This window comes from Nocardioides sp. Soil805 (assembly GCF_001429625.1).
GTDB lineage: Bacteria > Actinomycetota > Actinomycetes > Propionibacteriales > Nocardioidaceae > Nocardioides.
Genome location: NZ_LMSU01000001.1, coordinates 734895 through 843159, shown reverse-complemented (window position 1 = coordinate 843159; position 108265 = coordinate 734895). Strand labels below are relative to the sequence as shown.

Below are 108265 nucleotides of genomic sequence, written 5' to 3'. Positions count from 1 at the left end.
ACCCCGGTCGCCGGCCTGCGTCGGACCACCAGCCGCGGCTTCCGCGGCCCCAGCTGGGACGACACCGAGGTGCGGGTCGTGGGCGGGCGTACCTACTACGAGGGCAACGGCCCCTGCGGCGGCTCCTTCATCACCACCGAGCGGGCCGACGGTTCGGTGAAGATGGTCCGCGTCCCCGGCAGCACCGGTGGCGTCTCCCTGCTGGACGCGGTCGGGGAGCGGCTGCGGGTCGCCCACACCGCGACCTGCGACACCGGCCAGCCGCGCTCGGTGCTCGCCCTCTTCGACCCGGTGACCAAGGACGAGGAGGTGCTGGTCGCCCTCGGGCGGCGCCAGGCCTGGTCGCAGGTCCGGACCTGGGACGAGCGTCGGCCCTGGGGCTTCTAGGGCCGGGGAGACCGGGGCCGGCGCGGGTACTAGGGTCGGCCCGACGTGCGGGGCGCACCCGCCTCACCACCCAGCTCACCGGACGAACAAGGAGTCACTCATGGGCCGCTACGACGGACGGGTCGCAGTCATCACCGGAGCCGCGCGCGGCATCGGGTTCGGTACGGCGCAGCGCTTCGCCGCCGAGGGCGCCAGCGTCGCCATCCTCGACCTCGACGAGGCCAGCGCCCAGGAGGCGGCCGGCCGCCTCGAGCTGGTCGAGGGCGCGAAGGCCGTCGGCATCGGCTGCGACGTCGTGGACGGTGCCGCCGCCGAGGCCGCGGTGCAGCGCGTCGTCGACGAGCTCGGTGGCATCCACGTGCTCGTCAACAACGCCGGCATCACCCGCGACAACCTGCTCTTCAAGATGTCCGAGGACGACTGGGACCTGGTGATGAACGTCCACCTCAAGGGCGCCTTCAACATGACCAAGGCCGCCCAGAAGCACTTCGTGGAGCAGCGCTACGGCAAGATCCTCAACCTCTCCAGCGTCTCCGCGCTGGGCAACCGCGGCCAGGCCAACTACTCCGCGGCCAAGATGGGCGTGCAGGGCTTCACCCGCACCCTGGGCATCGAGCTCGGCCCGTTCGGCATCAACGCCAACGCCATCGCACCCGGCTTCATCGCCACCGAGATGACCGACGCCACGGCCGCGCGGGTCAAGATGAGCGTCGAGGACTTCCGTGCCGCAGCCGCCGAGTCGAACCCGGTCAAGCGGGTCGGCTTCCCCGAGGACATCGCCGCCGCGGCGGCGTTCCTGTGCAGCGACGAGGCGTCGTACATCACCGGTCAGACGCTGTACGTCGACGGCGGCGCCAAGCTCGGCTGATCCCGCACCTCGCGCGGCGTGGCGGGGGAGACGAACGTCACATTCCCTCGCGCTGCTCCCGCCTGACACGCCCCCGGCCCGCCGCCGGGGGCGTGCCGCGTTCTGGACATGTCCGGCAGGTGAACCTACGGTGGCGGACTGTCACCGTGTCCTTTCCCGTGAGGACGCGGCGCACCACAACCCGATAACCCTCCCCGGGCAACGCCGAGTCCTGCCCGCCCGGGGCGGACCCCCGAGAACGTAACTTGGGCAGGAGTGGGGGACCCACAGGTTCCACCGCCGGACCGGACGACCCGGGACGGCTTGGGGTGAAGCCACTCACGAGTGGCGGAGCACTTTCCAGCTCCAACCCGACAGCTCACCTCACAGGCGTGGGAAAGGACTTTGCCATGCCCGCGATCCGTCGCACCGCGCGTTCCTGCGCTCTCAGCATCATCAGTCTCGGCGTCGTCGCCGCCGGTTCCCTCGGTGTCTCGCTCGCCGCAGCCCCCGCCCAGGCGGCCTCCGACCGTGACGCCGTCGTCATGGACCAGGGGCAGTACAAGCAGTTCCGCGAGCGGGAGGCCAAGCGCCTCGAGGTCTCCCGGAAGCGCGAGACCAGCCGCGTCCAGACCGCCCTGTCGGTCGCGCTCGCCCAGCGCGGCGACGCCTACGTCTACGGCGCCGCCGGCCCGAACGCCTTCGACTGCTCGGGCCTCGTGCAGTTCAGCTTCGGCCAGGCCGGCATCAACCTGCCGCGCACGTCGAGCGCCCAGGCCGGCGCGACGCGTCGCATCGCCAAGGACGACATGCAGCCCGGCGACCTGATGTTCTTCACCGGCTCGGGCGGCGTCTACCACGCCGCGATCTTCCTGCGGTGGGACAACGGCCACGCCCTGATGGTCCACGCGCCGGGCTCCGGCCGCAGCGTCACCGTCGCCGCCCCGTGGACCGACGCCTGGTTCGCCGGCACCGTGCGCTGACCCAGCGCCGCACGTCACACCGCGCGAGCTCCCGGTGACGGGCGCGCCTTCCCCCTGGGGGAGGGCGCGCCCGTCACACTTGACGGCGTTCGACTCGCACCACCACCCGATCGGAGTTCCCCCGTGCTTCCCCGACTTCCCCGACGCCTGCGCGTCACGGTCGCGACCCTGGCCGTCGCCTCCCTCCTGCTCGCCGGCTGCGGCAGCGACGACGAGGAGCCCACCAGCTCGCCGGCGCCGGCCGACGAGACGAGCGAGACCACGGTCGCCGAGCCCGAGGAGCCGGCCCTGTGGCCGCTGACCGGGCTGCCGATGAAGGGTGAGGCCCCCGCCAACCCGGTCATCGTCACCAAGGTCGACAACACCCCGTCCAGCTCCCCGCAGGTCGGCCTGGGCCAGGCCGACATGGTCGTGGAGGAGCTCGTCGAGGGCGGCGTGACCCGGCTCGCGGCGTTCTACTACTCGCAGCTCCCCAAGGTGGTCGGTCCCGTCCGGTCCATGCGGGCCAGCGACATCGGCATCGTCCCGACCGGCGCGCACGTCGTCACGAGCGGTGCCGCGGCGGTGACCCTGGGCCGGATCAACAAGGCCGGGATCCCGTTCGTCACCGAGGGCGCCAAGGGCGTCTACCGCGACAACGCCCGCTCCGCGCCGTACAACCTCTTCGCCGACCTCAAGACCATCGCCGGCGGGATCAAGGGCGGCGACGCCCCGGAGCCCTACCTCGCCTTCGGCGAGGAGGGCGACTTCTCCGGCGGCAAGCCGGCCTCGAGCCTGTCGGCGGCCTTCGGCAACCACACCACGACCTGGCAGTTCCAGGGCGGGAAGTACGTCAACACCAACTCGTACGCCGCCCAGGGCGACGTCTTCCCGGCGACCAGCGTGCTGGCCCTGCGGGTGCAGATCGGTGACGCGGGCTACCGCGACCCGGCCGGCTACCCCGTGCCGGAGACCAAGTTCGAGGGCAAGGGCCAGGCGGTGCTGTTCCACGGCGGCAAGGTCGTGCGTGGCACCTGGACCAAGGACGGGCTCACCGGCGCCATCGAGCTCACCGGCCCGAAGGGCGGCGAGATGACGGTCCCGGCCGGTCGCACGTGGGTCGAGCTCGTCCCCGCCAGCAGCGGCGACCTCACCTGGAGCAAGTGACCCCTGTCGCGGCTCCCGCGGCCGGGACCCCTCAGCCGGCGACCTCGTCGCCTGGAGGGCCCGGCCGGGGGAGCGCGACGCCGGCCACCACGACCGACCTGAGGCCGGCGAGGACGTAGGCGATCGCGGTCTCGACGCGCGCCGCGTCGGCCGCGGGGTCCTCGCTGGTCGCCACGGACGCGCCGGCCGAGGCCAGCGCGCCGAAGAAGATCCGGGCGAAGGTCAGCAGCATCGCCTCGTTGAGCTACCACGCCTGCGTCGGCAGCACCATCCGCACGATCTCCACGACCGTGGCGAACGTCGAGCGCTCCTCCTGCTCGCGGAAGCGCTCGTAGCCCAGCACCGAGGGGCCGTCCTGGACCACCACGCGCCGGTAGTCGGGGCGCTGGACCACCTCGAGGAAGGCCCGTACGCCGGCGTCGGCCTTCTCCCACGGGTCGCTCTGGCGGTCGAGCGCCGCCTGGATCGCCTGTCCGGCGGTGGCCTCGACGCGCCCGAAGACGGCGTCGAAGAGCGCCTGCTTGCCCGAGAAGTGGTGGTACAGGGCGCCCTTGGTGACCCGGGCGCCGGACACGACCTGCTCGAGCGAGGTGGCGGCGTACCCCTGTTCGGCGAAGAGCTCCTCCGCGACGTCGACGAGGGCGCGCCTGGTCGAGGCGGAGAACTCCTGCCGCCGGCTCGCGACGTCGGGGCCGCGGGACCCGGTCGGGTCGCCCGCCTGGGAGGACATCCCGGCAGTGTAGGCACGCATCCGGCGCCGGCGATCCGACATGATGGGGCCATGACCGACGTCGCGCCCGGGATGCTGCTGCTCGCGACGCCCGGGCTCACCGACCCGAACTTCGCGCACACGGTGGTGCTGCTCCTCAACGCCGACGAGGAGGGAGTGCTCGGGGTGGTCCTCAACCGGCCCTCGCAGGTCCCGGTCGCCGAGATCGACGAGGTCGGGGCCTGGACCCCGACGCTGACCTCCCCGGAGGTCCTGTTCAAGGGCGGCCCGGTCAGCGTGGAGGGCGCCATCGCGGTGGCGATGCTGCGCGACGTCGACGACCAGCCGGTGGGCTTCCGCTCGGTGCAGGGCCGGCTCGGCATCGTGGACCTCGACACGCCCGTCGCGCTCTTCGAGGGCAGCCTGGTCGGGATGCGCATCTTCGCCGGGTACGCCGGCTGGGACGCCGAGCAGCTCCGGGGCGAGATCGCCCGCGGGGACTGGTACGTCGCCGCCGGCGAGACCGGCGACTTCTTCCGCGACGACCCCTCCGAGCTGTGGCGCGACGTCATGCGCCGCCAGCCCGGCCAGCTGGCGTGGCACTCCACACGCCCGGTCGACCCCGACCTCAACTGACCCCGGACTGACCTAGACTGGCCCCCATGAGCACCATCGGATTCTCGCCCGGCACCGAGACGATCGAGGACCGTCGCACCCAGCCGACCGACGATGGTGACCACGAGCGGTTCAGCCACTACGTCCCCAAGGACAAGCTCACCGAGGCCATGGTGATGGGCACCCCCGTGATCGCCCTCTGCGGCAAGGTGTGGGTGCCCTCGCGGGCGCCGGAGAAGTACCCGGTGTGCCCGGAGTGCAAGGAGATCTGGGAGTCGATCAAGCCCGGCGGTGACGGCTCGGGCGACGGTTCCGGCGGCGGTTCAGGCAACGGTCCTGGCAATCAGGGCCCCGACGCGTGACGGGGCGGCACGACGCCGTACCCCCCGCTCCGGTCCTCGCTCCGGCCTGGCCGGAGCGCGCGGCCTGGGGCACGGCCCCCCTGCTGCGGGCCTGGCAGCAGGCGGCGATGGAGCGCTACCTCGCGAGCAACCCGCGCGACTTCCTCACCGTCGCCACGCCCGGGGCCGGCAAGACGACCTTCGCCCTGACGGTCGCCGCCGACCTGCTCGGTCGGCGCGTCGTCGACCGGATCACCATCGTCGCGCCCACCGAGCACCTCAAGACCCAGTGGGCGGAGGCCGCCGCCAAGGCAGGCATCCCCATCGACCCGACGTACGCCGCCGGCAAGGGCAGAACGTCGCAGGACTACGTCGGCATCGCGGTGACCTACGCCGGCGTCTCGGTCAACCCGCTGGCCATGCGGATCCGCACCGAGCGCTTCAAGACGCTGGTCATCCTCGACGAGATCCACCACGCGGGCGACGCGCTGTCGTGGGGTGAGGGCGTGCGCGAGGCCTTCGAGCCCGCCGCCCGTCGCCTCGCGCTGACCGGCACCCCGTTCCGCTCGGACGTCAACCCGATCCCGTTCGTCACCTACGCCCCCGGCGACGACGGGATCCCGCGCTCGGTGGCCGACTTCACCTACGGCTACGCGCACGCGCTGGCCGACCACGTCGTGCGTCCGGTCCTCTTCATGGCCTACTCCGGCGAGATGACCTGGCGCACCCGCGCCGGTGACGAGATCGCCGCCCGTCTCGGCGAGCCGCTCACCAAGGACATGCACGCGCAGGCACTGCGCACCGCGCTCGACCCGGCGGGCTCGTGGATCCCGTCGGTGCTCGAGGCGGCCGACAAGCGCCTCGCGGAGGTACGCCGCCACGTCCCCGACGCCGGTGGGCTCGTCATCGCCTCCGACCAGGAGAAGGCGCGTGCCTACGCCGGGCTGCTCAAGAAGATCACCGGCGAGTCCCCGACCCTGGTGCTGTCCGACGAGAAGGCGTCGTCGAAGAAGATCAGCCAGTTCAGCGACTCCGACAAGCGCTGGATGGTCGCGGTGCGGATGGTGTCCGAGGGCGTCGACGTGCCCCGGCTGGCGGTGGGCGTGTGGGCGACGATGACCTCGACCCCGCTGTTCTTCGCCCAGGCCGTCGGACGCTTCGTGCGGGCCCGGTCGCGGGGCGAGACGGCCTCGGTGTTCCTCCCGTCGGTCCCGCACCTGCTCGGCTACGCCTCGGAGCTGGAGGTCGAGCGCGACCACGTGCTCGGCCGCAAGGTCACCGACGAGGACGACATCTTCGCGGCCGAGAACGACCTGCTCGCGGCGGCCAACGCCAGCGAGACCGCCTCCGGCGAGCTGGAGATGTCGTGGGAGGCGCTCGGCTCGACGGCCTCGTTCGACCGGGTGCTCTACGACGGCGGCGAGTTCGGCCACTCCGGCGAGGTGCACGTGGGTTCGGAGGAGGAGATGGACTTCCTCGGCATCCCCGGCCTCCTCGAACCCGACCAGGTGCGCGAGCTCCTGCACTCGCGCCAGTCCGAGCGCGCCATCAAGCAGAAGGCCGCCCGGCCCGAGGCCGACACGGTGGCGGAGGTGTCCACCCACGAGCAGCTGGCCATCCTGCGTCGCGAGCTCAACGGTCTCGTCGCCGCCTGGCACCACCGCACCGGGCAGGCGCACGGCATCACCCACGCGACCCTGCGCAAGGAGTGCGGGGGGCCGGCGGCCGCGGTGGCCAGCGCCGACCAGCTGCACGAGCGGATCAACCGGATTCGGGACTGGGCGGTCCGCAAGTCCTCCTGAGCCTGGGCGCCCTTCGACGCGCCCGGGACGCGGACCAGCCGCCGCCCGCGGGTGCGGACGACGGCCGGTGCCGATCGCTCAGCCGGGTCGCTCAGCGCTCGACGTTCCAGCGCCGCTCGACCGAGAAGGCCCGGTCGACGCCCTTGCCGCCGTTGGCCCGGTCGAAGCCGAGGCCACCGACCAACACGTCGTTGCCGAGGTGGCCGAGCAGTCGGTCGTTGCCCTTGTCGCCCTGGACGCGGTCGTTGCCGGCGTTGCCGCCCAGCTCGTCGTTGCCCATGCCGCCGCGGACCTTGTCGTCACCGGCGTTGCCCTTGATCCGGTCGTCGTCGTCGCCACCGAAGATGACGTCGTCACCGCCCATCGCCGTGACCAGGTCCTCGCCCTTGTTGCCGAAGAGCCGGTCGTTGCCGGAGCTGCCGGTGATCCGGTCGTCGTCCTTGCCCCCACGGGCCACCATCGAGGTGCCGGTGCCGGTGCACGTGAGCGTGGGTGCGTCCGCGATGTCGACGCCGTAGCCGATCGTGTCCTCACCGCCCCGTCCCACCGCCCACATGGCACAGCCCTGCAGGTTGATGACGTTGCCGGCGGCACCCGTGCCCTTGACGGTCACCTTGGCAGTGATCGCGTCGACGTCCTCGACCCCGCTCACGCGCTGGTCGACCGTGACGTCGGGGGAGCCGGTCTCGAACTGGCCGCTGCGCAGGTCGAGCAACATCTGCGTGTAGTCGTGGGCGACCTGGAACAGGTCCGTGCCGTCGCCACCCTCCCAGGTGGAGCCGTCGAGCACGTGGGACCGGATGGTCATCGTGTCGTCCCCTCCGGCCATGTCGAGGTCGGTCGTGGTCGGCGTCGCGCCGGTCGCGGGGTCGCGCAGCGTGAAGGTCTCCGCCGCGTCGGTCCCGTCGAAGCCGACCCGGGTGGCGGTCGACTCGACGACGTAGTCGGTCACCGACCCCTTCCACCTCAGGACGGTCGCGCCGTCGCGGTCGACCGCGCCGGTGGTGGCGTTGATCGCGACCACTCCGCCGTCGCTGTCGGCCAGGGTGTCGGCGCCGTCGCCGACGTCGACCGAGCCGCTCGGGGCCTGGGTGCCGTGCCAGTCGAGCACGTCGTCGCCGACGCCGAGGTCGAGCTTGTCGGCGTTGGGCTGGCCGGCAGTGCCGCTGCCGACCCCGTCGTCACCTGCGCCCGTGGTGACCGTGTCGGCGCCGGCCCCGGTGGACACCTGGTCGGAGGCGGCGCCACCGGTGTAGGTGTCGTCCCCTGCTCCCAGCGCGGTCGTCGCGGTGACGCCCTCGGGGAGGGTGGACGCGTCCACCGCGTCGTTGCCCTCACCCGCGTCGACCGACGTCGGCGTCGTGGCGGTGCCGGGCAGCACGCAGATCGTGTCGTTGCCGGCCAGCGCCGTGACGGTCGAGCCGACCGTGGCAGCGATGACGTCGTCACCGGGAGTGCCGGTGACGGTGGCCTGGCCGCTGCCGTCGATGGTCACGGCCTTGCCCTGGCAGGCGATGGCGGCGGCTGCCTGCGCGCCGGGCGCGATGAGCAGCGCTGCCGCGACGAGAGCCGTGGTCCCCGTGGCGGCGACCGTGCGGCGTACGTGGTGATGCATGTGTTCTCCCTCTGATCGTTCGGTGTGTGAACACCCCGTCTCGGGGCGGTGCGAAGAGCACTCAGGGGTGTGACGACGGCCGCCGCTAGATGGTTGTCACTAGATTGGCCACATGGCCACCGAAACCTCGCAGACACTCGACCGGGGGCTGCGGGTGCTCGAGGTGCTCGCCGAGTCGCCCCACGGCCTCACCGTCACCGAGCTCGCCGCCGAGCTGGAGGTCAACCGGACGGTCGTCTACCGGTTGACCAGCACGCTCGAGCAGCACGGTCTCGTACGCCGCGACGGCCGCGGGCGGCTCTTCGTGGGCCTCGGCGTCCTGCACATCGCCTCGGCCGTGCAGCCGCTGCTGCGTGACCTGGCGGTCCCCGTGCTCCGCAGCCTGGCCGACGCCATCGGCTGCACCGCCCACCTGACGGTCGCCGACGGCGACGAGGCGCTCGCGCTGGCTGTCGTCGAGCCGTCGTGGACCGACTTCCACGTCTCCTACCGCGTCGGCGCCCGGCACGCGCTCACCCAGGGGGCGGCCGGCAAGGCCATCCTGGTGGGCCGCGACAACGGCACGGCATACGTCGTCACGACCGGCGAGCTCCAGTCGGGCGCCCAGGGGCTCTCCGCCCCGGTCCGTGGTGTCGACGGCCTGGAGGCGTCGGTCGGCGTCGTCACCCTCGGTGGCGGCATCGACGAGGGGGTCGTGGCCCCCCGGGTGCTGGCGGCCGCCGAGTCGGTGCGCCTGGCCCTGGTCGGCGACGTCAGCCGCTGAAGGGAACGATCCCGGGACCCGGTCGGGTCGCCACGTCGCGCCGACCGGTGACCTCGTGGCCGTCCCGGCAGCGCAGCACGACGTCCACCTCTGCGCCGCAGCCCACGTGCTCGAACTCGACCGGGGACCCCTCCGGGTCGGCGAGGTAGCGATCGCCCCAGTGGCGCACCGCGACGAGCACGGGGTAGAGGTCGAAGCCCTTGTCGGTCGGGCGGTACTCGTGGCGCTCGCGCTGGCCGGGCTCGCGGTAGGGCACCCGGCGGAGGATGTCCGCGTCGACCAGCAGCGCCAGCCGGTCCGTCAGCACCTGGCGGGGCATCCCGGTGTGTCGGCGCATGTCCTCGAAGCGGCGTACGCCGTTGAAGACCTCCCGCAGCACCACGAAGGTCCAGCGCTCGCCGAGCACCTCCATGGCACGACCGACCGTGCAGTTGTCGGTGGACCAGGCGAGCGCGGGCGGGGGCGTCGTCATGGCGCCACCCTAGGTCTGATTGACAGACTCAGCAAGGAGGGTGCAGGCTGGATCCATGACCCAGACCCAGAGCCGCCCCGACCACGGCGACTTCGCCACCGACTCCCGCGTGGTCGAGTGGGCCCGCCCCGGCCAGGGCGACCTCGACCGGCTGCTGGCCGCGACCGGCCTCGAGCAGCTGCAGATGATGGCCGCCGGCGAGCTGCCCCGGCCGCCGATCATGGACACGCTCGCGATGACGGGGTTCCGTCCCGAGCAGGGGCGCGTCGTCGTCGAGATGCCGGCGCAGACCTTCCACTACAACCCGCTCGGCGGGGTCCACGGCGGGGTCATCTCGACGCTCCTCGACACCGCCGCGGCATGTGCGGTCCACTCCACGCTGGCGGTGGGGGAGATGTACACCTCGCTCGACCTGACCGTGAAGTTCCTGCGCCCGGTCACCGCCGACTCCGGCCTGCTGACCTGCGAGGGCACCGTGCTGCAGCGCGGGCGGCGGACGGCGCTGGCCCAGGCCGAGCTGCGCGACGAGGCCGGCAAGGCGGTCGCGCACGCCATCTCCAGCTGCATGATCTTTCACGCCACCCAGGGCTGAGCTCGCGAAACCCTGGTGAGCGGCGGGAGATTGAGGAGGGCTCGGCTCGAGCGCGCCAGCGCGCGAGCGACCCGTCTCGAAATCAGCCCACCGCGGACCGGGCCAGAGGAAGCACGCGGTGGGGGATCTGGGTCGCGAGGGCGATGACGGTGGTGCAGCGCTCGATGCCGGGCTCGGTGAGCACCCGGTCGATGACCCGCTGGAGGTCCGCGTTGGACCGGGCCACCACCCGCGCCCACATGTCCCCGGCCCCGGTGATCGTGTAGGCCTCCAGCACCTCGGCGATGTCGGCGAGGTGGGTGGCCACGGCGTCGTGGCCCGACCCCTGGCGGATCTCCAGGGTCAGGAAGGCCATGACCGGGAAGCCCAGCGCCTCCGGCGAGAGGTCCGGCCCCCACCCCGTCACCACACCGCTGGCCGCGAGCTTGTCGAGCCGGGCCTGGGCGGTGCCGCGGGCGACCCCGAGCCGGCGCGACGCCTCCAGGACGCCGATGCGGGGCTCGGCGGCGAAGAGCTCGATCAATCTGCGGTCCAGGTCGTCCACGGCGTGCGTCTCTCCTGTGCAGGTTGACCAGCATTTCGACGTACTGTTGCACACTCTGTCGATCATCGAGGAGGCTGTGTGCATGACTTCGACGACCGACCAGCCTTCCACCGGCGCCGCGCTCACCACCGACGAGCTCAAGGCCGACCTCACCCTCGAGCAGCTCAAGCAGCTCGTGGGCCTCGTGGAGTACGACGAGGACAGCGACGTCTTCCCGGTCACCGGGTGGGACTCGATCGTCTTCGTCGTGGGCAACGCGACCCAGGCCGCGCACTACTACCAGTCCGCGTGGGGCATGCAGCTCGAGGCCTACTCCGGCCCGGAGAACGGCAACCGCGACCACAAGTCCTTCGTGCTGCGCTCCGGCTCGATCCGCTTCGTCATCAACGGTGCCGTCGACCCCGACAGCCCGCTGGTCGAGCACCACCGCCGCCACGGCGACGGCGTCGTCGACATCGCGCTCGAGGTGCCCGACGTGGACAAGTGCATCGCCCAGGCCCGCAAGGCCGGCGCGACCGTCGTGCGCGAGGTCGAGGAGATCACCGACGAGCACGGCACCGTGCGGATCGCGGCCATCGCGACGTACGGCGAGACCCGGCACACGCTGGTCGACCGCTCGCGCTACTCCGGCCCCTACCTGCCCGGGTACGTCGCCAAGGCGAGCACGTTCGAGAAGAGGGAGGGCCAGCCCAAGCGGCTCTTCCAGGCCCTCGACCACATCGTCGGCAACGTCGAGCTCGGCAAGATGGACGAGTGGGTCGAGTTCTACAACAAGGTCATGGGCTTCACGAACATGGCCGAGTTCATCGGCGACGACATCGCCACGGACTACTCCGCGCTGATGTCCAAGGTCGTGGCCAACGGCAACCACCGCGTGAAGTTCCCCCTCAACGAGCCGGCGATCGCGAAGAAGAAGTCGCAGATCGACGAGTACCTCGAGTTCTACCGCGGCGCCGGCGCCCAGCACCTCGCGGTGGCGACCAACGACATCCTCGCCTCGGTCGACGCGCTGCGCGCCAACGGCGTGGAGTTCCTCGACACCCCGGACTCCTACTACGAGGACCCCGAGCTGCGGGAGCGGATCGGCAACGTCCGGGTGCCGATCGAGGAGCTGCAGAAGCGCAAGATCCTCGTCGACCGCGACGAGGACGGCTACCTGCTGCAGATCTTCACCAAGCCGCTCGGTGACCGCCCCACCGTCTTCTTCGAGCTGATCGAGCGGCACGGGTCGCTCGGCTTCGGCAAGGGCAACTTCAAGGCGCTCTTCGAGGCCATCGAGCGCGAGCAGGACGCCCGCGGCAACCTCTGATCGCAGGTACGACGCCGCCACCCCGCTCCGCCGGCTCGGATCTAGGCAGGCAGTACTCAGGTCGCGCGCGTCCGGACGTCAGGCGCCCGCGACGTGTCGGGACCGCGCGCGTCCCACTCCTCGTCGAGGAGCGCGTACTCCACCTCGTCCAACCACCCGAGCTCCTGGTGCCACAACGCCTTGAGCGAGAGGCGTTCCCGGCGCATGCCGGCGCGCTCGAGCACGCGCACGGAGGCGACGTTGTCGGCGTTCGCGGCGGCCGTCACCCGACGCAGGCCGAGCCTGTCGAAGGCCGCTCGCACGAGGGCTCGGGCCGTGGCGGTCCCGATGCCCTGCCCCGCAGCCCGGGGGTCGACGACGTAGCCGATGACACCGTCCGTCCCGGTCGGGTGGCCCGGTTGGCCGGATCCATCGACGATGTCGAGGAACCCCATGGCCACGACCTGACCGTCGCGTTCGACCACACACGAGTAGTCGGTCGGGCTGTGGGGCACCGCGAGCCATTCACGCCGGAGGTCGTCGGGGTCGACGTGGGTCCGCACCATGAAGTGGTTCACCCCGGGGTCGTTCCGGAAGGACTGCAGCACCGGGACGTCTGGCTCCACGGCCTCGCGGAACACCAGGCCGTCCAGCCGCACCGGCCAAGGACTCCTCTGCATGGCCCAGAGCGTCACAGGTCTGCCACTGGTCGGCAACCGGGTTCCGGGGCCTCAGCCATCCGGTGAGAGGCGGGCGGCCCCTCAGGCGGGCGCGGGCGCCGCGGAGGCGCGCAGCTCGTGTGCCTCGTCGACCCCCGAGGACATCGCCCAGCGGATGGTGCCGGTGGCCAGGGTACCGAGTGCCTTGACGACCGTGCGCTCCGAGACCGGCAGCCAGGGCAGGCGCAGCGGGCGGCGGGTCCAGCGCGGCATCAGGGCGATGCCGGCGGCCATGAGCACGGCATACGCCGGGCGGGCGGCGACCGGCAGGTCCGGGTGCAGGACGAGGAACCGCACCGCGGCGCGGGCCTCGTCGGTGGCGCGCAGCTCCGGGCGGAAGTCCTCGAGCACCGTCCGCAGCTCGGCCACCGTGGTGGGCGGGTCGATCACGCCGAGCCTGCCGGCCACCAGCGCGGCCTGGGCGACGTAGGCGTCGCACCCGGCCTCGTCGAGCGGCCGCGCGCCGTACACCTGGTGGGCGAGCAGGAAGCTGTCGACCTCCGCGGCGTGGACCCAGGCCAGCAGGTGCGGGTCGGACGCGGCGTACGGCGTGCCGTCCGGCATCGTGCCCGTCACCCGCTCATGGATGGCGCGGACCGCGCGGATCGCCTGCTCTGCGTGGTCGATCGTGCCGAAGGTGGTGACGGCCAGGAACTGGCTGGTGCGCGCCAGCCGTCCCCACATGTCGCCGCGGTAGCCCGAGTGGTCCGCCACGGCCTGCATCGCGGCCGGGTGCATGGTCTGCAGGAGGATCGCGCGGATCCCGCCGATGAACATCGAGGCGTCCGCGTGGACCCGCACGATCTCGGAGTCGGCGTCGAACCAGCGCGGCCCAGGAGTGCCGTGGATGCGGTCGCGGGCGCGGGGACCGTCCGGCCCGGCGACGCGCCGGAAGATCTCGCGGCCCAGCCGCGCGCGCAGGGGAGTCATGTCCTCGACCCTACGAGGGGGCCCGAAGGCGTGCTACGCGGATGGGAAGAGGTTGACGTATCGAGAAACGATGGCATATCGTCACTCGATAACATCGAAGATCGATATGGGGGACTCCATGACCGGTACCGGGACCCAGCGCAGCACAGATCCGCTCCGCTTGCTCGAGATCCTGGTCGGGCTGATCGTCGCCGTGATGGCGGTCCTGGCCTGCGCCGTGGTCGTCGGAGTGGTGTTCGGCAGCGGCTCGGTCCCGGGTCTCGATGCCGAGGTGTGCGCGTCGGGCTCGGGTGACGAGCCCGCCTTCCGGCAGGTCGAGGGCGGTGCCACCGGCCCCGTCGGGCTCCGCGACGGCGTCGCATGGAGGGTCGAGGAGGTGCAGGTCTGCGACCCGGACCCCGATGGCGTGACTCGGGCGCTCGCCGGCGCGGGGCTGGTCGTGTGGGTCGGCGGACCTGTTCTGTTCTTCGCGATGTTCTGGCGATTCCTGCGTCGGGCCCGTCGGGACGGGGTCTTCGCCGACCAGGTGCCCGGCGCGCTGACGACCCTGGGCAGGATCGTGATCGCCTGGGCGGCGCTCGACTTCGTGCTCTCGGGGTGGATCAATGCGGCGCTGCTCAACCGGATGACCGACAGCGCGCTGGTGCTCACCGCGACGGTCCCGTGGCTTCCCGTCCTCGTCGGCATCGCCCTGCTGGCGCTGGCACGCGTGATGGGCGAGGCCGCGGGCATGCGACGCGATGTCGAGGCCATGATCTGATGGCACGACGCGCGAACGCGGCCCCCGAGCCCGAGGATCCGCACGGCGTCTCGGTGCACCTCGACGAGGTGCTCGCGGACCGGGGGATGACCCTGACCGAGCTCGCCGACCGGGTCGGCGTCACCGTGGTCAACCTCAGCGTCCTCAAGAACGGCCGCGCCAAGGCAGTGCGCTTCTCCACGCTGACCCGAATCTGCCGAGTCCTCGAGTGCCAGCCGGGAGACATCCTCCGCGTCGACTGACAGGCTCTGACCATGATGATCCGGCCCGCCGAGCTGGCGGCGATCAAGGCAGGCACCGTCGACCTCGCGTTCCGCCGGTGGGCACGGCCGCGCGTCGTGGTCGGGACCCGGATGCGCACCGCGGTCGGCGTGCTGGAGGTGACGTCGGTCGAGCGGGCGGGCAGGATCACCGCCGAGGACGCTCGGCGCGCGGGAGCCCCCTCTTTGGCGGCGCTGCGCCGGGCGCTCGCCGCCCGGGCCGACGAGCCGGCCTGGCGCATCGGCCTGGTGTGGGCCGGCCCGGACCCGCGTGAGGCGCTGCGGGAGTCGGTCCCGGACGCCGGGGAGATCGAGGAGATCAACGCCCGGCTCGACCGCCTGGACCAGGCGTCGTCGTACGGCGTGTGGACCCGCGAGACCCTGGACCTCATCGACCTCAACCCGACCGTCCGGGCCCCCGACCTCGCCGCCCGCGTGGGTCGAGAGACGGCCGACTTCAAGAAGGACGTCCGCAAGCTCAAGGAGCTGGGGCTGACGGAGTCCCTCGACATCGGCTACCTGTTGTCGCCACGGGGCCAGGCGGTCGTCGACGCCGGGCTGGCGACGCCGCGCGAGCGTGCGCCCCGGCCCACCGGCACCCCACTGCCGAGGATCGGTGCGCCCGCCACCCGCGCCCTGCGGGCGGAGGGGCTCACCACGCTGGAGCAGGTGGCCGGACGGACCGAGGCGGAGCTCGCCGCCCTCCACGGGGTCGGGCCGCTGGCGATCGGCCGGCTGCGCGACGCGCTCGACGAGCGCGGCCTCGCCTTCGCTCAGGAGGACAGGAACGCCTGAAGCCCCGCGAGGTCGTCGGTGTTGACGTGGTCCACGCCGGCCTCGCGGAGCACCTGCCAGACCGCCTCCCGGTTCGGCAGCGCGGCGTCGGGCGTCGCCCAGAAGCGCACCCGGTGGCCCGCGGCGTGCGCCCGGGCCACGATGTCGTCGAGCTTCGCCCGCTCGTCGGCCGGCATCGGGCCCACGCCCTGCCAGGTGAAGTGCTTGGTCCAGTTGTCGCTCACCAGGGGCATGAGGGTCGCCTCCAGCCCCGACCCGAGGTCGCCCAGCCGGCCGTCGTACCCCGCGAAGCGCTTCTTCTGCGACTGCATGAACGCGAGGTCGCGGTTGCCGCTGATGACGGCGTCCACGGCACGCTGCTTGACCTTCCCGTGCTGGTAGCGGGTGATGGTGTCGTCGTGGGCGGCGAGCGCGGCGTGGACGGCGTCGTACGTCGGGCGGGCGGCGCTCTTGACGTCGATCAGGAGCTGGAAGGTGCCGTCCCAGTCCGGGTGGACGGAGCCGCCGTGGTCGGCCGCGATCTTGGCCAGCGGCTCGAGGTAGAGCGACTCCAGCGTGCGTTCCGGGTCGACGTCGGCAAGGTCGTGGGCCACCAGCAGCTCGCCGTCGACGAGCCAGACGTCGGCCTCGACCGAGGTGAACCCGTGGTCGAGGGCGTCGAGCAGCGGACGCTCGTGCTCGTAGTCGTTGTGGGCGTGCGCCTGCGCGAGGGGCGTCGTCCCCGTGTCGTCCGCCGGTGCGGCGGTGGCCGCCGTCGGACCCACGAGGGCGAGGCCGGCGGCCAGGACGGCCGGGACGAGCAGGGAGCTGAGGATCCGAGATGTCATGGATCGAGTCGAGCCCACGCGGCTGTCCGGCAGGTGGCGAGGTCGTGCACGCCGGGTGACGTCGCCGCGGCGAGCGCGGCGACCTCGACGACCGCGGCGGCTCAGTGCACCAGTAGGCCCACGCCCAGGGCACCCATGACCACGGCGATGCCGGAGTCGAGCACCCGCCAGGCCGACGGCCGGGCGAAGACGCCACGCAGGGCGCGCGCACCGAAGCCGAGCGTGGGGAACCAGATCAGGCTGGACACGACGGCGCCCGCGCAGAACCACCAGCGGTGGTCGTCGAAGCTGTTGGCCACGGTCCCGAGCATCACGATCGCGTCGAGGTAGAAGTGCGGGTTGAGCCACGTCAGGGCGAGGGTGAGCAGCATCGCGCGGCGTACGGACATGGTCGTGCCGCCCTCGGCGTCGAGCGCCACGGGACGCCACGCGCGCATCGCCGACTGCACGCCGAAGGCCAGCAGGTAGAGCCCGCCGCCGATCTGCGCGACCGGCAGCACGGCGGGCCAGCGCTCCAGGACGAGGCCGAAGCCCGCGACGCCGGCCGTGATCGCCACGATGTCGGAGAGCATGCACACCGCGATCACGGGCAGCACGTGCTCGCCACGGATGCCCTGACGCAGGACGAAGGCGTTCTGGGCGCCGACGGCGACGATCAGGGCGAGACCGGTCAGGACACCGGTGAGGAAGATGCTCAACATGTGTAGAACGCTAGGTCGGAAGCAGGCTTCAATCCAGCGAAGTATTCTGAGGAATCATGAGACTCTCTAAGTATGAAAGACGTCACTCAGATCGACCCCGTGTCGCTGCGCACGCTGGCGACCGCCGTCCGGCTCGGCACCTTCGAGGCCACGGCCCGGGAGCTGCACGTCACCCCCTCCGCGGTGAGCCAGCGGATCAAGGCACTGGAGACCCACGTGGGCCGGGTGCTGGTGCACCGGGTCAAGCCGCTGGAGGCCACCGAGGCCGGTCACGTGCTGGTCCGGCTGGCCGCCCAGACCGAGCTGCTGGAGCGCGAGGCGGTGGCCGAGCTCCTCGAGGGCGAGGACCCCGGGGAGGACGATCCCTTCGCCGCGGTGCCGATCGCGGTCAACGCCGACGCGCTCTACACCTGGCTCGTCGACGCCCTCGTCGAGGTGCAGTCCGCCCACCGGGTCACCTTCGAGATCGTCCGCGAGGACCAGTCCCGCACCACCGAGCGGCTGCGTCGCGGGGACGTGATGGCCGCGGTCACCTCCGATCCGCGTCCGGTGCCCGGCTGTCGCGTCGTACGGCTGGGGTCCATGCGCTACCGCGCGGTGGCCACCCCGGCCTGGGTCGCGGCGCACCTCCCGGACGGGGCCTCCGCGGCCGCGCTGGGGCGGGTGCCGCTCATCGCCTTCGACCGCAACGACACCCAGCAGCACGACTTCCTGCGCAAGGTGACCCGTCGCCACCTCACGCCGCCGGTCACCTGGATCCCGTCGGTGGGGGAGTTCGACAACGCCGTACGCCGGGGGATGGGGTGGGGGATGATCCCCGAGGTCCAGGTCCGGGCCGACCTCGACGCCGGTCGGCTGGTCGAGATCGTGCCCGGTCGGCACACCGACGTGCCGCTCTTCTGGCAGCACTGGCGCCTCGAGTCGCCGTTGATGGCCGACCTGACGAGCGCCATCACCGGCGCGGCGCGTGGCTGGCTGAGCTGAGACGCTGTGACCGGGTGGTCAGAGCACCTTGGAGAGGAAGGCCTGGGTGCGCTCGTGCTGCGGGTCGCCCAGCACCGTGCGGGGGTCGCCCTCCTCGACGATGACGCCGCCGTCCATGAAGACCAGGTTGTCGCCGACCTCGCGGGCGAAGCCCATCTCGTGGGTCACGACCATCATCGTCATGCCCTCGGACGCGAGGTCCTTCATGACGGCGAGCACGTCGCCCACCAGCTCGGGGTCGAGCGCCGAGGTGGGCTCGTCGAAGAGCATCAGGTCGGGCTGCATCGACAGCGCCCGGGCGATGGCCACCCGCTGCTGCTGGCCGCCGGAGAGGTGGGCGGGGTAGGCCGTCTCCTTCTCCGCGAGGCCGACCTTGTCGAGGTTGGCGCGCGCGATCTCGACGGCTTCGGCCTTCTTGCGGCCCGCGACCTTCTCCTGCGCGATGGTGAGGTTGCGCAGCACGTTCATGTGGGGGAAGAGGTTGAAGCTCTGGAACACGATGCCGATGCGGGCGCGCAGCTTGTCGACGTCGGCGTCGGGGTGGGTGATCTCCTCGCCCTCGACGAAGATCCGGCCGCTCGTCGGGGTCTCGAGCATGTTGACGCAACGCAGCAGGGTGGACTTGCCCGAGCCGGACGGGCCGATCACGCAGACGACCTGACCGTTGGCGACGTGGAAGTCGATGCCCTTGAGCACCTCGTTGTCGCCGAAGTACTTGTGCAGGTCCTGCACGTCGATGGCTGCCTCGGCGCGGCTGGCGTCGGGGGTGCGGGGTGTCGTGCTCTCGGTGGTCATCAGCGGGCCCTCTCGGCGCGGCTCTCCATGCGGCGTACGACGATCGACAACGGCACCGTGATGAGCAGGTAGCACAGGGCGATGACGACGATCGGGGTCAGGTTGGACGCGGAGTTCATGCCCTCCCTGCCGAACTTGGTGAGCTCGTAGCCCGAGAGCGACAGGCCCAGGATGTAGACCAGCGACGAGTCCTTGGTCAGCAGGATCAGCTCGTTGGTCAGCGGCGGCAGGATGATCCGGAACGCCTGGGGGACCACGACGCTCAGCATCGCCCGGGAGTGGGACATGCCCAGCGACCGCGCCGCCTCCATCTGCCCCTTCGGCACCGCCTGGATGCCGGCCCGGATCGTCTCGGCCATGTAGGCGCCGCCGACCAGTCCCAGGGCGAGGGTGACGACGCCGAGGTTGCCGAACGGGATCTCGTAGGCGGGGAAGGCCAGGCTGAAGCCCACGCTGAGCGCGATGAAGACGACCAGGGCCGGGATCCCGCGGAAGAGCTCGATGACCCCGGTCGCGATCCACCGGTAGGGCCCCACGCTCGACAGGCGCATCAGGGCGAGCACGAGCCCCAGCGCCAGGCCGAACGTGAAGCCGCACGCGGTGTAGATGATCGTGTTCTTCAGCGCGATCGTCAGGACGTCGGGGAACTGCTCCTTGACCAGGTCCCAGTTCCAGAACGCGCGCTGGATCTGGCCCCAGTCGGCGATGAACGCGATGGCGAGGATGGCCGCCACCAGCACGGCGTACTGGACGTAGCGCCACCGGGCAGCGCGCTGACGGGGACTCGCCATGGGCTCACATCACCTTCGTCGGGGGTCAGAGGGGGCGGGTCACTCGGTGGGAGCGGTGCCGAACCACTCCTCGTAGACCTTGTCGTAGTCGGCGCTCGCGATGCCGTCGTTGATGGCGGCGAGCAGGTCGTCGTTGCCGCCCTTCTTGACCGAGAAGCCGTAGCTCTCACCGGTCTTGAACTCGGTGGTCACCTCGACGTCGGGGTTCTGGCTCACGAAGTAGTTGAGCAGGCCGTTGTCGTTGACGCCGGCGTCGGCCTTGCCGGTCTTGACCGCCTGCTGCATCAGCGAGGAGTCCTCGAACGAGATGATCTCGGTGTCCTCCGGGGCGTTCTCGCGGACGTAGTCGGCACCGGTCGTCCCGTCCTGGACGGCGACGGTCTTGCCGGCGAGGTCCTCGAGCGAGGCGATGCCCGAGCCGGTCTTGGTCATCAGGGCCTGGGTGGCCTCGAAGTAGGGGTCGGTGAAGTCCATGACGGCCTCACGCTCGTCGGTGATCGTCATCGCGCCGGCGCCCACGTCGCACTGGCCGGTGTTGAGGGCCTCACCGGTCGTGATGGTCTCCCACGCGACGTCGAGGACCTCGGTCTCGAGCCCCTCGTTGTCGGCGGCGATCTTCAGCACGTCGGGGTCGAAGCCGACGACCTCGCCACCCTCGGTGAACTCGAAGGGCTCGTAGGGCAGGTGCGTGCAGATGGTCAGGGTGCCGTCCTTGACCAGGGAGATGCCTGACTCGGTGGTCGTGGTGGTGTCGTCCTTCGCGCAGCCCGCGGCCGCGAGGGCGAGGGCGAGGACGCTGATTCCGGAGGCGAGTGCTCGAAGGTTCATGACCGTCACCCTAGACCTGCTCGACCCCAGAACGTCTCTTGCGTCACATCGACGCGAGAGATCGACCACAATGGCGCCCATGCCGACGTACGTCGCGTTCCTGCGAGCGATCAACCTGGGCGCCACCCGGAAGTTCCCCCAGGACGCCATCCGGGCGGCCGTCGAGTCGACGGGCGCCCGTGACGTCGAGACCTACATCAACACCGGCAACGTGCGACTGGGCTCGAGCCGTCGGTCGCCGGCCAAGGTCGCCGCCGACCTCGAGGAGGCGTTCGCCGCGGACCGCGGCTTCGAGGTGCCGACGGTGGTGCTCACCCTCCCCGAGCTCGCCGCGATCGCGGCCGACGCCGAGGAGCTGGCGGACGGCCACGACCGGCTGGGCATGCAGTACGTCTCGCTGCTCAAGCAGGCGCCGACCGCGGCGCAGGTGCGCGACATCGAGGCCGTCGAGGTGGAGGGCGAGCGACTCGTCGTACGCGGGCGCGGCGCCCACCTGCTGCTGGATCAGCGCGACAGCTACCACCTGGCCCGGTTGTCCAACGACTTCGTCGAGAAGCGCCTCGGCGTCTCGACCAGCCGCAACGTGCGGGTCATCCGCGAGCTGGCCTCCCGCTGGGGCTGAGCCTCAGACGTGCAGCGTCTCGATGACCGCCTCGCCCCGTGAGAGCTTGCCCGCCGCCCGGGGGAGCTCGGAGCGGGCCATCAGGTGGTGCGCGCGGGCCTCGTCGAGGGTCGTGCGCCCCACGACCTCGCCGCCGGCGACCAGCGGGACGAGCAGGTCCCGGTCGTCGCCGTCGTCGACGGGTGGCGTGCCGATCCCCACCACCTCGGAGCGGGCCACGCCCGAGGAGTCGCGACGCCGCAGGGCGTACTTGCGTCCGCCGATCGAGATCTTGTCGCTCGATCGCTTGGCCACCGACACCATCTCGCCGTCGTCCCCGGCCCGGGAGACGAGCTTGTAGACGAAGCCGCAGGTCGGGTGTCCGGACCCGGTCACCAGCTGGGTGCCGACGCCGTAGCCGTCGACCGGCGCGGCGGCGAGGGAGGCGATCGCGTGCTCGTCGAGGTCGCTGGTCACCAGGATCCGGGTGCCGTTCGCGCCGAGCGAGTCCAGCTGGGCGCGCACCTCGTGCGCCAGCACCCCCAGGTCACCCGAGTCGAGGCGCACCGCCCCCAGGTCGGGACCCGCGATCTCCACCGCGGTCCGCACCGCGGCGGCGACGTCGTAGGTGTCCACCAGCAGGGTCGTCCCCACGCCGAGCGCGTCGACCTGCGCGCGGAACGCGTCCGCCTCGGTGTCGTGCAGCAGGACGAAGGAGTGGGCCGCGGTGCCGGCGCTCGGCACGCCGTACCGCTGTCGGGCGGCGAGGTTGGAGGTGGTGGCGAAGCCCGCGACGTACGCCGCCCGCGCGGCCGCCACGGCCGCCTCCTCGTGGGTGCGGCGCGAGCCCATCTCGATGCACGGCCGGTCCCCGGCCGCCCAGGTCATCCGGGACGCGGCGGAGGCGATCGCGGAGTCGTGGTTGTAGATCGACAACAGCACCGTCTCGAGGACCACGGCCTCGGCGAAGCCGCCCTCGACCACCAGCAGCGGCGAGTAGGGGAAGTAGGCCTCGCCCTCGGCGTACCCCCAGACGTCGCCGGAGAAGCGGTACGACGCCAGCCACTCGCAGGTGGTCTCGTCGAGCACCTCGCAGAGCACCGCGAGGTCCTCGTCGGTGAACCGGAAGGACTCGATGGCGTCGAGTGCCCGACCGACGCCGGCGACCACGCCGTAGCGGCGCCCGTCGGGGAGGCGCCGCGGGAAGAGCTCGAAGACCGAGTGCCGCTCGGCGGTGCCGGCGTGCAGGGCCGCCTGGACCATGGTGAGCTCGTAGTGGTCGGTCAGCAGGGCCGGCGATCGGGTCACCGTGGCAGCCTCCCACGGGGGAGCCGGGCTCCGGGCCTGTGCCACGATGGTCCCGTGTCCGCTGCCAGCCCTGTCGAGGTCGATCCGACGCTCTCGCCGGACGAGATCACGTTCCTCGCCAAGCCGTGGGTGACCATCGTCTGGAACGACCCGGTCAACCTGATGTCCTACGTCGCCTACGTGTTCCAGAAGTACTTCGGCTACGACAAGGCCAAGGCCGAGCGGCTGATGATGGAGGTCCACACCGACGGCAAGTCGGTGGTCTCCACCGGCACCCGCGAGGAGATGGAGCGCGACGTGCAGGCGATGCACGAGTACGGCCTGTGGGCGACCATGGAGCGCGCCTCATGACGGGCTTCGCCCGGCACCGCCGCAGTCGTCTGGTCATCGGGACCTTCACCGGCTTCGAGGCCGACCTGCTGCGCTCGCTCGCCTCGCAGATCGTCGAGCTGCTGCGCAACGAGGCCGCCGTCCCGGACGAGTCCCGCGACCCGTTCGAGGCGATGATGGACTTCTCCGGGCCGACGACCGCTCCTGAGGACCCGGTGCTGCACCGCCTCTTCCCCACGGCGTACGCCGACGACGAGGAGGCCGCCGCCGAGTTCCGGCGCTTCACCGAGGGGACCCTGCGCGACGGCAAGGCGGCCGCGGCCTGCACGATCATCGACGGGCTCGAGGAGGCCGGGCTGCCGCCCGAGCTGACCGAGGACGGGCTGATGATCGACGTCGAGCTCGACGAGCCGACCGCCGAGACCTGGATGCGCTCCTTCACCGACATCCGCCTCGCGCTGGCCACCCGGCTCGGGGTCGAGGACGGCGACGAGGACCGCTGGCACGCGCTGCCCGACGACGACCCGCGCGCCCAGGCGCACGACATCTACGAGTGGATCGGCTGGCTCCAGGAGACCCTCGTCGAGGCACTCACGGCATGAGCCCGGTCCCCGAGTTCGTCGTCGAGATCCGCCAGATGATCGGCAGTCACCCGCTCTGGCTGCCCGGCGTCACCGCGGTCATCCGGCGCGACGACGAGCTCCTCATGGTGGAGCGGGCCGACAACGGCGCCTGGACCCCGGTCACCGGCATCGTCGACCCGGGGGAGGAGCCCGCCGTGGCGGCGGCGCGCGAGGCGCTCGAGGAGGCCGGCGTGGTCATCCGCGTCGACCGGCTGGCCTCGACGTCGGTGATGTCCGAGGTCGTCTACGACAACGGTGACAGGGCGTCGTACCTCGACCTGACCTTCGCCTGCACCTGGCTCAGCGGCGAGGCCCACGTGGCCGACGACGAGTCCACCGACGTGCGGTGGTGGCCGCTGGACGCGCTGCCCCCGATGTCGGAGTCGATGACCCAGCGGGTGGCTGCCGCGCTGTCCGGCGAGCGTGAGGCGCGGTTCGTCACCGATCCGGATGCCGCGCCGCTCGACTGGGACCCGACCGTGCGTGACGGCACCACCGCGGCGCCCGACCAGGTGCATCTGCGCACACCCGGTCGCCCGCAGCCGTGACGGGAGCACCCTCCGGTCCCGGCCCGACCCCGGACGAGTGGCGGCGGCAGCTGCTCGCCCTGGTGGCGCGCGGTCGTGAGGCGTACGGCGCCGAGCCGGTCCGCGAGGCGTTGACGGAGGTGCTGGAGGAGCTGCCCTCCACCGACGGCGTCCCGGACGTGCTGCGCCCCGACCGTCCCGTGCTCGGCGTGGACGCCTGCCCGGCAGGCTGGGTGGGCGTCCTCCTCGGCCCCGACGGGCGGCCGACCGTGCACGTCGCCGGCTCCATCGCCGACCTCGTGGCCCTGGTCCGGGAGCGCGCCGAGCCGGCCGTCGTGGCGATCGACATCCCGATCGGCCTCCCGGACTCCGGCCCCCGGCGGGCCGACGGCGAGGCGCGTCGCCAGCTCGTCGGCAAGGGCTCGTCGGTGTTCCCGACGCTCACGCGGGCGGCGTACGAGGCGGACACCTACGAGCTGGCCCGGGCGGCCAACCTGGCCGCCACCGGCGGGGCGAGCAGCGCGAGCGCGCAGGCCTACGCCCTGGGCGCGAAGGTCCTCGAGGTCGACGCCTGGATCCGCTCGGGACCGGGCACCGAGGTGATCGAGGTGCATCCCGAGCTCAGCTTCGCCCGCATGGCCGGCTCGCCGGTGATCGCACGCAAGAAGGACCCGGAGGGGGTGCTTGCCCGTCGCGAGGCGCTGCGCGCCCACGGCCTGGCTGCGCCGGCGTGGTTCCGCGGCGCCGGCTTCGGCGAGGACGACCTCCTCGACGCGTGCGCGGCCGCGTGGAGCGCCGCCCGCCACGACCGCGGGGCCGGCGAGTCCTTCCCGGCCGAGCCCGAGGTCTTCGGCGACGGCATCCCCGCCGCGATCCGCGTCTGAGCGCGACCCCAGCGGCCGTCAGCCCGAGTGGGTGGTGACGCCGTACCGCTCCCGCGACGCAAGTGCCCACCGCGAGACCGGCACCGACACGAGGGCGATGACCAGCATCAGGCCGGCCAGGATGAGCCAGCCGGCCTCGCCCATCTCGACGCACAGCAGGGTCACCACCGGCGGTCCCACCACGGCGATGACGCTGAACCCGAGGCCGGCGAAGCCCTGGTACTGCCCCTGCCGCTCGTGCGGTGCGAGTCCCATCTGCAGGCCCCACTGGCCGCCGGAGCCGATCATCTCGCCGACCACGTGCACCAGCGAGCCGGCGACGAGCACCACCACGGCGAAGGTCACGTCGCCGCGGTCGGCCAGGGAGACGATGGCGAAGCCGGCCGCGATCCACACGGCCCCGCGCACCAGCGCACGGGCGCCGGCCTCGACCGAGTCGGCGCGGCGTGACAGCCGGACCTGGAAGATCGCCACGCACGCCGTGTTGAGGATGAGCAGGACGGCGACCATCACCGGCGGCGCCTCGGTGCGCTCGGAGATGAAGAGGGCGAGGCCGAGCTCCATCACGAAGAAGTGCAGCGAGAACAGCCCGGTGATGGCCACGACGACCGCGTAGGGCCAGTCCCGCAGCACGGCCATCCGGGGCTCGCCCTCCGCACGCCGGTACGCCGGGAGGTCGGGGAGGCGGGTGGTGTTCCAGGCCGCGAAGCCGGTGAAGACGGCGTTCAGCACGAAGACCGACACGTAGGCCCACGACTCGTCGACGACGAGCGCGGCCCCGCCGAAGACCGACCCGAGCCCGATCGCGGTGTTGGTCACCGCGCGCAGGTAGGCCTTGAAGAGCACGCCGCGTCCGCCCGTCGCGAGCTGGGCGATGACGCCCTGCTGGACGGAGCCCGCGGACCGTTCGAAGAGCGCGAGGAGGCCGAGGAGCAGCGCCAGCTGCCACGGGGTCTGGGCGAGGACGGGCAGCGCGCTGGTCAGGGCGGCGCCGACCATGAAGAAGGTGAGCATCCGCCGTGGCCCGTGGCTGTCGCCGAGGTGGCCGGCCGGCACCTGCACCACGATGCCGACGAGAGCGGCCACGGAGAGCGCGAAGGCGACCTCCGCCGCGGAGAACCCGACCTGCCGGGTGAAGTAGAGCGCGCTGGTCGTCATCACGGCGCCGGCACCGAACCGGTTGGCGAACGAGCCGATGGCGAGCACCCGCAGGTCGCGCTCGAGGGGGATGCCGTGCCGGGTCAGCGGCTGGATGGTGCTGGTCGTCATCGTGTCCCCCCGAGCGGATCTATCTTGATGTCAAGATATATGTGGTGAGACGGGGCCGGGTCAAGTTGGTCGACTGCCTAGGGTGGATCCGTGCTGACCATCGACCAGGCGACGTACGACGCGATCGTCGCCCACGCCAAGCGCGACCACCCCGACGAGGCCTGCGGCATCGTCGCCGGCCCCGAGGGCAGTGACCGCCCCGAGCGGCTCGTGGAGATGGTCAACGCCGCCGGCAGCCCGACGTTCTACGAGTTCGACTCGACCGACCTCCTGCAGCTGTACAAGGACATGGACGCGCGGGACGAGGAGCCGGTGGTCGTCTACCACTCGCACACGGCCACCGAGGCCTACCCCAGCCGCACCGACATCGGGCTGGCCATGGAGCCGAACGCCCACTACGTCCTGGTGAGCACGCGCACACACGGGAATAACGACGGCCCCGTGGAGTTCAGGTCGTATCGCATCATCGACGGCGCGGTGACCGAGGAAGACGTCACCGTCGTCGCCCAGCTGTTGCCCCGAGAATCGGAAGAGAGCACCCCCTGATGGCCATCGAGGTCCGCATCCCCACCATCCTCCGCACCTACACCGACGGCGCCAAGGCCGTCGACGGCAGCGGCGACAACCTGCAGGCACTCATCGACGACCTCGAGGGCAACCACCCCGGGATCAAGGACCGGCTCATCGAGTCCGGCGACCTGCGCCGCTTCGTCAACGTCTACATCAACGACGAGGACGTCCGCTTCATGGGCGGGCTCGAGGCAGAGCTCGCCGACGGCGACCAGGTCGTCGTGCTGCCCGCCGTCGCCGGTGGAGCGCGCTGAGCGCGTGACCCGCTACGACAGCCTCCTGGAGTCGGTCGGCGGCACCCCGCTGGTCGGGCTGCCGCGGCTGTCGCCGAGCCCCGACGTCCGCTTGTGGGCCAAGCTCGAGGACCGCAACCCGACAGGCTCGATCAAGGACCGTCCGGCCCTCGCGATGATCGAGCAGGCCGAGAAGGACGGCACCCTGCGTCCCGGGTGCACGATCCTGGAGCCCACGTCGGGCAACACCGGCATCTCGCTGGCCATGGCGGCCAAGCTCAAGGGCTACCGCATCGTCTGCGTCATGCCCGAGAACACCTCCGAGGAGCGTCGTCAGCTGCTGCGGATGTGGGGCGCCGAGATCGTCTCCTCGCCCGCCGCGGGCGGCTCCAACGAGGCCGTCCGGGTCGCGAAGAAGATCGCCGGCGAGCACCCCGACTGGGTGATGCTCTACCAGTACGGCAACGACGCCAACGCGCTCGCGCACGAGCAGGGCACCGGTCCCGAGCTGCTCGCCGACCTGCCGGACATCACGCACTTCGTGGCCGGCCTCGGCACCACCGGCACCCTGATGGGCGTCTCGCGGTTCTTCCGCAAGACCCGGCCGGAGGTGCGCATCGTCGCCGCGGAGCCGCGCTACGGCGAGCTGGTCTACGGCCTGCGCAACCTCGACGAGGGCTTCGTGCCCGAGCTGTACGACGCCTCGCTCATCGACTCCCGCTTCTCGGTCGGTCCCCGCGACGCCGTGCGCCGGGTGCGTGAGCTGCTCGAGCTCGAGGGCATCTTCGCCGGCATCTCCACCGGCGCGATCCTGCACGCCGCGCTCGGTCAGGCCGCCAAGGCCGTGAAGGCCGGCGAGCGCGCCGACATCGCCTTCATCGTCTGCGACGGCGGCTGGAAGTACCTCTCGACCGGTGCCTACGAGGGCACCGTCGACGACGCGGAGGATCGCCTCGACGGGCAGCTGTGGGCATGATGCTCGCGTGCCCCCGCGAGCCCCGTCCCGAGCCCCCCGAGTTCGCCGCCTGCGACCCTCGCTGGTCGCCGCGGCCCTCTTCCTGACCCTGCTGCCGACCGCGCCGCTCGCGGCCGCTCGGGAACCCTCCCCGCTGCCGGGGCTGGCCACCGTCGAGGTCCCCTCGATCGAGGGCCGGGCCCGTCAGGGTGAGGAGCTGCGCGCCGACCCCGGCCGCTGGACGCCCCGGCGCGACGAGACGACGTACCGCTGGCTGCGCGACGGCGAGCGGATCCGTGGCGCCCGCGAGCGCCGCTACCGCCTCGGTGCCCCCGACGTCGGCGCCCGCATCAGCGTCGAGGTCCGGGTCCGTGCCGAGGGCTACGCGTGGACCGCGGCGAGCTCCGCCGCGACGCGGGAGGTGGCCTACGCCGCCCCGGTGCGCCGGCGGGTCACCTACAGCGTGACGACCCGCGGCGCGCTCACCACCAGCGTCGCGGTGTTCCGCCGCCAGGCGCAGGAGACGTACGACGACGCGCGGGGGTGGCGTGCCGGTGGCATCGAGTTCCGCCGCGTGCCCCGCGGGGGTGACTTCACCCTGGTGCTGGCCGCCGCCTCGGCGATGCCGAGCTTCTCCTCCACCTGCTCGACGACGTGGTCGTGCCGGATCGGGCGCTACGTCGTCATCAACCAGGAGCGCTGGAAGCACGCGTCACCCGCGTGGAACGCGGCCCGCCGGCCGCTGCGCGACTACCGCCACATGGTGGTCAACCACGAGACCGGGCACTGGCTCGGCCGCGGCCACGTGGGCTGCCCGGGCCCGGGCAGCCTCGCCCCGGTGATGATGCAGCAGTCCAAGGGCCTCGACGGCTGTCGCTTCAACCCCTGGCCCCTGCCCGGCGAGCGGTGAGGGTCAGTCGGCGCTGACGTCGAGGTCCTGCGCGACGTCGTGCTCGCTGCCCGGCACCGCCGGCAGCCCGAGGAGGTCGAGGGCCAGGTTGGCGACGTCGCCGTTGCGGACCGGCTGCGTGCCGGAGTACGGCGAGCGGACGCGGCCCGGGTCGGCGTAGTCGGGGTTGAGGTCGTAGAGGTCGCTGCCCCGGTCCGTGCCCGCACCCCACACCAGGAAGGGGACGCGGTAGTCGACGGCCTTGGTGGGATCGGTGTGGTTGGCCCCCTTGCCGCCGTGGTCGGCGGTGAGGATGACCGTGGTGTGGCCGGCCAGCGCGGGGTCGCGGCGGATCGTCCTGAGCACGGTGCCCACGCGGCGGTCGGCGCGCCGTACGGCCTTGAGATAGGCGGCGCCCATGAAGCCCTGGGCGTGACCGACGATGTCGGGCTCGGAGAGGTGCAGCAGGCGGAACGCCCGCGGCTGGGAGACGAGGTCGGCGCGGAACGCCTTCACCAGCGCGGCGTTGTCCTCGATGATCGTCTCGGTGTCGGTGGCGATCGGCCACGAGCGGTCCCACAGGGAGAACTTGGTCTTGCTGGCGAAGAACCCGGCCGAGAGCCCGGCGTCGTCGACGACGGTGAAGACCGACTCGACGGGCCCGCCGGCGGCGGCCTGGACGGTGGGCGGGGTGAGCCGGTCGTCGTTCCAGGTCACGCCGTGCCCGCCGGTCGCGGCCTCGATCCTGCGCCCGGTCACCATGCCCGTGTGGTTGGGCAGGGTGAGCGTGAGCTCCTGCTCCGTGCGCGCGTTGAGGGTGCTCGCGCCCTGGCGGATCATCCGGTGGAGGTTCGGCGCCTTCGCGCGGCCCAGCCTGCGCAGCGCGTGCGGGTTGAGGGCGTCGATCGAGATGGCCACCACCGTGTCGGCCACTCCCACGCGACGCGGTGACTCAGCCGCGGGAGCGCTGGTCGCGGCGGGGACGGCGCCGACGCTCAGGAGCGCCGCCGAGGCGAGCAGGACGAGGGAGCGGCGTACACGGGAGGGAGCAGGCATGCCCGCCACCCTAGGCGCCGATGGCCGGCGTGCGGTGTGACAGGGCCGATGCGGTGTGACGGGGCCGACGTCCGGTGTGACGGGGCCGACGCGGCCGGGCGCGTGCCATCCCCGGCCCCCACGCCCTAGCCTTGCTGCTTGTGCCGACCATCAACCGTGAGGACCCGATCGGGATCTTCGACTCCGGGTTCGGTGGCCTGACCGTCGCCCGGTCGGTCATCGACCAGCTGCCGCACGAGTCGATCCTCTACGTCGGCGACACCGCCCGCCAGCCGTACGGCGCCAAGCCGATCGGAGAGGTCCGCGAGTACGCGCTCGAGTGCCTCGACCACCTCTACGAGCAGGGAGTCAAGGCGCTGGTCATCGCCTGCAACTCCGCCAGCGCGGCCATGCTGCGCGACGCACGCGAGCGGTACGACGTCCCGGTCGTCGAGGTCATCCTGCCGGCGACCCGCCGCGCGGTCGCCGCCACCCGCACCGGGCGCATCGGGGTCATCTGCACCCGCGCGACGGCCGAGTCGATGGCCTACGAGGACGCGTTCGCCGCGGCACCGCACGTCGACCTGCACGTCCGGGCGTGCCCGCGCTTCGTCGACTTCGTGGAGCAGGGCACCACCGGTGGCGACGAGCTCACGGCCGTCGCCCACGAGTACCTCGACCCGCTGGTGGAGGCCGACGTCGACACCCTCGTGCTCGGGTGCACCCACTACCCGCTGCTCACCGGCATCATCTCCCTCGTGATGGGTGACGGGGTGACCCTGGTGAGCTCCGCCGAGGAGTCGGCCAAGGACGTCTACAAGATGCTGGTCCGCGGGGACCTGATGCGCGAGTCCGGCGAGCCGACGTACGCCTTCGCCACCACCGGGCGCCCCGACGAGTTCGAGACGATCGGCCGCCGCTTCCTCGGTGCCGAGCTGCTCGGGGCCTCCCAGTTCGCCGGCGGCCTCAGGTGAGGCTCACCGTCGTCGGCTGCTCGGGCTCCTACCCGGGGCCCGACTCGGCCGCCAGCAGCTACCTCTTCGAGGCCGAGGGCCCGGACGGGGACACGGGGCGGACCCGCACCTGGCGGATCCTGGTGGACCTCGGCAACGGCGCGCTCGGCCAGCTGCACCGGTACGTCGACCCGCTCACCGTCGACGCGGTGCTCATCAGCCACCTCCACGCCGACCACTGCCTGGACCTGTGCGGCTACTACGTGATGCGCAAGTACCACCCGACCGGCGCGCAGCCACGCATCCCCGTGTGGGGGCCGCCGGACACCCCCGGGCGGATGGCGCGGGCCTACGACCTGCCGCTGGACCCCGGGATGGGGGAGGAGTTCGACTTCCGCCCGCACCGGCCCGTCGTGGAGATCGGTCCGTTCCGGGTCGAGTCGGTCCCGGTCGTGCACCCGGTCGACGCCTTCGCGCTGCGGGTCACCGCCGACGGCCGCTCGGTCGCCTACAGCGGGGACACCGGCCCGTGCGAGGCGTTGGAGGGGATCGCTGCGGGAGCCGACCTGTTCCTGTGCGAGGCGTCGTTCCGTGACGGCGAGGACAACCCGCCCGACCTGCACATGACCGGGTCGGAGTGCGGCACCGCGGCCCGCCGTGCCGGTGTCGAGCGGCTGGTCCTGACCCACGTGCCGCCGTGGCACGACCCCCAGGACGCGCTCACGGAGGCGCGCACCACCTGGGACGGGCCCGTGGAGCTCGCCGTCGCCGGGGCCGTCTACGAGCTCTGAGGGCGGGCCGGACCTCACGGGGTGGCGACTCCAGTCACCTGATCTGTCGATGAGCCGAACGTCGGATCGCTTGCGGCGCGCGCTCCTGGCCAACACCATGGCCGGATGAGTGACGTGCCCGAACGCTGGAGTCAGGCGAGCGTCTACCCCGACATGTGGGCAGATCCGGCGGCTGATTCCCGCAACAGCGACGGAGTCAGCCCGGACGGCGAGCTGGCGACGCTGCAGGACTACCTGAGCAACTATCGGTTGACCCTGCTGATGAAGTGCGAGGGGCTCGACCCCGAGCAGCTGGCGCGCCGCTCGGTGCCGCCGTCGACCATGTCGTTGCTCGGACTCGTGCGTCACCTGGCCGAGGCAGAACGGGACTGGCGCAACTGGTTCGCGCCGGGGGAGCCCGCGCCGAAGATGTACGGCGAGGGCGATGACGACTTCGACCAAGCCGTCGGCGAGCAGGCGACGGTCGACGGCGCACTCGGCGATCTTGCCCGTGAGCAGGCCGCTACTGACGCAGCGTTGGCTGAGCATCCGGATCTGGCTGAGCGGATCGGCGATCGTGGTGTCGCGGTGCGTGAGCTGTGGGTCCACCGGATCGAGGAGTACGCCCGGCACTGCGGGCACGCCGACCTGCTGCGCGAGTGCATCGACGGCAGGGTCGGGCAGTAGGTCGGCACGCGTCACCGCACCCATCCGCCGCGGTGCGCGCTTGCGGCGTGCGGGGAGCATTGCTGCAATCTGGCAGTCGCCGACGGATGGAGGGCACGTCCGGATCGCCCGTCGAACGAGTCGGCACAGACGTCACGGCGCACCTTCCACGGCGATTTCCCGGATCGGGCATCGTAGGGTCGCCGAGGCGCGAGGTGTGCCGCCCCTGGACGCCCGGATCCGCCGCGACCAGTGCGCGCGCTCATGCCGTTGAGCGGTCGATGGTCCGGGGGTGCGTCAGGGTCTTTCCGGATGTGAGCGGGCTCGTCGAGCTGAGAGCCTCGCTCTGTGGGAGGTGAGGACTCGACAAGCGAGACGCCCGGCGTCGAGGAGGTCGTCCTTCCGCGCCGCCCGGTCCTCACCTTCTGGCTCATCGCTGTGGCGCTGGAAGTCGCGTTGGGGGTGGCTTTCCTCGTCAGCGGTGCGGAGTCTGCGATCGACGACGGGCTGTCGAAGGCAGGACTCGACTTCGGCTCCGACCTGCTCACAGCCGGACGGGTCGTCGTCGTCTACCCCGCCGCGCTTCTGGGCGTGGCGCTGGCGCTTGCCCAGGTCGCAGCACCGGACCTTGCGGTGCTCGTCGTCGCTCGCATCCGGGGCGGCCGCGTGCTCCTGCGTGCGGTGGGCAGACGGTTCCGCCCGTGGTCGACGGAGGTCGGTGCACGCAAGGGACTCGGGATCTGGCTCGTCGTTGTCGTCGTGTTCTCCGGCTGCAACCTGGTCAGCGGGTTGCTGCACCGGGAATTGGTGCCGCAGGACTTCGTCTGGCACTTCTCCTGGAGCATGCTCGCGTTGCTCCCGGTGGCGATGTTCCTCGATGCCGGGGCGCTGCTGGAGGAGAACGGGTGGCGCGGGTTCGCGCTCCCGGTCCTGCTCCAGACGCGAGGGCCGCTGGCCGCCTCCGTCATCGTCGGTCTCGCCTGGGCGGCATGGCACTTCCCGGTGAAGTTCGACGCCTTCCTCGACTACGGACTCTGGGGAGCCGTCGCGTACCTCGGCGCCTTCACCGTCAAGATCGTTGCCATCTCCGTGGTGATGACGTTCTTCTGGGCCCGAGCCGGACAAGCCACCCTGCTGGCCGTCGTCATGCACGGACTCTCGAACGACGTGGCCAGGGTGGGCGGTCTGGTGGACGGAGCAACGTGGCAAGCGTCTGCGGTCAGCGAGCTGAACCTGGCCCTCCCGTTCGTCGTGCTTGCGTTCGTGCTGGTCCCCTACGCCGATCGCACGGGGTGGGGCGACCTGAGGGGCCTGACCACGGCGCGTCGAACGCGTTGAGCACAGATTCCAGCAGCTCCCACTGCTCGTCGGTCAGATCACGTGGGTACGGCATGGCCGGCACGGTGACCGCGTCGCTCATCCGGGCAGGGACTCACCGAGTCAGACCAGTCCCGCGTCGTGCACGCACATGGCGATCTGCACGCGGTTGGTCGCGTCGAGCTTCTCGAAGAGTCGGGACACGTGCGCCTTGACCGTGGGCACCGAGAGGTAGAGCTCCCTGGCGATCTCGGCGTTGGAGAGGCCGCGACCCACGCAGACCGCGACCTCGCGCTCCCGCAGGGTGAGCCGGGACATCCGTGACTCGGCCGCGGTCGAGCGGTCGTCGGGCGCGCCGGAGCGCACCTGCCGGAGCAGGGACCGCGTGGCCGAGGGGGACAGCATCGCGTCACCACCGGCGACGAGCCGGATCGCGTTGACGATCTCGGTGGGCGGGGTGTCCTTCAGCAGGAACCCGTCGGCGCCGGCCTCCACGGCGCCCACCACGTGGTCGTCGGCGTCGAACGTGGTCAGCACGATCACCGCGGGGGGCCGGGTGCCCCGGTGCAGGGCGCGAGTGGCGTCGAGGCCGTTCATCACCGGCATCCGGATGTCCATCAGCACCACGTCGGGTCGCAGGGAGGCGGCCATCCGCACGCCCTCGGCACCGTCCCCGGCCTCGCCGACGACCCGGAGGTCGCTCTGCCCGCCGAGCATCAGGGTGAGCGCCGAGCGGACCAGTGCGTCGTCGTCGACGATCAGCACCGAGATGGGGCCGTCCTCCGCGACCGTCATGACGTCCACGGTATCGAGGCCCGCAGCACGAACACCGACCCCTCGCGGCCGTGCTCCAGCCGGCCGCCGCGCAGCTCGGTGCGCTCGGCGAGGCCGATGAGGCCGAGGCCGGCACCGGGCGTGGCGCCGGCGGGGTGGAAGCCGAGCGGGTTGCGGACCTCCACCTCCAGGCCGCGGTCGGGGTCGCCGCCGACCACCACGCTCACGTGGGCGCCGGGGGCGTGCTTGCCGGCGTTGGTGAGTCCCTCCTGCACGATCCGGTAGAGCGTGCGTCCGGCGCCGTCCGGCAGCGGCTCGCCGGTGACGTCGACGCGGTCGTCGTACGTCACGTTCATGCCGCTCCGGCGTGCCTCGACGACCATCTCCTCGATGTCGGAGAAGCGGGGTTGCGGCGGGTCGACTGGCTCACCGCTGCCGTCGCGCAGGACCCCGAGCACGCCTCGCAGCTCGTGGAGGGCCTCGTTGGCCTTGCCCTGGATCTGGGCGAGGCCGGCCCGCAGCTCGTCGGCGGCGAGGTCCTCGCGGAAGGCCAGCGCGCCCGAGTGCATGGACACCTGGGTGATCCGGTGCGCCAGCACGTCGTGCATCTCGCGCGCGATGCGCTCGCGCTCGGTGCCGCGGGCCTGGGAGACCCGCAGCTCCTGCTCGGCCTCCGCCCGGACGGCGCGCTGGCGCAGCGTCCACACCAGCTCGCGCCGCGAGCCGAGGTAGAGCCCCCAGCCCATCATCGCGGTGTTGACGACGGCGTTGACCAGGACGACGAGCCACGTCGGGTCCTGCAGCTCGATGGGGGCGTAGAACGAGTAGGCGGTCGCCGCCAGGAAGTTCGTGACGCCCACCAGCGCCACCGACCAGGCGACGCGCTGCGTGGCCACCGACACCGCGGCGAGGGTCGCCGGGCCCGCGGCGATCCCGGAGAAGGTGCTGAGCAGTGCGATGACCATCGCGATGGTGACCGGTGCGCGCCGCCGCATCACCACCAGGACGTACGACGCGAGGCCGAAGAGGATCTCCACCCAGAAGAGCACCCGGTGCGACTCGAGCTCGCCCTCGATCGCCTGGGACCAGACCGCCGCCGAGATCAGGGCGCAGACGGCGAGCCGCCAGGCGTGGCTGCGCCAGGTCAGCGGGGGCCGCATCTCCCGGGGGCTCGGGTGGTCCATGCCGCACAGGTTAGGACGTCGGGGGAGCGCCCCTACTTTGGTAGGGGCCCGCTCCAGCCCTGCGACCGATGTCCCGGTGCCTGGATGGCGGCAGGCTGTCGGTCATGATCCGAGTGACAGCCCTCACGAAGTCGTACGGCCACTTCACGGCCGTGGACGACGTCTCTTTCGAGGCACGCCCCGGCCGCGTGACCGGCTTCCTTGGCCCCAACGGCGCGGGCAAGACCACCACGATGCGCGTGATGGTGGGCCTCACCACCGCCACGTCCGGCGAGGTGACGATCGGCGGCCACCACTACCGCGACATCCCCAACCCCGGCCGCCACGTGGGCGTCCTGCTGGACGCGTCGGCCCAGCACGCCGGGCGCACCGGCCGCGAGATCCTCAGCCTCGGCGCCGAGACCATGGGGCTGCCGTCCTCCCGGGTCGACGAGATGCTCGAGCTGGTCTCCCTCGACGCCCGCGAGTCCAAGCGTCGCCTGCGCAACTACTCGCTCGGCATGAAGCAGCGCCTCGGCATCGCCCACGCGCTGCTCGGGGACCCGTCCGTGCTCATCCTCGACGAGCCGGCCAACGGCCTCGACCCCGCCGGCATCCGGTGGATGCGCGGCCTGCTCAAGGGGTACGCCGATCGCGGCGGCACCGTTCTGCTCTCGAGCCACCTCCTCAACGAGGTCGAGCTCATCGCCGACGAGATGGTCCTGATCGGGCATGGGCGGATCGTGGCTCAGGGCACCAAGGAGGAGCTCCTGGCCGGCGCCGACCACCGCTCCACCCACGCCACCTCCCTGGACAACGCGCAGCTCGCCCGGGTGCTCACGGAGCGCGGCCACGCCGTGGTCGCAGCGGGGCAGGGACTGCGGGTCGAGGCGGCCCCGGTCGAGATCGGCCGCGCGGCGGCCGAGCACTCGATCGTGCTCACCGACCTGCGCGCCGCCGAGGGCGGCCTCGAGGACCTGTTCCTCTCCCTCACCTCCGACACCCAGCGCGACGTCCTCGAAGGGGCTGCCTCATGAGCGCCATCCCGCACGCCGCGGCGCCGCACGCCGGCACCGCCGACCTCGGCACCATCGACCTCTCCTCGAGCGACGCCGTGCCGATGAGCCGGCTCGCCCGGGTCGAGCTGCGCAAGGCCCTCGACACCCGGGCCGGGCGATGGTTCACCATCGCGATCCTCGTCCTCGTCCTCGCCGTCCAGGTCATCTACGCCTTCGCGGCGCCGGAGGACGCGCTGGCCTACGGCGACTTCCTCGGCGTCGCCGGCGGGGTGCTCGGCTACTTCATGCCGATCCTCATCATCATGCTGGTGACCAGCGAGGCCAGCCAGCGCAACGGGCTGGTGACCTTCACGCTGGAGCCGCGGCGCTCGCGGGTCGTGGTGGCCAAGTTCCTGGCGGGCTTCGCCCTCGCCATCGCCGTGATGGTCCTGGCGGCGCTGATCGCGGTCGTCGGCACCCTGATCGGCATCGCGACGGGCGCCGAGGCGCAGTGGTCGGTCGACGGCAACCTGCTCTTCAACGGCTTCGTATTGGCCAACGTGATCGGCGTGCTGATCGGCTTCGCCATCGCGACCCTGTTGATGAACACCCCGGCGGCCATCGTGGGCTACTTCGTCTACAGCCTCATCCTGCCGATCGCGGTGGGGATCCTCGGCTCGCTGAGCTCCGGCTTCGCGGACGTGGCCCCGTGGATCGAGTTCAACACCGCGCAGACGCCGCTCTTCATGGGCGACTACACGCCCACCGGCGAGGAGTGGGCCCAGATCGCCACTTCCGGCCTCATCTGGCTGGTCCTCCCGCTCGCCCTCGGGATCGCGCGGTTGATGCGCATCGAGTTCAAGTAGCCCCACTGACTGGCCCCCCTCGGGGGAGGGGGTCGCCACCAGCCGGGTCCGGCCGTGCACGGGGACGACCGGACCCGGCTCACTCGTGCCCGCAGGGCCCTGCCCGCCACCGCCGCAGTCGGTCGTCGTGGCTAGGGTCGGGCCCCATGACGACACCTGCTGACTCCCGTGCCGACGGTCGCGCCGACGACCAGCTCCGCCCGATCACCATCACCCGCCACTGGCTCGACCACGCGGCCGGCTCGGTTCTCGTGGAGTTCGGCGGCACCAAGGTGCTGTGCGCCGCGTCCGCCTCCGAGGGCGTGCCGCGCTGGCGCAAGGGCTCCGGCCTCGGCTGGGTGACCGCGGAGTACGCGATGCTCCCCGCCTCGACCAACACCCGCTCGGACCGTGAGTCCGTCAAGGGCCGCATCGGCGGACGCACCCACGAGATCTCCCGCCTGATCGGCCGCTCGCTGCGCGCCGTCATCGACTACCAGGCGCTCGGCGAGAACACCATCGTCCTGGACTGCGACGTCCTGCAGGCCGACGGCGGGACCCGCACCGCCGCCATCACCGGGGCGTACGTCGCCCTGGCCGACGCCGTGGCCCACCTGCGCTCGCAGGGCGCGCTGAGCGGCGAGCCGCTGACCGGCTCGGTGGCAGCGGTCAGCGTCGGGATCATCGACGGCGTCCCGCGCCTCGACCTGCCCTACGAGGAGGACGTGCGCGCCGAGACCGACATGAACGTCGTGATGACCGGCGAGGGCACGTTCGTCGAGATCCAGGGCACGGCCGAGGGCGCTGCCTTCGACCGCGCCGAGCTCGACGCCCTGCTCGCCCTCGCCGAGAAGGGCTGCGCCGACCTCACCCGTCTGCAGCACGAAGCCCTGGCGCGATGAGCCGGGTCTTCCTCGCCTCGCGCAACGCCAAGAAGCTCGCCGAGATGCAGCGGATCCTCGCCGAGCACGTGCCGGGCGTCGAGGTGGTCGGGCTCGACGACGTCCCGGCGTACGACGAGCCGGTCGAGGACGAGCCGGACTTCGCCGGCAACGCGCTGCTCAAGGCCCGCGCCGGCGCCCGGGTGACGGGGCTGCCCTCGCTCGCCGACGACAGCGGACTGTGCGTCGACGCGCTCAACGGCATGCCCGGGGTGCTGTCGGCGCGCTGGTCCGGACCGCCGAAGAGCGACGTCCGCAACAACGCCCTGCTGCTGGCCCAGCTCTCCGACGTCCCCGACGAGCGCCGTGGCGCCCACTTCGCGTGCGCCGTGGCCCTGGTCCACCCCGACGGGCGCGAGCTCGTCGTCGAGGGACGGATGGACGGGCGCATCATCCGCGAGGTGCGCGGCGACGGCGGCTTCGGGTACGACGTGGTGTTCGTCGCCGACGAGCACACCGACGAGGGGCTCACCTCGGCCGAGCTGGACCCCGCGGAGAAGGACCGGATCAGCCACCGGGGCCGTGCCCTGCGCGAGCTGGCTCCCCAGGTCGCGGGCCTCCTGGCCTGAGCCGCCCCGCCGGTCTCCCGGGTCGTCGCTCGGTTGCCGCGTGTCCCAGAGTGGCGGCACATTGCGGCTCGGGGCGAGGTGCGGCTGCAATCCGCCGCCACTCTGGGTGGGGGAGGTGCGGTCTGCCGCCACTCTGGTGGCCGGGAGCCCGACCGCTCAGTAACTGGCGGCGCGCGACGGGCTCGGGGCGGTTCGACCCGTCGTACGCCGCCACTTGGCGTTGCCGCGCGTCCCAGAGTGGCGGCACATTGCGGCTAGGGGCGACGTGCAGGTGCAGTCCGCCGCCACTCTGGGTGGGGGAGGTGCGGTCTGCCGCCACTCTGGTCGCCGGGCGCCCGACCGCTCAGTAACTGGCGGCGCGCGACAGGCTCAGGGCCGATCGACCCGGACGTACGCCGCCAGTTGCGTGTCGTTCGGATGGTGATGTCGTGCGCTCGGAGAGACTCGAACTCTCACTGGCCAGGACCTAAACCTGGTGCCTCTGCCGATTGGGCTACGAGCGCAGTGTGCAGCCGGTGCGTCAGTCCAGCCCGAGGTCCCGCCGCAGCTTGGCGACGTGCCCGGTGGCCTTGACGTTGTACTGGGCGAGCTCGACCTTGCCCTCCTCGTCGATGACGAAGGTCGAGCGGATGACACCCTCGACGACCTTGCCGTAGAGCTTCTTCTCCCCGAACGCGCCGTAGGCCCGGTGGGCGGCCAGGTCCTCGTCGGAGAGCAGCGTGAGGGTGAGGGCGTCGCGCTCGCGGAACTTCGCGAGCTTGGCCGGCTTGTCCTTGGAGATCCCGAGCACCTCGTAGCCCGCACCCCGCAGCGAGTCGAGCGAGTCGGTGAAGTCGCACGCCTGCTTCGTGCAGCCGGGGGTCATGGCGGCGGGGTAGAAGTAGACGATCACCTTGCGCCCGCGCAGGTCCGCCAGCCGCACCTCGTCGCCGGTGTCGGAGGTGAGGGTGAAGTCGGGGGCGACGTCGCCGGGAGCGAGGCGGTCGGTCATCGAGGTCTCCTGGAGGGTGGCCGCTCGGGCCTGTGCTGGGGGCGGGTGGTTGTTGCAAACAAGATGCAATAAGGTGGTGGACGAGGTGGGCGGGCGTTCGGGGGAGCCCCGCCCACCCGCAATCTACCCACCGCCCGAGGAGGCCTCCGTGCACGTCCCCGACGGTTTCCTCGACGCGCCCACGTCGATCGCCACGGGCGCCGTGGCCGTCGCCGGCGTCGGCCTGGCCCTGCGTGGTGCTCGGCGCGAGCTCGACGACCGCACCGCGCCGATGGCCGGTCTCGTGGCGACCTTCGTCTTCGCCGCCCAGATGATCAACTTCCCCGTGGGCGCCGGCACCAGCGGTCACCTGCTCGGCGGGGCGCTGGCCGCGGTCCTGGTCGGACCGTGGTCCGCCGTGCTCTGCATCAGTGTGGTGCTGCTGGTCCAGGCCCTGCTGATGGCCGACGGTGGCATCACCGCGCTGGGCACCAACGTCACCCTGATGGCCCTCGTCGGCGTCTGGGTCGGGTGGGGCGTGTTCGTCCTGGCCCGCCGGCTGCTGCCGCGGCGTACCAGCATGGTCGTCCCGGCCGCCGCCATCGGGGCCCTGGTGAGCGTCCCCGCCGCCGCCACCGTGTTCGCGCTCCTCTTCGCCGTCGGGGGCATCGCCCCGGTCGACCCCGGCAAGGTCCTGGCCGCGATGGTCACGTGGCACGTGGTCATCGGCATCGGCGAGGCGATCGTGACGGGGCTCGTCGTGGCCAGCGTCGTCGCCACCCGCCCGGACCTGGTCCGGGGCGCGTTGCCGGCGCTGGAGAAGCGCGAGCTCGAGATCAGGAGTCCCGCCCGATGAAGCAGCGCACCTTCCTCGCCCTGGGCCTGCTGGTCTGCCTGCTGGTCGCCGGCGTCGCCAGCTACTACGCCAGCTCCCACCCCGACGGCCTCGAGTACGTCGCCGAGCAGACCGGCTTCCTCGACTCCGCCGAGGACTCCGCGGCCTCCGACAGCCCCTTGGCCGGCTACTCCACGGACGGTGTCGACGACGCCCGGCTCAGCGGCGGCCTCGCCGGCGCCGCCGGCGTCGTGGTGATGCTGCTGCTCTCGACCGGCCTCTTCTGGACGCTGCGGCGCCGCGGCCACCCGCAGGACGCCGAGGACCACGCAGACTCTGAGGACCACACGGACGCCGAGGACCACGCGGACGGCCGGTCCTGATGGGCGCCGGGCACGGACACCGTCTCCACTTCCACGGCCACAGCCCGGTCCACCGGGCTCCGGCGCACCTCAAGCTCGTGGCGCTCCTCGGCTTCATGCTGGTGGTCGTGGCGACGCCGTCCGACTGGTACGCCGCGTACGCCGTCGAAGCCCTCCTGCTCCTGGGGGTCGTCGCCCTGTCGCGGGTGCCGGTGACCTACCTGGCGCCGCGCATGGTCATCGAGGTGCCCTTCGCGGTCTTCGCGCTGCTGATGCCCTTCCTGGCCCACGGCCCGCGCACCGAGGTCCTCGGCCTCACCGTCTCCGAGCCGGGCCTGCACGCCGGCCTGGCCCTGCTGGTCAAGGGCACGATCGGTGTGCTGGCGTCGCTGACCCTGGCCTCGACCACCGAGCCGCAGGAGGTGCTGCGAGGGCTCCAGCGGCTGCGGATGCCCGACCTCATCGTGCAGATCATGGGCTTCATGATCCGTTATCTCGACGTCGTCACCGCCGAGCTCGGCCGGATGATGGTGGCCATGCGCTCGCGTGGCTGCGATCCCCGCTCGCCTCGGCAGTGGCCGACCCTGGCGCGTGCCATGGGCGCGCTGTTCATCCGCTCCTACGAGCGCGGGGAGCGGGTGCACCTGGCGATGCTGTCGCGGGGGTACGACGGTCGCCTGCCCGCCCAGGACGCGGCATGAGCACGCCGGTGCTCGACGTCCGCGGGCTGGCCTACGCCTACCCCGACGGTCACCAGGCCCTCTTCGGCGTCGACCTGCACGTGCACGAGGGGGAGCGGGTCGCCCTGCTCGGGCCCAACGGCGCGGGCAAGACCACACTGGTCCTCCACCTCAACGGCATCCTGGCGGCCGGGGCCGGCAGCGTCACGGTCAGCGGCCTGCCCGTGGGCAAGCAGCACCTGGGCGAGATCCGCCGCCGCGTGGGCATCGTGTTCCAGGACCCCGACGACCAGCTGTTCCTCGGCTCGGTGCGCCAGGACGTGGCCTTCGGTCCCGCCAACCTCGGTGTCAAGGGTGCGGCCCTCGACGCCCGGGTGATGGACGCCCTGGACCGGGTCGGGATGGCCGACTTCGTGGACCGCCCGCCGCACCACCTCTCCTTCGGGCAGCGCCGCCGGGTGGCGGTGGCCACCGTCCTGGCCATGGAGCCCGAGATCCTCGTGCTCGACGAGCCGTCGTCCAACCTCGACCCCGCGTCGCGCCGTGAGCTCGCCGACATCCTGCGGAGCCTCGACGTCACCGTGCTGATGGTGACCCACGACCTGCCCTACGCCCTGGAGCTGTGCCCCCGCTCGGTGGTGCTGAGCGATGGTGTCGTGGTGGCCGACGGCCGCACCCTCGACGTGCTCACCGACGACGCGCTGATGCGGTCCCACCGCCTCGAGCTGCCGTGGGGCTTCGACCCGCGCGCGGTTGGTAACCTTCCCGCGTGACCAACGAACTGAGCTCGCTCGAGCGGGAGATCGAGGAGACGCGGCAGCGTCTCGCTCAGACGATCGACCAGCTCGCCTACCGCACCAACCCCAAGACGATCGTCGGGCGCGAGGTGACCTCGATCAAGGCCCACTTCGTCGATCTCGAGACCGGCGAGCCGCGCACCGACAACATCCTCAAGGTCGCCGGCGGCGTCGTGGGCGCCCTCGTGCTCCTCACGGTCATCCGCAAGATCGTCCGCTGACCGACACGCCATGAGTGATCGCGCGCCGATCAAGATGCTCCACGACCGGATCATGGTCGAGGTCGACCACGAGTCCGGGGAGCGCCGCTCGTCGGGCGGCATCGTCATCCCGGCGACCGCGGCGATGGGAGCCCGGCGCCTGGCCTGGTCGCGCGTGATCGCCACCGGCCCGCACGCCCGGGCCGTCGAGGTCGGCGACCGGGTGCTCTTCGACCCCGAGGACAAGGCCGAGGTCGAGGTCCATGGCGAGGTGTACGTCGTCATGCGCGAGCGCGACGTGCACGCCGTCGCAGCGGAGCGCCTCGACGGCGGCTCGACGGGCCTCTACCTGTGAGTGCCAACCAGCGCGGCACCGTCGTGATGTCCGACGCGGAGGTGGACGACTTCCTGGCGGAGCAGCGCAACGCCACCGTCGGGACCCTCGGACCGCGGGGCCAGATCCACCTGGTCGGCATGTGGTACGCGTGGTTCGACGGCCACGTCTGGCTGGAGACCAAGCCGAAGTCGCAGAAGGTCGTCAACCTGCGCCGCGACCCGCGGATGAGCTTCCTCGTCGAGGCCGGGCACACCTACGACCAGCTGCGTGGCGTCTCCCTCGAGGGCGAGGGCGTGGTGGTCGACGACGCAGCGCTGCTCGAGCGGGTGTGCCTCGAGGTCTTCGAGCGCTACCAGGGGCCCTACACCGAGGACCTGAGGCCGTTCCTCGACGTGATGATGCACAACCGGGTCGTCGTACGCCTCGACATCGAGCGGACCCGCTCCTGGGACCACCGCAAGCTCGGCCTGCCGGCCATGGAGCTCGGCGGCTCGACGGCCGCCTCGGTCACCGGCCCGTCGGCCTGATCGACCCTCAGGTCTCGTCGCGGCAGGCACGCACCCACATGCCGGGGGCGTACGCCGCCACGGTGTGGGCCGCCTCGTCGGCGTACATGTCCTCCTGGACGTAGAGGAACCCCTCGCGGATGAACAGGGACTTGCCGCGCTCGTGGGTGATGCTGGGGTGCGTCGTCGCGTCGGTGCTCGGCAGGTGGACGGTGATACCCATCGTGCGCTCCTCGGTCAGTGGGGTGAGGGGCACCCACGCCCCCCGGGTGCGACACGACGGTAGGGCGGCGCGCGGCCGCCCCGTCCGGGCCCGCGCAGATCATCCCCAAATATGAGGAGCGTGCCTCAGTGCAGGGCGACCTTCAGCAGGGCGACCAGGACGCCGAGGCCCGCGCCGACCGCGGCACTCGCCACCCGACCCCAGGGGCCGAGACCGCTGCGTACGCCCGCCAGGTAGCTGTAGGCGGTGAGCAGGCCGATGGTGGCGATCAGGGCCGTCCACGCCGCCGTGCGCAGGGTCGCCCCGGCGGCGTCGGCGACCAGCAGGATGAGGATCGGCAGGATCGAGGCGCCCGCGAGCAGCCACGTCTCCTGCACGGCCAGGCGCAGGGACACCAGGGGATGGTGTCCGTGCGTCACCGAGAAGGCGAGGGTGCGCGCGTGCAGGTGGGCCAGCCAGTAGACGAGCACGGTGCCGAAGATGGCGATGCACAGCCGCGCGGTCGACGACACGTGTCCGGCGCTGTACGCGATGGCGGCCGCGCAGACCACGGTGCCGGTGAGGAGGCCCTCGCCGCCGCTGATGAGTCCCAGCGGATCGGCCCGGCCGCCCGGGCGGGCGGTGGTCACGTCGTGCGCGCCGGCGTCCTCGTCGTTCACCACGGGTCCAGCCCTCCTCCGAGGCGTGGCGGTCCTCCGACACACCTGCCGCGGGCCAGCATAGGACCTGCCGCCGGGCGCCCTCTAGGGTTCCATTGACCGACGAGCCCACTCTGCCCAGCGTCCATGCAGCCTCCTGAGTCGAAGGGTTCTGCGTTGCCCGACTACATCCGCTGGATCCGCGACCGTGTCGGCCATGACCGGATCTTCCTGAACTTCGCCTGCTGCGTCGTCTCCGACGAGCGCGGACGCGTGCTGCTCCAGCTGCGGGGTGACCGGGAACGACGTGTCTGGGGCTTCCCGGGCGGCGCCATCGAGCTGGGCGAGTCAGCCGAACAGGCTGCGGTGCGGGAGATGCGGGAGGAGACGGGACTCGACGTGGCGGTCACCGACCTCCTGGGCGTGTACACCGGGTACGAGGACCGGTATCCCAACGGGGATGTGGCGCAGACGATCGCCATGGTCTTCCGAGCGCACATCGAAGGTGGCGCACTGGCCATCGACGGGGATGAGACGGTCGGACTGCAGTTCCACGACCTGGAGCGCCTCCCTCACCTGCTGAACCAGCAGCACGAGGACATCGCGTCGGACGTTCGTGCCGGCCGCCGCGGCGTCTGGCGCTGATGGTCCGAGCCCGAGCGACGCAGGGGTCCAGGAGTGGGTCCGAGCCGGGCTGTTCCGACCGTTGGGCGTGCCGTTTGCGTGATCCGCTCATACCGCGATCCGCGCGCCCCGGTCCGGGCATGATGGCGATGTCAGGCTGCTCCGGTGCCGCGCCGGAGCGAACGGGAACGGGGGAATCAACGTGATCGTCATCGATGAGGACGTCTACCGGGACAACGGGATGCACGAGGGGTCCAACGAGATCATCGTCGTCACCGGGCACTCCGAGCCTGCGCGGGTCATCGAGGCGCTCGAGAAGGCGGGCGATCGGATGCTGACCATCGACGACGAGGGTCATGTGCACGCGGACGCGAACCAGGCCGCCCTCGCCGGCGCGTACACACCGAACTACGTGTCGACCCCGACGGTCACCGACCGCGGGATCGAGATGTACCTCGACGCCAAGGGCTCCATCGGACCGGAGATGGCCGATGCCTTGCGGCGGGTCCTGCGAGAGGAGCTCGAGCGGGTCGTCGCCGACGCGCGGGTGTCGGCCGTCGTCTAGGCCAGACCCGTGTGCCGCCCACTCGTGATCTGGCACGGTGGAGGACATGGACGCTGCGCACGAGGTGATCGCGGCTGCGGGATCGAGAGCAGAGGCTCTCGCCGGCGGCGATTCCGAAGGACTCACCGAGCTCCTGCACGAGGACTTCAGGTGGACCACGCACCTGGGCGACACGTACGACCGCTCGGAGTACATCCGCCGGAACACCGAAGGCCACACCGTGTGGCGATCGCAGACCCTGGTTGATCCCCGGGTGGTGGTGGTCGACCAGACGGCAGTCCTGTACGCCGAGGTGCACGACGTCGTGGACACGGCAGGAGGTGCGTCGGAGACCTTCCGGATGCCGATGACTCAGGTCTGGGTCCGTTCGAGCAGGACCTGGAGATGCCTAGCCGGTCACGCGGGCCCACGGTTGTCCTGACGTCGGACCGCCCGGTCGGGCTCACCCTCGGGGGACGTCTCCCGCTCGAGCCGCGCGCTCGCGACTCAGGTAGCGAACCGGCTTGCCGAGCGACTCCGCGTAGGCGATCTCTCGTCGGGTCGACTCGCCGACGTAGCCGCCCGGATCCACGATGTACACCTCGTCAGCCATGCGGATCTTCTGGAGGTGCACGCCGCCGAGCCGCCCCTTCAGGTCCGAGCTGTCGGCGGCCCAGTCGTAGTCCGGCAGGTCGGGGAGCCGGAACATCCCGAGGCTGATCACGATGCAACCCTCCATCGTGAGCCGCTGGTTGACCTCCGCGAACTCCGCCTCGAACTTCGTCGAGCCGCAGAGCGTGATGACCTTCCCCTCGGCCGGCTGTGGCGCCTGCTGGTCGTCCATGGGATCCATGATCGTCGACCTGCAGACTGGGTCCAGCGTCGCCCCCGGACGTGCGCGCGCCGCGATCGGTGCGGCGCTGCTGGTGAGAAGACCGCGGAGAACGACGAAGGCCAGGACATCTGACATGTCCTGGCCTTCGATCTTGTACGCCATCAGGGACTCGAACCCCGAACCCGCTGATTAAGAGTCAGCTGCTCTGCCAATTGAGCTAATGGCGCTTGTCCTGCGGTGCTGCGCGACGTGTCGTGCAACGAGGAGAAACACTACACGCGCTCGCGCGTGCGATGAAATCGAGATGCTCACCCGAGGTCGGCGAGCACCGCCTGCGCGGCGTTGTGGCCACCGAGTCCCGAGACGGCCCCGCCGCGACGGGCTCCGGAGCCGCACAGCATCACCACGTCGTCGTCGGTCTGGACGCCCCACTGCTGGGCGGGGGTGTCCAGGCGCGAGCGGTTCGGCGCCCACGGCCAGTCGAGGTCGCCGTGGAAGATGTGCCCGCCCGGCATGGCGAGGTCGCGCTCGACGTCCTGCGGGATCTTGGCCTCGATGCACGGGTTGCCGTCCCGGTCGCGCATCAGGCACGACTCGATCGGCTCCACCAGGTGCTCGTCGAGGGAGGCGATGGCCCGCTCGACGGCGAGTCGCTTGGCACCCTCGGGATCGGCCTCGAAGAGCGCGGCCGGGGTGTGCAGGCCGAAGTAGGTGAGTGTCTGGGCGCCGGTCCCCGCCAGGTCGCCCAGGATCGAGGGATCGGTGAGCGAGTGGCAGTAGACCTCGCCCGGCATGGTGGTCGGCACCCGGCCGGCCGCCGCCTCGGCGTACGCGCGCTCGAGCTGGCTGTGGTCCTCGCCCAGGTGCAGGGTGCCGGCGAAGGCGACGGCCGGGTCGGCGCCGGACCGCAGCTGCGGGAGGTGGTCGAGGAGGAAGTTGATCTTGAGCTGCGCGCCCGCCGGCTTGGTGGTCGGGTCCTCATCCTCACCGAGCAGGATCCTGAGCACCCAGGGGGCCACGCCGGACAGCACCCGACGGCCGGTGACGCTGCGGGTGCCCATCCCGTCGTGCCAGGTGATCTCGGCGCCGTCCCCGTCGGTGCGGATGGAGCTGACCCCCGCACCGGTGACGATCTCGGCGCCGGCCGCGGTGGCGCTGCGGGCCAGTGCGTCGGTGACCGCGCCCATGCCGCCCACCGGCACCCGCCACTCGCCGGTGCCGTTGCCGATCAGGTGGTAGAGGAAGCAGCGGTTCTGGACGAGGGACGGGTCGTGCAGCGACGCGAAGGTCCCGATGAGGGCGTCGGTCCCGACGACTCCGCGCACGGTGTCGTCGGCGAAGCGGGCCTCGATGGCCTGTCCGAGGGGGTTGGTCACCACGTCGCGCCAGATGCCCGGGTCGACGGCGTCGCGCAGGTCCCGCTCGTGGGGGAGCGGCCGGGTCAGCGTCGGCGCGACGGCGTGCGCCAGGTCGGTGACGTCGGCGTAGAACTCGCGCCACGCGTCGTACTCCGCGTCGCTGCCGGTGAGCTCCGCGAACGACGCACGCGTCGCCTCGCCCTCGGGCCGCTCGACGAGCAGGCCGCCGTGGCGTCCGTCGCGGACCCACGGCGTGTACGACGCGGTGGTCCGCGACGCCAGGGACACGTCGAGGTCGAGGTCGGCCATGAGCGACTCGGGCATCAGGCTGACGAGGTAGGAGTAGCGCGAGAGCCTCGCGGGTTGTCCGGCGAAGGGGCTCACCGAGACCGCCGCCCCGCCGGTGTGGTCGAGCCGCTCGAGCAGCAGCACCGAGAGCCCCGCCCGGCCGAGGTAGGCGGCGGCCACGAGCCCGTTGTGGCCGCCCCCGACGATCACGACGTCATAGCTGGTCTTCGCAGGAGTCACGCGCCCAAACCTAGACCCGGTGGGACCCCGCGGTCGGCAGCGCCGCCCGTTACCCTCGCCCGGTGACTTCGGTTGGATGGTGGCGCAGCGCCGCGTGCCTGCTGCTGTACGCCGTCCTGGTCCACCTCGCCGTGGCCGCCCTGTGGCCCGGCGCCCACGTCGGCGAGAGCGTGCCGGTGGGTCTCGCGGCCGGGGCCCTGGTCCTGCTGCCGCGGCGCGCATGGTGGGTCGCCGTGCCGCTCATCGGCGTCGCGTCCGTGTCGGCGTACTCCTGGGCGGGCGCCTCGCTCGACGTCGCCCTCGTCTGGGGGGCCGCGCTCACCGCGGGGGCGAGCGCGGCCGCCGCGATGCTCACCCGCCGGTCGCCCCGAGGGCAGCGACCCGAGCTGCGTGACATCGACGACTACCGGGCGTTCCTGGCCTCGGCGGTCGTGGGCGCCGGCCTGGCCACCGCGGTGCTGTCCGTGGTGGGTCCTGTGATGCTGGAGCACGACCTGGTGCTCATCGCCGCCGGCACCTTCCTCGCGCACGTGTCGTCGTACCTCGTGATCCTGCCGTTCTTCATGGTCACGGCCCCGCACCCCGGCGTGGTCGACGGCCGGAGCCGCGTCCTCACCTGGAGTGCGGTGGTGGTGATCATGGCCATCGCGTTCACCAGCCACGACAAGATCGCGGGGCTGTTCGCCATGGCCGTCATCCCGGCCCTCGGGTGGGCCGCCATGCGGCTGCCGTTCCGCGACGTGATGGTCGGCGTGCTCTTCGTCGCCGCGTGCGCCGACCTGGCCGCCGTGCTGGGGGAGGGAGGTGCGGTCGCCCTGATCGGCGCCGACCAGCCCGAGTGGGTGGTGACCGTCACCCACCTGTTCATCAGCACCTGCGTCCTCAGTGCGTTGCCGTTCGCCCTGGCGGTCGGCATCCAGCGCGACCTCGCCCAGCGGGCCGCCACCGAGGCCGACACCGTACGGCGCGTGGTGGACAGCGCCAGCGGCGTCGCGATCGTGGGCACGGACGACCGGGGCCGGATCACCCTGTGGAACCCGGGTGCCCAGACCCTGCTCGGCTACACGGCCGACGAGGTGCGGGGCCTGCTGCCGTCGGTCTTCCACCGCCCCGAGGAGATCGCGCGCCTCGCCTCGGTGCTCGGGGTGGATCACGACTACCCCAGCGTGGTCCGCGCGCTCGCCGACCCGGCGTGCGGGGGTCTCGAGGTCGAGTTCGTCCGCAAGGACGGCCAGACCCGCATCCACTTCATGAACCTCTCCCGGGTCACCGACGCGCAGGGACGCCTCACCGGCTTCGTGTCCACGGCCGAGGACATCTCCGAGCGCGTGGCCACCCAGCGCGCCCTCGAGATCGCGCTCGCCCGCGAGCGCGCGTCGGTGGAGCGGCTGCGCGAGGTCGACCAGCTCAAGGACACCTTCGTCTCCAGCGTCAGCCACGAGCTGCGCACGCCGATCACCAGCATCATGGGCTACCTCGAGATCCTGGAGGACGGTGGCTTCGGCGAGCTGTCCGCGGAGCAGCGGTCCGCCCTCGGACGCATCGACGCCAACAGCCGCCGCCTGCTGCTGCTCATCGACGACCTGCTCGTGCTCTCCCGCGTGCAGGACCGCGGCCTGGAGAACCACCACGTCGAGCTCGACCTGCGGGCCGTCGTCGAGGCCGCGCACGAGGTCGTCGCCCCCGTCGCCGCGCGCGCGGGGGTCGAGTTCTCCTACGACGTCCCGGACCACGAGGTGCCCTACATCGGCGACGTCGACCAGCTCGAACGCGTGCTGGTGAACCTGATGGGCAACGCTGTGAAGTTCAGCCCCGACGGGGGGCAGGTCCGCACCCGCCTCCTCCCTGCCCAGCGCGAGGTGCGCCTGACGGTCAGCGACACCGGCATGGGGATCCCGGCCGAGGAGCAGGCGCGGCTCTTCACCCGCTTCTTCCGCTCCTCCTCCGCGCGCGGGCGTGCCATCCAGGGCAGCGGGCTGGGCCTGTCGATCGCCAAGGCGATCGTGGAGCGGCACGGCGGCACCATCACGGTCGAGTCCGACCCCGGCGCCGGCACGGAGTTCACCGTCCGGCTGCCCGCCTGACGGCTGCCGCGTCCGTCCCCCGGAAAGCACGAAGCCCCGGCGCAGTGCGCCGGGGCTTCGGTTCCTGGGTGAGTAACGGGACTTGAACCCGCGACATCCGCCACCACAAGGCGGCGCTCTACCAGCTGAGCTATACCCACCATGATCCCCGCCGGAGTGACCGGCGAGATCGATGAGAAGTGTAGGGCAATCAGGCGCCGGGTCCGGAATCGGGGGAGTCGCCCGTGAGTCCGGTGATCGAGCCCGCGTGACGCGCCGCGATCTCGCGGGCCCCGTTGCTGTCGAGACCGGGCTGCGGGACGAAGACCGCCTCCCGGTAGTAGCGCAGCTCCTCGATGCTCTCCTGGATGTCGGCGAGGGCCCGGTGGTTGCCGCGCTTGGCGGGAGCCGCGAAGTACGTGCGGGGGTACCAGCGGCGGGCGAGCTCCTTGATGGAGGAGACGTCGACGTTGCGGTAGTGGAGGAAGCCCTCGAGCGTCGGCATGTCCCGCGCCAGGAAGGACCGGTCGGTGGCGACCGTGTTGCCGCCCAGCGGGGGGCGGCTGCCGTCGGGGCAGTGCTCCTTGATGTAGGCGAGCACCTGCTCCTCGGCCTCGGCCATGGCCATCCCGGACTCGAGCTCGTTGATCAGCCCGGAGGTCTCGTGCATCGTGCGGACGAACTCCACCATCTGCTCCAGCGCCTCCGGCGGCGGCTTGATGATGACGTCGATGCCCTCCCCGAGCACGTTGAGGTCGAAGTCGGTCACCAGGGCCGCGACCTCGATCAGGGCGTCGGCCCCGAGGTCGAGGCCGGTCATCTCACAGTCGATCCACACCAGTCGCTCGTTCACAGGCAGTCACACTACCCACGCGTCTCGCGGGCGCACGCTCTCAGGCGCGGTTCAGGCACGCCGCCTAGGGTCGTGGGCGTGAAGGACTGGATCGGGCTCGTCGCGCGGCTGGTCACGGGCGGCGTCTGGATCGCTGCCGGCCTGCTCAAGCTGCCCGACCCCGCCGGCAGCGTGCGCGCCGTCCGCGCCTACGACCTGCTGCCTGAGTCGGTCGTGCCGACCGTGGGCCACGCCCTGCCGATCATCGAGGTCGTCGTGGGGCTGTGCCTGGTGCTCGGCCTGCTGACCCGGACCATGGCCGTCGTGTCGGCCCTGCTGTTCGTCGCCTTCATCATCGGGATCGCCTCGGCGTGGGCCCGGGGACTGCAGATCGAGTGCGGCTGCTTCGGCGGCGGCGGCGAGATCGCCGGCGCCTCGGACAAGTACCCCGGCGAGATCGCCCGGGACGTCGGGCTTCTCCTGGCGTCGCTGTGGCTCGTCGTACGACCGCGCACGCGGTGGTCCTTGGACTCCTACATCTCCCCGGCCCGGTCGGGGACGTCGCACCACGATCTGGAGAGGGAACTCGATGTCGAAGCGCAACAAGGCCGCTGAGCGCGCCGCCCGGGCCGCTGCCCTGAGGGCGCAGCAGGAGCGCGAGGAGCGGCTGCGCCGCACCCTGACCATCGGGGCGGTGGTGCTGGGGATCGTCGTCATCATCGCGGGCGGCTTCTTCATCCAGAGCCAGCGCGACTCCACCGGCAACGACGCCGCTGCGCCCGCCGGGGCCACCGCCGAGTACGGCGTGGTGGCCGGCGACGCCGGGGCGGACCACGAGGTCGTCATCTACGAGGACTTCCTGTGCCCGGTCTGCGGCGTGCTGGAGGCCCAGGTCGGCGAGGCGCTCACCACCGCGGTCGAGGAGGGCCGGGCTCGCGTCGAGTACCGCCCGGTCAACTTCCTGAGCCGCTACGGCGACTTCTCCATGGACGCCGCCAACGCCTACGCCGTCGTCCTCGACGCGGAGGGCCCCGAGGTCGCCAAGGCGTTCCACGACGCGGTGTACGCCGACCAGCCGGCCGAGGACGCCGACGAGTTCCCCGGCAGCGCCTGGCTGGTCGCCAAGGCCGTGGAGGCGGGTGCCTCCGAGGAGGCCGTCACCGCGGGGATCGAGGAGGGCGCCTTCGAGGGCTGGGTCGACAACGCCACCGGCGCCGCCTCCGAGGCGGGCGTCAACGGCACCCCGACCGTGCTGCTCGACGGCGAGCCGGTGCCCGGCGCCACCATCGACGAGGTCGCGGCCAACCTGGAGGCGGGCCTCGAGTGAGGCCGATTCGGCGCCGGTGACCGGTCGCTGCGAGACTCCCGCGGGTGAGCCTGACTGACTTCATCGCCGGCCTGCCCAAGGCCGAGCTGCACGTCCACCACGTCGGGTCCGCGTCGCCGCGGATCGTCGCCGAGCTGGCCGAGCGCCACCCGGTCGCGGGGGTCCCGGCCGACCCCGACGCGCTGCGCGACTTCTTCGCGTTCCGCGACTTCGCGCACTTCATCGACGTCTACCTCGCGGTCGTGGACCTGGTCCGCACCCCCGAGGACGTGCGGATGCTGACCTACGAGGTGGCCCGCGAGATGGCCCTCGAGCAGCGGCTCCGGTACGCCGAGCTCACCTGCACGCCGTACACCTCGGTCGTGCGGGGCATCCCGATCGAGGCCTACACCGAGGCCGTCGAGGACGCCAGGGTCGCCGCGGAGCGCGACTTCGGCCTGGTGCTGCGCTGGATCTACGACATCCCCGGCGAGAGCGGCGCCCGGGCGGCCGACGCGACGCTGTCGTACGCGCTCGACCACGGCCCGGACGCGCTGGTCGGCTTCGGCCTCGGCGGCCCCGAGGTCGGGGTGCCGCGACCGCAGTTCCAGCCGCACTTCGACGCCGCGCGGGCCGCCGGCCTCAAGTCGGTCCCGCACGCGGGGGAGACCACCGGCCCCGAGACCGTGTGGGACGCCGTGCGCCTGCTGGGCGCCGAACGCATCGGCCACGGCACCTCGTCGGCCAGCGACCCGGCACTGCTGGCGCACCTCGCGGAGGCGGGCATCGTGCTGGAGGTCTGCCCGACGTCCAACATCGCCACCCGCGCGGTCGCCACCCTCGACGAGCACCCGCTGCGGACGTTCGTCGAGGCCGGGGTGACGGTCACCATCAACTCCGACGACCCGCCGATGTTCGGCACGACCCTCAACGGCGAGTACGCCGTCGCGGCCGACCTGCTGGACCTCGACGAGTCCGGCGTCGCCGACCTCGCGCGGGCCGCGGTGCGGGCGTCGTTCGCCCCCGAGGACGTCCGGACGCGGATCCTCGGCGAGATCGACGCCTACGCCGGCTGATCCAGCCGGGCCATGGTGTCCGCGTCGAGGGCGAGGTCAGCGGCGGCGAGGGCCGGCTCGAGCTGGTCCAGCGAGCTCACCCCGACGATGGGGCGGACCTGCGGCGAGCGGTGCAGCAGCCACGCCAGCACGACCTGGCTGCGGGCGACGTCGAGCTCGCGCGCGACGTCGGTGAGGGCCGCGAGGCGGGCAGTCGTCCCGGGGTGGTCGTAGGCCTGCGGGAACGGCCGGTCGTCGCGGTCGTAGCTGCCCTGGACGAGCGGGCTGTAGGCCCACAGCTCGATGCCCTCGTTGCGCTCGAGGTAGTCGATCGTCTCCTCGCTCACCCAGCCGAAGCGGTGGTCCTTGCCCTCGACGGCCGCGCCGGGCCGCGGGGCGACGTACGACGTCGTGAGCTGGAGCGCGCTCGCGGGCTCCAGCCCCCGGGCGAGGGCGTGTGCGCGGGAGCGCTCGACCAGCCAGGTGGGGTGGTTGGAGATGCCGATCCGGCCGACCGTGCCGCCGGCGACGAGGGCGCCCAGCGCCTCGGTGGTCTCCTCGATCGGGGTGCCCCGGTCCTCTCCGTGCGCCCAGTAGAGGTCGATGCGATCGACGCCGAGGCGCTCGCGGCTGCGTTCGGCCTCCCGGCGTACCGTCTCGGCGCCCAGGCCCTCGACGCCACCGCCGTCGAGCGGCTCGACGCCGACCTTGGTGGCGAGGACGAGCCGCTCGCGCAACCCCGGGTTGGCGCGCAGCCAGTCGCCGATGAGCTCCTCGCTCTGCCCGCCGTGCCCTGTCCCGCTGGCCCAGAAGGCGTAGCAGTTGGCGGTGTCGATGGTGGTGCCCCCTGCCTCGACGAAGCGGTCGAGGAGGGCGAAGGAGGTGGCCCGGTCGGTGCGGGTGCCGAGGTACATGGTGCCGAGGACGAGGTCGTTGATCACCCGCCCGACGCTAGCGCCCCGGCTGACGCGGGGGACGGAGGTCCCTTGCGCCGGGCACCCACCGGGCGTAGAACTGAGGTGTCGGAAGGACTCCGGTCCGGATGACGTGAAGGCCCACCACCTCATACGTGGTGGGCCTTCATCCGTCTCGAGCGCCTCGTGCGCCGGAGGAAAGGATGCGGCCCCGCTACCTCATACGTGGCGGGGCCCGGGCACTGTTCTAGTGGCTCGGACGGGACCGACCACGCAGGCGCGCCGCAGTGTGGTCTCAGGCGGGGGACTGGGCCACGGCGTGCAGCACCAGCGCGGTCTCCGGGGCCATCACGGGCAGGGTGACGCCCGCGGCCGCCAGGGCGCGCCCGGCCACGACCTGTCCGTCCCCGGCCGCCCACCAGGTCGACAGGTCCGCGGTGTCCTGGTCGGCGGTGGCCGTTTCGTCGCTCAGCCGGTAGGACCGGTCGGGGTCGAGCCCGGTGAGGCGCAGGGGCGCGGGGTGCTGGGTCGCGGTGGCGGCGACGGTGCTGATGACGTACCACGCCTCGGAGCGATCCTCGGCCACCAGGCCGGTGACCACCACGGCCGGGTCCGGGTGGTCCGGGTGGACCAGCGTGCCCCGGGCGACGAGCGGACGGACCCGCTTGTGCAGCGCGACCCATCGGGTCAGGTCTGCGAGCGTGGCGTCGTCGAGGGCAGTGAGGTCCCACTCGATCCCGAACGAGTAGAGCAGCGCGGTCGCGGCGCGGTAGCCGAGCCGGTGGGAGCGACCGGTGGTGTGCGCGACCGGCCCGCCCACGTGGGACCCCATCAGCTCGGGGGGCACCAGGAGCGAGGTCCAGCGCTGGAGGTGCTGGCGCTCGAGGGGGTCGATGGTGTCGCTCGGCCAGATCCGGTCCGTGCGGGCCAGGACCTCCGCGTCGACGCGGCCGCCGCCGGAGGCGCACGACTCGATCTCCAGGCCGGGGTGCGCGGCGCGCACCTCGTCCAGCAGGCGGTAGAAGGCCCGCGTCTGTCCGTGGACGGCGGGGACGCCGTCGTGGGTGGCGTCGGTGAGGTCGCGGTTGTGGTCCCACTTGAGGTAGTCGACGGCGTACTCCTCGACCAGGTGCAGGAGGCTGTCGCGCACCTGGGCGTACGCCGCGTCGTCCTGCAGGTCCAGCACCTGCTGCGTGCGCCACTCCAGCGGCCGCTCCCGGCGCCCACGCAGGATGCGCCCGGGGTGCTCGCGGGCCGTGTCGGAGTCGGCGTTGATCATCTCCGGCTCCACCCACAGGCCGAACTGCATGCCCAGCCCGCGCACGTGGTCGACGAGGGGGTGCAGCCCGTCCGGCCAGATCTCGTCGTCGACCCACCAGTCGCCGAGCCCGGCGGTGTCGCTGCGGCGGCCACGGAACCAGCCGTCGTCGAGGACGAAGCGGTCGACCCCGACGGCCGCGGCCACGTCGGCCAGGGCCGTCACCCGGTCCAGGGCGTGGTCGAAGTAGACGGCCTCCCAGGTGTTGGCCACGACGGGGGCCTCGCCCGGGGGACCGGACGCCAGGGACCGCAGGTGGGCGTGGAGGCGGTGGCTCATCGGGTCGAGCCCGGCCCCGGACCACGAGCCCAGCACCCAGGGACCGCGGTAGGTTTCGCCGCGGCCGAGCGTCACCTCGCCGGGCGCCAGCAGCTCGCCGCCGCCGAGGAGGCAGTCGCCCTCCGGGGTGCGTTCGGCGTACGTCGTGTGGTTGCCGCTCCACGCGGTGTGCACCGACCACACCTCGCCGTGCGAGAAGCCGAAGCCCGGGGTGCCGGCGACCATCAGCAGGGTCGCGTCGTGGCCGGTGCGTCCGTGCCGACCGTCGCGGCGGTGGGTGCCCTGGACCCACGGGTGGCGCTGGGGCGCGCGCTCCTTGCACCAGCGCCCGGTCAGGTCGAGCAGCTCCGTCGCGCCGGCGCCGACGGGCAGGGCGGTGCGGGCGGAGGCGAGGTGCAGGGTGCCGTCGAGGGTGTTGGTCACCGAGGTGCGGACCCGGACCAGGCCGGCGGAGGTCAGCTCCACGTCGAGGTCGACCGACCATCCGGCCTCGTCGTCGGCCCCGGTGAGCAGGACGGAGGCATCGCCGTCCGGGGGGTCCTCCACGCGCGCGGACCAGCCCGTCGGGCTCGGTGTCGTCGCCGCGGCGCTGCCGCCGACCCGGTGTCCCTCGAGCACGGGGGAGCCGGAGAAGCCGCGGGTGGGGTCGGGCACCAGTCCGGTACGCCGGACGGTGTCGAAGGCCGAGCGCGGGATGCCCGGTCGACGGGCGGCGACCAGGTCCGCGAGGGCCCGGTCGTCGAGGTCGCCGAGATCGGCCCCCCAGTGCACGACGACCGGCACGCCGTCGTCGTCGGGCGCCAGGAGGAGGCTCACGCCGGCGCGGCGGAGGTGGACGGTGCCCACGGTGGTGTCGTCCGGCACGGCTCAGGCGTCCTTGCTGGTTTCGTGGGCGTCGTGGACGTCGACGAGGACGAGCTCGCCGACGTGGTCGGCCAGCACGGCGCTGGCCTGTGCGGAGAGCCCGGTGTCGGTGACCAGGACGGAGGCGTCGGAGAGGGAGGCGATGCTGCTGAGGCCGACGACGCCCCACTTGCTGGAGTCGGCGCACACGATCAGCCGGCGGGAGCGCTCGATCATGGCGCGGTTGGTCTCGGACTCGAGGAGGTTGGGCGTGCTGAAGCCCGCCCGGAGGTCCATGCCGTGGACGCCCATGAAGAACGCGTCGACGTGAAGGCTGCGCAGCGACGACACGGCCACCGGTCCGACGAGCGCGTCGGAGGGGGTCCGCAGTCCGCCGGTCAGCAGGACCGACGTGGTGCTGTCGCCGGCCCGGTGCAGCACGTCGGCCACCCACACAGAGTTGGTGACGACCGTGAGGTGGGGGATCTTCGCCAGGTGCTCGGTGAGCGCGTGGGTCGTGGTCCCCGCCGAGACGGCGATGGCCATGCCCTCGTGCACGTACTGCGCCGCCCGGGCCGCGATGGCCTCCTTGTCCAGCCGGTGCTGGACCGACTTGGCGGCGAAGCCCGGCTCGGAGGAGGACGGCTCGGCGACGGCCAGGGCACCTCCGTGCACCTTCTCCAGGAGTCCGTCGCGGTGCAGCGCCACGAGGTCGCGGCGCACCGTCATGTCCGAGACGCCGAGCAGGTCCACGAGGTCGGTGACCCGGACGGTGCCGTCCCGGTCGAGCTCGGCCAGGATGCGGCTGCGGCGTTGGGCGGCGAGCATCAGTGCTCCTCACGTACGACGGCGACGCCCCCGGCGGGGACGACGAGGTCGTCGGACACGGAGCGGCCCGAGACCAGCTCGGTGCCGGTGACCGGGACCGACGCGTCCTCGGACCCGTGGTTGATGACGAACAACCACGAGGCGTCGTTCCCGACCCGTCGCGTCACCTCGACGTCGGCGGAGGCACCCGGCAGGCGGTCCAGCCCGGCCTCGGCCACCAGGCGCTCGACGAGGTGGTCGGTCCCGTCGGGGGCGAGCCGGGTGGCGACGTACCACGCGGCCCCCGTCCCGACCTCGCGCCGGGTGACGGCGGGACGCCCGCCCGCCGGGCCGTCGGCGTGGTGCGCGACGGCCTCCGCGCCGGCGAGCTCCAGCTCCTCGGCCCAGACGTCGGCGGAGACGCCTGCGTCGCCGAGACCCTCGACGGTCACGGACTCACCCTCCACGAGGGGCAGGAACTCGGTCGTGCGTACGCCGAGCAGGTCACGGAAGGCGCCGGGGTAGCCGCCGAGGCGGATGTGGTCGGACTCGTCGACGATCCCGCTGAAGTAGGTGACCACGACGGTCGCGCCGGCCTCCGCGGCCGCGGCCACGGCCGCCGCGTCCTCGTCGGTGACGAGGTAGAGAGTCGGCACCACCACGAGGCGGTAGCGGCTGAGGTCGGAGCCGGGGTGCACGACGTCGACGCCGATCCCGGCGGCGGACAGGGCGCGGTGGAAGTCCTCGGCACGGTCGCGGTAGGTGACGTCGATGCTGGGGTGGGAGTCGAGCTCGCAGCCCCACCAGGCCTCGTAGTCGTAGAGGATCGCCGCCCGGTTGTCGGCCCGGCTGCCGCTGACCTCCTCGATGGAGTCGAGGACCTCCGAGAGCTGCACCACCTCGCGCCACAGCCGCGAGTCGGTCCCGGCGTGGGGCAGCAGCGCCGAGTGGAACTTCTCCGCGCCCGCCCGGGAGGCCCGCCACTGGAAGAACAGGACCGCGTCCGCGCCATGGGCCACGTGCGCCAGGCTGGACCGGATCGTCTCGCCCGGCGCCTTGGCCCGGTTGCGCGGCTGCCAGTTGACCGCGCTGGTGGAGTGCTCCATCAGCAGCCAGGGCGCCCCGCCGGCGGTGCCGCGGGTGAGGTCGGCACTGAAGGCGAGCTCGCGGTGGGCGTGCGCGTCGTCGGCCATCAGGTAGTGGTCGTTGGAGACGACGTCCACCTCGCGTCCCCAGCGGAGGTAGTCCATCTCGAAGGTCTGGCGCATCACCATGAAGTTGGTGGTCACCGGCACGCCCGGCGACACCTCGTGCAGCACGTCGCGCTCCACGACGAAGTTGTCGAGCAGCTGGTCGGAGGAGAAGCGCAGGAAGTCGAGCTGCTGGGTGGGGTTGGGGAAGGCCGGGGCGATGCGCGGGGGCAGGACCTCCTCGAAGTCGCCGTACCGCTGGGACCAGAAGGCCGTGCCCCAGGCGTCGTTGAGCCGGTCGACGTCCCCGTAGCGCGCGCGCAGCCACTCACGGAAGGCGGCGGCGCTCACGTCGCAGTAGCAGCGCGCGTTGTGGCAGCCGAGCTCGTTGGACACGTGCCACAGCGCGAGCGCCGGGTGGTCGGCGTACCGCTCACCGAGGGCGCGGCACAGGGCCAGCGCGTGCTCGCGGTAGACCGGCGAGCTCGGGCAGAACGCCTGGCGGCCTCCGGGCCACAGGGTGCGGCCGTCCTGGGTCACCGGCAGCATCTCCGGGTGTCGGCGCGCGAGCCAGGGCGGGGGAGAGGCGGTCGCGGTGGCGAGGTCCACGCGGATGCCGGCCGCTTGCAGGTCGTCCATCTGCCGGTCGAGCCAGTCGAACTCCCAGCGGTCGAGCGCGGGCTGCAGGTGGGCCCACGAGAAGACGCCGAGCGTCACCAGGTCCACACCCGCCTCGCGCATGAGGTCACGGTCCTCGGCATGTACGTCGGAGGACCACTGCTCGGGGTTGTAGTCGCCGCCGAGGGCGAGAGGGGGCACCGGGGTGGGCATGCGCTCACTGTGACCAGCGTCGCATCACAAAGTCAACGCATCTGATCGTTTTCGCGTTTGAAAATGTCGAAATTCCTGCTCGAGTCCGCCCAAAAGGCTTGACGAGGGTGTGTCCACGGTCACATGCTGTCGCCCACTGTTTGATTTCCCCCCAGGAGGCTGTTGTGTCCCGACCCCGATCGACCGGTGTTCCCGCAGGCACCTCCGTGCCCCGCTCCGCCCTCGTGACCATGGCAGCCAGCCGCCGCTCGGTGCTCCGCGGCATGGCCCTCGGCGGGCTCGCGCTGGGCAGCGGCGGCCTGCTCGCCGCCTGCGGCGGTGACGACGGTGGCGGCGGGTCGAGCGGCTCGGGCACCACGGTGAAGTTCGGCATCAACGAAGCGAAGGGCTCGGGGCCCGCGTACGACCGCCTGGCGGCGATGGCGGCGGCGTACACGAAGGAGACCGACACCAAGGTCGACCTCAACGCGGTGGACCACAACACGTTCCAGGAGAGCGTCAACACCTACCTCCAGGGCACTCCGGACGACGTGTTCACCTGGTTCGCCGGCTTCCGGATGGCGCAGTTCGCCGAGGCGGGACTCATCACCGACCTCAGCGACGTGTGGCCCATCGACGGGATGAACGACTCGTTCAAGGAGGCGTCCACCGCGCCGGACGGCAAGCAGTACTTCGTGCCGAAGGACTACTACCCGTGGGCTGTCTTCTACCGGAAGTCGATCTTCGAGAAGAACGGCTGGACGGCGCCGGAGACCAAGGACGACCTCATGTCGCTCATGGACGACATGCAGGGCAAGGGCATCACGCCGTTCGCCTTCGGCGACAAGCAGGGGTGGCCGGCGATGGGCACGTTCGACATCCTCAACATGCGCCTCAACGGCTTCGACTTCCACATGAGCCTGATGGCCGGCGACGAGCAGTGGGACGGCGACGAGGTCAAGCTGGTCTTCGAGACGTGGAAGACCCTGCTGCCCTACCACCAGGAGGACCCGCTGGGTCGCAACTGGGAAGAGGCCGCGACCTCGATGGGCAACGGTGAGTGCGGGATGTACCTGCTCGGGACGTTCGTCGCGGACGCCGTGGCCGACGTGGCCGACGACCTCGACTTCTTCACCTTCCCCGAGCTCGACTCCAGCATCGGCGCCGACGCCCTCGACGCACCGATCGACGGCTTCTGCGTGGCGGCCGGCGGCCAGAACCAGGAGGCCGGCAAGGCGATGGCCAAGTGGCTGGGCAGTGCCGCGGCCGCCGACGCCGCCAACAGCGGCGCCGACGTGCCGTTCATCGCCGCCAACTCCGGCGCCAGCACCTCCAGCTACAGCGCCCTGCAGAAGAAGTCGGCAGAGGTGGTCGGCGCGGCGGCCAACATCGCGCAGTTCATGGACCGCGACACCAACGCCGACTTCGCCAACACGGTGATGGTCCCGTCGATCCAGGACTTCCTGAAGAACCCCGACGACATCGACGGCATCACGTCCAGCATTCAGGAACAAGCCGCCTCGATCTTCGGCTGAGGCGACGACGATGACGACCACCGAGGAGGTGCGGCGGGCCGCGCAGGACGTCGGCCCGCCGCCCCAACGTCGGGAGAAGAAGCTCTCCCCGAGGGACCGGCTGGTCGTGGCCGGGATGCTGCTGGTGCCGATCGTCCTGGTCGTGTGGTTGGTGTGGCTGCCGGCGCTCGGGTCCGTGGTGCTGTCCTTCGGCAAGTGGAACGGCTTCGGCGACCTCGACACGATCGAGTGGGTCGGCACGCAGAACTACGAGGACATCGCGACCATCTACCCGCCGTTCTGGCCGGCCATCCAGCACAACCTGATCTGGCTGGCGTTCCTGTTCATGTTCCCGACGGTGCTGGGCATGCTGCTGGCCGTCGTCCTGGACCGGGAGATGCGCGGCAGTCGCTTCTACCAGACGGCGTTCTACATGCCGGTCGTCCTTTCCGTGGCGCTGATCGGCTTCATCTGGCAGCTCTTCTACTCCCGCGACCAGGGCCTCATCAACCAGGTCTTCAACACCCAGGTCGACTGGTACGGCGATCCCGACGTCAACCTGTGGGCCGTGCTGGTGGCCACCGCCTGGCGGCACACCGGCTACATCATGCTGATCTACCTGGCAGGGCTCAAGGGCGTGGACGCAAGCCTGCGCGAGGCCGCGGCGGTCGACGGGGCGAGCGAGGTGCGCACCTTCTTCCACGTGATCTTCCCGGTGATGCGTCCCATCAACATGGTCGTGGTTGTCATCGTCGTCATCGAGTCGCTGCGGGCCTTCGACATCGTGTGGGTCATCAACAAGGGCCGCAACGGGCTCGAGCTCATCGGTGCCCTCGTCGGCCAGAACGTCATCGGCGAGGCCACCCGCTACGGGTTCGGGTCGGCGCTCGCGGTCATCATGATGCTGATCTCGTCGGTCTTCATCACCATCTACCTGCGGAACGTCTTCCGTGAGGAGCGTCAGGGATGAGCACCGAGACACCGGTCGCCGCTGCGGCGACGACAGCACCGCCCCGCCAGGAGGGCGGGGTGATGAGCCGCAATCGCGGGGTGATCGCCACCGTGATCACCGCGGTCCTCGCCCTGCTGTGGCTCTTCCCGCTGTTCTGGGCGGTCCTCAACTCGTTCCGCGTGTACGAGTACACCCAGGCCAACGGCTACCTGTCCTTCGGCGGCTGGACCACCGACAACTACCGGCAGGCCTGGTCGCAGGGGAACTTCGGCCTACACATGCGCAACTCAATGCTCGTCACCATCCCGGCAGTGCTGCTCACGCTGTGGCTGTCCTCGATGGTCGCCTTCGTGCTGGCGAGGTTCAGCTTCCGCTTCAACCTGACGATGCTCGGCGTCTTCCTGGCCGCCAACCTGCTGCCTCCGCAGGCGCTGCTGATCCCGGTGTTCCGGATGTTCCGCGAGATTCCGCTGCCGACGTTCATGAGCGAGAACGGCTCGATGCTCAACAGCTTCTGGGCGCTGATCCTGGTCAACACCGCCTTCCAGCTCGGCTTCTGCACGTTCGTGCTGAGCAACTACATGAAGACGCTGCCGCACGAGATCTACGAGTCGGCCGAGCTGGACGGGGCGGGGGTGTGGCGGCAGTACTGGCAGCTGACCATGCCGCTCGTGCGGCCCGCCCTGGCGGCCCTGGCGACCTTGCAGTTCACCTGGATCTACAACGAGTTCTTCTGGGCGACCGTGCTCATCCAGCAGGGCGACAAGCTCCCGATCACCTCCGCGCTCAACAACCTGCGCGGCCAGTTCTTCACCGACACCAACCTGGTGGCGGCGGGATCCGTGATCGTGGCACTGCCGGTCCTGGTGGTGTTCTTCGCGCTGCAGAAGCAGTTCGTCTCGGGCCTGACACTCGGCTCGACCAAGGGTTGAGCGTCCAGATGCGAAAGGACTGCACATGGCAACAGTGACCTTCGAGAAGGCACAGCGGTGGTACCCCGGGGCCGACGTGCCCGCCGTACCCGGCCTGGACCTCGAGATCGCGGACGGCGAGTTCATGGTGCTCGTCGGGCCGTCCGGGTGTGGCAAGTCCACGACCCTGCGGATGCTCGCCGGCCTCGAGGAGTGCAACCGCGGGAGCATCAGGATCGGCGACCGGGACGTGACCAACGCGGCCCCCAAGGACCGCGACATCGCGATGGTGTTCCAGAACTACGCGCTGTACCCCCACATGTCGGTGCGCGACAACATGGCCTTCTCGCTCAAGATGGCCAAGATGCCGTCGGCCGAGCGCGACCAGCGGGTCGCCGAGGCGGCCCGCATGCTCGGCCTCGGGGAGTACCTGGACCGCAAGCCCAAGGCGCTCTCGGGCGGTCAGCGCCAGCGCGTCGCGATGGGCCGGGCGATCGTGCGCAACCCGCAGGTCTTCTGCATGGACGAGCCGTTGTCCAACCTGGACGCCAAGATGCGCGTCCAGACCCGCACGGACATCGCCAAGCTGCAGGCGGACCTCGGTGTCACCACCGTCTACGTCACCCACGACCAGGTCGAGGCGATGACCATGGGCGACCGGGTGGCGGTCATGAACCTCGGGGTCCTGCAGCAGGTGGACACCCCGCTCGGCCTTTACGACCGGCCGGTCAACCTGTTCGTGGCCGGCTTCATTGGATCGCCGCAGATGAACCTGCTCGAGGCGCGGGCCGACGAGTCGGGACAGGCCCGGATCGGCAACTACCTGGTGCCGGTCGACCCGGCGGCGGCGTCGCGGATGTCCGGTGCGGTCACGGTGGGGGTGCGTCCGGAGGCGTGGCGGCAGGTGTCGTCCGAGGAGGGTGGCCTGCCGGTCAAGGTGACCGTGGTGGAGGAGCTCGGCGCCGATGCGTTCGTCTACGGCACGTGCGACGTCGAAGGAGCTCCGAGCGCGGTGATCGTGCGGGTGACGCAGCGGGACTCGGTGTCGAAGGGTGACGTGATCCACGTGACCACGGACCCGCGCAGTGTCCACGTGTTCGACACCGAGACGGGCGAGCGCCTCAGCGACTGACCGGCGTACGAGCCGCTCGGCGACCCTGTCGTCGGGCGGCTCCGGCGTGTCGGCACCTCGCGATCGTGGCGCCCGACCGGGGCTGGTCCAGCGCCGGTCAGCGCATCTTGTCCCTGAACAACCGGTGGAAGATGCCGGGGCGGCCGAACGCCTGGGTGTCCTCGGGGGACATGGGCCTGCCCCTGAGGTAGTCGTTGAACCCCGGCAGGAGGGCGGTCTCGTCGGGGCCGAGGGTCTCGAAGCCCATGGACCACTCGGGGAAGGTGCGCGTGTCGACGTCGTCGCGCAGGGCGACGTACACGTTGCGGTGCCGGTGGTCCCGCTCGATGCGGGTGAAGGTCGCGTCCACCACGTCCTCGGCTCCCTCCAGGGTCTGGATGAAGTGCCCGCCGGCATGGAGCAGCATGCCGGTGAGCTCGTTCGCGTGGTTTCGCTCGCGCGATGCTCGCAGCAGCTCGCGGAGGTCGGCGGGGCTGAACGGCGTCGTGGCGGTGCTGAGGTAGGTGAGCGAGATCAAGGTCGGGTCCCCGAGAAGTGTGATGTGGTGCGATGCGTCTTGTGCCGGACCCAGTATCCCGGTGACGCCCGAGATCCGACGGAGATCGAGGACCCGGGTTGCAGGTCGGGAGGTGCCACCTGGTGCCTGATGACCTCGTGGCGCCCCCGGCAGGATTCGAACCTGCGACCGGCGGATTAGAAGGCCGCTGCTCTATCCAGCTGAGCTACGGGGGCCGGGACGGGAGCTCCGGTCGGACGACCCTCTCGGGCGCCCGGGTCATGGTCCTGCCGGCCCTCCGGTCCGGGGTCAGTATGCCGCAGCCGGCCGCGGCACTGGGGTCGGGGCTTGCCGTCGAGGAGCATCCTGGGGACCCCCTCTGGGGGTGGGGAGAACTGTCGCGGGCGATCGGGCGCGCCCTAGGTTCGAGAACGGTCCGTGTGGCGGGTCCTCCCGCCCGGCCCCAACGAGAGGAAGCCGCATGTCTTTGTGGGACAAGCTGAAGGACGCCATCACCACCGACGACGCCGAGGCTGCAGACGAGGCACGCAGGGAGGCCGAGCAGGCCCAGGCGGAGGCCGACAAGGCCAAGGTCGAGGCCCAGGCGCGCGCTGACGAGGCCCGCCGCAAGGCCGACGAGGCGGCCGAGAAGGCAGGGCTGCCGTCCGCGACCGAGGAGGAGAAGTCCCAGGCGGACGAGGCCCGTCAGCAGGCCGAGGCCGAGGCCAAGGCCGCCCAGGAGGCGCAGGCCGAGGCTGACCGCAAGGCCGAGGAGAAGGCACAGAAGGCCATCGACAAGGCCAACGCGCGGCGTGAGAAGCGGCAGGAGCAGCGCGAGGAGGCTCGCGAGGAGCGCCAGGAGGCCCGTCAGGAGGCCCGTCAGGATGCCCGTGAGGAGCGGCAGGACGCTCGTCACGAGGCGGCCTCCGAGGAGGTCTACACGGTGAAGTCGGGCGACACGCTCTCCGAGATCGGTCAGCGCTACGGAGTGGACTGGCGCGAGATCGCGAGGGTCAACAACATCGAGGACCCGAACCTCATCTTCCCGGGCCAGAAGTTCAGGATCCCGAAGAAGTGAGCTGATGCGCGTGTAGGACGAGGGGTCGTGGCCGTCGGGCCACGGCACCTCGTCGTCGTTCAACTGTGCTGTCCACAGAGCCCTGGCAAACCTTGACGTCGAACAGGTGTTCGATGGAGAATGGGACATGCCCACCGCCCCCGCCTCCGACGTAGCGCTGATCGCGCGAGTCCGGGAGGCGGACGCCGAGGCTCGGGCGGCGCAGGTCCGGGTGTTCCTGCTCGCGGCCGAGTGGGCCGACGCCCATCTCGATCCCGATGCCCCCGCGCCGGGCGGTGAGTGCCTCCACGGGTGCCGCGCCGCCGACCGGCACGACGTCGAGGTCGGTGACTTCGGCGGTGGGTGTGCCGAGGGGTGCGTGGGGGACCCGGACGGCTTCCACGACCCCTTCATCCCGGTCGTGCGCTGGGACGCCGCCGCACCGTTCGCCGCCGCGATCGGCCGCACCAGCCAGGCGGGGTCGCTGATGATCCGCGACGCACTGCTCGCCCGGCACCGCCTCCCGCGGGTGTGGCGGCGGGTCGAGGCGGGCGAGGTGGAGCCGCACAAGGCGCGCATGCTCGCCCAGTCCGTGATCGGCCGGCCGCGGGACGTCTCCCAGCACGTCGACCAGCAGCTCGCCCCGGTGGCCCACAAGATCGGCCGTGTGGCGCTCGAGCGGGCGATCGACGAGGCGATGCTGCGGCTCTACCCGGAGCAGCGCGAGGCCGACCAGCTCGAGGCCCTCGACCGTCGGTTCGTCACCCTCCACGTCGACTCGATCAACCACGTCGGCATCGCCGACATGTCGGTGCGGGGCGACTGGAAGGACCTCCACGACTTCGACCGGGCGCTGTCCCGGTCGCGATCGCCCTCGCTGCGCAGGACGAGGCGGACGGCCTCGTGCCCGACTCCCTCGACGTACGCCGCTCGCGTGCGGTCGGCGTGCTGGCCGACCCGGCGGCGGCCCTCGCGCTCCTGTCCGGTGAGCACGCACCGCGCCCGTCCAAGCGGGCCGAGCTGGTCCTCACCCTCACCGACGGCAACCTGTCCGGCGACCCCGTCGCCCGCAACGCGACCACCGGCCGCGCCGTGATCGAGCAGGCCGTCCGCGAGTGGTGCGGCCGCACCGACACCCACCTCACGGTGCTGCCCGTGCTCGACCTCGCCGGGCACGACGCGACCGACGCCTACCGCCCCAAGGGCGCCACCGTCCGCCGCGCGGACCTGGTGGCCCAGCGGTGCGTCTTCCCGCACTGCACCCGGGCCGCGACGTCGGGCGACCACGACCACGTCGTGCCCTACGACCACGACGACCCGGCGAGCGGCGGCCCGTCGTGCGACTGCAACATCGCGCCGCTGTGCCGACATCACCACCAGCTGAAGACCCACGCCGGGTGGGGCTACTCGGTGCTCGACACCGGCCTGTGGCTCTGGTCGGACCCGCACGGACAGCAGTTCCTGTGCGACCGGGTGGGCACCACCGACGTCACTCCCGCCCGACCGTGTCGCCAGCGGGAGTGAGGCGGTGGCTCACAGGGCGATCCGCACCCCGTCGATGATCAGGATCAGGCCGAAGAGCGCGAAGAGCGCGGCTGCGCCGTACTTGATGACGTGCTCGGGCAGCTTCCTGCCCAGCACGGCGCCGACCACGATGGCCAGCGCGTCGGCCGCGACCATGCCCACGGTGCTGCCGACCCATGTCCCGAACCAGCCCTCCTGGGTGGCCAGGGTGATGGTCGCCAGCATGGTCTTGTCGCCGAGCTCGGCGAGGAAGAACGCGACGCCCACGGCGAGGATCGCGGCTCCCTGGCTGGTGCGCGCCTTGTCCGCCTCGTCGTCGGTCAGCTCGTCGCCGCGCAGCGTCCAGGCGGCGAAGCCGAGGAACGCCACCCCCGCGACGATCGAGATCCAGTGCTGCTGGTCGGCAAAGGCGTCGCCGATCCAGTAGCCGATCCCGACCGAGGCCAGGTGGACGATGGCGGTGGCCGCGGTGATGCCGATCAGGACGTCACGCACCCGGTAGCGGGCGGCGAAGGTCATGGCCATCAGCTGGCTCTTGTCACCGAGCTCGGCGACGAAGATGACGGCGGTGCTCAACAGGAATGCATACACGGAAGAGGTCCTCTCCGGCCGCGGCCGGAGGGATGTTGCCCAGTCTGGGAGGACCCTTCGACCAGGGCCGTCCGATGAAGGGTCAGCAACTGGTCGAAAGTCTCGTCCGCCACCGAGGTGGCCTGCCGCGCCGGGCCCGGGGGCCAGTGTGTCGACGTGACTGTTGGGGACTACTCCCTTTCGCGGTCGACCCTACAGGCGGGGCCGGCTGAGGTGGCCGGTGGCATGAGCACCCGGCGCGGGGAGTCGCTCGCGGCGCGCGTGGCGGCCACGCAGGAGCGCCGGCAGTCCCCGGTGTCGGCGGAGGACCGCCCGCCACCGACGCGCCACTGCTGGTACGACGGACCCCACGGCCGGCAGGCCGCCCTGCTGCTGGAGTGGCGTCGGGTGGGCGGGGCCTGGAACGGACGCATCGCCGTCGCGGCCCCCGACACCGCCGGCTGGGTGCTGGTCGAGATGTGGGTCGACGGCGGGATGCTCGCGCCTGGGCCACAATGACGCCCGTGACGACGTACGCCGGGGGGACCGGCTCGCTGCCGGTGGGGATGACGCCGGGGGAGCCGCGGGGCCGCGGCGCCGGGTTCTGGGTCCGCACGGTGCTGGGCGCCGCGGTCGGGATCGTGGCAGCGGGGTTGCTGGCGGTGGCCGGCGTGCTGACGGTCTTCGCCCTCGTGGTGACCTCGCCCGAGCAGCCGGGACGCTCCATCGCTGCGCTGCTGTCGGTGCCGGACCTGCGCCGCGACGCGGCCGAGTCGCTGGTCGCCGACGTGGAGGAGTCCCGCGGCCGTGACTTTGCGCCGGCCACCCGGACCGTGCTCGTCGAGGCCGCCGACGAGGCGCTGGGGGACGAGCGCGTGCTGGACGCCCTCGCCTCCGTGCCGGTCGTCGACGGTCGCCTCGACCCCGCGGCGTACGTCGCGGCCGTCGCGCAGGAGCTCGGCGCCCAGGCCGAGGCCACCGACGACGCCGAGGCCCGCCGGGTGCTGTCCACCTTCGCCCGGGAGCTGCCCGACGTCGCGTCGGCCGACGAGGGGAGTGGCGGAGACAGCCTGGAGCTCGTCTCCGGGATGGGGCAGCTGCAGCGCTACGGGTTGGTCGCGGCAGCGGTGGTCGGCGGGCTCGGGCTGCTCGCCCTGCTGGTCGCGACCGCCGTGGCGGTCCGGCGCGGGCTCACCGCTGCCCTCGCCGTCTCCACCTCGCTCGTCATGGCCTCCCTCGTGCTGGCCCCGAGCGAGTGGCTCCTCGACCGCGGCGAGGGCGTCGGGGGCGCCCTGGCCCGGGTGGTGGCCACGGCCGGTGAGCTCGCCGGCCCCGGCCTGGTGTGGTCGTTGCTGCTCGCCTCCGTGGTCCCGCCGGCGCTGTGGTGGGCGGTCCGCTCCACCCGGCGTACGGCCTGATCCGAGGGACGACGCACGACGGCCCGCCCCGCGCGAGGCGGGACGGGCCGTGTGGTGGAGCGAGTGCGCTCAGGCGGGGACGAGCGCGTCCTGGGGAGCGTCCTCGCGCCAGGCCCGGCCGGTACGCCGCGCGTTGTAGGCGTCGAGGTCGAGGATGCCCTCGCGCTTGGCCACGATCGTCGGGACGAGCGCCTGGCCTGCCACGTTGGTGGCGGTGCGGCCCATGTCGAGGATCGGGTCGATCGCCAGCAGCAGGCCCACGCCCTCGAGCGGGAGGCCCAGGGTCGACAGGGTCAGCGTCAGCATCACGGTGGCGCCGGTGACGCCCGCGGTGGCGGCCGAGCCGATGACCGACACGAACGCGATCAGGACGTAGTCGGTGACCGACAGGTCCAGGCCGAAGAACTGCGCCACGAAGATCGCCGAGATGGCCGGGTAGATCGACGCGCAGCCGTCCATCTTGGTCGTCGCGCCGAGCGGCACGGCGAAGGACGCGTAGGCACGCGGGACGCCCAGGTTGCGCTCGGTGACCGACTGGGTGAGCGGCATGGTGCCCACCGACGATCGGGACACGAAGGCCAGCGAGATCGCCGGCCAGGCACCGGAGAAGAACTGCTTGGCCGACAGGCCGTTGAGGCGGAGCAGCACGGGGTAGACGCCGAGCAGCACCAGCACCAGGCCGGCGTAGATCGCGACCGTGAAGGTGCCCAGCGAGCCGAGGGCATCCCAGCCGTAGGTCGCGACGGCGTTGCCGAGCAGGCCGACGGTGGCGATCGGGGCGAGCAGGATGACCCACCACAGCACCTTCTGGACCACGGTCAGCGCCGAGCGCACGACGGCCAGGAACGAGTCGGCGTCCGAGCCGACCTTGAGGGTCGCGATGCCCACGGCGATGGCGACGACGAGGATCTGCAGCACGTTGAAGGACAGGCCGACCGACCCGTCGTCACCCGCGCTGCCCTCGAGGCCGAGGACGTTGGCCGGCACCAGGCCGGTGAGGAAGTCCAGCCAGGAGCCCGTGGTGGACGGCGCGGCCGCGGCGTCCGCGGAGACGCTGGCGTGGTCGCCGGGCTGCAGCACCAGGCCCAGCACCATGCCGATGCCCACGGCGATCAGCGCGGTGATGGCGAACCAGGCGAGGGTCTTCCACGCCAGGCGGGCGGCACCGGTGACGTCGCGCAGGTTGGCGATCGAGGCGACGATCGCCAGGAAGACCAGGGGCGGCACGATCGTGCGCAGCAGGGTGACGAAGACGCCGCCCACGGTGGTGAGGGTCTCGGTCAGCCAGTTGGGGTCGGTGACGCCGGCGGCGTCCACCGAGTCGGGGCCCATGGCGCGGGCGACGAGCCCGAGGACGACTCCGAGCGCGAGTCCGATCAGGACCTGGACGCCGAAGGAGGGGAGGCGGAGGCGACGCGAGGGACGCCCCGTCTCCGTAACTGGAGTATTCATACTGAAAAGATAACCTTTCGGTCCGGCACGCGACGATCGCGGGTGCCGAGGGATGCAGGACGGTCAGTCGACGGCGCGGGAGGGGCGACAGAGCGCGCTCCCGGTGCGCACGAGGTCGACGGCACGACGCTGCGTCAGCAGGTCACCCACCGTGGCGGGGAAGGTCGTGGGGGCTCGCACGTCAGCCACAACCGGCGGGGCACCGGGCGGATTCCGTGGTTCCCGTCACAGGGGGGTCGAGGCCTGCCTAGGGTGCGCGCCATGACCTCCCGTCTCGGCCTCCTGGTCGCCCTCGTCGTCCCTGCCGTCCTCCTCGCGCCGGCGGTTGCGCACGCGGAGAAGGTCGAGACGACGGATCCCGCCGGGGACGTCGTGAGCGTCGGCCCGACGGAGCAGGGCGACGAAGACCTGGACAACCTCGTGCCCGCCCCCGAGAACCTGACCGCGGACGTCGTCCGTACCGTCGTCGACCACGCGGACCCGCGCCTCCGGGTGCGCATCGACCTCCGCGAGCTCGGCCGGTCGAGGAACTACTTCGCGGTCCTGCAGGTACGCACCCCCGCGGGCACCTTCGAGGTGGAGACGGACGACCTGGGCCGCCGGCCGGAGGTCGAGATGACGCACCGGAATCGCGCCGTCGAGTGCCCGCGGTTGCGAGCCGTCGGCGACCGTGACGCCGCCCGAGCGGTGATCACGATCCCGACGTCCTGCCTCGGGGCTCCTCGCTGGGTCCAGGTCGGCGTCGGCGTCGCGTCCCTCGAGACCGTGACCGCCGCCGACGGGGCGGAGCAGGTCGTCGTGTTCGCCGACGACGCCCACCGCGCCGGGACGATCAGCGACGAGAACCTGACCAAGGGACCCAAGGTCCGCCGCGGCTGACTCCTCACCGGGCCAGGAGCACGATCACCTCGTAGTGGGTGGTCTGCGGGAACATGTCGAGCACCCGGGCCTCGACCGCTCGCAGCGACGGCATCAGCGCCAGGTCGCGGGCCAGTGACTCCGCGTGGCACGACGAGTAGACGACGTACGACGCGCTGCTCGCCTCCAGCCAGCGCGCGAGGTCCCCGCCGATCCCGCGCCGGGGCGGGTTGACGACCACGAGGTCGGGCGCGGCCGGCTGGGCGAGCGCCCACGCGGTCGCGTCCCCCGCGACGAACCCCACGCCCGCCGGTGCGGTCGCCTGCGCAGCGGCCACTGCCTCCGCGGACACCTCCACGCCGGTGACGTCACGGCCGGGACCGGCGACGGCGAGCGCGAAGCCGCCGACACCGCAGTACAGGTCCCACGCGGTCCGCACGTCGGGCAGCCCCGCCACCCACTCGCGCGCCTGGGCGTAGAGGGCGGCGGCGACGACGGTGTTGGTCTGGAAGAACCCCTGCGGGCGCAGCGCCAGCTCGAGGCCCTCCAGTCGCATCGGCAGCGACGACTCCGGGGTCAGCGCGATCTCGCGCTCACCCTCCAGGACCGCCGCGTGCGCGGGCTGGACGTTGAGGGACACCACCAGCAGGGACGGGAGGGCGTCCAGCAGCCAGGGCAGGTGCTTGCGGATGCGGGCCTCGTCGGCGGTCGAGCGCACGACCAGCCGCAGCATGAGCTCGCCGTCGGGCGACTCGGTGAGCAGCACGTGCTTGAGCTCCCCGCGACGCGTCGACACGTCGTACGGCGTGAGGCCGGCGCGCGTGATGAACGCGGCGACCACCTCCAGCGCGGTCGTCAGGCCCGGGGAGTGCAGCGCGCAGTCGCGCAGGTCGACGCCGGTGCGGGTGCGGTCGAGGATCCCCAGCGTGGGCGAGGCGGAGGTTCCGCCGACCGCCATCTTGGCCTTGTTGCGGAACCCCGCGTCCGGCCCGGCCACCGTCGGCAGCCAGCTCGGCGACGGCACCAGCGAGCGCGCGTGCGTCTCCTTGTCGGAGAGCTGCTGCGCGCGCGGCACCTCCAGCAGCGTGCAGGAGCGGCAGCGGTACGCGTCGTAGTGGTGGCAGTCCACGCGGATGCCGGTCGTCAGCCGCGCAGCCGGCCCATCCACTCCTCGACCTCCACCGAGGTGCGGGGGAGCGCGGCGGAGAGGTTCTGCGAGCCGTCTGCGGTGACGAGGATGTCGTCCTCGATGCGGATGCCGATGCCGCGCAGCTCCTCGGGGACGAGCAGGTCGTCCTCCTGGAAGTACAGACCCGGCTCGACGGTCAGGACCATGCCCTCGGCGAGGTCGCCCTTGGGGTAGATGTCCACCGACGAGCGGCCGCAGTCGTGCACGTCCATGCCGAGCATGTGCGAGGTGCCGTGCAGCGTCCAGCGGGCGTAGACCTTGGACTCGGGGTCCAGCGCCTCCTGCGCCGACACCGGCAGCAGGCCCAGGTCGGCGAGACCGTGGGCGAGGACCTCCATCGCGGCGTTGTGGGCGGCGAGGAACGGCACACCCGGCCGGACCGCGTCGATGCCGGCCTGCTGGGCGGCGTGTACGAGGTCGTAGAGGTCGCGCTGCACCGGCGTGAAGCGGCCGTCGACCGGCAGGGTGCGCGTGACGTCGGCGGTGTAGAGGTTGCGGCCCTCGACGCCCATGTCGAGCAGCACCAGCTCACCGGGCGTGATCGGGCCGGTGTTGTCGATCCAGTGCAGCGTCGTGGCGTGCGAGCCTCCACCGACGATCGAGTCGTAGCCGATGTCGTTGCCCATCGTGCGGGCCCGGCGGAAGAAGGTGCCCTCGATCCAGCGCTCGCCGTGCTCGAGGACGCGGTCCCACTCGCGCACGGAGTCCTCGAAGCCGAGGGTGGTGATGTCGCACGCCTCCTGGAGCTCGGCGACCTCCCACTCGTCCTTGACCAGGCGCAGCTCGTCGGCCACGCGGGCCAGGTCCTCGTCGGTGGTGATGTCGCGGGTCTTGCGGTCGTCGTCGAAGGAGGGCAGGTCCTCGACGTGGCGGACCTCGATGCCGAGCGAGTCGGAGATCTCGCGGGCCGAGGGCCGGCGACCGGCCCACAGCTCGCCGTACTGCCGGTCGCGGAAGAACTCGTCGGTGTCGCGCTCGGAGCGCGGCCGGGCGTAGAGCGTCGCGTCCCCGTCGTCGATGACCAGCACCGCGTCGGAGGTCTGGTTGCCCGAGAAGTAGGTGTGCGCGGTGTCCGGGCGGAACCGGTAGTCGGTGTCGTTGGCACGCACCTTGAAGGTGCCTGCGGGCAGCACCAGCCGCTCGCCGGGGAAGGCGTCGGCCAGCGCAGCGCGACGCCGCGCGGCGTGCTCGGTGATGGGGTGCCGGGGAACGTCGAGCTCGCGCTCGCCCCAGCCGGTGCGCATGAAGGCGGCGTACGCCGCGGGCACGGCCGGGTCGTGCGACTCGGTGGCCAGCTGGCTGCCGGTCTCGGAGGTGGCGACGTCGGGCTCGGTGGGCTGCTCCTCGTTCACGCGGTCACTGTACGCCGGGGCGAGGGGGGCGCTCCGTTAGGCTTCCGCGCATGCCGAGACGACGTCGCGACAGCGTTGCCTTCACCGTCGTCGTGACGGTGTTGGTGCTGCTGGGAGCCCTGGTGATGGCCCTGGTCGTCGCCCTCTCCGGCGCCCCCGGCTCCCTGGCCCTGGCCGCCCTGCTGGCGGCCCTCCCGGTGGGCCCGCTGGTCGGGTGCTTCATGTGGCTCGACCGCTACGAGCCCGAGCCCCGGTCCCTGCTGGTCGCCGGCCTGCTGTGGGGCGCCTTCGTGGCGACCGCCGCGGCGCTCGTCTTCCAGGGCATCGGCATGGCGGGCGGCGCGAGCGACGGCGAGAGCCTCTCGGTCCTGGCCCCGGTGACCGAGGAGCTCACCAAGGGAGCGTTCCTGGTGCTGCTCCTGTGGTGGCGTCGCCACGAGCTCGACGGCGTGCTGGACGGCATCGTCTACGCCGGGATGGTCGGCATCGGCTTCGCCTTCACCGAGAACATCCTCTACCTGGCGGCGGCGTACGACGGCACGGACGGCCTCGGACCGGGTGGCACCGAGGCACTGACCGGCACCTTCATCCTGCGCTGCATCGTGAGCCCGTTCGCGCACCCGTTCTTCACCGCCTTCATCGGCGTGAGCGTCGGCCTGGCCGTGGCCGCGCGCAGCGGAGCCCTGCGCCTGGTGCTGCCGCTGCTCGGATACGTCGCGGCCGTGCTCGCCCACAGCCTCTGGAACACCGCCACCCTGACGGGCACCGACAACTTCCTCGTGGTCTACGGGACCCTGATGCTGCCGGCCTTCCTCGGCTTCGTCGCCTTCGCGCTCTACCGGCGCCGTTCCGAGCACGGGATGATGCGCGCCGCCCTCGAGGACGCCGCGGCCCGAGGGCTCATCCCCGCCACCGACATCCCCTGGCTGGTCGACCTCCGGGCCCGTCGCCACGCCCGTGCGTTCGCCCGCAGGGGTGGGGGAGCGCAGGCTGAACGCGCCATGCGGGAGTACCAGGCCGCCGCGATCGAGCTCGCCTACCTCCATCACCGCTATCTTCGCGGGACGGCACCGCGCGACTTCGCCCAGCGCGGGCACGACCACGTCGAGCAGCTCAACGCCGTGCGCCCCTACATTGCCTTCCCCGGACAGGTGGTACCCACCAGATGACCGAGCTCCAGTCCCGCCAGGAGAGCGCGGACAGCACGAAGATGCTGACCGCGCTCGTGCGGCTGCGCGGTGCGCTGCAGGAGGTCCGGCTGCCACTGGAGCTGCCCAGCGCCCCGGACCAGCGCCAGGCGCAGGGGGAGATGGTCGACCAGCTGGAGGACTACGTCATCCCCCGCCTGATGACGATCGACGCACCGCTGCTCACCGTCGTCGGCGGCTCGACCGGCGCCGGCAAGTCGACGCTGGTCAACTCGCTCGTCGGCACCCGCGTCACCCAGCCCGGCGTGCTGCGCCCGACGACCCGTTCGCCGGTCCTGGTGCACAACCCGGCCGACGCGCAGTGGTTCGGCCAGGACCGGTTGCTGCCGGAGCTCGAGCGGGTCTCCCGCAGCACCAACGACCCCGAGGCGCTCCAGCTGGTGCCCTCCGAGACGGTGCCGGTCGGACTGGCCATCCTGGACGCGCCCGACATCGATTCGGTGGAGGAGCGCAACCGCACCCTGGCCGCCCAGCTGCTCGCGGCCGCCGACCTGTGGCTCTTCGTCACGTCCGCCGCGCGCTACGCCGACCAGGTGCCGTGGGAGTTCCTGCGCAAGGCGGCTGAGCGCTCGGCCGCGGTGGCGATCGTGCTGGACCGCACCCCGCCCGAGGCGGTGGAGACCGTGTCGACCCACCTGGCCAGGATGCTCGCCTCGCGCGGCCTCAAGGACTCGCCGCTGTTCACCGTGACCGAGGGCGGGGTCACCGAGGACGGCCTGCTGCCGCGTGAGTCGGTGGGCGACATCCGGGCCTGGCTGGAGTCGCTGGCCGCCGACGCCGACGCTCGCTCCGCAGTGGTGCGGCAGACGCTGGAGGGTGCGATCCGCACGCTGTCGCGGCGTACCCACTCCGTCGCCGACGCCGCGACCGAGCAGGTCGACGCCGTACGACGCCTGCGCGAGGACGTCAACCGGTCCTACGACCAGGCCGTGGCTGCCGTCTCCGAGGCGTCGGCCGACGGCACCCTGCTGCGCGGGGAGGTGCTCGCCCGCTGGCAGGAGTTCGTCGGGACGGGCGAGCTGCTCAAGTCGCTCGAGACCCGCGTCGGGTGGCTGCGCGACCGCGTCGTCAACGCCGTCAAGGGCAAGCCCCAGCAGGCCGAGCGGGTCACCGTGGCCGTCGAGTCCGGCCTCGAGACGCTCATCCTCGAGCACGCCGAGGCGGCCGCCGAGCGGTCCGAGGCGTCGTGGCAGTCGACCGCGGCCGGGCAGCTGCTGCTGAGCGGCAGTGGTGAGGACCTCGGGCGGGCGTCACGCGACTTCCGTCGCCGCGCGGAGCGGGCGGTGCGCGACTGGCAGTCCGACGTGCTGGAGATGGTGCGCACCGAGGGGGCCGACAAGCGGTCCACCGCCCGCTTCCTGGCCTTCGGGGTCAACGGGCTCTCGGTCGCGCTGATGGTCGTGGTCTTCGCGCACACCGCCGGGGTCACCGGAGCCGAGGCCGGCATCGCCGGTGGCTCGGCGGTGCTGGGGCAGAAGCTCCTCGAGGCGGTCTTCGGCGACCAGGCCGTGCGCTCGCTCGCCGAGCGTGCCCGACGCGACCTCGAGGTCAAGGTCACCGACCTGCTCGACGCCGAGCGGCGCCGCTACCTCGAGCTCCTCGACGGCCTCGAGATCTCCCCGGAGACCCCCGAGAAGCTGCGCACCGCGGCACGTCGCGTCGACGACCTGCGCTTCGCCGCCAGCACGGCCGGGACGGCCCGTACCCCCACGACGGGTGCGGAAGCGTCCGAGCCGGGCCCGGACGCTTAGGGTGGGACCCCGATCCAACCTGCAGTCGACGAGGGAGAACATGTCGTCCTTGCTCGAGGGAGCCAAGAAGCTGGTGTCCCGGAGTTCTGACATCGGTGCACGCGTGCAAGGTCTCGAGCAGGCCGTGCAGGCTGCGCGTGGACGCGTCGACGACGCGATCCTCGACGACGCCCAGGCGGTGGTCGACCGGGCCAGCAGCCGCCTGAAGCTGTCCGCCGAGCACACCGTGGTCGCCCTGGCCGGGGCTACCGGGTCGGGCAAGTCGTCGACGTTCAACGCGTTGACCGAGCTCGAGCTCTCCGCGGTCGGCGTGCGACGACCGACCACGTCGTGGGCCACGGCCTGCGTGTGGGGTCGCGACGGAGCCGAGGAGCTGCTCGAGTGGCTCGGCATCCCCGCCCGCCACCAGGTCACGCGCGACTCGATGCTCTCCGCCGGCCGCGAGGACCCGGAGCTCCAGGGCGTGGTCCTGCTCGACCTGCCCGACCACGACTCCACCGAGGTCTCCCACCACCTCGAGGTCGACCGGCTGGTCAAGCTGGCCGACATGCTGGTGTGGGTCCTGGACCCCCAGAAGTACGCCGACGCGGCCATCCACGACCGCTACCTCGCCCCGCTCAACGCGCACCGCGACGTGATGATGGTGGTGCTCAACCACATCGACACCGTCCCCGAGGACCGCCGCGAGGGCATGCTCGCGGACGTACGCCGCCTGCTCGAGGCCGACGGTCTCGCAGGCGTCCCGGTGGTCGGCGTGAGCGCCCGCCACGGCATCGGGATCCCCGACCTCCGGGCAGCCATCGCCGCGAAGGTGGCCGAGAAGAAGGCCACCCGTGCCCGGCTCACCGCCGACCTGCGCAGCGCCGCCGAGCGCGTGCAGGAGGCGTCGGGCACGGCGAGGAGCCGGTCGCTCTCCACCGAGCGAGTGGCCGCCCTCGACGACGCCTTCGCCGACGCCGCGGGGGTGCCGACCGTCGTGCGGGCCGTGGAGACCTCCACCCGCATGCGGGCCAACCGCGCCACCGGCTGGCCGGTCGTCGCGTGGTTCTCCAAGCTCAAGCCGGACCCGCTCAAGCGCCTCCACCTCGACCTCGGCTCGGCCGGCAAGGAGCTCACCGGCTCGGCACGGACGTCGGTCCCGCAGGCCGCCGGGGTGCAGCGGGCCCGCGTCGACACCGAGGTCCGCGCCCTCGCCGACCAGGTGTCGGAGGGCATGGCCCCGGCGTGGAGCAGCGCGATCCGCAAGGCGTCGGTGTCCCGGCTGCCCGACCTCGGCGACCGGCTCGACCGGGCCGTCGCGTCGACCGACCTCGGGGCGGACAAGATCCCCGCCTGGGCCGGGCTGGTCCGGGTGCTGCAGTGGGCGCTGATCCTGGTCGCGGTCGCCGGCTTCGTGTGGCTGGGCGCGCTCTTCGGTGCCGCCTACCTCGGGCTCGACGGAGCGTCCACGCCCGAGTGGGCGGGGATCCCGATCCCCACGATCATGCTGCTCGGGGGGATCGCCGTCGGGGTGCTGCTCGCGCTCGTCTGCCGGGTGCTGGTCTCCCTGACCGCCAAGCGGCGCGCTCGCGCGGCCGACAAGCGCCTGCGGGACGCCATCTCCGGGGTCTCGCAGGAGATCGTGGTGGAGCCCATCCGGGCCGAGCTCGCGTCCTACACCGCCGCCTCCGAGGGCCTGGCGACAGCCCTGAAGTAGCGCACCGACGGGCCGTGCGGTCTCCACAGGCCCACCGGGGACGCGTCCCCTCCACAGGGTGCGTGCGTCGTACGACGCGGTGTCGGTGCTGCTGCGCAGCCTTGGGCCTCGAGGGCGGACGTGCCGCCCCACCCGAGGAGGCATGAGATGAACGAGACGATCGTGACCCTGAACGGCTGGGTCGGCAGCGAGGTGGAGGTCCACGACGCGGGCGGGCAGGCGCTGGCCACCTTCCGCGTGGCCAGCACGTCGCGACGCCGCAAGGGCGACGAGTGGGTCGACGGCACGACGACCTGGTTCAAGGTCAAGGCGTGGCGGCGACTGGCCGGCCACGTCAAGGAGTCGCTGCGCGTCGGTGACCCGGTGATCATCACCGGCCGGCTCGAGGCCGACGTCTGGGTCCGCGAGGACGGCACCTCGAGCACCCAGCTCGTGGTCACCGCGACCTCGGCGGGCCACGACCTGGCCCGCGGCACGTCGCTCTACACCAAGCCGGGACGCAGCGAGTCCCAGCCGTCGGGCAGCGACCCCTGGGACCCGGCCGTGGCCCCGACGGCGGGGGAGAGCGCCGAGGTCGCCCCGGACGAGGAGACCGCGGAGGCCGCCTGACCCGCGGCCGGGGCCCGTCCGGGCGGCGCGGACCCCCGCCGGGGCGACCCCGGCCGTCCGCCGGTTGTCCTGCGGGGTGCCACGACCCGTAGGCTCAGGCGCATGGCTGAGTACGTCTTCACACTGCGCAACGTGCGCAAGGCCCACGGTGACAAGGTCGTCCTCGACAACGTCACCCTCTCCTTCCTCCACGGCGCCAAGATCGGCGTCGTCGGACCCAACGGCACGGGCAAGTCCTCCCTCCTCAAGATCATGGCGGGGCTCGACCACGCCAACAACGGCGACGCGATCCTCGACCCCGAGGCCACGGTCGGCATGCTCCAGCAGGAGCCGCCGCTCACCGAGGGCAAGACCGTCCTGGAGAACGTCGAGGAGGCGGTCGGCGAGATCAAGGGCAAGCTCGACCGCTACAACGAGATCTCCGAGCTGATGGCCGACCCGGACGCCGACTTCGACACCCTCCTCGCCGAGATGGGCGACCTGCAGACCGACCTGGACCACGCGAGCGCGTGGGACCTCGACAGCCGCCTCGACCAGGCCATGGACGCGCTGCGCTGCCCGCCGCCGGACGTGCTGGTCGACAACCTGTCCGGTGGTGAGCGTCGCCGCGTGGCGCTGTGCAAGCTGCTGCTCCAGCAGCCCAGCCTGCTGCTCCTCGACGAGCCCACCAACCACCTCGACGCCGAGTCGGTCCAGTGGCTCGAGGGCCACCTCGCCTCCTATCCGGGCGCCGTCCTGGCCGTGACCCACGACCGCTACTTCCTCGACAACGTCGCCTCGTGGATCCTGGAGCTCGACCGTGGCCAGGCGCACCCCTACGAGGGCAACTACACGACGTACCTCGAGACCAAGAAGAGCCGCCTCAAGATCGAGGGCCAGAAGGACGCCAAGCGGGCCAAGGTCCTCGAGCGCGAGCTCGAGTGGGTCCGGTCCAACGCCAAGGCCCGTCAGACCAAGAGCAAGTCTCGCCTGGCGCGCTACGAGGAGATGGCGGCCGAGGCCGACCGGATGCGCAAGATCGACACCTCCGAGATCAACATCCCGGCCGGTCCGCGCCTCGGCGACGTCGTGCTCGAGGCCCACGACCTGGCCAAGGGCTTCGAGGGGCGCACCCTCATGCACGACCTGGAGTTCTCGCTGCCCCGTGCCGGCATCGTCGGCGTGATCGGACCCAACGGCGTCGGCAAGACCACCCTGTTCCGGATGATCACCGGCGAGGAGCAGCCCGACTCCGGCGAGCTCAAGGTCGGCCAGACGGTCAAGATCTCCTACGTCGACCAGAGCCGTGGCGGCATCGACCCCAACAAGAACGTCTGGGAGGTCGTCTCGGACGGCCTCGACTTCATCAAGGTCGCCAACTTCGAGATGAACTCGCGGGCCTACGTCGCCTCCTTCGGCTTCAAGGGCCCCGACCAGCAGAAGAAGGCCGGCGTGCTGTCCGGTGGTGAGCGCAACCGCCTCAACCTCGCGCTGACGCTCAAGATGGGCGGCAACATGCTGCTCCTCGACGAGCCCACCAACGACCTGGACGTCGAGACCCTGTCCTCGCTGGAGGACGCGCTCCTGGAGTTCCCCGGCTGCGCCGTGGTCACCTCCCACGACCGGTGGTTCCTCGACCGCGTCGCGACCCACATCCTCGCCTGGGAGGGCGACGAGGAGGACCCGGCCCGCTGGTTCTGGTTCGAGGGCAACTTCGCGTCGTACGAGGAGAACAAGATCGAGCGCCTCGGCGTCGAGGCGGCCCGCCCGCACCGCGTGACGCACCGCCGCCTGACGCGCGACTGACGCGCGTCTGACGCACCGCACGACCACGTACGACGGCCCGGCACGCGCGATGCGTGCCGGGCCGTCGTCGTCGCTCAGGAGCCGGTGGCCCCGTCGCGCAGGTCCATCTCCGGGTGCGCGCTGATGAGCTGGTCGGTCACCGCGTCCATCGCCCGGCCCAGCGCAGCGAAGTCGCTGCCGTCGACCCGGTCGACGAGGTAGGCGCGGACGCCCTCGACATGGCGCGGGGCAGCCTCGACGAGCAGCGCGTAGCCCTTGTCGGTCATCGTCGCGACGATGCCGCGGCCGTCCTCGGGGGTGGTGCCGCGCACGACGTAGCCGGCGCGCTCCATCCGGTCGACGGTGTGGGTCACCCGGCTGCGCGAGTGGGCCAGCGCGTCGGCCAGCTGGGCCATCCGCAGGGATCGCCCGGGACGCTCGGAGAGCCGGACGAGGATCTCGTACTCGGTGAGCGAGATGTTGAACTCCCGCCGCAGGTCGTCGTCGAGCCGGTCCATGAGGAGGGTCGAGCCGACCACGAGAGCGCGCCAGGAGCGCTGCTGGTCCTCGTCGAGCCACTGTGGCTCGGGCGTTGCGGAGGGCATGCGGACTTCTCTCTCGTACGGAGGCACGGCGTCAGGCGACGGGAGCGTGCCCGTCGGGCCTCGACCCTAACCATGGCGGTCCGGCCTTGCAGCCGAACCGCCCCACGCCGGGCTCAGCCGAGGCGCTCGAGGATGAGGGCCATGCCCTGGCCGCCGCCGACGCACATGGTGATGAGGCCGGTGGTCTTGTCGTGCCAGTCGAGCGAGTTGAGCATGGTGTTCTGCAGGCGCGCGCCGGTCATGCCGAACGGGTGGCCGACCGCGATCGCGCCACCGTTGACGTTGAGCCGGTCGATGTCGATGCCGAGGTCCTGGTACGACGGGACGACCTGGGCCGCGAAGGCCTCGTTGATCTCCACGAGGTCGATGTCGCCGATGCTCATGTTGGCGTGGGCCAGCGCCCGCTTCGTGGCCTCCACCGGCCCGAGGCCCATGATCTCGGGGGAGAGGCCGGAGACGCCGGTCGACACGATCCGCGCGAGCGGGGTCAGCCCGAGCTCGGCGGCCTTGGTGTCGGACATGATGACGACCGCGGCGGCACCGTCGTTGAGGGCGCAGCAGTTGCCTGCGGTCACGACGCCGTCGGGGCGGAAGACCGGCTTGAGGTCCTTGATCGCGTCGTAGGTGACGCCGGCGCGCGGGCCGTCGTCGGTGGACACGACGGTGCCGTCGGGGGTGGTGACGGGGGTGATCTCGCGGGCCCAGAAGCCGTCGTTGATCGCCTTCTCGGCGAGGTTCTGCGAGCGCACGCCGAACTCGTCGAGCTCCTGGCGCGACAGGCCGCGCAGGCGGGCGACGTTCTCGGCCGTCTGGCCCATCGCGATGTAGGCGTCGGGGAGCAGGCCGTCCTCGCGCGGGTCGTGCCAGTCGACACCGCCCTCGGCGGTCTTCGCCGTGCGGGACTGGGCCTCGTCGAAGCGCGGGTTGACGGTGTGGGGGATGTGGTCGGAGGTGCCCTTGGCGAAGCGGGACACGGTCTCCACGCCGGCGGAGACGAAGATGTCGCCCTCGCCGGCCTTGATGGCGTGGAAGGCCATCCGGGTGGTCTGCACGGAGGAGGCGCAGTAGCGGGTGATGGTCGCACCGGGGACGTCGTCCATGCCGTTGAGCACGTTGACGACCCGACCCATGTTGTTGCCGCTCTCGCCGCCGGGCAGGCCGCAGCCGAGGTAGAGGTCGTCTACGGTGTTCGGGTCCAGGCCCGGGACCTTGTCCAGCGCGGCCTTGACGATCAGGGCGCTGAGGTCGTCGGGCCGGAAGTCCACCAAGGACCCCTTGTTGGCGCGGCCGATGGGGGAACGCGCTGCGGAAACGATCACTGCCTCGGGCATGGGGACTCCGGATGTCGGGGACGGTGGGGTGTCGCGTGGCTCACCCTAGACGGGCGCGCTCAGAGGTGGAACACGTTCTCGTGTGGTCTGGGTCATGCGGGCCGGGGTGGGTCCACGAGGGACCCGAGGAGCAGCTCGAGGCTCGAGCGGAGGAACGCCGGACGTTGGCGTGCCGGGCGCTGGAGGGCCGCGAGCAGCACCCCGTCGAGCGCGGCCACGACGGTCGCGGCACGGGTGGCGTCGTCCGGGTGGCCGCCCGCCTCGAGCGTGCGTCGTACGACCTCGACGAGCTGGGCGCGCCACGACGCCATGGCGACCGCCAGCTCCTCGTCGCGCGTGGCGGCGAGGGTGAGCTCGAGGCGGGCGAGCACCAGCTCGGGGTGCGAGAGCCAGCGGCGGAAGAGCGCCCCGGTCTCGCGGACCGCCCGCGCGACGCTGTGGTCGCCGGCGGCCAGGGTGTCGGACAGGTCGGCCACGTCCTGCACCAACCGGTCGGAGACGTGCTCGGCGACGGCCTGCTGGAGCGCCGCCCGGCTGCGGAAGTAGGCCGACGAGCTGCCCTCGGGGAGCCCGGCCTCGCGATCGATGCCCCGGTGGGTCAGTCCCTTGAGCCCGTGCCCGGCCAGCACGACGACGGCGGCGTCGAGGATCTCGAGGCGACGCGGTGACGGGGGTGCGGGCACGGGTCCTCCTGGGGTGAGCGACGACACTACCGCCGCAGTTGTGGTGGCCGCAGGCTCGGCGTAACCTCTACAAACGTAGAGATTCTACAAATGTAGAAAGGACTTACCATGACCTTCCAGCTGCTCCCCGACATCGCGCCGTTCGTCACCGCGTTCTTCGTCGTGGCCGCCGTGGCCCTCGTCGCCACCGTCGCCGTCGCCACCGACTTCCTCGTCGTCAACCACCGCGAGCGCATCGCCCGCTCCGAGTCGATCGGCACCTACTACGGCCAGCTGCACTTCGCGCACTGATCGGCCCCGCTCATCGGTTCTGCTGAACGGCCCCGCTGATCCAGCGGGCGGCACCCTGCGCCACCCGGCGCGCGACTCTGCGACCATCGAGTCGTGCGACATCGCTACGAGTGCCCCCTGCGCTGGGCCGACCTCGACCTCCTGGGCCACGTCAACAACGTGGTGTACGTCGACTACCTCCAGGAGGCGCGTGTCGACATGCTGCGCACGCATGCCCCCGACCAGCGGGCCGACGAGCTCGCCGAGGGCGTGGTCGTGGTGCGCCACGAGGTCAGCTACCTCGCGCCGCTGACCTTCCGGTTCCACCCGGTGAGCATCGAGTGCTGGGTCACCGAGGTCCGCGCCGCCAGCTTCACCATGGCCTACGAGATCTTCGACGAGGACGACGACGGCGTGCGCACGACGTACGTGCGCGCCAGCACCGTCCTCACGCCGTACGTCTTCGCCACCGAGCGACCGCGCCGCCTGACCCCGGAGGAGAAGGACGTGCTGGCGCCCTTCCTCGAGGAGGGCGGGCCGAAGAGCCCTCGGATCGAGCCCGTCGCGCCCTGGGAGCCGGGCCACTTCCCGCTCCACGTGCGCTTCTCCGACGTCGACGTCTACCGCCACGTCAACAACGTGAAGTACTTCGAGTACCTCCAGGAGTCGCGCATCCCGCTCATGCGCGACCTCGTCGAGCACCTGCCCGGCGCCGGCGACACCCGGGTCGTGGTCGCCCAGACCGACGTCGACTACAAGGTCCCGATCCTCTTCCGCCCCGAGCCGTACGACGTGTGGTCGCGCATCACCCACGTCGGGACGCGGTCCTTCACCATCGAGTCGGAGATCCGCGACGGCGACCAGGTGCTCTCGCGGGCGCGGGTCGTGCTGGTCTGCTTCGACCCGGTCGCCGGACGCTCGGTCGATCCCGGTCCCGAGCACCGCGCCGCCATGGTCGCGGCACGCGACGCCTGAGGCGCGACGGCGACGGCCCCGGGGTGGGTCTCACTCCAGGGTGTTGACCATGAACTGCGCCGCGTGGGTGACGTAGTCCCAGAACCGGGCGTCCTGCTCCGCGGTCAGCGACGCCTTGTCGAGCCCGGCGCGGAAGTGCACCAGCCACCGCTCCGCGGCGTGCGGGGTGACCGCGAAGGGAGCGTGCCGCATCCGCAGCCGCGGGTGCCCTCGGGTCTCGGAGTAGGTCGTGGGCCCGCCCCAGTACTGCACGAGGAACATGGCGAACCGATCCTCGGCCGGACCGAGGTCCTCCTCCGGGTAGAGCGGTCGCAGCACCTCGTCCTCGGCCACTCCCTCGTAGAAGGTGTGGACGATCTGGCGGATCGTCTCCTCGCCGCCGATCTCGTCGTAGAAGGTGCTCACCGGCCCATTGTGCCGAGCGACGGGTGAGACGGCCGCATCGGGACACGTGGTCCCGCGTGGAAGACTCCGGACGAACCGTGTCCCCGACGCAACAGGAGCTCAGCATGCCCACGACCCGCACTGCGACCACTCACTGGGAGGGCACCCTCTTCGAGGGCGCCGGCAAGGTCACCCTCGAGTCCTCCGGGATCGGCACGTACGACGTGTCCTGGCCCTCCCGCGCCGAGGAGGCGAACGGCAAGACCAGCCCCGAGGAGCTCATCGCCGCGGCCCACTCGTCGTGCTTCTCGATGGCCTTCTCCAACGGCCTGGCCAAGAACGACACCCCCGCGACCTCGCTGGACACCCAGGCGGCCGTGGACTTCACCCCGGGCACCGGCATCACCGGCATCAAGATCACGGTGCGCGGCGTGGTCGAGGGCGTCGACAACGACACCTTCGTCCGCCTCGCCGAGGAGGCCAAGGCCGGCTGCCCGGTCTCGCAGGCGCTCTCCGCGGTCCCGATCACGCTGGACGCCGCTCTCGCCTGACGCGGACGACCGGGGTCCGGGACCCGTCCGGGCTGGGTACGCCTAGCCCCGGGGTTCCGGACCCGCGTCGCTCCCCGCGTGCGCGGCGGCGGACGGGGCGCTCTCCTGCCACATCACCCGCTGCGCCACCGCGAGGTTGATCCCCTCGTTCTCGAAGCGGGCCTTGATGCGCTCCCGCATCGCCCGCGCCACGGCCCACTGCTCCATCGGCGCCGTCTTGAGGGTCACCCGGACGACGATCCCGTCCACGCCGAGCGACTCCACGCCCCACACCTCGGGCTCCTCGATGACGAGCCCGCGGAAGTCCTCGTCGTCCCACAGGTCGTGCGCGACCTCCTGCAGGACACGACGCACCTGCACCAGGTCCTCGGCGTACCCGACGGTCACGTCCAGCACCGTGCGCGCCCAGTTCTGGCTCATGTTGCCCACCCGGAGGATCTCGCCGTTGCGGACGTACCAGACGGTGCCGTTGACGTCGCGCAGTCGCGTGACGCGCAGGCTCACCGCCTCCACGGTGCCGGAGGCCTCGCCGAGGTCGACGACGTCGCCGACGCCGTACTGGTCCTCGAAGATCATGAAGATTCCGGACAGGAAGTCCGAGACGAGGCTCTGGGCGCCGAAGCCGAGCGCGAGCCCGACGATGCCCGCGCTGGCGATGATCGGCGCCACGTTGACGCCGATCTCGCTGAGCATCATGGTGACGACGACCGCCAGGACGATGCCGGTGACGATGCTCTTGAGCAGGGTGCCCATCGTCTGGGCCCGTTGGACGCGCCGCGTGGCGCCGGCGGCCTCGTGGAGGTTGAGCGCGGTGCCCACCTTGCCGCCGGTCACCGCACGGCTCACGCGGTTGGGGAGCATCCCGGTCTCGGCGCTCTTGACCAGCCGGTCGATCACCCGGTGCAGGACCCATCGGATGAAAAGGCCGAGCAGGGCGAGGCCGAGCAGGGCGAGGGGCTTGCCGACCACCCAGTCGGCGATGTTCGCGGCGACCGTGCTGTCGGTCTCGGAGTAGACGAAGTTGCAGATGGAGGCGTCGTCGGGGCAGGGACCGTTGAGCGAGAGCATCGAGCCAGTATGGCGATCTGAGCGGTCAACCCAAGTCCCCGCGACGGCGTGTGACCGATCCGACGGGAGGACGGCGGCGAGCGCCGGAGCGGGAGCCGATATCGTGTCTCCCGTGATCACGTCCGAGTCCTCGTCCCGCACCTCCGTCCGTCGGCGTCCGCGTCGCCTGGCCCGCGCTGCGGCCGTCTCCACGGGCCTGGCCCTCGTGGCTCTCGCCGCCCCGGCGAGCGCGGATGTTCCTGAGGGCTGGAGCAACCCCGAGGACGTCGACACGCTGCACGCGCTGCTGCTCCTCGCCGGCGTCCCGCTCCTCCTCTTCGTGGTCATCGCCGTGCTGACCTACCTCCCGGCGATCGTCCGCGGCGAGAAGCTCACCCCCGGCGCGGCCGAGGACCAGTGGTTCGGTGGTCCCCGCCAGGGGGCCAAGGAGCTCGAGCCCGGCACCTCCTCCGACGAGACCGGAGGAGCCCGTGGCCGCTGGTGACTCCCGCACCCGCGAGCTGAGCTCGCGGGAGAGCGCCGAGATCGACCGGTCGATCCGTGCCGCCGAGGCGCTGTGCCGCTTCGAGTTCTCGGTCTTCGTCGGCGCCGTCGAGGGCGACTCGCGCGTCTACGCCCAGCGCCTGCACGCCAGCCTGGTCGCGCCCGCCCGCAGCATCCTGCTGCTGGTCGACCCGACCGCCCGCGTCATCGAGGTCGTCACGGGCACGGAGGTCCGCCGCCACCTCACCGACCGCGAGGTCGAGCTGGCCGTCCTGCAGCTGGAGTCGGCCTTCGCCGAGGGGGACTTCGTGGGGGGCCTCACGCGAGGCATCGCCATGCTGGCCGAGCACGCCCGCCCGCAGCACACGCTGCACGCCGGCAGCTAGACCGACCTCCCCCCTTACGTGCCGCACAGACGGCGCGACCTCCCCCCTTCCGTGCACCTCGGACAGGTCGACCGGGCCCCCTTCCGTGCACCTCGGACAGGGCGACCTCCCCCCTTTCGTGCACCTCGGACAGGTCGACCGGGCACTTCCGTCCACCTCGGCGGTCTGGTGGTGTCAGGAAGTGCCCTCTCGGCGGCCTGGAGGTGTCAGGAAGTGCCCTCTCGACGCGAACGGCCCCGCCCCCCACGAGGGGGGAGCGGGGCCGTCGTGCGTCCGCAGGTCAGCGGGCGTCCCGCTCCTGGGCGGCCAGGGCGCGGGCGATGTCGGCCCGCGCCTCACCGACGTAGCGCACCGCACCCGTGGGGGCGTCGGGCGACGCGGCGAGCCACTCGTCGAGGCGGGCGACCACCGAGGGCGAGCCGACGGCCAGCGGGAAGCCGTACTCGAGCACGACCGAGGCCTTGTGGAAGCCCAGCGTGTCGATGACCGTGGGGGCGGCGTCGAGGAACTCCTCGACGTACGGCGCCACGACCTCGTCCTGGTCGGAGCGGAAGATGGAGAAGACCATCTCCCGCGAGGTCTCGTTGGCGGTGGCCGGGTCCAGGATCGCCGACCAGCCGGCGGCCTTGGCCTCGGCGGTGGGCTGGGCGACCCGCGCCGCGGCCGCCTTCTCCTTGCCGGAGATGGTGTTGTCGCGTCCCAGCTCGGCGTCGATCTCGGCGTCGCCGATGCGCCCGCCGCGGGCCAGCGCGGTGATGAGCTCCCAGCGGAGGTCCTGGTCGATCGCGAGGTCCTCCGCGGTGAAGGAGCCTTCGAGCAGCCCCTGCAGGTCGCCGTACGCCGCGTCGCTGCGGGCGGCCGACGCGTAGGCCCGCGCGAAGGTCAGCTGGTGGTCGCTGCCGGCCTCGGCGTCGAGGAGCAGGCCGCGCAGGCCCTGCTCCCACTCGGCCTGGAGTCCGGCCCGGTTCTCCGGGGCGGAGTAGCGGTTGACCGCCAGGGCGGTGGACGAGGGGATCTTGGTGACGCCCCAGGCGTCGGTCTCGGAGCCGATGTTGGCCAGGACGAGGCGCACCCAGTCCGTGGTCGCCATCTCGGCGTCGCGCGTCATGTCCCAGGCGGCACCCCACACGAGCGCGCGGGCCAGGGAGTCCTCGACGCGGGAGAGCCCGTCGATGACGGTGGCCAGGGAGCGCTCGTCGAGACGGATCTTGGCGTAGGCGTGGTCCTCGTCGTTGAGCAGCAGCAGCGCGGGCTGGGCCTTGCCGACCAGCGCAGGCACGTCGGTGGTCCCGCCCTCTACGTCGACCTCGAGGTACTCACGCCGTACGAGCGCACCGTCGACGTCGTCGTACAGGCCGATGCCCAGGCGGTGGCGACGCAGCGTCGGCTGGTCGGGGTGCGCGGTCTGGGTGACGGAGAACGACGAGTAGCGGCCGTCGGCGTCGAGCTCGAAGGCCGGGGCCAGGGTGTTGACGCCCGCGGTCTGCAGCCACTCCTGGGCCCACGAGGTGAGCTCGCGGCCCGAGGACTTCTCGAGCGCGGCGAGCAGGTCGGAGAACTCGGTGTTGCCGAAGGCGTGGTCCTTGAAGTACTGCCGGATGCCGGCGACGAAGGCGTCCAGGCCGACCCACGCGACGAGCTGCTTGAGCACCGAGGCGCCCTTGGCGTAGGTGATCATGTCGAAGTTGACCTCGACCGCGTGCAGGTCGACGTTGTCGGCCGCGATCGGGTGCGTCGAGGGGAGCTGGTCGGCGCGGTAGCCGGTCTGCTTGCGGGCGTTGGCGAAACCGGTCCACGCGTCGGTGTACTCCGTGGCCTCGGCCTCGCACCAGTAGCAGGCCCACTCGGCGAACGACTCGTTGAGCCACAGGTCGTCCCACCACTTCATGGTGACCAGGTCGCCGAACCACATGTGCGCCATCTCGTGGGTGATGACCGAGGCGCGGAACTCGAAGAAGGAGCGCGACTGGCGCGAGCGGGGGAGGTACTCGTCGCGCAGCGTCACGCAGCCGGCGTTCTCCATCGCGCCCATGTTGTACTCCGGCACGTAGAGCTGGTCGTACTTGTGGAACGGGTAGGGGAAGTCGAACTTCTCCTCGAAGAACTCGAAGCTCTGCCTGGTGAGCTCGACGAGCACGTCGGTGTCCAGGTACTCCACCAGCGACTGGCGGCAGTAGTGGCCGAGCGGGATGGTGCCGAACTTGCCCTCGTAGGTGTCGAGCACCTCGTGGTACTCGCCGGCGACGATCGCGGTGATGTACGTCGACATCCGCTCGGTCGCGGGGAAGCTCCACACGGCCTTGCCGTCGCCCTGCGCCACCGGCTCGGGGGTCGGGGCGTTGGAGACGACCTTCCACGACTCGGGCGCGGTGACGGTGAAGGTGAAGACGGACTTGAGGTCGGGCTGCTCGAAGGTCGTGAACACGCGACGCGCGTCCGGCACCTCGAACTGGCTGTAGAGGTAGACGCGATCGTCGGCGGGGTCCACGAACCGGTGCAGTCCCTCGCCGGTGTTGGAGTAGGTGCAGTCGGCCCGCACGACCAGCGTGTTGGTGGCCTGCAGGTCGTCGAGGGCGATGCGGCTGTCGGCGTACGCCGTCGCGGGGTCCAGGGAGCGACCGTTGAGGGTGATCTCGTGGACGGTGGCGTCGACGAGGTCGGCGAAGGTCGCGCTGCCGGGCTCGCGGCACGTGAACTCGAGGGTGGTCGTGGAGGCGAAGGTCGAGTCGCTCGTCGTGAGGTCGAGGTCCACGGCGTACGACGAGACGTCCAGGAGGGCGGCGCGGGTGGCGGCCTCGTCCCGGGTGAGGTTGGTTCCAGGCATGTCGGTCATCCAACCACCCACCGTCAACGGGAATCGCGCGACCCGTCGTGTGGTTGATGGACGACATGACCAAGGCTGACTTCTGGTTCGACCCGCTCTGCCCCTTCGCCTGGATCACCTCGAGGTGGATCCTGGAGGTGGAGCAGCAGCGCGACATCGACGTCACGTGGCACGTGATGTCTCTCGCCTACCTCAACAAGGACAAGGACATCCCCGACGACTACCGCCGGATGCTCGAGCCGGCCTGGGGCCCCGTGCGGGTCTGCATCGCCGCCGAGGAGCGCCACGGCAACGAGCGCCTGCTCGACCTCTACACCGCGATGGGCAACCGGATCCACCTGCAGAAGGCCGACCTGGACCGGGAGATGGTGGTGGCCGCGCTCGCCGAGGCCGGCATGGACGCCGACCTCGTGGACGCGATGGACAACACCTCGCTCGACGAGGCCGTGGCCCGCTCGCACCACGAGGGCATGGACGCCGTCGGCGACGAGGTCGGCACGCCGACCATCCACATCGAGGGGGCCGCGTTCTTCGGCCCCGTGCTGAGCCGGATCCCGCGCGGGCAGGACGCCCTGGACCTGTGGGACGGCGCGGTCGCGGTCGCGAGGTTCCCCTACTTCTACGAGCTCAAGCGCACCCGCACCGGAGAGCTCGACTTCAGCTGATCAGGTGCCGGACGCGGTGACGGTGGTGGCGACGACCGCCGCCGTCACCGCGGCCTGGGCCGCGGCCACCGCGTCCTTGACGGCCTGGGCCGCCCACGCGCCCTCGGAGATCTCCTTCGCCCGCCGCTTGACCTCACGGGCCGGGACGTCGCCACGGTCGACGACCTTGTGCGCGTGGTCGATCGCCGAGAGCAGCGCGATGAGGGCGGAGGTCCGGGCGTCCGGGGTGAGCCGCTGCACCAGCGCGCCCTGGAGGAGCGCACGCACCGACTCCTCGTGACGGGCGTCGCGCGCGGGCCACGTGGTGTGCGGGAAGAGCCCGAGCACCCGCCCCTCGCGCCGCTCCACGAGGCCGCGGGCGGCCAGGCGGTCGAGCAGGAGCTCCCGGGTGCCCTTGCCCAGTCGCGTCACGAGGTCCTGCGCGGCGCGCGGCTTCTCCGCGACCCGGGTCAGCGCCTCGTCGAGCACCGGCTCGCCCAGCGGCGTACCGACCGCGGCGACCTTGGCCGTGCTCCATCGGCTGGTCCTCTCGCTCACCTCCACCCGTCCCTCGAGGGCGAGCTCGAGCAGCAGCGCCCCGCCCAGCAGGGGGCGCATCTTGTCGGACGCGGACAGCGTCCCCTTCTCGTCGTCGAGCAGGAGCAGCAGCAGGTCCTCCGCGATCAGTGTCCGCATGGTCTCGACGCTAGCGACCGGGGGAAACGCGCTGGCGCAGGCTCACTAGGATTCCGACCATGACCCACGTCCTCTCCGCAGTCGCCTGGCCCTACGCCAACGGCCCGCGCCACATCGGCCACGTCGCCGGCTTCGGCGTGCCCTCCGACGTCTTCTCCCGGTACATGCGGATGGCGGGCCACGAGGTCCTGATGGTCAGCGGCACCGACGAGCACGGCACGCCGATCCTCGTCACCGCCGACAAGGAGGGCGTGAGCGCCAAGGACCTCGCCGACAAGAACAACGCGGTCATCGTCAACGACCTCGCCGACCTCGGCCTGTCGTACGACCTCTTCACCCGCACCACCACCGGCAACCACTACGGCGTCGTGCAGGAGATGTTCCGCACCGTGCTGGCCAACGGCTACATGGTCGAGCAGACCACCCAGGCCGCCATCAGCCCGTCGACCGGCCGCACGCTGCCCGACCGCTACATCGAGGGCACCTGCCCGATCTGCGGGTACGGCGACGCGCGCGGCGACCAGTGCGACAACTGCGGCAACCAGCTCGACGCCACCGACCTGATCGACCCGCGGTCGAAGATCAACGGCGAGACGCCGAGCTTCGTCGACACCCAGCACTTCCTGCTCGACCTGCCGGCGCTGGCCGACGCGCTGGGGGAGTGGCTCGACGAGCGCGAGGCCAGCGGCACGTGGCGGCCCAACGTCATCAAGTTCTCCCAGAACATCCTCAAGGAGATCCGACCCCGCGCGATGACCCGCGACATCGACTGGGGCATCCCGGTGCCGGGCTGGGAGGACCAGCCCACCAAGCGCCTCTACGTGTGGTTCGACGCGGTCATCGGCTACCTCTCCGCCTCGATCGAGTGGGCCCGCCGCCTCGGCGAGCCGGACAAGTGGCGCGAGTGGTGGAACGACGGCGACGCCCTGTCCTACTACTTCATGGGCAAGGACAACATCGTCTTCCACTCCCAGATCTGGCCCGCCGAGCTGCTCGCCTACAACGGCCAGGGCTCGCGCGGCGGGGAGCCGGGGGAGTACGGCGTCCTCAACCTGCCGACCGAGGTCGTGTCGTCGGAGTACCTCACGATGGGCGACCAGCAGTTCTCCACCTCGCGCGGACACGTGCTGTACGTCGGCGACTTCCTGGCCCGCTACGGCCCCGACCCGCTGCGCTACTTCATCTGCGCGGCCGGCCCGGAGACCTCGGACGCGGCGTTCACGTGGGCCGACTTCGTCACCCGCAACAACTCCGAGCTGGTCGCCGGCTGGGGCAACCTGGTCAACCGCACGGCCACGATGATCGCCAAGAGCTTCGGCGAGATCCCCGCACGCGGCGACCTCGAGCCGGTGGACGAGGCGGTCCTGTCCGCCGTGCGCACCGGCTTCGACACCATCGGCGAGCTGCTGGGCCACCATCGGCTGCGGGCCGGTATCGCCGAGGCCATGCGGGTGGTCGGCGAGGTCAACAAGTACCTCACCGTCACGGAGCCCTACAAGATGAAGGACGAGTCGCAGCGCGAGCGCCTCGCGACGGTGCTGCACGTCGCCGCTCAGTGCGTCTCGGACTGCAACACCCTGCTGTCGCCCTTCCTGCCGCACGCCGCCAACAAGGTGCACCTCGTCTTCGGTGGTGAGGGCGAGTTCATGCCGATGCCCCGCATCGAGCAGGTCGACGAGCTCGAGCCCGACAACGGGGCGGGCCTCACGTCGTACCCCGTGATCACCGGCGACTACGCCTCGACCCCGCGCTGGGAGTCCCGGCCGGTGACGGTGGGCGCGACGGTCGGCAAGCCCACTCCGGTCTTCACCAAGCTGGACCCGTCCGTGGTCGAGGAGGAGCTCGCCCGCCTTGGCGGCTGACGTCGAGCTGCGCACCGACTCCGCCGACTCGGCGGAGTCGGTGCGGCTGCTCGTGGCCTACGAGGCCGAGCTCGTCTCGCTCGGAGTGACGCTCAACCACGGCTGGTCCGGCGGGGTCACCCCCGAGCAGCTGCGCGCACCCCTGGGCGCCTGGCTGCTGGGCTGGCGCGCCGAGGAAGCGGTCGCGTGCGGTGGCGTCCGCCTGCTGTCGCCGGACGTGGCGGAGATCAAGCGGATGTACGTCGACCCGTCTGCCCGCGGGGGCGGCCTGGCCCGGCGCCTCGTCGCCCGACTGGAGTCCGAGGCGGCCGCCCTCGGGGCCGCGGTGGTCCGGCTCGACACCGGTCGCGACATGACCCCGGCCGTCACGCTCTACCGGTCGTCGGGATACCGGGAGGTCGAGGACTACAACGGCAACCCGGACGCCGGCTGGTGGTTCGAGAAGGACCTGCGTCGGGGCTGAGCGGCGCGGTGCCCTGCCGTCAGCGCGGTCGCAGTCCCTCGACGAGCAGGTCGTGGACGGCCTCGAGCTCGGCGTCGAGTCCTGGACGACCCCACTCCCCGGCGAAGGCCGGGTGGTGGAACCGCGCCGTCGCGTGCAGGACGGCCAGCCCGGTCGTCGCTGCGTCGCCGGGTGCGAACTCCCCGCCGGCCATCCCGGAGGCGACGATCTGGCTGAGCTGGTCGGCCAGGTGCGCGACGTGGGTGTCGACGACGTCGCGCGACGCGATCGTCAGCTGGTGGAACGTGGCGAAGAGCTCCGGGTCGTCGGTGGCCATCGACTGCTTGGTGGTCGAGAGGGCCACCAGCCAGTCGTGCAACCGGCGTCCCGCCGGTCCCGGCTCGTCGACGATCACCCGGAGCGGTGCCGAGACCCGCTCCAGCCAGCGTTCGGTGACGGCGTCCCTCAGCGCGGCCTTGCTGGGGAAGTGGCGGTACACCGTCCCGTGGCTGACGTCGAGTGCGCGTGCGACGTCGACGACCGACGCCTTCGCCGGGCCGTGCCGCCGCAGCACCTGCTCGGCGGTGTCGAGGATGGTCTCGGTCGTCAGCGGACCCGTCGTGCCGACCACGCCACGTTCCTCACTTCTCGCTGTCCAGGTGCGCCATCTGCGCGGCGTCGTAGCGCTCACCGGCGACGGCGCCCGCCGGTACTGCGGCCTCGATGGCGGCGCGGTCCCGCTCGTCGAGCACCACCGTACGGGAGCCCAGGGCCTCGTCCAGGCGGTCCCGTCGTCGCGCGCCCACGAGGGGCACCACGTCGTCGCCCTGGGCAGCCACCCAGGCGATCGCGACCTGGGCGACGGTGACCCCCTTGTCGGCGGCGACCTCGCGCAGGGCCTCGACCAGGGCGAGGTTGCGCTCGAGGTTGGCGCCGTTGAAGCGGGGGAGGTGGCCGCGGAAGTCGGTCGCGCTGCGCTCGGGGCTCCAATGACCGGAGATGAGGCCACGCGAGAGCACGCCGTACGCGGTGATGCCGATGCCGAGCTCGCGCGCCACGGGCAGGATCTCGTCCTCGATGCCGCGGGAGACGAGGGAGTACTCGATCTGGAGGTCGCTGATCGGGTGCACGGCGTGGGCGCGGCGCAGGGTGTCGGCGCCCACCTCGGAGAGTCCGATGTGGCGGACGTGTCCGGCGGTCACGAGGTCCGCGATCGCGCCCACCGTCTCCTCGATCGGCACCGCGGGGTCGAGGCGCGCGGGACGGTAGACGTCGACGTGGTCGGTGCCGAGGCGTCGCAGCGAGTAGGCCAGCGCGTTCTTGATCGCGACCGGGCGCGTGTCGACGCCGTTCCAGCTGCCGTCGGGTCCACGGAGCACCCCGAACTTCACGCTGATGACGGCGTCCGCCCTGTCCCGGCCGCGCAGCGCCTCACGGAGCAGCAGCTCGTTGTGACCCATGCCGTAGAAGTCGCCGGTGTCGAGCAGGGTGATGCCGGCGTCGAGGGCGGCGCGGATGGTCGCGATGCTCTCGGCCTCGTCCGTGGGGCCGTAGAGGTCGGACATGCCCATCAGGCCCAGGCCGATCGGGGAGACGGAGGGTCCGGTGGCACCGAGACGACGAGTGGGAAGGGATGCGGGAGCGGTCATGGACCCAGCATGACTGACGACTGACAGAAATCAAAATCTGTCAGTCAGTGAGCGGCTGAGGTTGTCATGGTCGTCACCAGCGCCTGGGCGGCGGCGCGGGCCGCGACGGGGGCGTCCGGCTGCGCGTCGAGGGCGCCGCTGGCCAGTCCGCCGTCGAGCAGCAGGGTGAGGGTGCGCGCCAGGCCGGCGGGATCCGGGGCCCGGGCTTCGTCGGCGAGCCCGGTCAGCCAGCTGCGCACCGCGTCCTTGTGGGCCAGCGTCCGGTCGTGGATCCGGCTGCCGGCGGGGTTCTCCGCGGCGGCGTTGATGAAGGCGCAGCCGCGATAGCCGTCCCGGCGGCAGGCGTTGCCGAGGGCGTCGAACGCGCCCACGAGCTGGGCGGCGGGGTCGGGGCCGGCCGCGGCGGCCGCGGCGTGCAGCTGTCCGGTCCAGGCCTCGTCGACCCGGTCGAGGTAGGCCAGCACGAGGTCGTCCTTGGCGGGGAAGTGCTTGTAGAACGTCGCCTTGGCCACGCCCGACTCCGCGATGATCCGGTCGACGCCGACCCCGCGGATGCCGTGCGCGTAGAAGAGCGCGAACGCGGTCGCGAGGATCCGGTCGCGGGCCGACGGAGCGGGGGTCGAGGGCGCCATGTGCCCATCCTAGCTTGTGGGCAGACAGATCTGTCTGCTAGCGTCTCGACACGTAGACAGACCTGTCTACCCACGCTCGTCCCCTGGAGGAACCATGAAGTACGCAGTCCTCGGCACCGGCATGGTCGGTCGGGCCGTCGCCGCCCGGCTCGCCGAGCTCGGCCACGACGTCACCGTCGGCACCCGCGACCCCGAGGCCACCTCGGCACGCACGGACGGTGACGCGCCGTACGCCGCCTGGGCCGCCGACCACGCGGACGTGTCGCTGGCCACGTTCGCCGACGCGGCCGCCGGTGCGGACGTCGTCGTCCATGCCGGCAGCGGTCTCGCGGCGCTCGACCTGCTCGGCGCGGCCGGCGCCGACAACCTCGCCGGCAAGGTGCTCGTCGACATCAGCAACCCGCTCGACTTCTCGGCCGGCTTCCCGCCCACCCTCTTCGTCAAGGACACGGACTCGCTCGGGGAGCAGATCCAGCGTGCGTTCCCGCAGGCGAGGGTCGTCAAGACGCTCAACACCCTCACCGCCGACCTCATGGTGCACCCCGGCGCGCTGCCCGAGGCCAGCACCGTGTTCGTCTCGGGCGACGACGCCGAGGCCAAGGCGATCGCCACCGCGATGCTGACCGAGTTCGGCCACTCGGACGTGATCGACCTCGGCGACATCTCCACCGCCCGTGGCACCGAGATGCTGCTGCCGGTCTGGTTGCGACTCATGGGCTCGCTGGGCACGGCGACGTTCAACTTCAAGATCGTGCGCTGAGCCCGGCAGACTGCGGGGCATGTACCCCGAGGTGAGGGCGGCCGTGCAGGCCGACGCCGGTCCCGACTTCCGAGCGCCGGGCTTCGACCTGGCCGCGCACCGCGAGGCCGTGCGGCGCGCCAGCCTGGAGGAGCCGCGCGAGCCGGTGGCCGAGGTCGAGGACGTGGACGCGGACGGCGTGCCGTGCCGGGTCTACGTCCCGGCCGGCGCCCGCGACGGCGTCGTGGTGCACCTGCACGGCGGCGGCTTCGTCTTCAACGACGTCGACGTCCACGACGGCTTCAGCCGTCGGCTGGCCAACCGGAGCGGTCGGCGGGTGCTGAGCGTCGACTACCGCCGCCCGCCCGAGGACCGGTTCCCCGCGGCACCCGACGACGTCGACACCGCGCTCGGCTGGCTGGGCCGTCAGGGCCTGCCCGGCGGGGTCGCCGTGCACGGCGACTCCGCGGGCGCCAACCTGGCCCTCGTCGCGGCGCTGCGGCACCCGGGCCTGTTCGCCGCGGTCGCCCTGGTCTACCCGTTCCTCGAGCCGCGCGCCGGCCACCCGTCGTACGACGAGGGCGCGGCGAGCGGCTTCGACCCCGCCGAGGCGCGCTGGTACTGGGAGCAGTACGCCGACGAGTCGGCCTGGGAACATCCCGACGTCGCGCCGCTCCGCTCGGACCGGCTGGCGAGCCTCCCGCCCACGCTGGTGGCGACCGCCGAGCACGACCCGCTGCGCGACGAGGGGGAGGTGCTCGCCCGCCGGCTCGCGGAGGAGGGTGTCGAGACCGTCGGGATCCGGTGCCTCGGCCAGACCCACGGCTTCTACCGGCACGCGCAGTTCACGGCATCGGAGCCGTTGGTGAGGCAGGTCTCAGCCTTCGTGGACCAGCACCTGGCCTGACGGCGCGTCGGGGCTGAGAGACTGGTGCCATGCGCGTACACCTCGGTTCCGACCACGCCGGCCTCGAGCTCAAGGACCACCTGATGACCTGGCTCGTCGACCACGGCTACGAGGCCGTGGACCACGGCCCCTTCGTCTACGACGCCCTCGACGACTACCCCTGCTTCTGCCTGCGGGCGGCCGAGGGTGTCGCCGCAGACCGGGCCGAGGGCCTCGACAGCCTGGGCGTCGTCATCGGCGGCTCCGGCAACGGCGAGCAGATGGCCGCCAACAAGGTGGAGGGCATCCGCTGCGCCCTGGTGTGGTCCGAGGAGACCGCGGTCCTGGCCCGCGAGCACAACGACGCCTCCATGGTCTCCGTCGGCGGCCGGATGCACCCCGTCGAGGACATGGTGCGCTTCGTGGAGGTCTTCCTCACGACGCCCTTCAGCGAGGACGAGCGGCACGTGCGCCGCATCGGCCAGCTCTCGACGTACGACGCCAGCGGCGAGCTGCCGCCCCTGCCCGCCTCGGCCCTCGAGGGCTTCGCGGGTGCCTGAGGGCCACACCCTCCGCCGGCTCGCCACTGATCTCGAGACCGCCTTCGCGGGCCGCCGCGTCCACGTCGGCAGCCCGCAGGGTCGGTTCGCGGCCGACGCGGCGGTCCTCGACGGGAGCCTCCTGCTGGGTGCCGACGCCGCGGGCAAGCACCTGTTCGTGGAGCTCGAGCACGACCACGTCGTGCACGTCCACCTCGGGCTCATCGGCACCTTCGACGTGCACGCCGGGGTGGACGAGGTGCCGGCCCCGGTGGGGCAGGTGCGACTGCGGATCGTCACCGCGGGGGAGGGGACGACCTCGTACGCCGACCTGCGCGGCGCCACGCAGTGCGAGCTGGTCGGCCCCGCCCAGCGCGACGAGATCATCGCGCGCCTCGGCCCCGACCCGCTGCGACCGGACGCCGACCCCGATCGTGCGTGGCGCCGCATCCGGGCCAGCCAGCGTCCGATCGGCGACCTGCTGATGGACCAGGCCGTGCTGGCCGGGGTCGGCAACGTCTACCGCGCCGAGGTGCTCTTCCGGCACGGGATCCACCCGCAGCGCCCGGGCGCCAGCCTCCGGGTGGGTCGGTGGCGCGCGGTCTGGGACGACCTGGTCGCGCTCATGGCCCAAGGGGTCGTCGACAACCGGATCGACACCGTGCGCCCCGAGCACACCCCGGAGGCGATGGGACGACCGGCACGCGTCGACGACCACGGCGGGGAGGTCTACGTCTACCGTCGCACCGGCCAGCCGTGCCTGGTGTGCGGGTCCACGGTGCGCACCGAGGTGCTCGCCGGACGCAATGTCTTCTGGTGTCCGCGATGTCAGCCCCGGTTCCGGTCCCGCGCCGTACAGTCGTCGCAACAGCCCGCGCGAGGACCGAGGACATGAGCACAACCCGATCCGGTACGCCGAGCGCCGGCCAACGTCTCTCGGCGCGGATGCGGCGCCTGCTCCCGCCCGACACGCGCACGCTGCTCGTGCTCGTGGTCGTCACGGTGGTGATGGGCGTCGGGATCTGGACCGTTCCCGACTGGTCTCCGGTCTCCGCGCTGATCATCCCGATGGTGGTCGGCAGCCTCGTGCTCGGTCCGCGGCAGCTGCCGTGGTTCGTGGTGTTCGTGCTGCTCCTGCTGGCGGTCCTGGTGCCCCAGCAGCCGGACATCACCTACCGAATCGCGATGACCGTGGTGGTGGTCTTCGCCGTCGGCTTCATCATCCTGCTCTCGAGCTTCCGGCGCTCGCGGCTCGGCGTGGCCGGGCTGCGCGGGGAGTCGATGCTCGTCGACCTGCGCGACCGGATCCTCAAGCAGGGCCGCATCCCCGCGCTGCCCGACACCTGGCACGTGGGCAGCGAGCTGCGCTCGGCCGGGGGCACGGCGTTCGCCGGGGACTTCGTGGTCGCGGCGCGGCACGACGACCGCCTGGACGTCGCCGTGGTCGACGTCTCCGGCAAGGGCGAGGGCGCCGGCACGCGGGCGCTGCTGCTCTCGGGTGCGCTGGGTGGCCTGCTGCGGGCGCTGCCGCCGGAGGAGTTCCTCGTGGCCGCCAACGACTTCCTCCTCGACCAGGACTGGGACGAGGGCTTCGCCACGGCCGTGCACCTCTCCCTCGACCTGGTCTCGGGTCGCTTCGAGATCCGCTCCGCCGGTCACCCGCCGGCCGCGTGGCGGGCCGCCGGCTCGGGCCGGTGGTCGGTCGTGGAGGCCGAGGGGCCGGTGCTCGGTCTGATCGAGGGGACGACGTACGACAGCGTGGAGGGCGTCATGAAGCACGGCGACGCGCTGCTGCTCTACACCGACGGGATGGTCGAGACGTCCGACCGCGACATCATGCTCGGCGTGGACCGGATGCTGGGCCAGGCCGAACGCCTGCTCCGCGGTGACTTCGAGGGCGGCGCGGCGCGCCTGATCGAGGCGATCGGCTCGCGCAAGGACGACCGGGCGCTGCTGCTGGTGCACCGGCGCTGAGGTCCGCCCCGGCCGCGGGGGAGCGGCTCGGTTGTGGCTGGTGTGAGCCCGTGTGGCACGATGACACCGCCAGAACGGGCGCCTCGCGGCCCCGTCGGTGGCACGCGGATGTAGCTCAATGGTAGAGCCTCAGTCTTCCAAACTGATCACGCGGGTTCGATTCCCGTCATCCGCTCCAAGCAGGCCGTCTCCACCCGGGGAGGCCCACTTGGCGGGGCGTAGCGTAGTGGCTAGCGCGCCTGCTTTGGGAGCAGGAGACCGCAGGTTCGAGTCCTGTCGCCCCGACGGTCCACCAGCCCATCAGTCCCTCGTGTCACGTCCGTGACATCGCCCGCGTCACCTCCGTGATCCGGCGCGTCCGGGGGATTTCCTGGGCGTGTCGCGTGGCCAGTAGGCTTCCCGGAGGCCGGGAGACCGACAGGCGCACAGAGCCCGTCGCCCCGACGACGACACCGGTTCGCGCGTACCGCGCGGGACAACCAAGACATTGAGGAGACAACCTGTGAAGAGCGCCGTCGAGAACTTGACCCCGACCCGGGCCAAGCTGACTGTCGAGGTGCCCTTCGAGGAGCTCAAGCCGAGCCTCGACGCGGCGTACAAGAAGATCGCCCAGCAGATCAACGTCCCCGGCTTCCGCCGCGGCAAGGTGCCCCCGGCCGTCATCGACCGCCAGGTCGGTCGCGGCGCGGTCCTCGACGAGGCGATCAACGAGGTCGTCCCGGCCAAGTACATGGAGGCCCTGCAGGAGAACGAGCTGGAGCCGCTGGCGCAGCCCGAGATCGAGGTCACCAAGTTCGAGGACAACGACGGGCTCGAGTTCACCGCCGAGGTGGACGTCAAGCCGCAGTTCGAGCTGCCCGGCTACGAGGGCCTCGAGGCCGAGGTCGAGGACGTCGAGGTCAGCGACGCCGACGTCGAGGAGCAGGTCCAGGCGCTGCGTGAGCGCTTCGGCACCCTCACCGAGGTCGAGCGCGAGGCCGCCGACGGCGACTTCGTCACCATCGACCTGACCGCCGCCAAGGAGGGCGAGGCCGTCGAGGGCGGCGAGGTCTCCGGGATGTCCTACAAGGTCGGTCGCGGCGGCATGCTCGACGGGCTCGACGAGGCCCTGGTCGGCATGAAGGCCGGCGACGAGAAGACCTTCTCCTCCCAGCTCGTCGGTGGCGACCTGGTCGGCGAGGACGTCGACGTCACGGTCACGGTCACCGGCGTGCAGGAGCAGCAGCTGCCCGAGGTCGACGACGAGTTCGCCCAGATGGCCTCCGAGTTCGACACCGCCGAGGAGCTCACCGCCGACGTGCGCGAGCGCCTCGGTCGCGGCAAGCGCCTCGAGCAGGCCGCGGCCGCCCGGGACGCCGTCCTCGAGGCCCTGCTCGAGAAGGTCACCATCCCGCTCCCGGAGACCATGGTCACCGACGAGCTCAACGCGCGCCGCGAGAACGTCGAGCAGCAGCTCGTCTACGCCGGCCTGACGATGGAGAAGTACCTCGAGGACGAGGGCCAGACCACGGAGGAGTTCGAGGCCGACCTCGAGCGCCGCGTGCGTGACGCCATCGCCGCCCAGTTCATCCTCGACGCGGTCGCGAAGAAGGAAGAGCTCGGCGTCGACCAGCAGGACCTCTCCTCGCACCTCGTGCGGCGCGCCCAGCAGTCCGGCCAGGACCCGCAGGAGTTCGCCAACCACATGTTCGAGCACAACCACATCCCCGAGCTCGTGCAGGAGATCCTGCGCGGCAAGGCGCTGGCCACGATCGTCGAGTCGGCGACCGTGAAGGACGCCTCGGGCAACGTGGTCGAGCTCAAGAACCTGCAGCCGGACGGCACCATCGGCGAGCCCGTCTCCGAGACCACCGAGGCCCCGGAGTCGGACGAGTCGGACGAGTCGGACGAGGACACCGCCCAGGCCTGATCGGCGCGCACCACCCAGCACTGCCACGGCGGGGCGTCCGGAGTGATCCGGGCGCCCCGCCGTGCGCTAGGCCCGTCGTCGGGCAGCAGGTCGAGGGGCGTCGGGCAGGTCGGGGCGTACGCCGCTGGTGCGGGCGCGAGGCCTGCGAGCTGCCCGCGTCGTGCTGGCCGGGTGCGTCCGGAGCGGCGTGGGTGCACACGTGTCCACCCAGCGTTACCCTCGGGCCATGCCCTCCAGCAAGGCCGCCGCCGGACCCGGCGTGCTCGACGCCCTGTCGCTGGCGGTCGAGGTCGCCGACGGCCTGGGCGTGAGTACGGTCCGCGACACCCACCTGGCCCTCGTGGACCGCGTCCACGGGGTGGTCGACCGCCCGCTCGGCCGTGCGTCGTCCCTGCCCGGTCGCGCGCACCGGGCGGTCGCGTCCGGCGTGTACGCCGGGCTGGGTGCGGGCCTGCGTGCCGCGGGCCGGGGCCTCGACACCGCGGCCGCCTCGCGGCTCGACGCGCGCGTCGGACGCAGGCTCGACGACCACCCCCGCGGTCGTCTCCTCCGGGCCGCGGTCAACGGCCTCATCGGGGACCGGCTCGCCGACGAGCGGCCGCGGTGGGCGATCCCGATGGCGGTGCGCGTGGACGGTCGCGACGTCGACCTGACGTCGGAGGCGGTGCGCGCGGCGTACCCGACGGCGACAGGTCGCATCGTGGTCTTCCTCCACGGCCTCTGCGAGGACGAGTCGAGCTGGCGGCGGCGTCGCGACGTGCGGGGGACGACGTACGCCGAGGGCCTCGCCGACCGCGGGTGGACGCCGGTCATGCTGCGCGCCAACACCGGGCTCACGCTGCGGGCCAACGGCGCCGCCCTGACCGCCGTGCTCCAGCGGCTGACGCAGGCGTGGCCGGTCCCCGTCGAGCGCATCGCCCTGGTCGGCCACTCGATGGGCGGCCTGGTCGTGCGTGCGGCCGCCGACGTCGTGGACGACTCCGACGACCGCTGGGTCGACCGGGTCACCGACGTCGTCACCCTCGGCACGCCCCACCTCGGCTCGCCGGTGGCGGGCGGGGTCGGTGCGGGCAGCCGCGCCCTGGCCCGGCTGCCCGAGGCTGCGGCCCTCGGCCGGATCCTGGACTGGCGCTCGGTCGGCGTGCACGACCTCGTGCACGGCCTGGCCCACGACGTGCCCCCGCTCCCGCACGCGCGCTACCGGCTGGTGGCCGCCACGCTGACCCGCTCGCCACGCCACCCGGTCGGGGCCGTGCTGGGCGACACGCTGGTGCGGCTGCCGTCGGCGTACGGGCGCGGGCGCTCGGGCGAGCTCTTCCCGGACGCGGACGTGCTGCACGTCGGCGGGGCCGGGCACCTGGACCTGCTCAACCACCCGCGCGTGCACGAGGCCCTGCTCGACTGGCTCCGCTGAGGACCGCCGGCGCACCAACTCGGCGAGGGCGGGGGACCGGGCGCCGGGTGCGGTCGAATCCGCTGTGGGCGAACAGGGGCGGTCATCGTGTGGAAGTGTCCCTGCTTCGGGCTAGTGTCGCTGGCGTGAACCAGAACTCCAGCCCAGCTCTCTCGCCCGAGATGAACGGCGCCGGGTCGATGTACGGACTCGACGACCACATCTACCAGCGGCTGCTCCGCGAGCGGATCGTCTTCCTCGGCTCCGAGGTGCGCGACCAGAACGCGAACGCGATCTGCGCCCAGCTGCTGCTGCTCTCGGCCGAGGACCCCGACGCCGACATCTTCCTGCACATCAACAGCCCCGGTGGCTCCGTGGACGCCGGCATGGCGATCTACGACACGATGAACTACATCCCCAACGACGTGGCCACGGTCGGCATGGGCCTGGCCGCCTCGATGGGCCAGTTCCTGCTGTGCGCCGGCACCAAGGGCAAGCGCTACGCCCTGCCCCACGCGCGCATCATGATGCACCAGCCGTCCTCCGGCATGGGTGGCTCGGCCTCGGACATCAAGATCCAGGCCCAGCAGTCCCTGCACATCAAGAAGGTGCTGCTCGACCTCATCTCCGAGCACACCGGCCAGCCGGTCGAGCAGGTCATCGCCGACGCCGACCGCGACCGCTGGTTCACCGCCGACCAGGCCGTCGAGTACGGCCTCGTCGACAAGGTCGTGACCAACGCCCGCGAGGCTGCAGACGAGGGCCGCCCCGCGCGGCAGAAGGACTGACCCCATGAACTACTACATCCCGCAGTGGGAAGAGCGCACGTCCTACGGGTTCCGGCGCATCGACCCCTACGCCAAGCTCTTCGAGGAGCGCATCATCTACCTCGGCACGCCGATCAGCGACGACGTGGCCAACGCGGTCATCGCCCAGCTGATGTGCCTGGAGACGATGAACCCCGACCAGGACATCAGCATCTACATCAACAGCCCCGGCGGCTCGTTCACCGCGCTCACCGCGATCTACGACACGATGAAGTTCATCAAGCCCGACGTCCAGACCGTGTGCCTGGGGCAGGCTGCCTCGGCGGCCGCGATCCTGCTGGCGGCCGGCACCAAGGGCAAGCGTCTCGCGCTGCCCAACAGCCGCATCCTGATCCACCAGCCCTACACCGAGGGCACGTTCGGCCAGACCTCCGACATCGAGATCCAGGCCAACGAGATCCTGCGGATGCGCGAGCTGCTGGAGAAGATGATCTCCGAGCACACCGGCAAGAGCCTCGAGCAGGTGAGCTCCGACATCGAGCGTGACAAGATCCTCACCGCCGAGGGGGCCGTCGAGTACGGCCTCATCGACCAGGTGATCGAGTCCCGCAAGGGCACTCCCGCGCTCACCGCCTGACCACAGCAGTCGAGACGAGGCCTCGTGTCCGGCCCCCGAGCGGGGCCGGCACGGGGTACCGTCGAAGAGTTTGAAAGAGCCGGGGACGACCCGGCAGGACCGGAGGACACAACCCGTGGCTCGTATCGGTGACGGTGGCGACCTGTTGAAGTGCAACTTCTGCGGCAAGAGCCAGAAGCAGGTCAAGAAGCTCATCGCAGGACCCAATGTCTACATCTGCGACGAGTGCATCGAGCTCTGCAACGAGATCATCGAGGAGGAGCTCGCCGAGGGCAGCGAGGTCAGCCTCGACGAGCTGCCCAAGCCTCGCGAGATCTTCGAGTTCCTCAACTCCTACGTGATCGGCCAGGAGCACGCCAAGAAGTCGCTGGCCGTGGCGGTCTACAACCACTACAAGCGGGTGCAGGCCGGCCTGCAGCCCATCGGCGGCAAGCACACCAAGGACGAGGCCGTCGAGGTCTCCAAGTCCAACATCCTGGTCATCGGGCCCACGGGCTGCGGCAAGACCTACCTGGCGCAGACGCTGGCCCGGATGCTCAACGTCCCCTTCGCGATCGCCGACGCGACCGCGTTGACCGAGGCCGGCTACGTCGGCGAGGACGTCGAGAACATCCTCCTCAAGCTCATCCAGGCCGCCGACTACGACGTCAAGAAGGCCGAGACCGGGATCATCTACATCGACGAGATCGACAAGGTGGCCCGCAAGTCGGAGAACCCCTCGATCACCCGCGACGTGTCCGGTGAGGGCGTCCAGCAGGCACTGCTGAAGATGCTCGAGGGCACCACCGCCTCGGTGCCGCCGCAGGGGGGACGCAAGCACCCCCACCAGGAGTTCATCCAGATCGACACCACCAACATCCTGTTCATCGTCGGTGGTGCCTTCGCCGGACTCGAGCAGATCGTGGAGCAGCGGGTCGGCAAGAAGTCGCTCGGCTTCACCGCCGAGGTGCGCGGCCAGGCCGAGCGCGACGCCCAGGACCTGATGGCGCTCGTGCGCCCCGAGGACCTCACCAAGTTCGGGCTGATCCCCGAGTTCATCGGCCGCCTGCCGCTGATCGCGAGCGTCAGCAAGCTCGACAACGAGGCCCTCGTCCAGATCCTCACCGAGCCCCGCAACGCGCTCGTCAAGCAGTACCAGAAGCTCTTCGAGCTCGACGGCGTCGAGCTCGAGTTCACCGAGGACGCCATCGCCTCCATCGCCGACAAGGCGCTGGAGCGCGGCACCGGTGCCCGGGGACTGCGCGCCATCATCGAGGAGGTCCTCCTCCACGTGATGTACGACGTGCCGTCGCGCGTCGACGTGGCCCGGGTCATCGTCAACCGCGAGGTGGTCGAGGACGACGTCGCGCCCGAGCTGGTCCCGCGCGAGCCCGAGGCGAAGAAGAAGAAGTCCGCCTGACGGATCGGTGGGGGAGCGGGCCGCTGCCCGATCATCCCTTCGGGTGATGCCCGAGTAGTCACTTCGGGCCATTTGGGGTCTGACTGGTCTGAACCGGTCTGAAGCCGGGACAGAATGGGATCCGAGGTGCCAAGGGGGTCCCACGAGTGAGTGCTGAGCACAAGCGTCCGTTGTACGCGTTCGTCATGGTGACGATCCTGTGCGCCGTCATGCTGGGTCACGCGATCCGCACGGACGCGCTCGGCGGGTTGCTGGGGCCGCTCGTCCACCGCGAGATCGCCGCGGCACCCGAGCGTGCCGTCCACGAGCGCCCGAGCGCCCCGTCCGCCGTCGGTCCCACGACCCGTCATGCCCCGGCCCCGCTGACCTCGACGCCCGACGCCGCGCTCGCCACGGCGCCGGCGACGCCGTCCTCGCGGCCCACCGCCGCCGTCCGCGGCCAGGCCTCCCAGCCGGTGGCCACCACCGGCACCGCGACGGTCGTCACCTCCGGGGCGCCGACGAGCGGCACCACGGTCGTTCCCGACCCGGTCGGGTCCACCGCAGACGGCGGGGACGCTACCGACGACCAGTCCCAGGACGCCGCTGAGAAGGCGGCCCGGGACGCGGAGAAGGCTGCCGAGAAGGCTGCCCGGGACGCGGAGAAGGCGGCCGAGAAGGCTGCCCGGGACGCGGAGAAGGCGGCCGACAAGGCCGCCCGGGACGCGGAGAAGGCGGCCGACAAGGCCGCCCGGGACGCGCAGAAGGCGGCCGACAAGGCCGCCCAGGACGCCGTGCTCGAGGCCCGTCAGGCCACCAAGGCGACGGAGAAGGCCATCCGGGAGGCGGAGCGGGCGGCCGAGAAGGCCGCCAAGGCCGCCGGCCACGGCAAGGGAGTGGGCGACCAGCTCCCGGTCCCCACGTCCGTCCCCGCGACCACGACCCCCGAGGCGCCGGTCGCGACCGACCCGGCCTCGTCCCCGAAGGGCAAGAAGGACAAGTAGGACCGGGCCGCCCGCGCCCCTGCTACTCGGTCGGGGCGGCCACCTCGGCGACCACCGAGACCTGCTGCGCCGACTCGTCGGGGGTGAAGACCAGCTCGCCGGTGATCTTGCCCGCGCGCCGCAGGTCGGCCTGCGCCGCCTCCGCGGCGGCCACCAGCGACGGCGGACCACTGATCTCGACCCGGGAGAGCTCGGCCTTCATCGAGACCTTGGCCTGCGACTTGGCGCCGCGGATGCCGATCAGGGCCGCCGCGACGGCGTCGACCATCGTCGGGTCGGCGGCGGCAGCGGCGCCGAGGTCGGTGCCCACGGGCCACGACGTGAGGTGGATCGAGCCGTCCTGCCACCACGACCAGACCTCCTCGGTCGCGTAGGGCAGGAACGGCGCGAGCAGCCGCAGCTGCACGTGCAGGGCGATCGCGAGCGTCGCCTTGGCCGAGGCCGTGGCGGCGCCGCCGTCCTCGTCGTACGCCCGCTCCTTGACCAGCTCGAGGTAGTCGTCGCAGAACTCCCAGAAGAACTTCTCGGTGACC

123 protein-coding genes, 6 tRNA genes and 1 riboswitch (2 of these 130 only partly in view) are annotated in these 108265 nt (G+C 71.7%); of the genes, 81 read left to right on the top strand and 48 right to left on the bottom strand.

Annotated elements, in window-relative coordinates; genetic code table 11:
* The 4 genes from ASG94_RS04245 to ASG94_RS04230 form a co-directional block, all read left to right on the top strand.
* Positions 1-387 carry the end of a hypothetical protein gene (locus ASG94_RS04245; RefSeq protein WP_056925129.1) on the top strand. It extends 789 nt beyond the left edge of the window, so only the last 387 of its 1176 coding nucleotides appear in the window; its start codon lies beyond the left edge, outside the window; it ends in the stop codon at positions 385-387.
* Positions 388-487: 100 nt separating this feature from the next.
* The gene (locus ASG94_RS04240; RefSeq protein WP_056925128.1) at positions 488-1255 is read left to right on the top strand and encodes an SDR family NAD(P)-dependent oxidoreductase; all 768 of its coding nucleotides are present in this window, start codon (positions 488-490) and stop codon (positions 1253-1255) included.
* Positions 1256-1484: 229 nt separating this feature from the next.
* A riboswitch (cyclic di-AMP (ydaO/yuaA leader) is annotated at positions 1485-1640 on the top strand.
* Positions 1641-1644: 4 nt separating this feature from the next.
* Positions 1645-2217, top strand: coding sequence for a C40 family peptidase (locus ASG94_RS04235; RefSeq protein WP_056925127.1), 573 nt, complete (start codon positions 1645-1647; stop codon positions 2215-2217).
* Positions 2218-2340: 123 nt separating this feature from the next.
* Positions 2341-3363 carry a DUF3048 domain-containing protein gene (locus ASG94_RS04230; protein WP_056925126.1) on the top strand — a complete coding sequence of 341 codons (1023 nt, stop codon included), beginning with the start codon at positions 2341-2343 and terminating at the stop codon, positions 3361-3363.
* Positions 3364-3394: 31 nt separating this feature from the next.
* Here ASG94_RS04230 and ASG94_RS22315 read toward each other — a convergent pair whose 3' ends face one another.
* Positions 3395-3595 carry a hypothetical protein gene (locus ASG94_RS22315; protein WP_056925125.1) on the bottom strand — a complete coding sequence of 67 codons (201 nt, stop codon included), beginning with the start codon at positions 3593-3595 and terminating at the stop codon, positions 3395-3397.
* A 12-nt stretch (positions 3596-3607) separates the two neighbouring features.
* Positions 3608-4093, bottom strand: a complete 486-nt coding sequence (locus ASG94_RS04220) for a TetR/AcrR family transcriptional regulator (protein WP_235537125.1) — start codon at positions 4091-4093, stop codon at positions 3608-3610.
* Between the two features lie 51 nt (positions 4094-4144).
* On the opposite strand from ASG94_RS04220, the gene ASG94_RS04215 reads away from it, so the two are divergent.
* From ASG94_RS04215 to ASG94_RS04205, 3 genes are read left to right on the top strand one after another with little or no spacing between them, the layout of a single operon-like run.
* Positions 4145-4708, top strand: a complete 564-nt coding sequence (locus ASG94_RS04215; RefSeq protein WP_056925123.1) for a YqgE/AlgH family protein — start codon at positions 4145-4147, stop codon at positions 4706-4708.
* A gap of 26 nt (positions 4709-4734) precedes the next feature.
* Entirely contained in the window at positions 4735-5049 is a 315-nt protein-coding gene (locus tag ASG94_RS04210; protein WP_056925122.1) for a DUF3039 domain-containing protein, read from the top strand.
* Positions 5046-6830: a DEAD/DEAH box helicase gene (locus ASG94_RS04205; protein WP_056925121.1), complete on the top strand. Its 1785-nt coding sequence runs from the start codon at positions 5046-5048 to the stop codon at positions 6828-6830. Before ASG94_RS04210 ends, ASG94_RS04205 begins: the two co-directional genes overlap by 4 nt.
* Before the next feature lie 91 nt (positions 6831-6921).
* Here the strand turns inward: ASG94_RS04205 and ASG94_RS04200 are convergent, their stop codons facing one another.
* A complete protein-coding gene (locus tag ASG94_RS04200) occupies positions 6922-8445 on the bottom strand; it encodes a calcium-binding protein (RefSeq protein WP_056925120.1) in 1524 nt (507 codons plus the stop codon).
* 112 nt (positions 8446-8557) lie between these two features.
* Between ASG94_RS04200 and ASG94_RS04195 the strand changes: the two genes are divergently transcribed.
* On the top strand, positions 8558-9208 hold the full coding sequence (locus ASG94_RS04195; RefSeq protein ID WP_056925119.1) for an IclR family transcriptional regulator: 651 nt from the start codon (positions 8558-8560) through the stop codon (positions 9206-9208).
* Here the strand turns inward: ASG94_RS04195 and ASG94_RS04190 are convergent.
* Positions 9198-9680, bottom strand: coding sequence for a winged helix-turn-helix transcriptional regulator (locus ASG94_RS04190; protein WP_056925118.1), 483 nt, complete (start codon positions 9678-9680; stop codon positions 9198-9200). The genes ASG94_RS04195 and ASG94_RS04190 overlap by 11 nt on opposite strands.
* A 55-nt stretch (positions 9681-9735) precedes the next feature.
* Here ASG94_RS04190 and ASG94_RS04185 point away from each other — a divergent pair, with 55 nt between their 5' ends.
* Positions 9736-10272 carry a PaaI family thioesterase gene (locus tag ASG94_RS04185; protein WP_056925117.1) on the top strand — a complete coding sequence of 179 codons (537 nt, stop codon included), beginning with the start codon at positions 9736-9738 and terminating at the stop codon, positions 10270-10272.
* An 82-nt stretch (positions 10273-10354) separates the two neighbouring features.
* Here ASG94_RS04185 and ASG94_RS04180 read toward each other — a convergent pair whose 3' ends face one another.
* Positions 10355-10816 carry an Lrp/AsnC family transcriptional regulator gene (locus tag ASG94_RS04180; RefSeq protein ID WP_235537124.1) on the bottom strand — a complete coding sequence of 154 codons (462 nt, stop codon included), beginning with the start codon at positions 10814-10816 and terminating at the stop codon, positions 10355-10357.
* An 82-nt stretch (positions 10817-10898) separates the two neighbouring features.
* On the opposite strand from ASG94_RS04180, the gene hppD reads away from it, so the two are divergent.
* Entirely contained in the window at positions 10899-12125 is a 1227-nt protein-coding gene (gene hppD, locus ASG94_RS04175) for a 4-hydroxyphenylpyruvate dioxygenase (RefSeq protein WP_056925116.1), read from the top strand.
* Positions 12126-12181: 56 nt separating this feature from the next.
* Here hppD and ASG94_RS04170 read toward each other — a convergent pair whose 3' ends face one another.
* Together ASG94_RS04170 and ASG94_RS04165 are read right to left on the bottom strand one after the other, a co-directional pair.
* Positions 12182-12784 (bottom strand): GNAT family N-acetyltransferase, encoded by a 603-nt coding sequence (locus tag ASG94_RS04170; RefSeq protein WP_056926280.1) that lies wholly within the window; start codon positions 12782-12784, stop codon positions 12182-12184.
* 81 nt (positions 12785-12865) lie between these two features.
* Entirely contained in the window at positions 12866-13753 is an 888-nt protein-coding gene (locus tag ASG94_RS04165; protein WP_056925115.1) for an oxygenase MpaB family protein, read from the bottom strand.
* Between the two features lie 118 nt (positions 13754-13871).
* Here ASG94_RS04165 and ASG94_RS04160 point away from each other — a divergent pair, with 118 nt between their 5' ends.
* From ASG94_RS04160 to ASG94_RS04150, 3 genes are read left to right on the top strand one after another with little or no spacing between them, the layout of a single operon-like run.
* Positions 13872-14513 (top strand): DUF2975 domain-containing protein, encoded by a 642-nt coding sequence (locus tag ASG94_RS04160; RefSeq protein ID WP_156411407.1) that lies wholly within the window; start codon positions 13872-13874, stop codon positions 14511-14513.
* Positions 14513-14755, top strand: coding sequence for a helix-turn-helix domain-containing protein (locus tag ASG94_RS04155; RefSeq protein WP_056925113.1), 243 nt, complete (start codon positions 14513-14515; stop codon positions 14753-14755). Before ASG94_RS04160 ends, ASG94_RS04155 begins: the two co-directional genes overlap by 1 nt.
* Before the next feature lie 12 nt (positions 14756-14767).
* Positions 14768-15568: a hypothetical protein gene (locus tag ASG94_RS04150; protein ID WP_056925112.1), complete on the top strand. Its 801-nt coding sequence runs from the start codon at positions 14768-14770 to the stop codon at positions 15566-15568.
* On the opposite strand, the gene ASG94_RS04145 is transcribed toward ASG94_RS04150, so the two are convergent.
* Together ASG94_RS04145 and ASG94_RS04140 are read right to left on the bottom strand one after the other, a co-directional pair.
* A complete protein-coding gene (locus ASG94_RS04145) occupies positions 15547-16395 on the bottom strand; it encodes a phosphatidylinositol-specific phospholipase C/glycerophosphodiester phosphodiesterase family protein (protein ID WP_056925111.1) in 849 nt (282 codons plus the stop codon). The genes ASG94_RS04150 and ASG94_RS04145 overlap by 22 nt on opposite strands.
* 101 nt (positions 16396-16496) lie before the next feature.
* The gene (locus ASG94_RS04140) at positions 16497-17096 is read right to left on the bottom strand and encodes a LysE/ArgO family amino acid transporter (RefSeq protein WP_200958013.1); all 600 of its coding nucleotides are present in this window, start codon (positions 17094-17096) and stop codon (positions 16497-16499) included.
* Positions 17097-17168: 72 nt separating this feature from the next.
* Between ASG94_RS04140 and ASG94_RS04135 the strand changes: the two genes are divergently transcribed.
* Positions 17169-18080, top strand: coding sequence for a LysR family transcriptional regulator ArgP (locus tag ASG94_RS04135; protein ID WP_056925110.1), 912 nt, complete (start codon positions 17169-17171; stop codon positions 18078-18080).
* Between the two features lie 18 nt (positions 18081-18098).
* Here the strand turns inward: ASG94_RS04135 and ASG94_RS04130 are convergent, their stop codons facing one another.
* Genes ASG94_RS04130 through ASG94_RS04120 form a run of 3 tightly spaced genes read right to left on the bottom strand, consistent with a single transcriptional unit; the run spans position 18099 to position 20494 of the window.
* Complete coding sequence (locus ASG94_RS04130) at positions 18099-18875, bottom strand: amino acid ABC transporter ATP-binding protein (RefSeq protein ID WP_056925109.1); 777 nt, start codon at positions 18873-18875, stop codon at positions 18099-18101.
* Positions 18875-19666, bottom strand: a complete 792-nt coding sequence (locus ASG94_RS04125; protein ID WP_056925108.1) for an amino acid ABC transporter permease — start codon at positions 19664-19666, stop codon at positions 18875-18877. Before ASG94_RS04125 ends, ASG94_RS04130 begins: the two co-directional genes overlap by 1 nt.
* Before the next feature lie 39 nt (positions 19667-19705).
* Positions 19706-20494, bottom strand: a complete 789-nt coding sequence (locus ASG94_RS04120) for a transporter substrate-binding domain-containing protein (protein ID WP_056925107.1) — start codon at positions 20492-20494, stop codon at positions 19706-19708.
* Between the two features lie 79 nt (positions 20495-20573).
* On the opposite strand from ASG94_RS04120, the gene ASG94_RS04115 reads away from it, so the two are divergent.
* Entirely contained in the window at positions 20574-21116 is a 543-nt protein-coding gene (locus ASG94_RS04115) for a DUF1697 domain-containing protein (RefSeq protein ID WP_056926278.1), read from the top strand.
* A 3-nt stretch (positions 21117-21119) separates the two neighbouring features.
* On the opposite strand, the gene ASG94_RS04110 is transcribed toward ASG94_RS04115, so the two are convergent.
* Positions 21120-22403, bottom strand: coding sequence for a nicotinate phosphoribosyltransferase (locus ASG94_RS04110; protein WP_056925106.1), 1284 nt, complete (start codon positions 22401-22403; stop codon positions 21120-21122).
* A 54-nt stretch (positions 22404-22457) separates the two neighbouring features.
* On the opposite strand from ASG94_RS04110, the gene clpS reads away from it, so the two are divergent.
* Genes clpS through ASG94_RS04090 form a run of 4 tightly spaced genes read left to right on the top strand, consistent with a single transcriptional unit; the run spans position 22458 to position 24767 of the window.
* On the top strand, positions 22458-22754 hold the full coding sequence (gene clpS / locus ASG94_RS04105) for an ATP-dependent Clp protease adapter ClpS (protein ID WP_056925105.1): 297 nt from the start codon (positions 22458-22460) through the stop codon (positions 22752-22754).
* Positions 22751-23335, top strand: coding sequence for a DUF2017 domain-containing protein (locus tag ASG94_RS04100; protein WP_056925104.1), 585 nt, complete (start codon positions 22751-22753; stop codon positions 23333-23335). The genes clpS and ASG94_RS04100 overlap by 4 nt, the downstream gene beginning before the upstream one ends.
* On the top strand, positions 23332-23904 hold the full coding sequence (locus ASG94_RS04095; RefSeq protein ID WP_082623915.1) for an NUDIX hydrolase: 573 nt from the start codon (positions 23332-23334) through the stop codon (positions 23902-23904). Before ASG94_RS04100 ends, ASG94_RS04095 begins: the two co-directional genes overlap by 4 nt.
* Entirely contained in the window at positions 23901-24767 is an 867-nt protein-coding gene (locus ASG94_RS04090) for a DUF429 domain-containing protein (RefSeq protein WP_056925103.1), read from the top strand. Before ASG94_RS04095 ends, ASG94_RS04090 begins: the two co-directional genes overlap by 4 nt.
* Before the next feature lie 18 nt (positions 24768-24785).
* On the opposite strand, the gene ASG94_RS04085 is transcribed toward ASG94_RS04090, so the two are convergent.
* A complete protein-coding gene (locus ASG94_RS04085) occupies positions 24786-26036 on the bottom strand; it encodes an MFS transporter (RefSeq protein WP_056925102.1) in 1251 nt (416 codons plus the stop codon).
* A gap of 90 nt (positions 26037-26126) precedes the next feature.
* Here ASG94_RS04085 and ASG94_RS04080 point away from each other — a divergent pair, with 90 nt between their 5' ends.
* Genes ASG94_RS04080 through ASG94_RS04065 form a run of 4 tightly spaced genes read left to right on the top strand, consistent with a single transcriptional unit; the run spans position 26127 to position 28704 of the window.
* Entirely contained in the window at positions 26127-26582 is a 456-nt protein-coding gene (locus ASG94_RS04080) for a Mov34/MPN/PAD-1 family protein (protein ID WP_056925101.1), read from the top strand.
* Positions 26582-26860 (top strand): MoaD/ThiS family protein, encoded by a 279-nt coding sequence (locus ASG94_RS04075; RefSeq protein WP_056925100.1) that lies wholly within the window; start codon positions 26582-26584, stop codon positions 26858-26860. Before ASG94_RS04080 ends, ASG94_RS04075 begins: the two co-directional genes overlap by 1 nt.
* Before the next feature lie 4 nt (positions 26861-26864).
* Positions 26865-27815, top strand: a complete 951-nt coding sequence (locus tag ASG94_RS04070; protein WP_056926277.1) for a PLP-dependent cysteine synthase family protein — start codon at positions 26865-26867, stop codon at positions 27813-27815.
* Positions 27816-27822: 7 nt separating this feature from the next.
* A complete protein-coding gene (locus ASG94_RS04065; RefSeq protein ID WP_056925099.1) occupies positions 27823-28704 on the top strand; it encodes a DUF3152 domain-containing protein in 882 nt (293 codons plus the stop codon).
* Positions 28705-28707: 3 nt separating this feature from the next.
* Here the strand turns inward: ASG94_RS04065 and ASG94_RS04060 are convergent, their stop codons facing one another.
* Positions 28708-29739 (bottom strand): alkaline phosphatase family protein, encoded by a 1032-nt coding sequence (locus tag ASG94_RS04060; protein ID WP_082623914.1) that lies wholly within the window; start codon positions 29737-29739, stop codon positions 28708-28710.
* 140 nt (positions 29740-29879) lie between these two features.
* Between ASG94_RS04060 and murI the strand changes: the two genes are divergently transcribed.
* From murI to ASG94_RS04040, 4 genes are all read left to right on the top strand, one after another.
* Positions 29880-30692: a glutamate racemase gene (murI, locus tag ASG94_RS04055; protein WP_235537123.1), complete on the top strand. Its 813-nt coding sequence runs from the start codon at positions 29880-29882 to the stop codon at positions 30690-30692.
* Positions 30689-31462: an MBL fold metallo-hydrolase gene (locus ASG94_RS04050; RefSeq protein ID WP_056925096.1), complete on the top strand. Its 774-nt coding sequence runs from the start codon at positions 30689-30691 to the stop codon at positions 31460-31462. Before murI ends, ASG94_RS04050 begins: the two co-directional genes overlap by 4 nt.
* 105 nt (positions 31463-31567) lie before the next feature.
* On the top strand, positions 31568-32128 hold the full coding sequence (locus tag ASG94_RS04045) for a DinB family protein (protein WP_056925095.1): 561 nt from the start codon (positions 31568-31570) through the stop codon (positions 32126-32128).
* Positions 32129-32455: 327 nt separating this feature from the next.
* Positions 32456-33445, top strand: a complete 990-nt coding sequence (locus ASG94_RS04040; RefSeq protein ID WP_056925094.1) for a CPBP family intramembrane glutamic endopeptidase — start codon at positions 32456-32458, stop codon at positions 33443-33445.
* Between the two features lie 102 nt (positions 33446-33547).
* On the opposite strand, the gene ASG94_RS04035 is transcribed toward ASG94_RS04040, so the two are convergent.
* Positions 33548-34219: a response regulator gene (locus ASG94_RS04035; protein WP_056926276.1), complete on the bottom strand. Its 672-nt coding sequence runs from the start codon at positions 34217-34219 to the stop codon at positions 33548-33550.
* The gene (locus ASG94_RS04030; protein WP_056925093.1) at positions 34216-35382 is read right to left on the bottom strand and encodes a sensor histidine kinase; all 1167 of its coding nucleotides are present in this window, start codon (positions 35380-35382) and stop codon (positions 34216-34218) included. The genes ASG94_RS04035 and ASG94_RS04030 overlap by 4 nt, the downstream gene beginning before the upstream one ends.
* 104 nt (positions 35383-35486) lie before the next feature.
* On the opposite strand from ASG94_RS04030, the gene ASG94_RS04025 reads away from it, so the two are divergent.
* The 4 genes from ASG94_RS04025 to rdgB all read left to right on the top strand — a co-directional run bounded on the left by ASG94_RS04025 (position 35487) and on the right by rdgB (position 38714).
* On the top strand, positions 35487-36398 hold the full coding sequence (locus ASG94_RS04025) for an ABC transporter ATP-binding protein (RefSeq protein ID WP_056925092.1): 912 nt from the start codon (positions 35487-35489) through the stop codon (positions 36396-36398).
* Positions 36395-37225 carry an ABC transporter permease subunit gene (locus ASG94_RS04020; protein ID WP_056925091.1) on the top strand — a complete coding sequence of 277 codons (831 nt, stop codon included), beginning with the start codon at positions 36395-36397 and terminating at the stop codon, positions 37223-37225. Before ASG94_RS04025 ends, ASG94_RS04020 begins: the two co-directional genes overlap by 4 nt.
* Positions 37226-37371: 146 nt before the next feature.
* Positions 37372-38106 (top strand): ribonuclease PH, encoded by a 735-nt coding sequence (gene rph, locus ASG94_RS04015; protein WP_056925090.1) that lies wholly within the window; start codon positions 37372-37374, stop codon positions 38104-38106.
* Positions 38103-38714: an RdgB/HAM1 family non-canonical purine NTP pyrophosphatase gene (gene rdgB / locus ASG94_RS04010; protein WP_056925089.1), complete on the top strand. Its 612-nt coding sequence runs from the start codon at positions 38103-38105 to the stop codon at positions 38712-38714. Before rph ends, rdgB begins: the two co-directional genes overlap by 4 nt.
* Positions 38715-39143: 429 nt before the next feature.
* Here the strand turns inward: rdgB and ASG94_RS04005 are convergent.
* Together ASG94_RS04005 and bcp are read right to left on the bottom strand one after the other, a co-directional pair.
* Positions 39144-39217 (bottom strand) — tRNA-Leu (locus tag ASG94_RS04005).
* Between the two features lie 17 nt (positions 39218-39234).
* A complete protein-coding gene (gene bcp / locus ASG94_RS04000; protein ID WP_056925088.1) occupies positions 39235-39705 on the bottom strand; it encodes a thioredoxin-dependent thiol peroxidase in 471 nt (156 codons plus the stop codon).
* A gap of 148 nt (positions 39706-39853) precedes the next feature.
* On the opposite strand from bcp, the gene ASG94_RS03995 reads away from it, so the two are divergent.
* Genes ASG94_RS03995 through ASG94_RS03965 form a run of 7 tightly spaced genes read left to right on the top strand, consistent with a single transcriptional unit; the run spans position 39854 to position 43422 of the window.
* A complete protein-coding gene (locus ASG94_RS03995; protein ID WP_056925087.1) occupies positions 39854-40540 on the top strand; it encodes an energy-coupling factor ABC transporter permease in 687 nt (228 codons plus the stop codon).
* Positions 40537-40902 carry a PDGLE domain-containing protein gene (locus tag ASG94_RS22130; RefSeq protein WP_200958011.1) on the top strand — a complete coding sequence of 122 codons (366 nt, stop codon included), beginning with the start codon at positions 40537-40539 and terminating at the stop codon, positions 40900-40902. The genes ASG94_RS03995 and ASG94_RS22130 overlap by 4 nt, the downstream gene beginning before the upstream one ends.
* Positions 40902-41582, top strand: a complete 681-nt coding sequence (gene cbiQ, locus ASG94_RS03985) for a cobalt ECF transporter T component CbiQ (RefSeq protein ID WP_056925086.1) — start codon at positions 40902-40904, stop codon at positions 41580-41582. The genes ASG94_RS22130 and cbiQ overlap by 1 nt, the downstream gene beginning before the upstream one ends.
* Positions 41579-42334 carry an energy-coupling factor ABC transporter ATP-binding protein gene (locus ASG94_RS03980; RefSeq protein ID WP_056925085.1) on the top strand — a complete coding sequence of 252 codons (756 nt, stop codon included), beginning with the start codon at positions 41579-41581 and terminating at the stop codon, positions 42332-42334. The genes cbiQ and ASG94_RS03980 overlap by 4 nt, the downstream gene beginning before the upstream one ends.
* Positions 42331-42579 (top strand): DUF3618 domain-containing protein, encoded by a 249-nt coding sequence (locus ASG94_RS03975; protein WP_056925084.1) that lies wholly within the window; start codon positions 42331-42333, stop codon positions 42577-42579. The genes ASG94_RS03980 and ASG94_RS03975 overlap by 4 nt, the downstream gene beginning before the upstream one ends.
* A 10-nt stretch (positions 42580-42589) precedes the next feature.
* Positions 42590-42913 carry a GroES family chaperonin gene (locus ASG94_RS03970; protein ID WP_056925083.1) on the top strand — a complete coding sequence of 108 codons (324 nt, stop codon included), beginning with the start codon at positions 42590-42592 and terminating at the stop codon, positions 42911-42913.
* On the top strand, positions 42910-43422 hold the full coding sequence (locus ASG94_RS03965) for a pyridoxamine 5'-phosphate oxidase family protein (RefSeq protein WP_156411405.1): 513 nt from the start codon (positions 42910-42912) through the stop codon (positions 43420-43422). Before ASG94_RS03970 ends, ASG94_RS03965 begins: the two co-directional genes overlap by 4 nt.
* Positions 43423-43429: 7 nt before the next feature.
* On the opposite strand, the gene ASG94_RS03960 is transcribed toward ASG94_RS03965, so the two are convergent.
* Together ASG94_RS03960 and ASG94_RS03955 are read right to left on the bottom strand one after the other, a co-directional pair.
* On the bottom strand, positions 43430-43624 hold the full coding sequence (locus ASG94_RS03960; RefSeq protein ID WP_056925082.1) for a hypothetical protein: 195 nt from the start codon (positions 43622-43624) through the stop codon (positions 43430-43432).
* Positions 43625-43749: 125 nt separating this feature from the next.
* Positions 43750-44286 carry a hypothetical protein gene (locus ASG94_RS03955; protein WP_156411404.1) on the bottom strand — a complete coding sequence of 179 codons (537 nt, stop codon included), beginning with the start codon at positions 44284-44286 and terminating at the stop codon, positions 43750-43752.
* A 153-nt stretch (positions 44287-44439) separates the two neighbouring features.
* Between ASG94_RS03955 and ASG94_RS03950 the strand changes: the two genes are divergently transcribed.
* From ASG94_RS03950 to ASG94_RS03940, 3 genes are all read left to right on the top strand, one after another.
* On the top strand, positions 44440-44907 hold the full coding sequence (locus ASG94_RS03950; RefSeq protein WP_056925080.1) for an NUDIX hydrolase: 468 nt from the start codon (positions 44440-44442) through the stop codon (positions 44905-44907).
* 181 nt (positions 44908-45088) lie between these two features.
* Positions 45089-45451: a hypothetical protein gene (locus tag ASG94_RS03945; RefSeq protein ID WP_056925079.1), complete on the top strand. Its 363-nt coding sequence runs from the start codon at positions 45089-45091 to the stop codon at positions 45449-45451.
* Positions 45452-45497: 46 nt separating this feature from the next.
* Positions 45498-45872, top strand: a complete 375-nt coding sequence (locus ASG94_RS03940) for a nuclear transport factor 2 family protein (RefSeq protein WP_235537213.1) — start codon at positions 45498-45500, stop codon at positions 45870-45872.
* 21 nt (positions 45873-45893) lie between these two features.
* Here ASG94_RS03940 and ASG94_RS21230 read toward each other — a convergent pair whose 3' ends face one another.
* From ASG94_RS21230 to ASG94_RS03930, 3 genes are all read right to left on the bottom strand, one after another.
* The gene (locus tag ASG94_RS21230) at positions 45894-46427 is read right to left on the bottom strand and encodes a hypothetical protein (protein WP_235537122.1); all 534 of its coding nucleotides are present in this window, start codon (positions 46425-46427) and stop codon (positions 45894-45896) included.
* Positions 46420-46492 (bottom strand) — tRNA-Lys (locus ASG94_RS03935). The genes ASG94_RS21230 and ASG94_RS03935 overlap by 8 nt, the downstream gene beginning before the upstream one ends.
* 81 nt (positions 46493-46573) lie before the next feature.
* Entirely contained in the window at positions 46574-48151 is a 1578-nt protein-coding gene (locus ASG94_RS03930) for a phytoene desaturase family protein (RefSeq protein WP_056925077.1), read from the bottom strand.
* A gap of 62 nt (positions 48152-48213) precedes the next feature.
* Between ASG94_RS03930 and ASG94_RS03925 the strand changes: the two genes are divergently transcribed.
* Positions 48214-50235, top strand: a complete 2022-nt coding sequence (locus ASG94_RS03925) for an ATP-binding protein (RefSeq protein WP_056925076.1) — start codon at positions 48214-48216, stop codon at positions 50233-50235.
* A 67-nt stretch (positions 50236-50302) separates the two neighbouring features.
* On the opposite strand, the gene ASG94_RS03920 is transcribed toward ASG94_RS03925, so the two are convergent.
* Positions 50303-50375: transfer RNA gene (locus ASG94_RS03920), tRNA-His, on the bottom strand.
* 50 nt (positions 50376-50425) lie between these two features.
* Positions 50426-51034 (bottom strand): oligoribonuclease, encoded by a 609-nt coding sequence (gene orn / locus ASG94_RS03915; protein WP_235537212.1) that lies wholly within the window; start codon positions 51032-51034, stop codon positions 50426-50428.
* A gap of 111 nt (positions 51035-51145) precedes the next feature.
* On the opposite strand from orn, the gene ASG94_RS03910 reads away from it, so the two are divergent.
* From ASG94_RS03910 to ASG94_RS03900, 3 genes are read left to right on the top strand one after another with little or no spacing between them, the layout of a single operon-like run.
* On the top strand, positions 51146-51661 hold the full coding sequence (locus ASG94_RS03910; RefSeq protein ID WP_235537121.1) for a MauE/DoxX family redox-associated membrane protein: 516 nt from the start codon (positions 51146-51148) through the stop codon (positions 51659-51661).
* Positions 51636-52373 (top strand): DsbA family protein, encoded by a 738-nt coding sequence (locus ASG94_RS03905; protein WP_056925074.1) that lies wholly within the window; start codon positions 51636-51638, stop codon positions 52371-52373. Before ASG94_RS03910 ends, ASG94_RS03905 begins: the two co-directional genes overlap by 26 nt.
* A 44-nt stretch (positions 52374-52417) precedes the next feature.
* The gene (locus ASG94_RS03900) at positions 52418-53428 is read left to right on the top strand and encodes an adenosine deaminase (RefSeq protein WP_235537120.1); all 1011 of its coding nucleotides are present in this window, start codon (positions 52418-52420) and stop codon (positions 53426-53428) included.
* Here ASG94_RS03900 and ASG94_RS03895 read toward each other — a convergent pair.
* The 4 genes from ASG94_RS03895 to ASG94_RS03880 form a co-directional block, all read right to left on the bottom strand.
* Positions 53416-54348, bottom strand: a complete 933-nt coding sequence (locus tag ASG94_RS03895) for an aldo/keto reductase (protein ID WP_235537119.1) — start codon at positions 54346-54348, stop codon at positions 53416-53418. The two genes, ASG94_RS03900 and ASG94_RS03895, sit on opposite strands and share 13 nt — an antisense overlap.
* 268 nt (positions 54349-54616) lie before the next feature.
* Positions 54617-56782, bottom strand: coding sequence for an alpha-galactosidase (locus ASG94_RS03890; RefSeq protein WP_056925073.1), 2166 nt, complete (start codon positions 56780-56782; stop codon positions 54617-54619).
* Positions 56783-56785: 3 nt separating this feature from the next.
* A complete protein-coding gene (locus tag ASG94_RS03885) occupies positions 56786-57589 on the bottom strand; it encodes a DeoR/GlpR family DNA-binding transcription regulator (protein ID WP_156411402.1) in 804 nt (267 codons plus the stop codon).
* Positions 57589-59589, bottom strand: a complete 2001-nt coding sequence (locus tag ASG94_RS03880) for a beta-galactosidase (protein WP_056925071.1) — start codon at positions 59587-59589, stop codon at positions 57589-57591. Before ASG94_RS03880 ends, ASG94_RS03885 begins: the two co-directional genes overlap by 1 nt.
* A 230-nt stretch (positions 59590-59819) precedes the next feature.
* Between ASG94_RS03880 and ASG94_RS03875 the strand changes: the two genes are divergently transcribed.
* The 4 genes from ASG94_RS03875 to ASG94_RS03860 are packed head-to-tail and all read left to right on the top strand — an operon-like array spanning position 59820 to position 64077.
* Positions 59820-61103, top strand: coding sequence for an ABC transporter substrate-binding protein (locus ASG94_RS03875; protein WP_056926272.1), 1284 nt, complete (start codon positions 59820-59822; stop codon positions 61101-61103).
* Between the two features lie 10 nt (positions 61104-61113).
* Positions 61114-62052, top strand: a complete 939-nt coding sequence (locus tag ASG94_RS03870; RefSeq protein ID WP_056925070.1) for a carbohydrate ABC transporter permease — start codon at positions 61114-61116, stop codon at positions 62050-62052.
* Positions 62049-62966, top strand: a complete 918-nt coding sequence (locus ASG94_RS03865; RefSeq protein WP_082623910.1) for a carbohydrate ABC transporter permease — start codon at positions 62049-62051, stop codon at positions 62964-62966. Before ASG94_RS03870 ends, ASG94_RS03865 begins: the two co-directional genes overlap by 4 nt.
* A gap of 25 nt (positions 62967-62991) precedes the next feature.
* On the top strand, positions 62992-64077 hold the full coding sequence (locus ASG94_RS03860) for an ABC transporter ATP-binding protein (RefSeq protein ID WP_056925069.1): 1086 nt from the start codon (positions 62992-62994) through the stop codon (positions 64075-64077).
* Positions 64078-64174: 97 nt separating this feature from the next.
* Here the strand turns inward: ASG94_RS03860 and ASG94_RS03855 are convergent, their stop codons facing one another.
* Both ASG94_RS03855 and ASG94_RS03850 read right to left on the bottom strand, forming a co-directional pair.
* Positions 64175-64594 carry a BLUF domain-containing protein gene (locus tag ASG94_RS03855; RefSeq protein WP_056925068.1) on the bottom strand — a complete coding sequence of 140 codons (420 nt, stop codon included), beginning with the start codon at positions 64592-64594 and terminating at the stop codon, positions 64175-64177.
* Positions 64595-64732: 138 nt separating this feature from the next.
* Positions 64733-64809 (bottom strand) — tRNA-Arg (locus tag ASG94_RS03850).
* A 245-nt stretch (positions 64810-65054) separates the two neighbouring features.
* Here ASG94_RS03850 and ASG94_RS03845 point away from each other — a divergent pair.
* The 3 genes from ASG94_RS03845 (at position 65055) to ASG94_RS21955 (ending at position 67154) form a co-directional block, all read left to right on the top strand.
* Positions 65055-65651: a LysM peptidoglycan-binding domain-containing protein gene (locus ASG94_RS03845; RefSeq protein ID WP_156411401.1), complete on the top strand. Its 597-nt coding sequence runs from the start codon at positions 65055-65057 to the stop codon at positions 65649-65651.
* Positions 65652-65778: 127 nt separating this feature from the next.
* Positions 65779-66726, top strand: coding sequence for a hypothetical protein (locus ASG94_RS21225; protein ID WP_082623908.1), 948 nt, complete (start codon positions 65779-65781; stop codon positions 66724-66726).
* The gene (locus tag ASG94_RS21955; protein ID WP_162260781.1) at positions 66723-67154 is read left to right on the top strand and encodes a hypothetical protein; all 432 of its coding nucleotides are present in this window, start codon (positions 66723-66725) and stop codon (positions 67152-67154) included. The genes ASG94_RS21225 and ASG94_RS21955 overlap by 4 nt, the downstream gene beginning before the upstream one ends.
* 9 nt (positions 67155-67163) lie before the next feature.
* On the opposite strand, the gene ASG94_RS03835 is transcribed toward ASG94_RS21955, so the two are convergent.
* Complete coding sequence (locus ASG94_RS03835; RefSeq protein WP_235537118.1) at positions 67164-67730, bottom strand: TMEM165/GDT1 family protein; 567 nt, start codon at positions 67728-67730, stop codon at positions 67164-67166.
* Positions 67731-67970: 240 nt separating this feature from the next.
* On the opposite strand from ASG94_RS03835, the gene ASG94_RS03830 reads away from it, so the two are divergent.
* Positions 67971-68243: a hypothetical protein gene (locus ASG94_RS03830; protein WP_056925064.1), complete on the top strand. Its 273-nt coding sequence runs from the start codon at positions 67971-67973 to the stop codon at positions 68241-68243.
* Between the two features lie 5 nt (positions 68244-68248).
* Positions 68249-69142, top strand: a complete 894-nt coding sequence (locus tag ASG94_RS03825) for a hypothetical protein (protein ID WP_056925063.1) — start codon at positions 68249-68251, stop codon at positions 69140-69142.
* A gap of 69 nt (positions 69143-69211) precedes the next feature.
* Here ASG94_RS03825 and ASG94_RS03820 read toward each other — a convergent pair whose 3' ends face one another.
* On the bottom strand, positions 69212-70594 hold the full coding sequence (locus tag ASG94_RS03820) for a dicarboxylate/amino acid:cation symporter (RefSeq protein WP_056925062.1): 1383 nt from the start codon (positions 70592-70594) through the stop codon (positions 69212-69214).
* A gap of 63 nt (positions 70595-70657) precedes the next feature.
* A complete protein-coding gene (locus ASG94_RS22630; protein WP_407669413.1) occupies positions 70658-70744 on the bottom strand; it encodes a putative leader peptide in 87 nt (28 codons plus the stop codon).
* A 111-nt stretch (positions 70745-70855) separates the two neighbouring features.
* Between ASG94_RS22630 and ASG94_RS03815 the strand changes: the two genes are divergently transcribed.
* The gene (locus tag ASG94_RS03815; RefSeq protein ID WP_056925061.1) at positions 70856-71473 is read left to right on the top strand and encodes a hypothetical protein; all 618 of its coding nucleotides are present in this window, start codon (positions 70856-70858) and stop codon (positions 71471-71473) included.
* Between the two features lie 4 nt (positions 71474-71477).
* Here ASG94_RS03815 and rlmC read toward each other — a convergent pair whose 3' ends face one another.
* Together rlmC and ASG94_RS03805 are read right to left on the bottom strand one after the other, a co-directional pair.
* The gene (gene rlmC / locus ASG94_RS03810; RefSeq protein WP_235537117.1) at positions 71478-72620 is read right to left on the bottom strand and encodes a 23S rRNA (uracil(747)-C(5))-methyltransferase RlmC; all 1143 of its coding nucleotides are present in this window, start codon (positions 72618-72620) and stop codon (positions 71478-71480) included.
* Positions 72596-73993 (bottom strand): aminopeptidase P family protein, encoded by a 1398-nt coding sequence (locus ASG94_RS03805; RefSeq protein WP_200958009.1) that lies wholly within the window; start codon positions 73991-73993, stop codon positions 72596-72598. Before ASG94_RS03805 ends, rlmC begins: the two co-directional genes overlap by 25 nt.
* Positions 73994-74043: 50 nt before the next feature.
* On the opposite strand from ASG94_RS03805, the gene ASG94_RS03800 reads away from it, so the two are divergent.
* From ASG94_RS03800 to ettA, 5 genes are all read left to right on the top strand, one after another.
* Positions 74044-75162, top strand: coding sequence for a PrsW family intramembrane metalloprotease (locus ASG94_RS03800; RefSeq protein WP_056925060.1), 1119 nt, complete (start codon positions 74044-74046; stop codon positions 75160-75162).
* Positions 75159-76952 carry a dynamin family protein gene (locus ASG94_RS03795; RefSeq protein ID WP_235537116.1) on the top strand — a complete coding sequence of 598 codons (1794 nt, stop codon included), beginning with the start codon at positions 75159-75161 and terminating at the stop codon, positions 76950-76952. Before ASG94_RS03800 ends, ASG94_RS03795 begins: the two co-directional genes overlap by 4 nt.
* Before the next feature lie 40 nt (positions 76953-76992).
* Positions 76993-78648 (top strand): GTPase, encoded by a 1656-nt coding sequence (locus ASG94_RS03790; RefSeq protein ID WP_056925059.1) that lies wholly within the window; start codon positions 76993-76995, stop codon positions 78646-78648.
* Positions 78649-78795: 147 nt separating this feature from the next.
* Positions 78796-79257: a single-stranded DNA-binding protein gene (locus ASG94_RS03785; protein ID WP_056925058.1), complete on the top strand. Its 462-nt coding sequence runs from the start codon at positions 78796-78798 to the stop codon at positions 79255-79257.
* A 102-nt stretch (positions 79258-79359) separates the two neighbouring features.
* A complete protein-coding gene (ettA, locus tag ASG94_RS03780; RefSeq protein ID WP_056925057.1) occupies positions 79360-81042 on the top strand; it encodes an energy-dependent translational throttle protein EttA in 1683 nt (560 codons plus the stop codon).
* Positions 81043-81116: 74 nt separating this feature from the next.
* Here ettA and ASG94_RS03775 read toward each other — a convergent pair whose 3' ends face one another.
* The 3 genes from ASG94_RS03775 to ASG94_RS03765 all read right to left on the bottom strand — a co-directional run bounded on the left by ASG94_RS03775 (position 81117) and on the right by ASG94_RS03765 (position 83640).
* Positions 81117-81626, bottom strand: coding sequence for a MarR family winged helix-turn-helix transcriptional regulator (locus ASG94_RS03775; RefSeq protein WP_056925056.1), 510 nt, complete (start codon positions 81624-81626; stop codon positions 81117-81119).
* 113 nt (positions 81627-81739) lie between these two features.
* Positions 81740-82957, bottom strand: coding sequence for an acetyl-CoA C-acetyltransferase (locus ASG94_RS03770; RefSeq protein ID WP_056925055.1), 1218 nt, complete (start codon positions 82955-82957; stop codon positions 81740-81742).
* A gap of 92 nt (positions 82958-83049) precedes the next feature.
* Positions 83050-83640 carry a TetR/AcrR family transcriptional regulator gene (locus ASG94_RS03765; protein WP_056925054.1) on the bottom strand — a complete coding sequence of 197 codons (591 nt, stop codon included), beginning with the start codon at positions 83638-83640 and terminating at the stop codon, positions 83050-83052.
* A 108-nt stretch (positions 83641-83748) separates the two neighbouring features.
* Here ASG94_RS03765 and ASG94_RS03760 point away from each other — a divergent pair, with 108 nt between their 5' ends.
* Together ASG94_RS03760 and ASG94_RS03755 are read left to right on the top strand one after the other, a co-directional pair.
* Complete coding sequence (locus tag ASG94_RS03760) at positions 83749-83931, top strand: hypothetical protein (protein ID WP_056925053.1); 183 nt, start codon at positions 83749-83751, stop codon at positions 83929-83931.
* Positions 83932-84024: 93 nt separating this feature from the next.
* Complete coding sequence (locus ASG94_RS03755; protein ID WP_056925052.1) at positions 84025-84885, top strand: acyl-CoA thioesterase; 861 nt, start codon at positions 84025-84027, stop codon at positions 84883-84885.
* A 30-nt stretch (positions 84886-84915) separates the two neighbouring features.
* On the opposite strand, the gene ASG94_RS03750 is transcribed toward ASG94_RS03755, so the two are convergent.
* Positions 84916-85290 carry a globin gene (locus ASG94_RS03750; protein WP_056925051.1) on the bottom strand — a complete coding sequence of 125 codons (375 nt, stop codon included), beginning with the start codon at positions 85288-85290 and terminating at the stop codon, positions 84916-84918.
* Positions 85291-85394: 104 nt separating this feature from the next.
* Here ASG94_RS03750 and ASG94_RS03745 point away from each other — a divergent pair, with 104 nt between their 5' ends.
* On the top strand, positions 85395-85820 hold the full coding sequence (locus ASG94_RS03745) for an OsmC family protein (protein ID WP_056925050.1): 426 nt from the start codon (positions 85395-85397) through the stop codon (positions 85818-85820).
* A 42-nt stretch (positions 85821-85862) separates the two neighbouring features.
* Here the strand turns inward: ASG94_RS03745 and ASG94_RS03740 are convergent, their stop codons facing one another.
* Positions 85863-86888 (bottom strand): mechanosensitive ion channel family protein, encoded by a 1026-nt coding sequence (locus ASG94_RS03740; RefSeq protein ID WP_082623906.1) that lies wholly within the window; start codon positions 86886-86888, stop codon positions 85863-85865.
* A 112-nt stretch (positions 86889-87000) separates the two neighbouring features.
* Between ASG94_RS03740 and ASG94_RS03735 the strand changes: the two genes are divergently transcribed.
* A complete protein-coding gene (locus ASG94_RS03735) occupies positions 87001-87372 on the top strand; it encodes a hypothetical protein (RefSeq protein ID WP_056925049.1) in 372 nt (123 codons plus the stop codon).
* Positions 87359-87757, top strand: a complete 399-nt coding sequence (locus ASG94_RS03730) for a DUF5130 family protein (protein ID WP_056925048.1) — start codon at positions 87359-87361, stop codon at positions 87755-87757. The genes ASG94_RS03735 and ASG94_RS03730 overlap by 14 nt, the downstream gene beginning before the upstream one ends.
* A 280-nt stretch (positions 87758-88037) precedes the next feature.
* On the opposite strand, the gene pepN is transcribed toward ASG94_RS03730, so the two are convergent.
* Positions 88038-90581, bottom strand: coding sequence for an aminopeptidase N (pepN, locus tag ASG94_RS03725; RefSeq protein ID WP_056926266.1), 2544 nt, complete (start codon positions 90579-90581; stop codon positions 88038-88040).
* Between the two features lie 65 nt (positions 90582-90646).
* Here pepN and ASG94_RS03720 point away from each other — a divergent pair, with 65 nt between their 5' ends.
* Positions 90647-91246 (top strand): mycothiol-dependent nitroreductase Rv2466c family protein, encoded by a 600-nt coding sequence (locus tag ASG94_RS03720; RefSeq protein WP_200958008.1) that lies wholly within the window; start codon positions 90647-90649, stop codon positions 91244-91246.
* Here ASG94_RS03720 and ASG94_RS03715 read toward each other — a convergent pair whose 3' ends face one another.
* Positions 91247-91921, bottom strand: coding sequence for a GOLPH3/VPS74 family protein (locus ASG94_RS03715; protein WP_056925046.1), 675 nt, complete (start codon positions 91919-91921; stop codon positions 91247-91249).
* A 59-nt stretch (positions 91922-91980) separates the two neighbouring features.
* On the opposite strand from ASG94_RS03715, the gene metG reads away from it, so the two are divergent.
* The gene (gene metG / locus ASG94_RS03710; RefSeq protein WP_056925045.1) at positions 91981-93783 is read left to right on the top strand and encodes a methionine--tRNA ligase; all 1803 of its coding nucleotides are present in this window, start codon (positions 91981-91983) and stop codon (positions 93781-93783) included.
* Entirely contained in the window at positions 93773-94246 is a 474-nt protein-coding gene (locus tag ASG94_RS03705) for a GNAT family N-acetyltransferase (RefSeq protein WP_082623905.1), read from the top strand. The genes metG and ASG94_RS03705 overlap by 11 nt, the downstream gene beginning before the upstream one ends.
* 19 nt (positions 94247-94265) lie before the next feature.
* Here ASG94_RS03705 and ASG94_RS03700 read toward each other — a convergent pair whose 3' ends face one another.
* The 3 genes from ASG94_RS03700 to ASG94_RS03690 are packed head-to-tail and all read right to left on the bottom strand — an operon-like array spanning position 94266 to position 96506.
* Positions 94266-94856, bottom strand: coding sequence for a TetR family transcriptional regulator (locus ASG94_RS03700; RefSeq protein ID WP_056925044.1), 591 nt, complete (start codon positions 94854-94856; stop codon positions 94266-94268).
* Positions 94857-94866: 10 nt separating this feature from the next.
* Positions 94867-95874 (bottom strand): aldo/keto reductase, encoded by a 1008-nt coding sequence (locus ASG94_RS03695; RefSeq protein WP_056925043.1) that lies wholly within the window; start codon positions 95872-95874, stop codon positions 94867-94869.
* Positions 95875-95918: 44 nt separating this feature from the next.
* Positions 95919-96506, bottom strand: coding sequence for a TetR/AcrR family transcriptional regulator (locus ASG94_RS03690; RefSeq protein WP_056925042.1), 588 nt, complete (start codon positions 96504-96506; stop codon positions 95919-95921).
* A 94-nt stretch (positions 96507-96600) separates the two neighbouring features.
* On the opposite strand from ASG94_RS03690, the gene ASG94_RS03685 reads away from it, so the two are divergent.
* From ASG94_RS03685 to ASG94_RS03625, 13 genes are all read left to right on the top strand, one after another.
* On the top strand, positions 96601-97266 hold the full coding sequence (locus tag ASG94_RS03685; RefSeq protein ID WP_056925041.1) for an NADPH-dependent F420 reductase: 666 nt from the start codon (positions 96601-96603) through the stop codon (positions 97264-97266).
* Between the two features lie 19 nt (positions 97267-97285).
* On the top strand, positions 97286-98152 hold the full coding sequence (locus ASG94_RS03680) for an alpha/beta hydrolase (protein WP_056925040.1): 867 nt from the start codon (positions 97286-97288) through the stop codon (positions 98150-98152).
* Between the two features lie 29 nt (positions 98153-98181).
* Positions 98182-98691: a ribose-5-phosphate isomerase gene (locus tag ASG94_RS03675; protein ID WP_056925039.1), complete on the top strand. Its 510-nt coding sequence runs from the start codon at positions 98182-98184 to the stop codon at positions 98689-98691.
* A complete protein-coding gene (locus ASG94_RS03670; protein WP_056925038.1) occupies positions 98684-99565 on the top strand; it encodes an Fpg/Nei family DNA glycosylase in 882 nt (293 codons plus the stop codon). The genes ASG94_RS03675 and ASG94_RS03670 overlap by 8 nt, the downstream gene beginning before the upstream one ends.
* Complete coding sequence (locus ASG94_RS03665) at positions 99562-100644, top strand: PP2C family protein-serine/threonine phosphatase (protein ID WP_082623904.1); 1083 nt, start codon at positions 99562-99564, stop codon at positions 100642-100644. The genes ASG94_RS03670 and ASG94_RS03665 overlap by 4 nt, the downstream gene beginning before the upstream one ends.
* Before the next feature lie 104 nt (positions 100645-100748).
* Positions 100749-100822: transfer RNA gene (locus ASG94_RS03660), tRNA-Gly, on the top strand.
* A gap of 34 nt (positions 100823-100856) precedes the next feature.
* A tRNA-Pro gene (locus ASG94_RS03655) sits at positions 100857-100929 on the top strand.
* 217 nt (positions 100930-101146) lie between these two features.
* Positions 101147-102553 carry a trigger factor gene (tig, locus tag ASG94_RS03650; RefSeq protein WP_056925037.1) on the top strand — a complete coding sequence of 469 codons (1407 nt, stop codon included), beginning with the start codon at positions 101147-101149 and terminating at the stop codon, positions 102551-102553.
* Between the two features lie 226 nt (positions 102554-102779).
* The gene (locus tag ASG94_RS03645; RefSeq protein ID WP_082623903.1) at positions 102780-103967 is read left to right on the top strand and encodes a lipase family alpha/beta hydrolase; all 1188 of its coding nucleotides are present in this window, start codon (positions 102780-102782) and stop codon (positions 103965-103967) included.
* Between the two features lie 179 nt (positions 103968-104146).
* Positions 104147-104734 carry an ATP-dependent Clp protease proteolytic subunit gene (locus ASG94_RS03640; protein WP_321163821.1) on the top strand — a complete coding sequence of 196 codons (588 nt, stop codon included), beginning with the start codon at positions 104147-104149 and terminating at the stop codon, positions 104732-104734.
* Between the two features lie 4 nt (positions 104735-104738).
* Positions 104739-105350, top strand: coding sequence for an ATP-dependent Clp protease proteolytic subunit (locus ASG94_RS03635; RefSeq protein WP_056925036.1), 612 nt, complete (start codon positions 104739-104741; stop codon positions 105348-105350).
* Between the two features lie 115 nt (positions 105351-105465).
* Entirely contained in the window at positions 105466-106749 is a 1284-nt protein-coding gene (gene clpX, locus ASG94_RS03630; protein ID WP_056925035.1) for an ATP-dependent Clp protease ATP-binding subunit ClpX, read from the top strand.
* Between the two features lie 146 nt (positions 106750-106895).
* Positions 106896-107732 (top strand): hypothetical protein, encoded by an 837-nt coding sequence (locus ASG94_RS03625; RefSeq protein WP_156411400.1) that lies wholly within the window; start codon positions 106896-106898, stop codon positions 107730-107732.
* 22 nt (positions 107733-107754) lie between these two features.
* Here ASG94_RS03625 and valS read toward each other — a convergent pair whose 3' ends face one another.
* On the bottom strand, positions 107755-108265 hold the final stretch of the coding sequence (gene valS / locus ASG94_RS03620) for a valine--tRNA ligase (protein WP_056925033.1). It continues 2108 nt past the right edge of the window; the window shows 511 of its 2619 coding nt (coding positions 2109-2619); its start codon lies beyond the right edge, outside the window; the stop codon is at positions 107755-107757.

Excerpts from the sequence above, each read along its gene's own strand:
- ASG94_RS03695 (WP_056925043.1), bottom strand. The coding sequence starts at position 95,874 with ATGACCGCTCCCGCATCCCTTCCCACTCGTCGTCTCGGTGCCACCGGA.
- ASG94_RS03640 (WP_321163821.1), top strand. The coding sequence starts at position 104,147 with ATGTACGGACTCGACGACCACATCTACCAGCGGCTGCTCCGCGAGCGG.
- ASG94_RS03980 (WP_056925085.1), top strand. The coding sequence starts at position 41,579 with ATGAGCACGCCGGTGCTCGACGTCCGCGGGCTGGCCTACGCCTACCCC.
- ASG94_RS04045 (WP_056925095.1), top strand. The coding sequence starts at position 31,568 with ATGAGTGACGTGCCCGAACGCTGGAGTCAGGCGAGCGTCTACCCCGAC.
- ASG94_RS04020 (WP_056925091.1), top strand. The coding sequence starts at position 36,395 with ATGAGCGCCATCCCGCACGCCGCGGCGCCGCACGCCGGCACCGCCGAC.
- pepN (WP_056926266.1), bottom strand. The coding sequence starts at position 90,581 with ATGCCTGGAACCAACCTCACCCGGGACGAGGCCGCCACCCGCGCCGCC.
- ASG94_RS04060 (WP_082623914.1), bottom strand. The coding sequence starts at position 29,739 with ATGCCTGCTCCCTCCCGTGTACGCCGCTCCCTCGTCCTGCTCGCCTCG.
- ASG94_RS03940 (WP_235537213.1), top strand. The coding sequence starts at position 45,498 with ATGGACGCTGCGCACGAGGTGATCGCGGCTGCGGGATCGAGAGCAGAG.
- ASG94_RS04170 (WP_056926280.1), bottom strand. The coding sequence starts at position 12,784 with ATGCAGAGGAGTCCTTGGCCGGTGCGGCTGGACGGCCTGGTGTTCCGC.
- ASG94_RS04135 (WP_056925110.1), top strand. The coding sequence starts at position 17,169 with ATGAAAGACGTCACTCAGATCGACCCCGTGTCGCTGCGCACGCTGGCG.
- ASG94_RS03720 (WP_200958008.1), top strand. The coding sequence starts at position 90,647 with ATGACCAAGGCTGACTTCTGGTTCGACCCGCTCTGCCCCTTCGCCTGG.
- cbiQ (WP_056925086.1), top strand. The coding sequence starts at position 40,902 with ATGGGCGCCGGGCACGGACACCGTCTCCACTTCCACGGCCACAGCCCG.
- ASG94_RS03690 (WP_056925042.1), bottom strand. The coding sequence starts at position 96,506 with ATGGCGCCCTCGACCCCCGCTCCGTCGGCCCGCGACCGGATCCTCGCG.
- orn (WP_235537212.1), bottom strand. The coding sequence starts at position 51,034 with ATGACCGGCCTCGACCTCGGGGCCGACGCCCTGATCGAGGTCGCGGCC.
- ASG94_RS04095 (WP_082623915.1), top strand. The coding sequence starts at position 23,332 with ATGAGCCCGGTCCCCGAGTTCGTCGTCGAGATCCGCCAGATGATCGGC.
- ASG94_RS04200 (WP_056925120.1), bottom strand. The coding sequence starts at position 8,445 with ATGCATCACCACGTACGCCGCACGGTCGCCGCCACGGGGACCACGGCT.
- ASG94_RS03740 (WP_082623906.1), bottom strand. The coding sequence starts at position 86,888 with ATGCTCTCGCTCAACGGTCCCTGCCCCGACGACGCCTCCATCTGCAAC.
- ASG94_RS03970 (WP_056925083.1), top strand. The coding sequence starts at position 42,590 with ATGAGTGATCGCGCGCCGATCAAGATGCTCCACGACCGGATCATGGTC.
- ASG94_RS03845 (WP_156411401.1), top strand. The coding sequence starts at position 65,055 with ATGTCTTTGTGGGACAAGCTGAAGGACGCCATCACCACCGACGACGCC.
- ASG94_RS04035 (WP_056926276.1), bottom strand. The coding sequence starts at position 34,219 with ATGACGGTCGCGGAGGACGGCCCCATCTCGGTGCTGATCGTCGACGAC.
- ASG94_RS03820 (WP_056925062.1), bottom strand. The coding sequence starts at position 70,594 with ATGAATACTCCAGTTACGGAGACGGGGCGTCCCTCGCGTCGCCTCCGC.
- ASG94_RS03675 (WP_056925039.1), top strand. The coding sequence starts at position 98,182 with ATGCGCGTACACCTCGGTTCCGACCACGCCGGCCTCGAGCTCAAGGAC.
- ASG94_RS03790 (WP_056925059.1), top strand. The coding sequence starts at position 76,993 with ATGTCGTCCTTGCTCGAGGGAGCCAAGAAGCTGGTGTCCCGGAGTTCT.
- ASG94_RS03830 (WP_056925064.1), top strand. The coding sequence starts at position 67,971 with ATGAGCACCCGGCGCGGGGAGTCGCTCGCGGCGCGCGTGGCGGCCACG.
- ASG94_RS04145 (WP_056925111.1), bottom strand. The coding sequence starts at position 16,395 with ATGACATCTCGGATCCTCAGCTCCCTGCTCGTCCCGGCCGTCCTGGCC.
- ASG94_RS03680 (WP_056925040.1), top strand. The coding sequence starts at position 97,286 with ATGTACCCCGAGGTGAGGGCGGCCGTGCAGGCCGACGCCGGTCCCGAC.
- ASG94_RS04130 (WP_056925109.1), bottom strand. The coding sequence starts at position 18,875 with ATGACCACCGAGAGCACGACACCCCGCACCCCCGACGCCAGCCGCGCC.
- ASG94_RS04185 (WP_056925117.1), top strand. The coding sequence starts at position 9,736 with ATGACCCAGACCCAGAGCCGCCCCGACCACGGCGACTTCGCCACCGAC.
- ASG94_RS03715 (WP_056925046.1), bottom strand. The coding sequence starts at position 91,921 with ATGCGGACACTGATCGCGGAGGACCTGCTGCTGCTCCTGCTCGACGAC.
- ASG94_RS03775 (WP_056925056.1), bottom strand. The coding sequence starts at position 81,626 with ATGCCCTCCGCAACGCCCGAGCCACAGTGGCTCGACGAGGACCAGCAG.
- ASG94_RS22315 (WP_056925125.1), bottom strand. The coding sequence starts at position 3,595 with ATGCTGCTGACCTTCGCCCGGATCTTCTTCGGCGCGCTGGCCTCGGCC.
- ASG94_RS03770 (WP_056925055.1), bottom strand. The coding sequence starts at position 82,957 with ATGCCCGAGGCAGTGATCGTTTCCGCAGCGCGTTCCCCCATCGGCCGC.
- ASG94_RS04155 (WP_056925113.1), top strand. The coding sequence starts at position 14,513 with ATGGCACGACGCGCGAACGCGGCCCCCGAGCCCGAGGATCCGCACGGC.
- ASG94_RS04125 (WP_056925108.1), bottom strand. The coding sequence starts at position 19,666 with ATGGCGAGTCCCCGTCAGCGCGCTGCCCGGTGGCGCTACGTCCAGTAC.
- ASG94_RS04195 (WP_056925119.1), top strand. The coding sequence starts at position 8,558 with ATGGCCACCGAAACCTCGCAGACACTCGACCGGGGGCTGCGGGTGCTC.
- ASG94_RS21225 (WP_082623908.1), top strand. The coding sequence starts at position 65,779 with ATGCCCACCGCCCCCGCCTCCGACGTAGCGCTGATCGCGCGAGTCCGG.
- ASG94_RS04210 (WP_056925122.1), top strand. The coding sequence starts at position 4,735 with ATGAGCACCATCGGATTCTCGCCCGGCACCGAGACGATCGAGGACCGT.
- ASG94_RS04235 (WP_056925127.1), top strand. The coding sequence starts at position 1,645 with ATGCCCGCGATCCGTCGCACCGCGCGTTCCTGCGCTCTCAGCATCATC.
- ASG94_RS04120 (WP_056925107.1), bottom strand. The coding sequence starts at position 20,494 with ATGAACCTTCGAGCACTCGCCTCCGGAATCAGCGTCCTCGCCCTCGCC.
- ASG94_RS04085 (WP_056925102.1), bottom strand. The coding sequence starts at position 26,036 with ATGACGACCAGCACCATCCAGCCGCTGACCCGGCACGGCATCCCCCTC.
- ASG94_RS04115 (WP_056926278.1), top strand. The coding sequence starts at position 20,574 with ATGCCGACGTACGTCGCGTTCCTGCGAGCGATCAACCTGGGCGCCACC.
- ettA (WP_056925057.1), top strand. The coding sequence starts at position 79,360 with ATGGCTGAGTACGTCTTCACACTGCGCAACGTGCGCAAGGCCCACGGT.
- ASG94_RS21230 (WP_235537122.1), bottom strand. The coding sequence starts at position 46,427 with ATGGCGTACAAGATCGAAGGCCAGGACATGTCAGATGTCCTGGCCTTC.
- ASG94_RS04220 (WP_235537125.1), bottom strand. The coding sequence starts at position 4,093 with ATGTCCTCCCAGGCGGGCGACCCGACCGGGTCCCGCGGCCCCGACGTC.
- ASG94_RS03665 (WP_082623904.1), top strand. The coding sequence starts at position 99,562 with ATGAGCACAACCCGATCCGGTACGCCGAGCGCCGGCCAACGTCTCTCG.
- metG (WP_056925045.1), top strand. The coding sequence starts at position 91,981 with ATGACCCACGTCCTCTCCGCAGTCGCCTGGCCCTACGCCAACGGCCCG.
- ASG94_RS04190 (WP_056925118.1), bottom strand. The coding sequence starts at position 9,680 with ATGACGACGCCCCCGCCCGCGCTCGCCTGGTCCACCGACAACTGCACG.
- bcp (WP_056925088.1), bottom strand. The coding sequence starts at position 39,705 with ATGACCGACCGCCTCGCTCCCGGCGACGTCGCCCCCGACTTCACCCTC.
- ASG94_RS04140 (WP_200958013.1), bottom strand. The coding sequence starts at position 17,096 with ATGTTGAGCATCTTCCTCACCGGTGTCCTGACCGGTCTCGCCCTGATC.
- ASG94_RS03800 (WP_056925060.1), top strand. The coding sequence starts at position 74,044 with ATGCCGAGACGACGTCGCGACAGCGTTGCCTTCACCGTCGTCGTGACG.
- ASG94_RS03875 (WP_056926272.1), top strand. The coding sequence starts at position 59,820 with ATGGCAGCCAGCCGCCGCTCGGTGCTCCGCGGCATGGCCCTCGGCGGG.
- ASG94_RS03885 (WP_156411402.1), bottom strand. The coding sequence starts at position 57,589 with ATGCTCGCCGCCCAACGCCGCAGCCGCATCCTGGCCGAGCTCGACCGG.
- ASG94_RS03645 (WP_082623903.1), top strand. The coding sequence starts at position 102,780 with ATGCCCTCCAGCAAGGCCGCCGCCGGACCCGGCGTGCTCGACGCCCTG.
- ASG94_RS03815 (WP_056925061.1), top strand. The coding sequence starts at position 70,856 with ATGACCTCCCGTCTCGGCCTCCTGGTCGCCCTCGTCGTCCCTGCCGTC.
- ASG94_RS03880 (WP_056925071.1), bottom strand. The coding sequence starts at position 59,589 with ATGCCCACCCCGGTGCCCCCTCTCGCCCTCGGCGGCGACTACAACCCC.
- ASG94_RS03905 (WP_056925074.1), top strand. The coding sequence starts at position 51,636 with ATGTCGAAGCGCAACAAGGCCGCTGAGCGCGCCGCCCGGGCCGCTGCC.
- ASG94_RS04215 (WP_056925123.1), top strand. The coding sequence starts at position 4,145 with ATGACCGACGTCGCGCCCGGGATGCTGCTGCTCGCGACGCCCGGGCTC.
- ASG94_RS03685 (WP_056925041.1), top strand. The coding sequence starts at position 96,601 with ATGAAGTACGCAGTCCTCGGCACCGGCATGGTCGGTCGGGCCGTCGCC.
- ASG94_RS04240 (WP_056925128.1), top strand. The coding sequence starts at position 488 with ATGGGCCGCTACGACGGACGGGTCGCAGTCATCACCGGAGCCGCGCGC.
- ASG94_RS03865 (WP_082623910.1), top strand. The coding sequence starts at position 62,049 with ATGAGCACCGAGACACCGGTCGCCGCTGCGGCGACGACAGCACCGCCC.
- ASG94_RS03760 (WP_056925053.1), top strand. The coding sequence starts at position 83,749 with ATGACCTTCCAGCTGCTCCCCGACATCGCGCCGTTCGTCACCGCGTTC.
- rph (WP_056925090.1), top strand. The coding sequence starts at position 37,372 with ATGACGACACCTGCTGACTCCCGTGCCGACGGTCGCGCCGACGACCAG.
- ASG94_RS03795 (WP_235537116.1), top strand. The coding sequence starts at position 75,159 with ATGACCGAGCTCCAGTCCCGCCAGGAGAGCGCGGACAGCACGAAGATG.
- ASG94_RS22130 (WP_200958011.1), top strand. The coding sequence starts at position 40,537 with ATGAAGCAGCGCACCTTCCTCGCCCTGGGCCTGCTGGTCTGCCTGCTG.
- ASG94_RS03635 (WP_056925036.1), top strand. The coding sequence starts at position 104,739 with ATGAACTACTACATCCCGCAGTGGGAAGAGCGCACGTCCTACGGGTTC.
- hppD (WP_056925116.1), top strand. The coding sequence starts at position 10,899 with ATGACTTCGACGACCGACCAGCCTTCCACCGGCGCCGCGCTCACCACC.
- rdgB (WP_056925089.1), top strand. The coding sequence starts at position 38,103 with ATGAGCCGGGTCTTCCTCGCCTCGCGCAACGCCAAGAAGCTCGCCGAG.
- ASG94_RS04075 (WP_056925100.1), top strand. The coding sequence starts at position 26,582 with ATGGCCATCGAGGTCCGCATCCCCACCATCCTCCGCACCTACACCGAC.
- ASG94_RS04165 (WP_056925115.1), bottom strand. The coding sequence starts at position 13,753 with ATGACTCCCCTGCGCGCGCGGCTGGGCCGCGAGATCTTCCGGCGCGTC.
- ASG94_RS04030 (WP_056925093.1), bottom strand. The coding sequence starts at position 35,382 with ATGGACCACCCGAGCCCCCGGGAGATGCGGCCCCCGCTGACCTGGCGC.
- ASG94_RS04100 (WP_056925104.1), top strand. The coding sequence starts at position 22,751 with ATGACGGGCTTCGCCCGGCACCGCCGCAGTCGTCTGGTCATCGGGACC.
- ASG94_RS04160 (WP_156411407.1), top strand. The coding sequence starts at position 13,872 with ATGACCGGTACCGGGACCCAGCGCAGCACAGATCCGCTCCGCTTGCTC.
- ASG94_RS04025 (WP_056925092.1), top strand. The coding sequence starts at position 35,487 with ATGATCCGAGTGACAGCCCTCACGAAGTCGTACGGCCACTTCACGGCC.
- ASG94_RS04150 (WP_056925112.1), top strand. The coding sequence starts at position 14,768 with ATGATGATCCGGCCCGCCGAGCTGGCGGCGATCAAGGCAGGCACCGTC.
- ASG94_RS03960 (WP_056925082.1), bottom strand. The coding sequence starts at position 43,624 with ATGGGTATCACCGTCCACCTGCCGAGCACCGACGCGACGACGCACCCC.
- ASG94_RS03870 (WP_056925070.1), top strand. The coding sequence starts at position 61,114 with ATGACGACCACCGAGGAGGTGCGGCGGGCCGCGCAGGACGTCGGCCCG.
- ASG94_RS03745 (WP_056925050.1), top strand. The coding sequence starts at position 85,395 with ATGCCCACGACCCGCACTGCGACCACTCACTGGGAGGGCACCCTCTTC.
- ASG94_RS03860 (WP_056925069.1), top strand. The coding sequence starts at position 62,992 with ATGGCAACAGTGACCTTCGAGAAGGCACAGCGGTGGTACCCCGGGGCC.
- ASG94_RS03785 (WP_056925058.1), top strand. The coding sequence starts at position 78,796 with ATGAACGAGACGATCGTGACCCTGAACGGCTGGGTCGGCAGCGAGGTG.